General features: G+C 47.9%; 92 protein-coding genes (1 of these 92 running past the window's edge). 34 read left to right on the top strand and 58 right to left on the bottom strand.

What is annotated here, in order from left to right; translation table 11 throughout:
* The 5 genes from C233_RS0100485 to C233_RS0100460 all read right to left on the bottom strand — a co-directional run.
* A protein-coding gene (locus C233_RS0100485) for an ankyrin repeat domain-containing protein (protein ID WP_009316598.1) crosses the window boundary here: on the bottom strand, nucleotides 1-527 show its start. Its footprint begins 1,033 nt before the window's first position; 527 of the gene's 1,560 nt are visible here — the first part of the coding sequence; its start codon is at nucleotides 525-527; the stop codon falls past the left edge of the window.
* Nucleotides 524-973, bottom strand: a complete 450-nt coding sequence (locus tag C233_RS0100480) for a hypothetical protein (protein ID WP_009316599.1) — start codon at nucleotides 971-973, stop codon at nucleotides 524-526. The genes C233_RS0100485 and C233_RS0100480 overlap by 4 nt, the downstream gene beginning before the upstream one ends.
* A 1,032-nt stretch (nucleotides 974-2,005) precedes the next feature.
* Nucleotides 2,006-3,025 (bottom strand): hypothetical protein, encoded by a 1,020-nt coding sequence (locus tag C233_RS0100470; RefSeq protein WP_009316601.1) that lies wholly within the window; start codon nucleotides 3,023-3,025, stop codon nucleotides 2,006-2,008.
* A 15-nt stretch (nucleotides 3,026-3,040) separates the two neighbouring features.
* Nucleotides 3,041-4,630, bottom strand: a complete 1,590-nt coding sequence (locus C233_RS0100465) for a phage terminase large subunit (protein WP_004303996.1) — start codon at nucleotides 4,628-4,630, stop codon at nucleotides 3,041-3,043.
* A 5-nt stretch (nucleotides 4,631-4,635) separates the two neighbouring features.
* Entirely contained in the window at nucleotides 4,636-5,070 is a 435-nt protein-coding gene (locus C233_RS0100460) for a DUF5675 family protein (RefSeq protein ID WP_009316602.1), read from the bottom strand.
* A 136-nt stretch (nucleotides 5,071-5,206) separates the two neighbouring features.
* On the opposite strand from C233_RS0100460, the gene C233_RS0100455 reads away from it, so the two are divergent.
* Nucleotides 5,207-5,488, top strand: coding sequence for an HU family DNA-binding protein (locus tag C233_RS0100455; protein ID WP_008142902.1), 282 nt, complete (start codon nucleotides 5,207-5,209; stop codon nucleotides 5,486-5,488).
* 23 nt (nucleotides 5,489-5,511) lie between these two features.
* Here C233_RS0100455 and C233_RS0100450 read toward each other — a convergent pair whose 3' ends face one another.
* The 13 genes from C233_RS0100450 to C233_RS0100385 all read right to left on the bottom strand — a co-directional run bounded on the left by C233_RS0100450 (nucleotide 5,512) and on the right by C233_RS0100385 (nucleotide 21,362).
* Nucleotides 5,512-5,748 (bottom strand): hypothetical protein, encoded by a 237-nt coding sequence (locus C233_RS0100450; protein ID WP_009316603.1) that lies wholly within the window; start codon nucleotides 5,746-5,748, stop codon nucleotides 5,512-5,514.
* 296 nt (nucleotides 5,749-6,044) lie between these two features.
* Nucleotides 6,045-6,221 carry a histone H1 gene (locus tag C233_RS0100445; RefSeq protein ID WP_009316604.1) on the bottom strand — a complete coding sequence of 59 codons (177 nt, stop codon included), beginning with the start codon at nucleotides 6,219-6,221 and terminating at the stop codon, nucleotides 6,045-6,047.
* A 178-nt stretch (nucleotides 6,222-6,399) separates the two neighbouring features.
* Entirely contained in the window at nucleotides 6,400-7,677 is a 1,278-nt protein-coding gene (locus C233_RS0100440) for a phage integrase SAM-like domain-containing protein (protein WP_004293508.1), read from the bottom strand.
* Nucleotides 7,678-8,105: 428 nt separating this feature from the next.
* Entirely contained in the window at nucleotides 8,106-9,464 is a 1,359-nt protein-coding gene (locus C233_RS0100430) for an efflux transporter outer membrane subunit (RefSeq protein ID WP_018665636.1), read from the bottom strand.
* Nucleotides 9,461-12,640, bottom strand: a complete 3,180-nt coding sequence (locus C233_RS0100425; RefSeq protein WP_025068525.1) for an efflux RND transporter permease subunit — start codon at nucleotides 12,638-12,640, stop codon at nucleotides 9,461-9,463. The genes C233_RS0100430 and C233_RS0100425 overlap by 4 nt, the downstream gene beginning before the upstream one ends.
* A 12-nt stretch (nucleotides 12,641-12,652) precedes the next feature.
* A complete protein-coding gene (locus C233_RS0100420; RefSeq protein WP_025068524.1) occupies nucleotides 12,653-13,762 on the bottom strand; it encodes an efflux RND transporter periplasmic adaptor subunit in 1,110 nt (369 codons plus the stop codon).
* A 212-nt stretch (nucleotides 13,763-13,974) separates the two neighbouring features.
* Nucleotides 13,975-14,607: a porin family protein gene (locus C233_RS0100415; RefSeq protein ID WP_018665633.1), complete on the bottom strand. Its 633-nt coding sequence runs from the start codon at nucleotides 14,605-14,607 to the stop codon at nucleotides 13,975-13,977.
* A 2-nt stretch (nucleotides 14,608-14,609) separates the two neighbouring features.
* Nucleotides 14,610-15,590, bottom strand: a complete 981-nt coding sequence (locus tag C233_RS0100410; protein WP_026314681.1) for a DUF4848 domain-containing protein — start codon at nucleotides 15,588-15,590, stop codon at nucleotides 14,610-14,612.
* A gap of 27 nt (nucleotides 15,591-15,617) precedes the next feature.
* The gene (locus C233_RS0100405) at nucleotides 15,618-16,589 is read right to left on the bottom strand and encodes a DUF4249 domain-containing protein (protein ID WP_026314680.1); all 972 of its coding nucleotides are present in this window, start codon (nucleotides 16,587-16,589) and stop codon (nucleotides 15,618-15,620) included.
* A 4-nt stretch (nucleotides 16,590-16,593) separates the two neighbouring features.
* Nucleotides 16,594-19,026, bottom strand: coding sequence for a TonB-dependent receptor (locus tag C233_RS0100400; protein ID WP_018665630.1), 2,433 nt, complete (start codon nucleotides 19,024-19,026; stop codon nucleotides 16,594-16,596).
* A 197-nt stretch (nucleotides 19,027-19,223) separates the two neighbouring features.
* The gene (locus C233_RS0100395; protein ID WP_018665629.1) at nucleotides 19,224-19,550 is read right to left on the bottom strand and encodes a hypothetical protein; all 327 of its coding nucleotides are present in this window, start codon (nucleotides 19,548-19,550) and stop codon (nucleotides 19,224-19,226) included.
* Nucleotides 19,535-20,290, bottom strand: a complete 756-nt coding sequence (locus C233_RS0100390) for a LytR/AlgR family response regulator transcription factor (protein ID WP_018665628.1) — start codon at nucleotides 20,288-20,290, stop codon at nucleotides 19,535-19,537. The genes C233_RS0100395 and C233_RS0100390 overlap by 16 nt, the downstream gene beginning before the upstream one ends.
* A gap of 1 nt (nucleotide 20,291) precedes the next feature.
* Nucleotides 20,292-21,362: a sensor histidine kinase gene (locus C233_RS0100385; RefSeq protein ID WP_018665627.1), complete on the bottom strand. Its 1,071-nt coding sequence runs from the start codon at nucleotides 21,360-21,362 to the stop codon at nucleotides 20,292-20,294.
* Nucleotides 21,363-21,786: 424 nt separating this feature from the next.
* Here C233_RS0100385 and C233_RS22095 point away from each other — a divergent pair, with 424 nt between their 5' ends.
* Nucleotides 21,787-22,416, top strand: coding sequence for a hypothetical protein (locus C233_RS22095; protein ID WP_018665626.1), 630 nt, complete (start codon nucleotides 21,787-21,789; stop codon nucleotides 22,414-22,416).
* Nucleotides 22,417-22,661: 245 nt separating this feature from the next.
* Nucleotides 22,662-23,162, top strand: a complete 501-nt coding sequence (locus C233_RS0100375; RefSeq protein ID WP_018665625.1) for an HU family DNA-binding protein — start codon at nucleotides 22,662-22,664, stop codon at nucleotides 23,160-23,162.
* Nucleotides 23,163-23,186: 24 nt separating this feature from the next.
* Here the strand turns inward: C233_RS0100375 and rbr are convergent, their stop codons facing one another.
* Nucleotides 23,187-23,765 carry a rubrerythrin gene (gene rbr / locus C233_RS0100370; protein WP_018665624.1) on the bottom strand — a complete coding sequence of 193 codons (579 nt, stop codon included), beginning with the start codon at nucleotides 23,763-23,765 and terminating at the stop codon, nucleotides 23,187-23,189.
* A 384-nt stretch (nucleotides 23,766-24,149) separates the two neighbouring features.
* Between rbr and C233_RS0100365 the strand changes: the two genes are divergently transcribed.
* The 11 genes from C233_RS0100365 to C233_RS0100315 all read left to right on the top strand — a co-directional run bounded on the left by C233_RS0100365 (nucleotide 24,150) and on the right by C233_RS0100315 (nucleotide 42,836).
* Nucleotides 24,150-25,826 (top strand): SulP family inorganic anion transporter, encoded by a 1,677-nt coding sequence (locus tag C233_RS0100365; RefSeq protein ID WP_018665623.1) that lies wholly within the window; start codon nucleotides 24,150-24,152, stop codon nucleotides 25,824-25,826.
* A gap of 18 nt (nucleotides 25,827-25,844) precedes the next feature.
* Nucleotides 25,845-26,720: a DNA/RNA non-specific endonuclease gene (locus C233_RS0100360; RefSeq protein ID WP_025068521.1), complete on the top strand. Its 876-nt coding sequence runs from the start codon at nucleotides 25,845-25,847 to the stop codon at nucleotides 26,718-26,720.
* Between the two features lie 520 nt (nucleotides 26,721-27,240).
* Complete coding sequence (locus C233_RS0100355) at nucleotides 27,241-30,177, top strand: SusC/RagA family TonB-linked outer membrane protein (protein WP_025068520.1); 2,937 nt, start codon at nucleotides 27,241-27,243, stop codon at nucleotides 30,175-30,177.
* Between the two features lie 18 nt (nucleotides 30,178-30,195).
* Entirely contained in the window at nucleotides 30,196-31,722 is a 1,527-nt protein-coding gene (locus C233_RS0100350; RefSeq protein ID WP_025068519.1) for a RagB/SusD family nutrient uptake outer membrane protein, read from the top strand.
* An 18-nt stretch (nucleotides 31,723-31,740) separates the two neighbouring features.
* Complete coding sequence (locus C233_RS0100345) at nucleotides 31,741-32,649, top strand: DUF4984 domain-containing protein (protein WP_026314679.1); 909 nt, start codon at nucleotides 31,741-31,743, stop codon at nucleotides 32,647-32,649.
* A 16-nt stretch (nucleotides 32,650-32,665) separates the two neighbouring features.
* Nucleotides 32,666-34,597, top strand: coding sequence for a DUF5003 domain-containing protein (locus C233_RS0100340; protein WP_025068518.1), 1,932 nt, complete (start codon nucleotides 32,666-32,668; stop codon nucleotides 34,595-34,597).
* Nucleotides 34,598-34,626: 29 nt separating this feature from the next.
* Nucleotides 34,627-37,383 (top strand): DUF4458 domain-containing protein, encoded by a 2,757-nt coding sequence (locus C233_RS0100335; protein ID WP_026314678.1) that lies wholly within the window; start codon nucleotides 34,627-34,629, stop codon nucleotides 37,381-37,383.
* An 18-nt stretch (nucleotides 37,384-37,401) separates the two neighbouring features.
* On the top strand, nucleotides 37,402-39,363 hold the full coding sequence (locus C233_RS0100330) for a BACON domain-containing protein (RefSeq protein WP_025068517.1): 1,962 nt from the start codon (nucleotides 37,402-37,404) through the stop codon (nucleotides 39,361-39,363).
* A 46-nt stretch (nucleotides 39,364-39,409) separates the two neighbouring features.
* Nucleotides 39,410-41,503: a S8 family serine peptidase gene (locus C233_RS0100325; RefSeq protein ID WP_018665615.1), complete on the top strand. Its 2,094-nt coding sequence runs from the start codon at nucleotides 39,410-39,412 to the stop codon at nucleotides 41,501-41,503.
* A gap of 12 nt (nucleotides 41,504-41,515) precedes the next feature.
* Entirely contained in the window at nucleotides 41,516-42,337 is an 822-nt protein-coding gene (locus C233_RS0100320) for a DUF1573 domain-containing protein (protein ID WP_018665614.1), read from the top strand.
* Nucleotides 42,338-42,359: 22 nt separating this feature from the next.
* A complete protein-coding gene (locus C233_RS0100315) occupies nucleotides 42,360-42,836 on the top strand; it encodes a lipocalin-like domain-containing protein (RefSeq protein WP_018665613.1) in 477 nt (158 codons plus the stop codon).
* Between the two features lie 80 nt (nucleotides 42,837-42,916).
* Here the strand turns inward: C233_RS0100315 and C233_RS0100310 are convergent, their stop codons facing one another.
* The 3 genes from C233_RS0100310 to C233_RS0100300 all read right to left on the bottom strand — a co-directional run bounded on the left by C233_RS0100310 (nucleotide 42,917) and on the right by C233_RS0100300 (nucleotide 46,397).
* The gene (locus tag C233_RS0100310; protein ID WP_018665612.1) at nucleotides 42,917-43,426 is read right to left on the bottom strand and encodes a flavin reductase family protein; all 510 of its coding nucleotides are present in this window, start codon (nucleotides 43,424-43,426) and stop codon (nucleotides 42,917-42,919) included.
* A 26-nt stretch (nucleotides 43,427-43,452) separates the two neighbouring features.
* Nucleotides 43,453-44,226 carry a radical SAM protein gene (locus C233_RS0100305; protein ID WP_018665611.1) on the bottom strand — a complete coding sequence of 258 codons (774 nt, stop codon included), beginning with the start codon at nucleotides 44,224-44,226 and terminating at the stop codon, nucleotides 43,453-43,455.
* Between the two features lie 146 nt (nucleotides 44,227-44,372).
* A complete protein-coding gene (locus C233_RS0100300) occupies nucleotides 44,373-46,397 on the bottom strand; it encodes a helix-hairpin-helix domain-containing protein (protein ID WP_026314677.1) in 2,025 nt (674 codons plus the stop codon).
* 97 nt (nucleotides 46,398-46,494) lie between these two features.
* On the opposite strand from C233_RS0100300, the gene C233_RS0100295 reads away from it, so the two are divergent.
* Nucleotides 46,495-47,127, top strand: a complete 633-nt coding sequence (locus C233_RS0100295) for a DUF4294 domain-containing protein (RefSeq protein ID WP_018665609.1) — start codon at nucleotides 46,495-46,497, stop codon at nucleotides 47,125-47,127.
* A 231-nt stretch (nucleotides 47,128-47,358) separates the two neighbouring features.
* Here the strand turns inward: C233_RS0100295 and C233_RS0100290 are convergent, their stop codons facing one another.
* Complete coding sequence (locus C233_RS0100290; protein ID WP_018665608.1) at nucleotides 47,359-47,889, bottom strand: RNA methyltransferase; 531 nt, start codon at nucleotides 47,887-47,889, stop codon at nucleotides 47,359-47,361.
* Between the two features lie 467 nt (nucleotides 47,890-48,356).
* Here C233_RS0100290 and nadA point away from each other — a divergent pair, with 467 nt between their 5' ends.
* A complete protein-coding gene (nadA, locus tag C233_RS0100285) occupies nucleotides 48,357-49,394 on the top strand; it encodes a quinolinate synthase NadA (protein ID WP_128081926.1) in 1,038 nt (345 codons plus the stop codon).
* Nucleotides 49,395-49,447: 53 nt separating this feature from the next.
* Here nadA and C233_RS0100280 read toward each other — a convergent pair whose 3' ends face one another.
* Genes C233_RS0100280 through leuS form a run of 3 tightly spaced genes read right to left on the bottom strand, consistent with a single transcriptional unit; the run spans nucleotide 49,448 to nucleotide 53,762 of the window.
* Nucleotides 49,448-50,020, bottom strand: coding sequence for a non-canonical purine NTP diphosphatase (locus tag C233_RS0100280; protein WP_018665606.1), 573 nt, complete (start codon nucleotides 50,018-50,020; stop codon nucleotides 49,448-49,450).
* A complete protein-coding gene (locus tag C233_RS0100275) occupies nucleotides 50,017-50,919 on the bottom strand; it encodes a YitT family protein (RefSeq protein ID WP_018665605.1) in 903 nt (300 codons plus the stop codon). Before C233_RS0100275 ends, C233_RS0100280 begins: the two co-directional genes overlap by 4 nt.
* A gap of 5 nt (nucleotides 50,920-50,924) precedes the next feature.
* A complete protein-coding gene (leuS, locus tag C233_RS0100270) occupies nucleotides 50,925-53,762 on the bottom strand; it encodes a leucine--tRNA ligase (protein WP_018665604.1) in 2,838 nt (945 codons plus the stop codon).
* A gap of 619 nt (nucleotides 53,763-54,381) precedes the next feature.
* On the opposite strand from leuS, the gene C233_RS0100265 reads away from it, so the two are divergent.
* The 6 genes from C233_RS0100265 (at nucleotide 54,382) to mutS (ending at nucleotide 64,197) form a co-directional block, all read left to right on the top strand.
* On the top strand, nucleotides 54,382-55,725 hold the full coding sequence (locus C233_RS0100265) for a hypothetical protein (RefSeq protein WP_018665603.1): 1,344 nt from the start codon (nucleotides 54,382-54,384) through the stop codon (nucleotides 55,723-55,725).
* A 25-nt stretch (nucleotides 55,726-55,750) separates the two neighbouring features.
* On the top strand, nucleotides 55,751-56,830 hold the full coding sequence (locus C233_RS0100260; protein ID WP_018665602.1) for a trypsin-like peptidase domain-containing protein: 1,080 nt from the start codon (nucleotides 55,751-55,753) through the stop codon (nucleotides 56,828-56,830).
* A gap of 437 nt (nucleotides 56,831-57,267) precedes the next feature.
* A complete protein-coding gene (locus tag C233_RS0100255) occupies nucleotides 57,268-58,401 on the top strand; it encodes a toxin-antitoxin system YwqK family antitoxin (protein WP_039747084.1) in 1,134 nt (377 codons plus the stop codon).
* Between the two features lie 113 nt (nucleotides 58,402-58,514).
* Entirely contained in the window at nucleotides 58,515-59,525 is a 1,011-nt protein-coding gene (locus C233_RS0100250; protein ID WP_018665600.1) for a hypothetical protein, read from the top strand.
* 14 nt (nucleotides 59,526-59,539) lie between these two features.
* On the top strand, nucleotides 59,540-61,180 hold the full coding sequence (locus C233_RS0100245) for a tetratricopeptide repeat protein (RefSeq protein WP_025068874.1): 1,641 nt from the start codon (nucleotides 59,540-59,542) through the stop codon (nucleotides 61,178-61,180).
* A gap of 401 nt (nucleotides 61,181-61,581) precedes the next feature.
* On the top strand, nucleotides 61,582-64,197 hold the full coding sequence (gene mutS, locus C233_RS0100240) for a DNA mismatch repair protein MutS (RefSeq protein ID WP_018665598.1): 2,616 nt from the start codon (nucleotides 61,582-61,584) through the stop codon (nucleotides 64,195-64,197).
* Between the two features lie 389 nt (nucleotides 64,198-64,586).
* Here the strand turns inward: mutS and lgt are convergent, their stop codons facing one another.
* The 6 genes from lgt to polA form a co-directional block, all read right to left on the bottom strand.
* The gene (lgt, locus tag C233_RS0100230; protein ID WP_018665596.1) at nucleotides 64,587-65,465 is read right to left on the bottom strand and encodes a prolipoprotein diacylglyceryl transferase; all 879 of its coding nucleotides are present in this window, start codon (nucleotides 65,463-65,465) and stop codon (nucleotides 64,587-64,589) included.
* A 53-nt stretch (nucleotides 65,466-65,518) separates the two neighbouring features.
* Entirely contained in the window at nucleotides 65,519-66,463 is a 945-nt protein-coding gene (locus C233_RS0100225) for a ketopantoate reductase family protein (RefSeq protein ID WP_018665595.1), read from the bottom strand.
* Nucleotides 66,464-66,738: 275 nt separating this feature from the next.
* The gene (gene ychF / locus C233_RS0100220) at nucleotides 66,739-67,842 is read right to left on the bottom strand and encodes a redox-regulated ATPase YchF (RefSeq protein WP_018665594.1); all 1,104 of its coding nucleotides are present in this window, start codon (nucleotides 67,840-67,842) and stop codon (nucleotides 66,739-66,741) included.
* Nucleotides 67,843-67,897: 55 nt separating this feature from the next.
* A complete protein-coding gene (locus tag C233_RS0100215; RefSeq protein WP_018665593.1) occupies nucleotides 67,898-68,524 on the bottom strand; it encodes an HD domain-containing protein in 627 nt (208 codons plus the stop codon).
* Nucleotides 68,525-68,697: 173 nt separating this feature from the next.
* Nucleotides 68,698-69,081: a DUF3836 domain-containing protein gene (locus C233_RS0100210; RefSeq protein WP_018665592.1), complete on the bottom strand. Its 384-nt coding sequence runs from the start codon at nucleotides 69,079-69,081 to the stop codon at nucleotides 68,698-68,700.
* Nucleotides 69,082-69,359: 278 nt separating this feature from the next.
* Nucleotides 69,360-72,221, bottom strand: a complete 2,862-nt coding sequence (polA, locus tag C233_RS0100200; RefSeq protein WP_018665590.1) for a DNA polymerase I — start codon at nucleotides 72,219-72,221, stop codon at nucleotides 69,360-69,362.
* Nucleotides 72,222-72,307: 86 nt separating this feature from the next.
* On the opposite strand from polA, the gene C233_RS0100195 reads away from it, so the two are divergent.
* On the top strand, nucleotides 72,308-73,282 hold the full coding sequence (locus C233_RS0100195) for a polyprenyl synthetase family protein (RefSeq protein ID WP_018665589.1): 975 nt from the start codon (nucleotides 72,308-72,310) through the stop codon (nucleotides 73,280-73,282).
* 316 nt (nucleotides 73,283-73,598) lie between these two features.
* Here C233_RS0100195 and deoC read toward each other — a convergent pair whose 3' ends face one another.
* From deoC to C233_RS0100150, 9 genes are all read right to left on the bottom strand, one after another.
* A complete protein-coding gene (gene deoC / locus C233_RS0100190) occupies nucleotides 73,599-74,501 on the bottom strand; it encodes a deoxyribose-phosphate aldolase (protein ID WP_018665588.1) in 903 nt (300 codons plus the stop codon).
* The gene (locus C233_RS0100185; protein ID WP_018665587.1) at nucleotides 74,491-74,826 is read right to left on the bottom strand and encodes a nucleotide pyrophosphohydrolase; all 336 of its coding nucleotides are present in this window, start codon (nucleotides 74,824-74,826) and stop codon (nucleotides 74,491-74,493) included. The genes deoC and C233_RS0100185 overlap by 11 nt, the downstream gene beginning before the upstream one ends.
* The gene (gene dtd / locus C233_RS0100180; protein WP_018665586.1) at nucleotides 74,826-75,278 is read right to left on the bottom strand and encodes a D-aminoacyl-tRNA deacylase; all 453 of its coding nucleotides are present in this window, start codon (nucleotides 75,276-75,278) and stop codon (nucleotides 74,826-74,828) included. Before dtd ends, C233_RS0100185 begins: the two co-directional genes overlap by 1 nt.
* 154 nt (nucleotides 75,279-75,432) lie before the next feature.
* On the bottom strand, nucleotides 75,433-77,253 hold the full coding sequence (gene uvrC / locus C233_RS0100175) for an excinuclease ABC subunit UvrC (RefSeq protein WP_018665585.1): 1,821 nt from the start codon (nucleotides 77,251-77,253) through the stop codon (nucleotides 75,433-75,435).
* A gap of 72 nt (nucleotides 77,254-77,325) precedes the next feature.
* A complete protein-coding gene (locus C233_RS0100170) occupies nucleotides 77,326-77,850 on the bottom strand; it encodes an adenine phosphoribosyltransferase (protein ID WP_018665584.1) in 525 nt (174 codons plus the stop codon).
* A 56-nt stretch (nucleotides 77,851-77,906) separates the two neighbouring features.
* A complete protein-coding gene (gene mnmG / locus C233_RS0100165) occupies nucleotides 77,907-79,781 on the bottom strand; it encodes a tRNA uridine-5-carboxymethylaminomethyl(34) synthesis enzyme MnmG (RefSeq protein ID WP_025068876.1) in 1,875 nt (624 codons plus the stop codon).
* Nucleotides 79,782-80,296: 515 nt separating this feature from the next.
* Nucleotides 80,297-80,431 (bottom strand): hypothetical protein, encoded by a 135-nt coding sequence (locus C233_RS24950; protein WP_279615228.1) that lies wholly within the window; start codon nucleotides 80,429-80,431, stop codon nucleotides 80,297-80,299.
* A 41-nt stretch (nucleotides 80,432-80,472) separates the two neighbouring features.
* Nucleotides 80,473-80,886 (bottom strand): rRNA maturation RNase YbeY, encoded by a 414-nt coding sequence (ybeY, locus tag C233_RS0100155; protein WP_018665582.1) that lies wholly within the window; start codon nucleotides 80,884-80,886, stop codon nucleotides 80,473-80,475.
* Between the two features lie 325 nt (nucleotides 80,887-81,211).
* Complete coding sequence (locus C233_RS0100150) at nucleotides 81,212-82,444, bottom strand: nucleoside recognition domain-containing protein (protein WP_018665581.1); 1,233 nt, start codon at nucleotides 82,442-82,444, stop codon at nucleotides 81,212-81,214.
* A 108-nt stretch (nucleotides 82,445-82,552) separates the two neighbouring features.
* Here C233_RS0100150 and C233_RS0100145 point away from each other — a divergent pair, with 108 nt between their 5' ends.
* The 6 genes from C233_RS0100145 to C233_RS0100115 all read left to right on the top strand — a co-directional run bounded on the left by C233_RS0100145 (nucleotide 82,553) and on the right by C233_RS0100115 (nucleotide 90,810).
* Nucleotides 82,553-83,257 (top strand): DNA alkylation repair protein, encoded by a 705-nt coding sequence (locus C233_RS0100145; RefSeq protein ID WP_018665580.1) that lies wholly within the window; start codon nucleotides 82,553-82,555, stop codon nucleotides 83,255-83,257.
* Between the two features lie 205 nt (nucleotides 83,258-83,462).
* Complete coding sequence (ruvB, locus tag C233_RS0100135; RefSeq protein ID WP_018665579.1) at nucleotides 83,463-84,497, top strand: Holliday junction branch migration DNA helicase RuvB; 1,035 nt, start codon at nucleotides 83,463-83,465, stop codon at nucleotides 84,495-84,497.
* Nucleotides 84,498-84,542: 45 nt separating this feature from the next.
* The gene (locus tag C233_RS0100130) at nucleotides 84,543-85,727 is read left to right on the top strand and encodes a hypothetical protein (protein WP_128081928.1); all 1,185 of its coding nucleotides are present in this window, start codon (nucleotides 84,543-84,545) and stop codon (nucleotides 85,725-85,727) included.
* Nucleotides 85,728-85,798: 71 nt separating this feature from the next.
* On the top strand, nucleotides 85,799-87,244 hold the full coding sequence (locus tag C233_RS0100125; RefSeq protein WP_025068877.1) for a polysaccharide biosynthesis C-terminal domain-containing protein: 1,446 nt from the start codon (nucleotides 85,799-85,801) through the stop codon (nucleotides 87,242-87,244).
* Between the two features lie 9 nt (nucleotides 87,245-87,253).
* Nucleotides 87,254-88,624, top strand: a complete 1,371-nt coding sequence (locus C233_RS0100120; RefSeq protein WP_018665576.1) for a TIGR00341 family protein — start codon at nucleotides 87,254-87,256, stop codon at nucleotides 88,622-88,624.
* 44 nt (nucleotides 88,625-88,668) lie between these two features.
* Nucleotides 88,669-90,810, top strand: coding sequence for a S46 family peptidase (locus C233_RS0100115; protein WP_018665575.1), 2,142 nt, complete (start codon nucleotides 88,669-88,671; stop codon nucleotides 90,808-90,810).
* Nucleotides 90,811-90,822: 12 nt separating this feature from the next.
* Here C233_RS0100115 and ahpF read toward each other — a convergent pair whose 3' ends face one another.
* The 3 genes from ahpF to C233_RS0100100 form a co-directional block, all read right to left on the bottom strand.
* The gene (gene ahpF, locus C233_RS0100110) at nucleotides 90,823-92,382 is read right to left on the bottom strand and encodes an alkyl hydroperoxide reductase subunit F (protein WP_018665574.1); all 1,560 of its coding nucleotides are present in this window, start codon (nucleotides 92,380-92,382) and stop codon (nucleotides 90,823-90,825) included.
* Between the two features lie 123 nt (nucleotides 92,383-92,505).
* The gene (gene ahpC, locus C233_RS0100105; RefSeq protein ID WP_018665573.1) at nucleotides 92,506-93,072 is read right to left on the bottom strand and encodes an alkyl hydroperoxide reductase subunit C; all 567 of its coding nucleotides are present in this window, start codon (nucleotides 93,070-93,072) and stop codon (nucleotides 92,506-92,508) included.
* Between the two features lie 191 nt (nucleotides 93,073-93,263).
* Nucleotides 93,264-94,190, bottom strand: a complete 927-nt coding sequence (locus tag C233_RS0100100) for a hydrogen peroxide-inducible genes activator (protein ID WP_018665572.1) — start codon at nucleotides 94,188-94,190, stop codon at nucleotides 93,264-93,266.
* A 142-nt stretch (nucleotides 94,191-94,332) separates the two neighbouring features.
* Here C233_RS0100100 and C233_RS0100095 point away from each other — a divergent pair, with 142 nt between their 5' ends.
* Entirely contained in the window at nucleotides 94,333-94,821 is a 489-nt protein-coding gene (locus C233_RS0100095; RefSeq protein ID WP_018665571.1) for a Dps family protein, read from the top strand.
* A gap of 256 nt (nucleotides 94,822-95,077) precedes the next feature.
* Here the strand turns inward: C233_RS0100095 and C233_RS0100085 are convergent, their stop codons facing one another.
* The 5 genes from C233_RS0100085 to C233_RS0100065 all read right to left on the bottom strand — a co-directional run bounded on the left by C233_RS0100085 (nucleotide 95,078) and on the right by C233_RS0100065 (nucleotide 100,504).
* A complete protein-coding gene (locus C233_RS0100085) occupies nucleotides 95,078-95,647 on the bottom strand; it encodes a YdeI/OmpD-associated family protein (RefSeq protein WP_025068878.1) in 570 nt (189 codons plus the stop codon).
* 88 nt (nucleotides 95,648-95,735) lie between these two features.
* Entirely contained in the window at nucleotides 95,736-97,676 is a 1,941-nt protein-coding gene (locus C233_RS0100080; RefSeq protein WP_018665568.1) for a DEAD/DEAH box helicase, read from the bottom strand.
* A gap of 122 nt (nucleotides 97,677-97,798) precedes the next feature.
* Entirely contained in the window at nucleotides 97,799-98,860 is a 1,062-nt protein-coding gene (locus tag C233_RS0100075; RefSeq protein ID WP_018665567.1) for a tyrosine-protein phosphatase, read from the bottom strand.
* Nucleotides 98,861-98,963: 103 nt separating this feature from the next.
* Nucleotides 98,964-99,911: a carbohydrate kinase family protein gene (locus tag C233_RS0100070; protein ID WP_018665566.1), complete on the bottom strand. Its 948-nt coding sequence runs from the start codon at nucleotides 99,909-99,911 to the stop codon at nucleotides 98,964-98,966.
* A complete protein-coding gene (locus C233_RS0100065) occupies nucleotides 99,899-100,504 on the bottom strand; it encodes an SIS domain-containing protein (RefSeq protein WP_018665565.1) in 606 nt (201 codons plus the stop codon). Before C233_RS0100065 ends, C233_RS0100070 begins: the two co-directional genes overlap by 13 nt.
* 110 nt (nucleotides 100,505-100,614) lie before the next feature.
* Between C233_RS0100065 and C233_RS0100060 the strand changes: the two genes are divergently transcribed.
* Nucleotides 100,615-101,865, top strand: coding sequence for a M16 family metallopeptidase (locus C233_RS0100060; protein ID WP_018665564.1), 1,251 nt, complete (start codon nucleotides 100,615-100,617; stop codon nucleotides 101,863-101,865).
* A 288-nt stretch (nucleotides 101,866-102,153) separates the two neighbouring features.
* Here the strand turns inward: C233_RS0100060 and C233_RS0100055 are convergent, their stop codons facing one another.
* From C233_RS0100055 to dapB, 8 genes are all read right to left on the bottom strand, one after another.
* Nucleotides 102,154-102,750 carry an epoxyqueuosine reductase QueH gene (locus C233_RS0100055; RefSeq protein ID WP_018665563.1) on the bottom strand — a complete coding sequence of 199 codons (597 nt, stop codon included), beginning with the start codon at nucleotides 102,748-102,750 and terminating at the stop codon, nucleotides 102,154-102,156.
* A 13-nt stretch (nucleotides 102,751-102,763) separates the two neighbouring features.
* Complete coding sequence (locus C233_RS0100050; RefSeq protein WP_026314674.1) at nucleotides 102,764-103,948, bottom strand: DUF5009 domain-containing protein; 1,185 nt, start codon at nucleotides 103,946-103,948, stop codon at nucleotides 102,764-102,766.
* Nucleotides 103,949-103,982: 34 nt separating this feature from the next.
* Entirely contained in the window at nucleotides 103,983-105,155 is a 1,173-nt protein-coding gene (uxuA, locus tag C233_RS0100045) for a mannonate dehydratase (RefSeq protein WP_018665561.1), read from the bottom strand.
* A 46-nt stretch (nucleotides 105,156-105,201) separates the two neighbouring features.
* Nucleotides 105,202-106,011, bottom strand: a complete 810-nt coding sequence (locus C233_RS0100040) for an SDR family oxidoreductase (protein WP_018665560.1) — start codon at nucleotides 106,009-106,011, stop codon at nucleotides 105,202-105,204.
* A gap of 141 nt (nucleotides 106,012-106,152) precedes the next feature.
* A complete protein-coding gene (locus tag C233_RS0100035) occupies nucleotides 106,153-106,785 on the bottom strand; it encodes a WbqC family protein (protein WP_018665557.1) in 633 nt (210 codons plus the stop codon).
* A gap of 41 nt (nucleotides 106,786-106,826) precedes the next feature.
* Nucleotides 106,827-107,765 (bottom strand): S26 family signal peptidase, encoded by a 939-nt coding sequence (locus C233_RS0100030; protein WP_026314673.1) that lies wholly within the window; start codon nucleotides 107,763-107,765, stop codon nucleotides 106,827-106,829.
* 13 nt (nucleotides 107,766-107,778) lie between these two features.
* Nucleotides 107,779-109,269 (bottom strand): S26 family signal peptidase, encoded by a 1,491-nt coding sequence (locus C233_RS0100025; protein ID WP_018665553.1) that lies wholly within the window; start codon nucleotides 109,267-109,269, stop codon nucleotides 107,779-107,781.
* A 6-nt stretch (nucleotides 109,270-109,275) separates the two neighbouring features.
* On the bottom strand, nucleotides 109,276-110,040 hold the full coding sequence (gene dapB / locus C233_RS0100020; protein ID WP_018665552.1) for a 4-hydroxy-tetrahydrodipicolinate reductase: 765 nt from the start codon (nucleotides 110,038-110,040) through the stop codon (nucleotides 109,276-109,278).
* 96 nt (nucleotides 110,041-110,136) lie between these two features.
* On the opposite strand from dapB, the gene C233_RS23970 reads away from it, so the two are divergent.
* Complete coding sequence (locus C233_RS23970) at nucleotides 110,137-110,304, top strand: DUF2851 family protein (protein WP_128081929.1); 168 nt, start codon at nucleotides 110,137-110,139, stop codon at nucleotides 110,302-110,304.
* Here C233_RS23970 and C233_RS25135 read toward each other — a convergent pair.
* Nucleotides 110,267-110,554 carry a hypothetical protein gene (locus C233_RS25135; RefSeq protein ID WP_025068879.1) on the bottom strand — a complete coding sequence of 96 codons (288 nt, stop codon included), beginning with the start codon at nucleotides 110,552-110,554 and terminating at the stop codon, nucleotides 110,267-110,269. The two genes, C233_RS23970 and C233_RS25135, sit on opposite strands and share 38 nt — an antisense overlap.
* A gap of 91 nt (nucleotides 110,555-110,645) precedes the next feature.
* Here C233_RS25135 and C233_RS0100010 point away from each other — a divergent pair, with 91 nt between their 5' ends.
* Entirely contained in the window at nucleotides 110,646-113,738 is a 3,093-nt protein-coding gene (locus tag C233_RS0100010; RefSeq protein WP_026314672.1) for a chondroitinase family polysaccharide lyase, read from the top strand.
* A gap of 21 nt (nucleotides 113,739-113,759) precedes the next feature.
* Nucleotides 113,760-115,115, top strand: coding sequence for a sulfatase family protein (locus C233_RS0100005; protein ID WP_018665549.1), 1,356 nt, complete (start codon nucleotides 113,760-113,762; stop codon nucleotides 115,113-115,115).
* Nucleotides 115,116-115,343 lie beyond the last annotated feature (228 nt).

Below are 115,343 nucleotides of genomic sequence, written 5' to 3'. Positions count from 1 at the left end.
TAACGGTATTGTACGGATTCGTCCAGTTCCTTTTTCGCGAACCGGATATCCCTTCTGATGTCGCCTGAAGCGGCACAAAAACCGAAAAGCACGTTCTCGCCGTTAAGGTCGGTTGAGTTGACGCGTGCTCCGGAATCTATGATCGCTTCCGCCATCTTGAAATGACGGTTCCTTATGCACTCGATAAGGGCCGTCGTATTCTTGGCCGAACGCGGTATATTCGCTCCTTGTTCTATGAGCATGACGGCTATTTCTTTCAGTTTGTCTTCATCTGCACAGCCGGCACTGGTTCTGCCGAGGATATGAATCGGGGTGGAACCGTTTGCATCCTTCGTGTTGGGTTCGGCATCACGTTCAAGAAGTATCTTGACCCCCTCCGTGTCTCCATACTGGCAGGCAAGATGCAACGGAGAACGGTCTTCGTACTGTTCGTCGCTGTCATCGACGGGCACTTCCCGGAGCGCCTGATGAATTGCATCCTTCGGCTGACTTGTCGAATAAAGTCTGTATATGTCACTGTATTTCATGGTTGTATGTTTTTTATCAGTTCTTCAATGTGTTGATATTTATTGCCCAAACGGGCGTGGATAGTCCGCACCTCCGTGTGCAGGTGCAGTCTGGCCGACACTTTCGCTTTCAGCCTCAACAGTTGTACGGCGGCGAGGTTATCGGGAGCATCCTCCGGCATGGGACAACCGGCAGGGCTTTTTTCGTATTCCCAGCGGAGGACGGCTTCCGGCAGGTTTTCCGGCAGACGTTCCGTTAACGGTGGCAGCAGCCTCTCCGCTTCCAACAGCAGGGAACGGCAGTCATTATACAGAGAAAGGTAGTAGTAGCATAACGCCTTGTTGTAAAGTGTCGGCAGGTCAGACTTTCCTGCCTGCGTGAAACAGGAGAAGGCAAAGGCATATTCGCCACTTACCATATAGGTAATACCTGCGGAAAAAAGTTCTTTTTTCTGGGATTCAGGCATGGTTTGTTTATTTCCATATATTCCAATCATAGATACTTAAACACTAAAAGAGATTTCAGACTGTTATGGGTGGAAACAAAAAACCGACGATATTCGGGCGCAGAGAACGCTCCCCAGTACCGTCGGACCATAAAAATATCCTGCCTTTTTTGAGACAATATGGCAGAGGATGAGTATTTATAGGAACTTTTGTCGTAAGACAAGGATAACCCCGGATAATTGATTCCGGTAATCCATTGTAAATTAAATGTTTTATTATATATTGACGCGCGATAATTGTGTGTGTGTGTGTGTGTGTGTGTTTACACGAATTTTCCACACTGCCAAATTATTAATACACTTTTTAAGGGAATATGTAAGGTAACTAATGCACACAAGAAAAACGTCCGCTTTATGCGAAGCTTCGCTCAAACAAATATCATTTGTTAAAATCGAGCGACATTTTACAATGTATCCATTGTCATACATATCAGTTTATTAGAGTGAATACTTCTTCAAATACAAAATTAGAAAAATGTTTTGTTCTGCAATGAAATAACCGACACTTTTTTCAGGGAAAAATAAAAATGGCTTTATTATAATTGCCTTGTACCATAGAAAACGGGCAGAGAGCATGCAGTTGCTCATCTGCCCGTCCTGTAGGGAGAACCGTTTCATGCCGCTATCGGATTCACTTTCAATGTAGTCTGAAAGATGAACGCCTCTACTTTCATGTTGATTATGAAACATTGTTGGTGTGCGTGATAAGACTTCATGCCTTATTCAAACCTAAATCCAACGGGCACAAAAACAAGTAAATAATTATTCAATGTCTTGAGATTATTAAATACCGCAAAGGCAGTAAGGAATATAGCAGATTGGATTATTCTAAAAGGCCAAATTTATATCTTCTTTTGGCGGCATATTACAAGGAACTTGCCACCCGTTCAGGGGGGCTCTTGTGGAAACGGAACTAACAAACAAGCAGTAATTTCGTTTCTTGTTCATGGTAAAGACTACGACAACAAATCCGGTAGCGGTATTTACTGTTATTTAGGTCAGCCACGGGTTTCGATACGGGTCATAATCTGTTTGGAAAGTAGCCAGTTGCCAATCGGTAACCGGCTTTTTCGTGTCATCGACTTTACGGGGGATTTGTGGATTAAGTCGCAATTTGGCGGCATCATTAAGCCATTTCATGCTGTCCTCGTAATCGCGCATACGGACAACACTGACATTATTCGGGGCAATGAGTTTCGTGAGCTCGTAGATAGCCAATCGAACCATATGCTTCTTGAGGTTGTAGTTTCGTGGATCGTGTAATGATAGGTTTAGACCGACTTGCGGCGTGTCCGCGTTCACATCCGTTTCCGGGTAAAATACCCGTCCGTCATAAACTACATATTCGTGTTCCGACAATTCGTAGGCATTGTATGATGAATCGTAATCGGCTATGGCTCCCCAACAGTCGGACACCATAGGGTCAAGATTGCAATCGAAACAGTCAAGCGTCATCAAAGTATAGAACGCCCCTTCATATTCAACGACTGACCACAGAGGATACTCGACAGGCTGCCATAACGTGACTTCCGTCTCGATCCAACCGCCGACCATCGGGATACGGATATCATCGAACTTGTACCCGTTTTCGGCAAGGCAAATATAGACAACACCGTTGTAGTTTACTTTATCACCCGGATAATAGGTGTTGAACTGGGAGTAATTTACAACTTGTCCCGCATCGACGTGGATATCGGAACACTCTTCCCAATAGATTGCCGTTGCCGGCTTGCGATAGCCGCTGACGGAGCGTATCACCTCATGGATTTGTCCCTCGAAATAGACATGCACACCCACGGGATAGGTAATTCGATGGTCGTATTCGGCGATATATTTTCCTTTTGCAAGTTCCTTTTCAATCTCGTAGTTCTCTGACAAATATTCCACAATGCTCATCTCCGCCGATTCTTCCGCCTGGATGAATCGTGCATCATTGCCCCGCGTGAGTTGTGCTAGTGCTTCCGGAGTAATTATCCCAAGATAGTCGTCATTATTGAGAAACCGTCTGTACATATCCTTGTTCCGTTATTAGTATGAAAATCCTTCCTGAATTACCGATGTGGAGACCACATACCCGTTCCCGTCGCCTCCGCTCTTGAACTTGTACCAGCTGTCGCGCAGGTAGTAACAGAGCAGGTAGTCAAGGCAGTCGGACAAGTGTCCATACCGTTCATATTTGACACCGGTTTTCGGGTCGGTGGTCTTCTGTTTGCTCTTGGTACCGTCCTCGTTACGAAGCTGGTAAATCAGATCCTGGGTAAGTTTGCGACATTTGATATCGATTTGTATCTCCCAGCCTTCATAGCCCCCGAATACCTCGTTGACGAACTCGCACCGTGTAGCCTGCGGAGGCTGCTTGCGTAACAGCTTTACCTTCGGTCGCAGGATTCCTCTGCCGAAAGTGTCCGTGATGATGGTATAGTTGTTGATGCCGTCCTCGTTGGTGGTGGAGCGTTGTAACCCGGAAGGGTCACCGGTCACATCCACTCCGCCAATATGCTTGTCCCGGTAAAGTTTTAAGCGTACTTTCCGTGCCAACGCAGGTGTGTTGTTCTCCTTTTCCTCCGGCTTGCCGAGTATCTCTTCCAGTATATAGACCTTCCTGTTTTCATAGTCTATTTGTGCGGAGAGCACCGACATTTGGGGGGCAACATTGAAGTCCCACACCGTGATGAGCGGCTTGGTCGGATCGTATGCTTTTTCTTTCAGTCCGGTAACGAGATGCCGGGAGCCGTCGAAACTGTTATAAATCGCCATATCGTTGGCTTCCACGAAATCCCAGTTGCCATAGAGCAGGCGTTCCTTTGTCGCCTGGTCCCGGATCTTGTTCAGGGCCGCCTCGTACACCTGACGGAAAGCGATATTCGGGTTGTCAAACACGGAAAAAGGTATATACGCTTCACCCTCGCGGCAGATGACCTTGTCTCCGTTTTCGTCCTGCACGAAGCGGGAACGCACCCAGTTAATCGTCGGATTGGTGGTGAGCAGCATTCTCGGGGTCTTGAATGTCTCATGGGTTCTCCAGCGGAGACGGGAGAACAGTACTTCGACGGCCCGTTCCGAGATTTCCGACACCTCATCCACCATGGCGATGGTATATTCCGAAGAGCCGAAACGCTCGAAGTTGGGGTCGCTGGGGATATCCGCCATCTCCTTCATGATGATGACCGAGTCATTCCAGAATGTGAGCGTGCCTTCGAGGTTGTTTATCTTGTAGTTTGTATCCTCTTTCAGTCCCCAGTCCTTCAGAATCGACTTGATGGTGTTCCATGTCGATTCCTTTAACGACTTGAGTGTCTTACGGGCCACCACCGCACGGATATTCTCGAACCGAATACATGAAGACACCAGCCAAACGCTGCCGATATACGATTTTCCGCCGCCGGCCGCTCCGCCTCCCAGTATCAGCTGCGGCAGGTTCTGCGACTTGCAATGCCTGCATTGAGGCCTGTACTGAGGGTTGCCTTGCTGGTCATAACCGATAAGGATTTGCTCGATCTCCCCGCCACAATGGGGACAATAGTTCGGTTGCAACAGTTTCCAGAGTTCATACTGCCGTGGGGACGGTTTGAACTCGATGCGCAGGTTTCTGGGTGGTTTGAGCCTGTTGACCGCCATTCGATTTATATAATCTGAATGGTTATGTCCCTTTCGGACTCGAGCATGGCATACAGTTTTTGGAATGTAGTACGGGATTCCAAAACTTTTCCCTTGACCGTATTCTTTCCCACGATGATACAACCGGCGGAATCTCCCTCGGTGTTGCCTGAATGGATCAGGATGCCGAGGAAATGAGGTACATCGTGCAGATATGGCATTTTTTTCTTGTACTTGGGGCTGTACTGAAGGGTAACTTTATAAGTCCCGGCAGGAATGGCGGTCTTGGAATAGACCTTTTCCTTGCAGGTACAGGAACGGCCGCGAGGAGTATCCGGACAGGTTGCCGGAAGTTCCCTCACGGCATCTTCGATGGTATTACAGAAAAATTTGCCGTCGATGGACAGGTCGCCTATGGTATAGGTCTGACCTTTGAATTTGCGGTTGAGTGTCAGCTTCATACTTCGATACTATTTGTATCGAAAGAGTAGAGACGGACGCCGGCTAATGTTTATTATATGTGTTTGTAAAAGGAGGATATTTCAGGAAATGATGTATCTTTGTGAACGGATTGACAGTATTTAATCAAGAGTTAATATGACAAAAGCGGATATCGTCAGGGAAATAGCAACGCAGACCGGTCTGGAGAAGCAGGTCGTGTTACAAGTTGTCGAAGGATTCATGGATAGCGTAAAGTCTTCCATGATAAACGGCGAGGAGGTTTATCTTCGCGGCTTCGGTTCTTTTATCATCAAACACCGTGCGGAAAAGACAGCACGCAACATAAGCAGGAATACCACGATAATAGTGCCTGCCCACAATATCCCGGCATTCAAACCGTCAAAAGCCTTTGCAGGAAGGATGAAATCAGACAAATAAGGTGATTATATGCAACAGGAGCGTTATTCAGATGCTCCTGTTACTTTATACAGGGCAACGAGGTTGGTATTGTCCGATTGGAACAGGAAACGGCCGTTGCTTAAAAGGCATTCGTGGATGGTGTTGTCATTAGGATCCGACTCCAATAAAGCCCCCGCCTTGTTTTCATCGATAAGCAGCATTTCTATGCCTTGTACGGTGGCGGCAGTTGCATCAGCAGGAATTTTCAAAAGTTCATCCATCAGATTCATGTCGTTCATAATATCTCCGTATTTGGCTTGAGTCCCGTCAAGCATTCAATGTACCAAGACCAAAAAGCGTGGGACATAACCCGTAGCACCGAGGTTCTGGTAAACCTATCCGCAAACAAGTTAAGCCCACGCAAAAGCATAGGCGAAAACTGTTTGTCCTGCGGATAAGTGAAATTTACCAGATTTCGGTGCATGACAAAAGCTAACGCTTTCCGTATTTTATTATGTCGTTCTGCCAATATGGTTTTTATGCCGCATCTGCAGAAGAACCGGCCATTATGTGATAACGACCGGACGTGTAAAGGTTATTTTTTAGACTCTTCCAAGGAAAGCTTACGAAACTCTTTCATCAGTTTTTCCAGTTCCAACGAGGTCTTACGGGCACGGGTCCCTGCGGCCTTGTTGCCTTTTTCAATCTGAAGTGCCGCATCCGTGGAGAATGTAGCATATACTTCCTGTATTTTTGAAACCAATTCTTTCATATAAATTCTATTTAAGTTATTGACCACAAAGGTAATGAAAATAATCGAGAATAAGAGCGATTTTGTCAATATTGCAAATATCACATTGGTAATCAATGACTTTTAACAGCCATTACACCGTATGATTTATCCATCAGAGAAATTGTCAAGGTGTTTACAACTTTATGGATATGTCTGGTCAGAACATTTCTTCCATCTGCCGCTTGATTTCTTCCCGCTTTGTATTCTTGTAGTAATGCTTATAGATGGTCAATGGGCTGTTACCAGCCATCTCTGCAACCACATACGGATTATTACCGGCATCTACCATCTTCGATATGAAAGAGCCACGGGCGGAATACCATGTGATGTTTTCTTTAATGCGCAGCATCTTGCATGCTTTCGTCAAGGTTTGTGAAAGGCGTGTGGAAATTTGCTTGACACGTGTAGTCTTCTTGGAAGTGGTCGTGTGTTTATGAGTAAAAACAGGAAATACATAATTTCCATAACTTTGCCCACGGTATTTATTCATGATGGCTTTTGCTTTACTGAGTAATTCCGGTTTGGCTGTTTTGGGAAACTTGATACGTTCATAGACGATGCGGTCTTCCTGGACCAAATCCCATGTCAGGTTACATACATCGACATTCGCCATACCTCCGGTATAGTAGCTGAACAGGAACAAATCAAGATGCAACTGCTCTTTTTTCGTAAACAAGGTACGGTCAACATTTGCGATTTTAGCTATGACTGTTTCCGGAACTGCTCTTGAAGTGGTTTCTGGCCAATTAATATCATCACCGAGACAGAGGAAGTTATCCATATTCACCCCGTACATCTCTTTCTTTTCTGCCTGCCTGCATACGGCACGGAGCAACCTTAGTTTGTGTGTAAGTCCGGCCTTGTTGCCATTTCTGATACCTCTTTCTTTAAGCCAAAACGCAAAGTCAAGAAGAAACTCTTCTGTAATATCCGTAAAGAAATAAGAGGAAAAGGCTTTTTCATATTTTTCCTTTGTAAACGCCTGCAGTTCACGCTTGAGATAGACATACCGTTTAGCATTGGTCGTGCTGTCGACAATCTGACCGTTCTTGATGCGTTTCTTGTTTTTGAATGTCTCTTCAAGATAATCGATCATCTGCTGGACACTCTTTACTTTGACCTCGGGTTTGGCCGCCTTGATTTCATCGAAGCAATGTGATAGCTGGACGGGCGACCAGTTCCTGCCTTCCATCTCCCAGGTATCGGCGACATGCAGATATTTGGTTCGCAAATCGAAAAGCAGTTTGTTCTTGGTAGTGGCCTCCGCACTCCCTACACGGAAACTCTGAGACTTGACATCCCAGTCTTTTAATAGCCCTGTGATGTTTATAACCTTCGGCACACGGGCGTAACCGGTCTTGAAGAAAATTATCTCCAGCTTGACCATCTTGGTGTCTTTCGGGTTCTGCTTACCCCTGATGTTAATCGTGTACATAGACTGATAACGAGTTAGTTAATGACTTATTATTAATTCGCATTAGTAGGAATCAATTGGTATTAATTAACCTACATAGAAACCTACATGAAAAGAGTAGTTTCCTTAGCGAAATAATGTTTATACGGATAAATCCGTACTTGTGTCATTTACTAACTCGTTATCAATCAACTATTTTTCCTAATCACAAAAGTTGTGTCCGAAAAAAGGGTGTGCCTTTATGGCAGCCTTTTAATTTATCTTATGCGCAGTTCCACCTGTAACCATGCCATGAAGTTCCGGATATCCTCATCAGTGGAATTCTTAATATCGAAATTTATGATGTATTCCCGTATTTTTCTGTCAGACATTTTTTTAGAACGTCCCCAAGAACGATGTTTTTCCAAATAACCGGATATCCGGTTTTTGTAGTTGTGCTCCATACTGTTTTATTGTACCCCTCCTCCCAGTGCATGATAAAGGTTAATGATACCTTGTATTCTGTCGAACTGCCTTTCAACCAACGCCTGTTCCGCGTCCAGTAGGGATTGCTGTGCGGTCAGGACTTCCAGATAGTTGACAGACGAGTGTTTCATCAATAGTTCCGTCTTATGTACAGCCAGCGTCAGCGTTTCCACTTGTTCCGTATTTGTTTCTATCCGGCTGTTTGCCGTTTGCCACTGTGCCAGTGCATCGTTTACCTCCTTTCCGGCATCAAGAATGGCTTGTTGGAATGACAGTAGGGCTTCCTCCTGTCGGGCTTTGGCTATTTTCAGATTAGCGATATTCGTACCTTTGCTGAACAGTGGCTGCGTCAGCGAACCCAATGCGCTCAATAACCATTTTCCGGGGTTGAGAAGCAGCTCGCCGCCGCTGTTCGTCCAACCGGCGTTTCCCGAAAGGGTAATATTGGGGTAGAATGCGGCTCGCGCTGCATTTGTGGCGTAAAACGATTGCATGAGGTTGTACTCTGCCTGCCGTACATCCGGGCGGTTCGACAATAAATGTAACGGAACTCCAATGGCGAATTTCTTTGGAAAATCATCCTTTACCGGCATACTGCGTCGAATCCCCCTGCAAGGCATGGCAAGCAATGTGGAAAGGCTGTTTTCCGTTTCCGTGATGTTTTCCTGTATGGAGAGAATCGTGCTTTCCAATGCCATGAGACTGGCTTTAGCCTGTAAAACGGCCACATCATTGGTCTGCCCCGCACGTTTCAACGCTTCCAATACCGTGATTGTCCGTTCCCAGTTCTTTCGGGTGGAGAGGCTGATTTGAAGTTGCCTGTCGAGCATAGCAAGCGTATAATAGCTCCCCGCGATGGTAGCCACCAGTTTTGTTTGTACAGCCTGTGCGTATGCCCGGCTGCCTTCCAGAGCAGCCTTGGCACCTTTCCTGGCATTGGTGACTTTTCCGAATATATCAAGTTCCCAAGCGGCTGAGAATCCTGAATTATAGGTTTTGGGCAATTCTTTCCCGTCAAACCGGGAAATCGTCCCGCTTGCGTTTGCGGAAACTGCCGGAAGGTAGGATATCCGGGCATTCATCAGTACCGCTTCCGCTTCTTCCACCTTCAGCCGTGCGATACGTAAATCGGTATTCTGTTCAAGTCCTTGTATGATGAGTTCCTGCAACCGGGTATCCGTGAAGAGTTCTTTCCATGAAAGTGTACCTGATGAAGTCGAATCAACGGCAGTTGTATCACGGTACAGGTTATCCACGTCCACGACGGGACGGGAATAGGGCTTGTATATTCCGCAACCTGCCAACAGGCAGACTACGGAAATCAATATAATCGTTCGTTTCATACTTGTTTCTTTTCTATTTCATCTAATTCAGCCTGGATGCTCCAGTCCGCCGAAGCCTTGTCTGCCTGTATGGGCTTGAATTTTTCTTGCAGATACTGGAATGCGATAAACAATGCCGGGACAAGGAAGAGCAGCGCCAGTGTTCCTATAAGCATTCCTCCTACAGTCCCGGATGCCAGCGAGTGGCTTCCGTTTGCACCGACGCCGCTTGCGAATATCAGCGGTATCAATCCGAATATCATTGTCAATGCGGTCATCAGTATCGGACGGAGGCGGACTTTTGCCGCGCTATATGCCGCCTGTACCAATGACATGCCAGCCTTACGGCGTTCCAGCGCATATTCCGTCAGCAGGATGGCTGTCTTGGCAAGTAGACCTATCAGCATGATAAGTCCTGTCTGCATGTACACATTGTTCTCCAGCCCGAATAGCTGCGCAAACAGGAAACTTCCCGATAGTCCGACCGGCACGGACAGAATAATGGCGAACGGGACAAGGAAACTTTCGTATAAGGCGCATAGAATCATATATACCAGCAGCATACAGATACCGAAAATGATGGGTACATTGTTGCTGGCTTTATTTTCCTCGCGTGAAATGCCGCCGAACTCATAACCGTAATTTTGTGGTAACACTTTGTCCGCTGTTTCCCGGATGGCTTGCAGGGCTTCTCCTGAACTGTATCCGTTAGCCGGAGTGCCGTTAATGGCTATGGAGTTGTAGAGGTTAAAGCGGGACAGATCCTGCGGTCCATACGTTTTTGTCAGTTTCACGAAGTTGCCCAACGGAGCCATTTCTTCCCCGACTCTTACATATAAGTGATTCAGAGACTCCGGCGTTACGCGGTAGTCCGGGTCGGCCTGTATCATCACCCGGTACAGCTTTGAGAAGCGGTTGAAATTGGATACGTAGTTACCGCCGTAGTATCCCGACAAGGTTTCCAGTATTTCGTTTGGGGAAATGCCGGAGCGTTCGCATTGGGCGGCATCAATATCCACCCAATACTGCGGATAGCCGGTGTCGAAAGCCGAATACACAGTCTCTATTTCTGGTCGTTCGTTCAAGGCCGCCACGAAATTGTCCGCCACTTTCTTGAACTCCTCCATGTTCGTTCCCATTTTGTCCTGCAAATAGAGTTCAAAGCCGTTGCCCATGCCATATCCGGCAATCATGGGTGGGGCCATGGCAAATATTTGCGCATCCGGAATTTCCGGTGCAAAGCCATATATCCTGCCGATTACATCGTTGGCCGACTGTCCTGCCTTCTTGCGTTCATCCCAGTTTTTGAGTGAAAGCAGGTAAAGTCCCATGGAAGGTCCTGCCCCTGTAAACGAGTAACCGGATACTGCCGCACTGTATTCTATTTCGGGTATCTGTTGCAAACGCTTGTCAATTTCCTTCATAACCTCGTGGTTGAGATACAGGGATGTTCCCGGTTGGGTATTCATGCTGACCATCAGGCTGCCTGTATCTTCATCCGGTATCAGTCCCGTTTTTGTGTGCCGTACAAGAAAAAACAGTAGGGTCAGAGAAAGCCCGAGCGTCCCCCACATCAACCATCGTTTTCTGATAAAGAACATGACTCCCTGCATATACTTGCGCGTCACGGCACCGAAAGCGGTGTTGAACGCCTTGCGAAAACGCGCGGCAAAATTATCTTTCACTTTGCCGTTTTCGTCCAGATAAGGGCGTAGCATCAGAGCGCAAAGGGCCGGAGAGAGCGTGAAGGCATTGATCGCTGAAATACCGACAGCGACAGCCATTGTCAATCCGAACTGCTTATAGAACTCACCGGATGTCCCTCCCATCATGGATACCGGGATAAACACAGCCATAAAGATAAGCGTCGAGGTCAGAATGGCCGAGGCAATCCCTTTCATGGCATGATTGGAAGCCATATATGATGAACGGTAACCGGCATCAAAGCGTGCCTGCACCGCTTCCACCACGACAATGGCATCATCCACCACCGTACCTATGGCAAGGACCAGCGCAAACAATGTCAGCAGGTTGATCGAGAAACCTGCAACGGCCATGAAAGCGAACGTGCCGATAACGGACACAAAAATGGCGATGGTGGGAATCACTGTCGAACGGATGTCTTGCAAGAATACATATACGACCAGGACAACCAGCAAGATTGCCTCCAGCAGCGTCTTTATCACTTCACGTATGGAAGCGTAGAGGAAATCGTTCGTATCCATCAGCGTGACGAACTCCGTGCCTTTCGGCAGGTCTTTGCCGATTTCCTCCATAGTCTTGTCTATCTCCCCGATGATCTCCGCCGCATTCGAGCCCGCTGTTTGGTAAATCATGGCAATGGCGGCGGGACGGCCGTTTACATTGGTGGAATAGTTGTAGGCTTCATCTCCCAACCGGACGTCCGCCACGTCTTTCAGACGAAGAATATCCCCGTTGGATAAGGAACGGATGACGATATTACCGAACTCTTCCGGTGTGGAGAACCGTCCGCGATATTTCATGGTATATTGGAAAGCGTTGGCGTGGTTCTCCCCGAAAGCTCCTGTGGCAGCCTCGATATTCTGTGCCGCCAGCGCAGCAGAAATATCCGAAGGTACCAACTTGTATTGCAACATCTTGTCCGGTTTCAGCCAAATACGCATACTATAGTTGGAACCGAACAGTCGCATCTGTCCCACTCCGGCAATGCGTTTGATGCGGGGCTCGACATTTATTTTCATATAGTTGTTCAGGAACTGCATGTCATAAGAACCGTCGGGACTGTATAATGCAATGCTTTTTAATTGTGCATTTTGTTGTTTGACCGTCTGCACTCCGATTTTGGTGACTTCGGCGGGTAACAATGCTAATGCGGTAGATACCCGGTTTTGTACATTGACGGCAGCCATATCCGCATCTGTACCCTGCGCAAAAAACACATTAATCATTACCTCTCCGGTATTCGATGCGGTAGAAGTAATGTAGTTCATGTTTTCCACACCATTAATCGCTTCTTCCAACGGTACAATTACGCTCTTCTGCACAGTTTCCGCATTTGCTCCCGGGTAAGAAGTGAACACGGAGATGGTTGGTGGAGCAATATCCGGATATTGTTCCACAGGTAGCGTGAATATGGAGATTGCCCCCATCAATATGATAGTCATCGAAATGATGACAGATAATACAGGGCGTTCTATAAAATATCTGAGGTTCATATATCCTTTTGTTTACTTTGTTGTTTGTTTTATGCTTATTTCTATTCCGTCCCGTAAGACACCGACGCCTTCTTTTACAATCGTATCGCCCGGTTCCAATCCGGAACGGACTATATAATTGTTTCCGTCATTCAGTCTTTCCACAGAGACAGAAGTGGATACGCTTTTGCCATGTTCCACTTTATAAACAAAAATTTTGTCCTGTAACTCGTAAGTGGCAGACTGGGGTATGACCAGTACATTTTTCAACTTATGGGAAATGATTACGTTTCCATGACTTCCGCTAAACAGCACTTTCTTTCTGTTAGGAAATACACTCCGGACAGAAAGAGTGCCTGTTTTGGGATTGATGATACCGCTTATGCTCTCGATGCGCCCCGACATTTCATACATTGTTCCGTCATTTAGCTGTAACCGTATGTCCGGCATGTTGCAAACGGTGGAATCCAACGAACCGAATTCATGGATATAAGGACGAATCTGATTTTCTGTCATGGAAAAATACACGTACATCCGGTTGTTGTCCGACACGGTGGTCAGTGGCATGGTAATGGACGGACTGACCAATGCTCCGGTGCGGAAAGGAAGCGTGCCTATCACGCCATTTGACGGGCTGCATATCTCTGTATAGGAAAGATTGTTGCGAGCACTTTCTTCTTCCGCTTCGGCCTGAGCTTGTCCGGCACGGGCTTCAAGAAGTTCGTTATGAGCAGTTGTAAGTTCATATTCCGATATGATATTTTCTTTATAAAGCGCCTGTTTGCTCTTGTAGGTAAGCGCAGCCGTTTCCACCCGGGATTTTGCAGCAGCGGTATTTGCTTCGGCACGTTGTAAGGCAGCTTTGTATGGCCGTTGGTCGATAATGAACAGCAGTTCACCCATATTGACTTGTTGGCCTTCTTTTACGCATATTTTTGAAATGACTCCTGATACTTGCGGATAAATTTCTACATCTTGCTGCCCCGTAAGAGTTGCAGAATACGTTTGCTCAATATCCGTATTCATTTCTTTAAGAATTAATGTTTCAGATTTGAATTTTAGTCTTTCCTGCTCTTGCTCTTTACAAGAAAAAGACAATAAAGACAAACCTAAAAATCCAAGAAATGTTGTTCTTATCTTCATATATGGATTTATTTCTATTTATTATGTTTCAAAAAGTACAATCTCCTTGTTCAATCCGGATAGCAATAATGTCAACGAGAAAAAACAAGGAGATTGTTTTTAATGAATTCCCATCTATAAAACATTTCCGATTTGATTCATCATTGTAAAATTCTTTGAGAGCAAACCGAAGGTATAGGGAAAAACATATTTATATACAATTGTCTGTCGCATTAAAACATGTATGCACAAGATACTTGAAATGTCTTATTTTTGATATCCATAATATTCTTGGATGTCTTCAGGTTTCGTAACCCCCAATTATAGCCGACCGCCACTTGAAAATACCTTGCCAGTTCCACACCGACTTTTGCGCCCAATCCCCAATCAAACCGTTCCATCAAATGATCTCGGAATACATTCTTGGAATTGGTTGCCGTTTTACTATTTCCTTTAGCGTCTTCAGTTATAATTTGATTTTTGCCGAATAATCCGAAACTCAGATAAGGTCCCACACTTGCAAATATACTGGCATATTTTCCTGCCTGGAATTTGTATCCCAGATGGACAGGTATGTCCAAGTAGTAAGGTATGCTTTTCCATTGGTTGCTTTCCTTGCTCGTATTGTCATAATAAGCGGTAGTCTTCCATCCCTTTGATGAAAGTATGGTTCCGAAATCAATAAACAATCCTTTGGATGCTTCTTGGAAATTAAATTCCCCTTTCACACCGGCATGAAACCCTTTTTGAGACTCTAAATCGGATGGACTGTTTACATTTAAACCACCGATAACTCCAACTCTGAATTCCTGTGCATAACTATTAGCACATACAAGAACAAGAAATAAAAATAATAACTTCTTCATACTTAGATTACATTTATATTTTTGAATGATTGCTTTCCTTTAGCATTTCCTCTTGAACTCGTGAAATTGTCCACATCCGCATCGAAAACATTGCCGACTGTTTCTATCGGGAGATTGAGTATCACGATTTCTTTGCCATAAGAGCAAAAAACATTGTTCCGGTGGTTGAATTTGGAACTGTGCATAGCCAACACCGCAGAATAGCCCGATTTTACTTTCTTGTGCCAAAAGAGTACTTTTTTCTTCGTTATGAATTTGACGGCAAAAGAGTTCCCATTGACAATACGCCCTATTGTCATGGTGCTTTTGTATTTCCCGTTCTTGATTGTCAAGGAAGCGTTTTTGAAATCTTTGAATCCTGGCTGTATGGGTCCCGGATTGATTGAATAATCGGTCATACTTCCTTCCGGTTCTCCTGAATCATAAGTCGGAGTCATATTTTTTGCCGTTTTCAATCTATTGCCTATAACAACATAACCTGCAATATTTCCTACCAAGGCCAAGTTTTCATCTGTAAATTTGAAGTAGGGCGTTACGTCGTAAGTATCGGTCGTATTGAATGCAAACATTCCGGAATATTTCTCTTTGAATTTATGGATGTCCTGTTCCATTCTGGAAGAATTTTCTTCCTCAAATATATTCTCCAGTTCCTCGTCAGCCTGATTCCATAGTGTAAATGCTCCTTCAAATCCTAATTCTGTAAAATAAGCAGTCTTTTCTTCCTCGCTCATTTTATCAAGTTTATTCAGTATCCGGATATAGCTCTCTTCATCCTTGAAACGGAGAACCGGCATGTCCGGATCGATTTCTCGGGCATTTCTTGTTTCCGGTTGCCACATTGACATACGGGAAATTTCAATTTCAGGAAGCATATTGCTGTTTGTTTGCGTTGTCAACTCATTTTCATTGTTACATGAAAATAATCCTAATGACAGACATGTGGCTAATAATACACCCACTTGTTTTTGTTTGAAATGTTTCATACTGATAATAATTTAATGATTAGTAATTTATTGAACCGTCGATGAGCTCAGTTCGACGTTTTTTATCCATTCCGTTTCTGTTATATGGTATCCTCCAAGTATGCCTATGCCGTTCTTTACATTGGTATAGTGTTGTTGCATGGAGGACAGTCCGTATTCACCAAGCGAATTGTTATGTATATCGTTCAAGGTTTTCAAATAGGTATAATATTCTTGTGAAAAGCTATACAAATATGCTTTATATTCTATGCGGACATAATGGTCATTCCATTCTACATCCATATCTTCCTGATGACCGGTATCTAATCGGAGCGTGTATTCTTTTCCTTGCACCATTTGGTCATTCCAGATGTACAGGTTCTGAAAATATTCATTCGGCAACATGAATATATCATCCAGTTGCGACTGGTTATTCAACAAAGGTTCATGTTCCAAATCAAACTCGACAGGATCATATAGAACTGTACTGTCGCCATCCATATAATCGGTCGTTTTCTTTACCACCCGAATGCCATAAAAATCATTCCGTGCAGGATTGTCTTTGAAAGTAACCTGGAATCTCAGCACCGCTCCGTCACCTCCTTGCCGGGCAGTCAGCTTAATGTCTTCCAGCAGGAAACGTTCCGGAATGCTGGTTTGTGCCATGATTGCCGGCAGTCCGTTCACTTCGGCTTGCAAGTTTACAAGTTCTTCCTCATTCCATTTCCCGATTGTGTAATAACAGTTTTCGGGCAGTGAGTTTGTCTTCTTGTCATTCCAATAGACAGTCTGTTGTTTCCCGTTCACGGACAGGGATATGTTTGCTCCGGCTATGCCATCAACCAATTTTTCTTGGCTTCCCACGGGAACACTCGATGACAGGCTGATGATTGTCGTATCCCGGTTGGACGGGAAACTGTACAATACTAATTTCTTGGCGGCCTCTGCTTTGCCCAAATCAAAATCATAGGTGCAAGAAGTCAGCATGACCGATAAGAACCAATAAAATATTTTCTTCATGTTTCTAAAATTTTAATGCATAACTGAAAGACGGGATAATCGGCAAAATACCTGTGGCTTTACCTCTAAAACTGCCGTCGGGCAGTTGCTCCACTTTGCCATACAGGGCATTCATGCGGCTATATGCGTTGTAAATGCTGATGTTCCATATCCTTTCATATCCTTTCTTTGTCGTGCGTCGGAAGTTCGCTCCGAGGTCGAGTCTGTGATAGGCGGGCAAAGCGGCATTGTTAGGTTTCTCTCTAATCCACTCGGCTTCTGCATGTCCCGGCGCTTCGGGTAGGAACGGGCCATTTACATATTGCGTGGGAAGCGTTATCCGGTTGCCGCTGTGATAAGTCCATGCCGCATAGACATCTATACGTTTGGAAAAGCGGTATCGGGCGTTGAGGTATATCTTGTGCCTGTTGTCAAACTTGCTGGGATACCATCCGGAATATAACTGCGGGAATTTCTGTTCGCTCCAGGACAATGTATATCCGGCTTCTGCCGACAGCTTGTCCTTTCGGTACGCCAACAGGAACTCTAGACCATAAGCCCGTCCTTTTCCTTTTCTTATCATGGACTCCCAGTTGTTGATGGAAGGCATCAATCCGTTTCCGCCGAAATATTCGACAAGATTGTCCGTTGTTTTGTAAAAACCTTCCACGTTGAATCGGAACCGGCTGGGGAACTGCATGTATAGACCCGCCGCATATTGGCTGGAATGTAACGGGCGGACGTTACGGGTAGAGGGAACCCAAAAATCGGTAGGCAGGTTCAAGTACGAATTGGAAAGCAGGTGCATGAACTGGCTCATCTGCGTATAAGAGGCTTTGATTGCCATGTTCTCATTCCATTGATACTTGAGCGACAAGCGGGGTTCTACCGAATGGTAATTCTTACGGTCAATCCGGAAGAGCGTGTAGTGCAATCCCAGATTCATCCTCCATTTCTCGGATAACCTGATGTCATCTTCTGCATACGCCGTGATTTCATGTCCTCTGTAGAAAGATGAATGGCTTTGCCTGACCGTGTCTTGTCTGTCGGCATCCCCCGAAGCATTGTTGCTTCCCTGACTTTGCGGGCGGAAGATGTGATACAAATAGTTCGATCCGATTCGGATATGGTGTTTCACGTTCGGGCGGTAATCGAACTCCATTCGATAGCCTATGTCGTCAATGCGTGAGTGGTTGCTCCGTTCTGCACGTGTTATTCCGGTCATTTCGTCCGCGTTTACGGATTTTACTTCAGAATGGTAATCGTACACGGAGCGATTGCGTGTGTACACTCCGGCAAAGTTAGCGAACAGCTTAGGTGAGAACTGGTAATTCCAATGTGCCGCCGCAGTCAGATTGCCCCATTGCAGGTTGAATTTGTTTCTGTCCTGCTCATCGGGAAAATATTGTCTGTTATTGACTTTCAGCACGTCGTTGCCCGAGTAAAGGCTGATGTAAGCCTTGCTCTTGTCGCTGAACAGGTGTGTGATTTTGGTATTGATGTCGTGAAAGGCGTACCGCGCTTTCATCTTGCCGTCTGAACGGCTGCTGTTGTAGATTGCCAGTACCGGTGCAGACAATGCGTCCAGCCACGTTCTTCGCATAGCGACGTTGAACGAAGTGCGGTTCTTGACGATGGGACCTTCGTATTGTACCCGTCCGTCCAACAGGCCGATAGAAACGCTCCCGTGATACTCTTTCATGTCACCGTCTTTGGTGCGTACATCGACTACCGAGGAAACTCTGCCGCCGTAACGTGCCGGAAAGCCGCTTTTGTAGAAATCAATGTTCTTTATCACATCCGCATTGAACGCGGAGAACAACCCTCCCAAATGGTTTATCTGGTACAATGGGGTTCCGTCCAGCAGGAATAGATTCTCGTCATTGTTTCCCCCATGCACGTAGAGTCCGGATATGAGTTCAGTACCCGCAGCCACTCCCGGCTGGTTCTGGAGCGTTTTTACCACGTCCGGCGAGCTCAGTAAGGCATACTCCGTGTGCAAGTCGCGTGCGGTCAGCGATACTTTTCCCGTTAGCGTCGTGTGTATGGGCGAGTTCAAGTCCGCCACCACCGTCACTTCGTCCAGTTGGTAGCTTTCGTCAAGATATACTTGCAGTGTCGTATCTTTGTTCAGCTCCAGCGTTTCCGTTTTTTCTCTGAAACCGGTGTATAAAAAACGGATGGAGTGTCTGCCTTCGGGTAGAGTGAGGCTGAAAAAGCCGTGTTCGTTGCTTACTGTTCCTTTCATGCCTGACAAATCCATGACCGTTACGTTGATAAGAGGTTCTCCGTTTTCCTGATGTACATATCCGCTGACTGTATATTGGTTTGCCTTGTGTGGGGACTCCTTTGCCTGGGTATATGCCGGAAGGCAGACAGTCGCTATGACAACCAGAAACAACAGCCGGTGTCCGATGCTGTTCCTTTCGTCTGTTTTTTTGCCGTTTGTTTTTTTCATTCTCATCTCATCCTGTCACATTAGAGGGTTATCGTATCATTTTCATTACAAAGTTACCGAAACCGTACAGGGTGGAAAGCCGGAAGGTCGGGAAGCGGAGGAATGTGCGTCCGAATCGCAGAAACAGGCTTCCGAACCGTAAATCCTTTCGGCAGTGTATACCAAGAGAGAGGATGGACCCAGTTTATAGCATTGTTTTATGCAAAGCCATAAACAATGCCAAGAAGAGCAGTTGCAATGCCGTCTGTGCCAATAATACAAGAATCCTTTTTTTCATCACCATAATCCTTAATTGTTTGCCGGTCAATATTTATCAGATACAAAGGTCTGTCTTTATCTTTTATCGGAAAACTTCCGGTTGTCCCAAATGACAAAAAAACACTCCGGATGCCCGATGTCGCAAGCGGAAACGCGAATGTGAAAAAACAGGCTGCCATCTCCATTGCTGGCAGATGGCAGCCTGTCCATAATGTATATATTAAAAATAAGATGTAAGTTGCAGGAGCGCTTATTTGTCCAGCCATTCCTTTAATGACGCGGCTTTCTCCCGGCTGACAATAATCTTTTCGTCAGGATATCCTTTCAGGCGTATAAGCAATCTGGAGTTAAAGTAGTTGCCTATGTGCTCTATGCTGTCTATGTGGATGATGTATTGTCTGTTGGCACGGAAAAACACTTCCGGATTCAGTTGCATTTCGAGTTCATCCATTGAAAAAGGAACAAGGGTGGAAGTCCCGTTGCGAAGGAACAGGAAGGTCGATTTACTGACAAGGCTGATGTGGCTGAGTTCGTCCGTACGGACGGATTTGTAGCCGTCCCTGTAAGGTAGCAGGAAACGTTCCCTGTATTTGTAGTTGTTCCGCTGCATCTGTTCTATGAGTTGCCGGATGTCATTGCTTTGCGGCATTGGGTTCCGTGAGCAGACCTTTTCTATGGCAGCCGCCAGTTCTTTCTCGTCTATCGGTTTTAGGAGATAGTCGAAACTGTTGTATTTGAACGCTTGTATGGCGTATTCATCATAGGCCGTCGTAAAAATGACAGGTGAGGACACCGCCGTCTGCCGCAGCGCTTCAAAGCTCAGCCCGTCCGACAGGCGGATGTCGGCCAGTATCAGGTCCGGTGCCTGATGCTGTCGCAGGTACTCTGTCGTTTCAGCAATGCTTGTCATCGGTTCCGATATGCGGTAAGACGGATTTATAACCTTCAGCAGACGCTTTAACCGGTTATAGTTCCTTTTTTCATCTTCGATAATCAATATATTCATGTCAGTACGTCTTAATGATTGGCAGTTTTACAATGAACGAGCTGTCCGTCTTGTTTATGACAGGCAGTTTGTCGCAGAGGATGGAATACCTGTCCTTGATATTTTGCAATCCTACCCCGGTAGAACCGAAGCCGGAAAGGACCGGCTGGACCGGATTTTCCACCACGATATATTCTTCCTGCCGGTAGACAGAGATAGCCAGAGGCTGTCTCTCTGAAACCCGGTTGTGTTTAATGGCATTTTCCACCAGAAGTTGCAGACTGGCCGGGGGAATATTACCTTCCGTATGCTCCAGTTCGGGATGTATCTGTATATGTATGGCATCCTCATAACGGATTTTCATCATATACAAGTAAGAATCCAGGAATTTCAGTTCTTCTTTAATGCAGACAATGTCCTTGTCAAGGTTCTGGAGGATGTAGCGGTATACCTTGGAAAGATGTTCCGTGAATTTTCCGGCCAGCGTCCGGTCTTCCATAATCAGTTCGGACAGGATACTGAAACTGTTGAACAGGAAATGCGGATTGAACTGGAACCTGAGCATGTTCAGCCTTGCCTTGGTGGCAGCTTCTTTTTCTTTTGACAGTCTGATTTCCATTTCTTTTTTTTGGTTCTCGGCTATAAGATAGGCTTCGAGATATACCATATTGCTGTAAATACACGAAATGAACGTTATCATCATACCGAATATGTAAAGCCCCTGGTAAAATTCGGACAGATCCGCAGGATACAGGAAATTAAGGAAAAGCGATGCAATGTAAGCTATTGCATTGTTTATCAGAAACAACAGGACAGAACAGGCCAACATTTTCTGATAGAAGTGGCTGAAAATATTCAGTTTCTTAAATACCAGCCGATTATAGAATATGGATATTTCAGTAAAAATGAAACAGAACAGGAGTGTCCACATAAAATCTTGCAGATAGAAATGCTTTGCGACCGTTCCGGAGAGGAAGCCCCGGAAATACTCCCTGTCCATAAAGAACACTATCAGGTAATATAAAAGGCTCAGAAGCGGGGTAAACAGCAACCTCCCCTTGAACTTATCGAACTTGATTGTAATTTTATCCATATAATCATTCTTTTATTTATGTTGCTTTATTGTTGATATTGCAACCATACAGGTTACAGACCTTCAAAAGTAGTATTTTCCCGAAACAAATATAAGACCTGTTCCACTGAAACGGCAAATTTCGTATCTGAAATATAAATAATCCGCTCCGAAACTTCAGTGTTCTTTGCATTTTGTCCCCTTTTTTAACGTGACCGGCAGGAAAGCAATCCCGGCATACTTGGGGACGAAAAACATTTTAAGGGGAGTATTCTACGTTTCGGGAACATTTTCCTGCCTTTCAGCCGGATGTCGTTTTAAGCGGACGGCACTTATTCCTACATTTGCGCAATAACGGAAAACTGTTTTTTATTGCTATATGGTACATAGATTTGTTGTTTTTGTAGGGTGTTTGTGCTGTGCACTTTTGGCTTGTTCCCAGACAGTGGAACATACGGTTTCGGACTCTTTGACCGGAGAAAAGGTGATACTGCCCGGCAAACTGGCAGATCCCGGTAAATACAGACGGGAGAATATGCCGGCAGATACCGTGCATGTCATAAGGAATCACCCTGTTTCCGAATCGTCAGGGAAGAACAGGTTCATGGTACGAAACACGGACTTTTGGCTGTTGCCTTGGGGAAACCGTCCTATCAGATTTTCGTCATTCCCTTTTTCCGGGGATTATTCGGTGAGAAGTATGTGGAAAGGTTTCCACACATTGAGCAGCCATACGACTTATCCTCTGTGGGGTTCGGTGACTTATATCCGTTTCCTGCGGAATATACCTTTGACTACCCGGTTTTCATTAGACCTCGGGTGGTATTTTTCCGGATACACCCTGCCCGTGACGGGACCATGCTGGGACTTTGGCGGTGTCGGGGCTATTAACTACGACCTGTCCGACCGCTGGAGACTGCAAATGCTTTTCGACTACTCTGCATTGGAACACTCGAACATGCTCAATCCGTTGCTGACGCCGATGTATCCGCATAGCAAAATGGAAATGAACATACAGTTCATGCCGGTGCAGAACGTAAAGCTGAAAGTGGGCTATGATGTAAACGGCAGGTAACGCACTTTTTCCGTTCCGGAGAAAACCTTTGTTGGGGTTATCGTCTATTCCTCGGTATAAACAACTCCCAATGCCGGGAAGGGAGAAAGTTTCCCGGGTATAGACGTAACTTGTTTCTTCCATAAGCCGAGATGGAAAAAGGTCGTCACCAGACCGCTTTCGAACCGTCACCGGACGGCATAAAGGTCGTCACCGCACGAGCCTCTTACCCTATGCGCAGAGGAAAGAACGCAACTTTCTAATTTATGGCATTTTACAAAAAACAACAGCAAAGGATTAACGGGAAATGGTATCCGAAATCCGTCACAGTGGGCAAACCCGTGACAACGGACGAAGTGGCCAAACGACTGGCCGAAATCTCCACCGTCAGTCCGGCAGACACGTATGCCGTGCTGAAGGCTCTCGGCGGCGTACTGGGCGATTACATGGCAAACGGACGTACCGTAAAACTGGAGGGCGTGGGAACTTTCTACTACACCTGTCAGGCTCGCGGAAACGGAGTGAGTACGGCAGAAGAGGTGAACGCGACGCTCATCAACGGTGTCCGTGTACGCTTTATTCCGGAAGCCCGCCGCAAAAGCGGTGACTCGACCATGACACGTACCCTTGTCAGCGACAACATCTTTTGGGAAGAATGGGGCGGCGCAGGTTCTCCCTCTCCCGGTGAAGGCTCGGATGAAGGAGAACAAGATGACCACCCTTTAGGAGGTGCACCCTTTTTCCGTAACAGAGTCCTCCGCCTGTAAGCGGAGAACTATATCCGTCTTACATTAATAATTCTCTTTCTTCACCTCGAAGTAAGCCTGCGGATGCAAGCAAGCCGGGCATACCTGGGGGGCTTCCTTGCCCGTATAGATAAAACCGCAGTTGCGGCACTGCCATACCACCTCGCCTTCCTTGGCGAAAACGGAAGCGGTTTCGATATTCTGGATGAAAGCGCGGTAACGCTCCTCGTGTCCTTTCTCGGCGATAGAGATGTTACGGTACATGGCGGCGATTGCAGGGAAACCTTCCTGCTCGGCCACATCGGCAAAGTGGGGATAATCCAGCGACCATTCCTCGTGTTCGCCTGCGGCGGCAGCCTGCAAATTCTCCAATGTAGTGCCGATAACGCCTGCGGGATACGAAGCGGTGATTTCTACCATGCCTCCTTCCAGGAACTTGAACATACGCTTTGCGTGCTCTTTTTCCTGGTCGGCGGTTTCGGTAAAGATAGCGGCGATTTGTTCGTAACCTTCTTTCTTTGCAACGCTTGCAAAATAAGTATAACGCATTCTTGCTTGTGATTCACCGGCGAATGAGGTCAGCAGATTCTTTTCTGTCTGGGTTCCTTTAATGCTCTTGCTCATAATTTCTTCTTTTATTAGTTAATATAATTACGTATGGATTGTTTTCATTTCCTTTGGCGGACAGGACAAATTTACGAATTTAGTTTGATAAAACCGCACTTTGCCTCATCGGATTTATCTATCGCTCCATAGGCTGAACCTATTTCGTTTCATAAATCCGGTGAGGCTGTTTCTTTTATCTATAATCAATAACAAGTAATCCGATATTGATAACAAAAAACGGAGCGTTTATGTTCAGGCATCCGCCGGGAAAATGTTCCGAACGATGCGCCGGGAGTAAAAAGAACTGAATAGTTATAGCTATTTGCATTATTTTACCTAATTTTGCAACCTCTTTCGGAAACAGCGGGGTAGCTGTAAGTAAAATAAAGTTTCTAAGACAAAATGAAAGCGTTCGAATTCAAGCCCAAGCTATACACGGCTTTAAAAAATTACTCAAAAGAACTTTTTATGGCAGACCTTATGGCCGGTATCATCGTAGGTATCGTAGCCTTGCCGCTTGCCATAGCGTTTGGTATCGCATCGGGGGTATCGCCCGAAAAAGGTATCATCACGGCTATTATCGCCGGCTTCATCATCTCGCTGCTGGGGGGTAGCAAAGTACAGATTGGCGGGCCTACCGGCGCGTTCATCGTCATTATCTACGGCATTATCCAGCAGTACGGAGAGGCGGGGCTGATTGTCGCCACGCTCATGGCGGGCGTTATCCTTATCCTGTTGGGGGTATTCAAGCTGGGAGCGGTTATCAAGTTCATACCCTATCCTATCATCGTAGGTTTTACAAGCGGTATCGCCGTCACTATCTTCACCACCCAGGTTGCAGATGTATTCGGCCTGGACTTCGGCGGGGAAAAAGTTCCGGGAGACTTTGTCGGAAAATGGCTGGTTTACTTCCGCCACTTCGACACCGTTAACTGGTGGAACACGGCTGTAAGCATCGCCAGTATCTTCATCATTGCCATTACCCCGAAATTCTCCAAGAAAATTCCCGGCTCGCTCATCGCCATTATCGTAGTGACCGTTGTCGTTTACCTGATGAAAACTTACGGCGGCATAGGCTGTATCGACACCATAGGCGACCGTTTCAGCATCAAAGCCGAGCTTCCCGATGCCGTGATGCCCGCCCTGGACTGGGAAGCGATTAAGAACCTGTTTCCCGTTGCCATTACAATTGCCGTATTGGGAGCCATAGAGTCCTTGCTTTCGGCTACGGTAGCCGACGGCGTAATCGGCGACAAACACGACTCCAACACCGAACTGATAGCCCAGGGTGCTGCCAACATGATTACCCCGCTTTTCGGCGGCATTCCCGCCACAGGCGCCATTGCCCGCACAATGGCAAATATCAACAACGGCGGCAAGTCTCCCGTGGCCGGCATAGTCCATGCGGCGGTGCTGCTGCTTATTCTGCTGCTGCTCATGCCGCTGGCGCAATACATCCCCATGGGATGCCTTGCCGGTGTGTTGGTGGTGGTATCTTATAATATGAGCGGCTGGCGTGTGTTCAGGGCGCTGATGAAGAACCCGAAATCGGATGTCACCGTATTACTGATTACTTTCTTCCTGACCGTTATTTTCGATTTGACAATCGCTATCGAGGTAGGTCTGGTCATTGCCTGCGTGCTTTTTATGCGCCGTGTCATGGAAACGACCGAAATATCGGTTATCAAAGACGAGATAGACCCGAACGCCGAATCGGACATCACTACGAACGAGGAGCATCTCATTATCCCGAAAGGCGTGGAGGTGTACGAAATCAACGGCCCTTACTTCTTCGGTATCGCAACAAAGTTCGAGGAAGTAATGGCACAGCTCGGCGACCGCCCCAAAGTCCGTATCATCCGTATGCGCAAGGTTCCCTTCATCGACTCTACGGGTATCCATAACCTGGAAAGCCTCTGCAAGATGTCCCAAAAGGAAAAAATCACCATTGTACTGTCCGGCGTCAACGACAAGGTGCACCGTGTCCTGGAGAAATCCGGCTTCTACGAACTGCTGGGGCAAGAGAATATCTGCCCCAACATCAATGTGGCGCTGGAAAAGGCAAAGCAGTTGTTGTAACATAGCGATTGATTGACCGTGGCAAGGAAAAGAAGAAAGCAGAAGCAGTCCAAAGGGTTACTCTACTTAATCGTAGCGGTATGCCTTGTATGTATCGGTTATGAGCCGATAGCGGGTGCCCTGGATATCGACCTTCCCGCCACTGTGACGAGGCTTGCTGGAAAAGTAACCGCGCGGGAAGCTTCCACCGTTCCGGCAACCGCCCGGGATGTGCTTTATCCCGCTCCTTTAAAGAACGTTGCCGAGCAGATATTGCACCGGAAAGGTTACACGGTATCTTACAACAAGGACTTGAAACTGCCCAACTGGGTTGCCTGGGAGCTGACACCCGAGAAACTCGCCGAACGCGAAAGCCGCACCGACAAATTCCTGCCCGACCCCGACCTGCCCGAAAGCCAGGCTGTAACCACGGACGACTACAAACGCTCCGGCATGGACCGGGGACATATGTGCCCCGCCGGCGACAACCGCTGGCATTGGAAAGCCATGCAGGAGAGTTTCTACATGACTAATATCTGCCCCCAGAACCATAACCTGAATCGGGGAGACTGGAAAGAGCTGGAAGAAGCCTGCCGCGAATGGGCAAGGAAAGAGGGCAAGATTTACATTGTTTGCGGCCCCGTGCCGCCCCGCGGCAAGTACCGCACTATCGGCCGGCAGCACAAGGTCGCCGTGCCCGACGCCTTTTTCAAGGTGGTTCTTTGTACAAGTAGCAATCCTCCCAAAGCTATCGGCTTCATTTACAAAAATATACCGGGCAACCGTCCGCTAAGAAACTACGCAAAAAGTGTGGATGAAGTAGAATATATTACAAATATAGATTTCTTCCCTAATCTGCCTGACAATATAGAGAAACAGGTAGAAGCAGAGTATGATATAAGCCTTTGGAAGTGAATATTAAAGTTATTTCGTCCATGCCACATCTCTCTAAACCTTTGCTGAAAGCACTTACGATATACTGCACGTTATACGATGTGTACGGAAAGGAGAAGTGCTCTTAACGTTTTTTAATCTTACACATTCAAATAAGCATATTGTCACGTTATCGATGTATATATATACATTATAACACTTTTTAGCCTATATACCCGTTATAGTTTTATAATAAACCTTCCTTTTTTCTATATTTCAATAATATAATCACGCTGTTGAGTTATAATTTGTTATGTAATTATTATTCGATTTTTCTGCGGTAATTCTATCTATTTTATATATTTGCAGAGTTTTACATAATAAATTTTATTTTCACTAAAAAAATGAAATGCAGTGCAGTACATACTCTGTCTTCTGTTTGGAGAAACATCAAGAAACGCGATGAAATAGTACGCTAAGAGGATTCCTACAACCTGTTCCTGACGATTCTACAGCAAATTTATCAATTTTAATTTTAATCAATAATAATTTAAAGGCAAGGATGAGAAGATTTATTCTTTGGTTTATCTTTCTTACATTATTGACTGTTCAATCTGCCTTTGCACAGGGCTTCTTTGTAAAAGGTAAGGTCATATCGCATGAAGATAATGAACCGTTGATTGGCGTGTCAATCTTGCAAGAGGGAAGCACAAATGGTGTAGTGACCGATGTAAACGGTAACTACAATCTTGAGATTAAAGGTACGGCAAGAGCTACTCTTGTATTCTCGTACATCGGTATGCAATCACAAAAACATGCGGTCAGCGCCCGGACGGGTACGCTGAATGTCAGTCTTGTACCGGATGCCGCCCTGATAGACGAGGTGGTGGTGGTTGCGTACGGAACCCGTAAAAAAGGAACTATCGCCGGTTCCGTATCTACCGTGAAAGCGGACAAAATGGAAAATGTTCCGGCTGCCGGTTTCGACCAGGCATTGCAGGGGCAGACGCCCGGACTGTCGGTTATCTCCAATTCGGGAGAGCCCAGCAAGGCGGCGGTATTCCAAATCCGCGGTACGAATTCTATCAACTCGGGCACATCGCCGCTGTTCATCCTGGACGGGGTGCCCATTTCAAGCTCGGACTTCAACACTATCAGCCCGGGAGACATCGAATCGATTTCCGTATTGAAAGATGCCTCTTCTACTTCTATATATGGAGCACGTGCTGCAAACGGCGTCGTAGTTATCACCACCAAGCGGGGGCTTGCCATGGACAAGGCGAAGGTAACGCTGCGTGCGCAGTACGGTTTCTCGCAACTGGCATCCAACGACAAATGGATGATGATGAATACGCCCGAGCGCATCCAGTTCGAAAAGGAGATAGGGTTGGATACCGGACAGGATTACGACCTCCTGTCGCGTACCGACGTCAACTGGCTGGACGAAATTTTCAATGACCGCGCACCGTTGCAAAACTACGAGCTCTCTGTAAACCGGGCTACCGACCGCCTCAACTACTACGTGTCGGGCGGCTTCTACGACCAGGACGGTATCGCCCAGAATTCATCTTTCCGCCGCTATAACATGCGTGCCAATGCAGAGGTGAAAGCAAGCAAGTGGCTGAAAATAGGCACGAACACAATGGCTGCCTATGAAGAAATAGAACAGACGGAAGAGGGCGATATGGCATTGTACACGCCTATCTCCGGCTCGCGCTTCATGCTTCCTTACTGGAGTCCTTACAACAAAGACGGCTCGCTGGCGTCCGAAAACGACGGGACATGGGCCGGTACGGGACAGAACCCTATCGAGTGGATGGCGAACAATCCGCTGAAGCATAAGAAGTATAAAGTATTGTCTACCGTATTTGCGGATATAACGCCTATCGAAAACCTGACTATCCATACGCAGTTCGGCGCCGACTATTCGCACTCTACCGCTTTCATGCAGTCTTATCCCAGCTATGTTATCAATAACCAGCAGGGAACGGCAGGACGCAGTTCGTCCGATATTCTTACATTGAGCGAAACGACCACCGTAAATTACCGGTGGGAGCTGAACAAAGACCACTCCTTCAACTTCTTGCTGGGACAGGAAGCGGTGGACTACCAGTCGGACGGTTTCCAGGTGATAACCAAAGGACAGGCCAACGACTTCCTGACGAACGTAAGCTCCGGTACGCGTGCTTCTTCATGGGCAGACTCCAACGAGGCGTATTCCTACCTCTCGTTCTTCTTCCGCGGAGAGTACAACTACCAAGACCTTTACTATGCCGAGGTAGCCGCACGTACCGACGCCTCCTCGCGTTTCGGTAAAGACCACCGCTGGGGTATGTTCTGGTCGCTGGGATTTATGTGGAATATCAAGAACGAAGCGTTCCTGAAAGACATCGAATGGCTTACCGGAGCACAAATCGCACTCAGCACGGGTACTTCCGGTAACTCGGAGATACCGAACTACGACCACCTCGCACTCGTTGCCGGAGGACCGAACTATAACGACGAAGCCGGTATCTATCCCAAACAGAGCGGTAACGAGGATTTGGGTTGGGAACAGACCTGGTCTAACAACATCGGGCTGCGCCTGGGCTTCTTCAACCGTGTCGATATGAACATCGACTTCTATCACAAAAAGACCACCAACATGCTGATGTACGTGCCCGAATCTTACGCCATTACCGGCGAGGGCTACCGTTGGGAAAACATCGGTGCCATGGTGAACCGCGGTGTGGAAATCTCGGTCAACAGCGATGTGATACGTACCAGAGACTTTACCTGGAACCTGAATGCCAACGTATCTTACAACAAGAACAAGTTGGTGGAACTATACAACGGCGTACAGGAATATGTAAACTCCACGACGGGACTGAAATACGTGGTGGGACACTCTGTAAACGAATACTTCCTGAACCGCTATGCCGGTGTGAACCCCGCCAACGGCGATGCCCTTTGGTACACCAAAGACGGGGAGCTGACTACCGAGTTCAATGAGGACGATAAGGTGATGACCGGAAAAACGTTCGAGGCTCCGTGGGCGGGCGGTTTCGGCACGACTTTCTCGTGGAAAGGCCTCTCGCTGTCGGCACAGTTCAGTTGGATGGCAGACCGCTGGGTAATGAACAACGACCGCTTCTTCGAAGAAAGCAACGGGTTGTACAGCGCCTACAACCAGTCCAAACGCCTGCTGTACGACCGTTGGAAGAAACCCGGAGACATCACGGACATTCCGCGCTACGGAGTGGTGGCACAGCTCGATGACCGTTTCCTTGAGAATACTTCATTCCTCCGTCTGAAAAACTTAATGCTGGCTTACTCACTTCCGCAATCCCTGCTGAAGAAAACCAATTTCTTCACGGCTGCACGTGTGTACCTGCAAGGGCAGAATCTGCTGACCTTTACAGGATTTACCGGACTCGACCCCGAAATGGCAGGCAATGTCTACCGGGCACAGTATCCGGCTTCACGCCAGTTCACACTGGGTATCGAAGTTTCATTCTAAATAATTATAGTAAGAAAGATGATTAGAAAATTCAGATTATATATAATGTTGGCCGCCGTGGCATTGTCCGCCACTTCCTGCCTGGACAAGATGCCCGAGGACGAGATTCCCTTCGACGAGTCCCTGCAAACGGTGTCCGACGTAAATTTGGCGGTAATCGGCATATACGATGCCTTTAAAAGCTCATACCTTTATTCCGGCAACCTGACACTGCTGCCCGACTTGCAGACCGACTTCGTGTACGGGGTAAACGGAAACAGCAATATCTACGGCGACATCTGGCGCTGGAACGATATCAAACCTACCAATACTGACATCGAAGCCGTGTACGGTTCTTTGTACGATGTTATCAACCGTTGCAACTTCCTGCTCGACCGGGTGGACAATGTACGGAATAAGGTTACCGACGATTCAGACCTCGACAAGTTAGACCAGTACTGCGGAGAGGCTTACTTTGCCCGTGCACTGGCTTACTCCGAACTGGTGAAGCTGTTCTGCAAGGCTTACGAAAGCGATGACGATGCCGCCAACGAGCTGGGCGTTATCCTGACCCAGCATTACCGGGGCGACGAAGAGATGAAGCGCGCTTCGCTCAAAGATTCTTACCAGTTCATACTGGACGACCTGGGACGCGCGGCAGAGCTGCTGAAGCTCGAGGACGATTTCGATACGACGACACAGGGTGCGTTGTATGACTCTTCTTATTTCAACGAATATACGGTATATGCCTTGCGTGCCCGCGTAGCCCTTTATATGAAGAAGTGGGACGAGGCTATCGAGTATTCCACCAAAGTTATCGAAAGCGGTTATTACGTTTTGTCAAGCTGTACGCAGGAGATTTCTTCGGGTATCAGCTATTATAAATACATGTGGACGAACGACCATTCTACGGAGGTTATCTGGAAGGTGGGTTTCACCGTCAACTCTTACGGCGGTGCATTGGGAAGCATTTTTGCCAACTACGATTTCAGCACCTTGCGTCCGGACTATGTACCTGCCGAATGGGTTATCAACCTGTACGACACGAACGACCTGCGTGTATCCACTATCTTCCAGTCGTTCACTACCGGTTACAGTCACGGGCTTACCTGGCCGCTGCTCATCAAGTATTTCGGCAACGAGGAATTCTTGCAGTATAACATCATCCATGTAAATATGCCGAAGGTGCTCCGCCTGTCGGAACAATACCTGATTCGTGCGGAAGCTTATGCACAGAAAGAGGAATACGGAAAAGCCGGGAGCGACATCTCTACGCTTCGCGCGGCACGTTACTCTTCCTACGGTGGCTCCACCGCCATGAGCAAGGATAATGCAATGGAGGTTATCGAAGAAGAACGTGTGAAAGAGTTGTATATGGAAGGCTTCCGCCTGCACGACCTCAAACGCTGGCACAAGGGTTTCGAACGCGAGCCGCAAGACCAGTCACTGGATAACGGCAGCAGCCTGAAAGTGGAGAAGGACGACCCGCTGTTCGTATGGCCGATACCCCAGCACGAACTCGATGCGCCGGGCTCGGAAGTGGAACCCAATGAAAGTAACAAATAAGATAAAAGACATACGATAATGAAGAAACTATTAATTGGATGTGTGGCAGCCATTGCTGCCCTGGCAAGCCTTGCCGGATGCGAACAGGACAAGGTGGTTTACAGTGGTCCTAATTATCTGATGTTTTCCGATACCCTCTATCATTATGCCGTACAGGAGAGCAACGAGAAATTCGATGTTCCCGTATCGGCTACCACACGTGCCGACTACGACCGTACATTTGCCGTAGAGGTGATAGACAAGGAAAGCAATGCCATTGAGGGAAGGCATTACAAGCTTCTTTCGAACACCGTAACTATCAAGGCGGGCGAAATGGCTACCAATGTCGAGGTACAAGGTATTTACGAAAATATCGGCATCAGCGACTCCTTGGGATTTGCCCTGCGCCTGGTCATTCCCGAATCGGAACAATGGGATATGTACGGGATAGAAGCTAAAGTGGTATTGCAGAAGTCATGCCCGTTCGATATCAATAACTTCACCGGATACTGCAAGGTTACTTCTACTTTCTTCGGCGGTTCGGATATACCGAATGCCAACGTAACCATGCGTCTGATAACTTCCGATGTGGTCGAGGGCGAAGAGAATACTATCGCATTGCATGGGCTTTATTATGACGGATACGATACGAAGATAACATTCGACCGTGATGATGTACTCGAACCACTCGTAGAAATGGAAGAGCAGGTATGCGGTACTACGGGAGAAGCTTTCAGCACGGTTTACGGTGACGGCAAGTTGCTGATAAACCAACCTACCAATTATACTTCCTATTACAGTACTTGCGAAAACTTCGTGCTCCAGTACGTTACTTTGAGTGTAGACAATAAGGACGGGTCACTGTACGGTACAGTAGGTACTTTCATTAATATCATCGAATGGATTAGTGAAGGGGAGGCCGAGAAATTAAAGGAACAAGGATATTAATAAAAAAACAATGAATATGAAAAAGCTTAGTTTTAAATCATTGGAAAGTTCTTACATAAAGAGAATATGTAAGAGTTGGCTACTTATTGGATTAGTCACGGCCTTTTGTGTTAGTTCATGTTCAGAAGATAACGGCGAAAGTGCAAAAGCTCCGGAATTTCCGGAAAAGAAAAGCATTTCATGCAATGCCGGTGAAACAAAAGAGTTTACTTTCGATGCAAATCTCGACTGGAGATTGACCTCTAATGCCATTTGGTGTAAACTTGAAAAAGACGGAACAGAAGATGTAACCGTATCCGGTAGCGCCGGTACACAGACAGTAATGATTAAAGTTACGGATAGTGAACAGACTACAGGCGAAGCAAGTGTCGCCGAACTCGAACTGGCTATGGGAGGCCAAACTTCTGTTATTGCCGAAATCACACGTTCTGCCAAAGGTTATGAACTGAAAATATACGACATGGAAGGCAATGAAATAGAGCAGCTTGAAGTAGGATACAATACTTACATCCCGTTCAAGGTGAAAGCTAACTTCCGTTTTGCAGCAAAAGACTTCCCTGATTGGATATCTTTGAAAGACGGTTCACTCGTTGGTGTACCCGATGAAGAAGTAGAAAGTGGTTTACAAATCGTGAACGATGAAAATCGTGAGAAATATCCGGTTGAGGCAAGCGACGAAAATGTAATTACTTTCGCTGACGAAGCAGGAAAGGCATCTTTCTCATTCCCGGTTTACTATAAAGGTATGGATGCTAATGCAATAGTTATATCCAGTCCTACAAGTAACTCATCAAATTGGACTGTATCATTAGATGGGAAGACATTTACCCAGAAAAGTGGCGGAATATCCGGTACAGAAAGTAGTACAACTTTCCAAGATAAATTGGAATTTACCATCAAAGCGCTGCAAGACGACTATGAAATAGTATTCATAGAAATACGAAACAATAGCCTTCAGTTAATGGATAAAGAAAATGCATGGATGCATTGCGGAAAAGACAAAGGTAATGTTACGTTAACAGTCGACCCTCTTGATACAAGCGAAAAGACAGAAAGAAATGGATATGTCCTTGCCCTCTCAAGAAGTCAATATAAAGAAATAGAAAATAATTTAGAAGAAAATCTTATTGACGGAAATGAAATTGCATATAAATATGGGCAAAACAATCTCGTGATAGAATTCACTCAAAAGGAAATCGAAGAAATCAGCGAAGGCCAATTCTTTGAAGTCAAATATAGCACAGGACAACAATCAGCTATTGAATGTACTTTGTATGAAGGAGAAAAGAGTGATCATTATAAATCAACTTATAAAGTTAATGGTATCTCACAATTTCAAGTTCCCGAAGAAGAAAGAATTTTAGTAACAGTTGCTTTTAATATATCTTCTTTTAAAAGTTACTATGTCGAAGATGAATCAGAGGTGTCTGATAATGAGTTTGCAACTATGGAATTAGAGAACCAAATCGCAATAAATCCTGAAAAAGCAGAAGGTAAAGATATATTTATAGTCGTGAAAGGAGAAAATGAATCAGAGGCTGCAATGTTGATTGTTAAAGCATACAAAAATGACGGAACACAAAAGTTCATTATAATAGGAGGCTCTAATGCAACTAAATATAATGGCACTAATGCTAATACTCTCAAAACAAAATATGGATTGACTGAAATTTACGAAACTAAAAGCAACGGAGATATAGTCGATATCAAAATGCAACCTTCTCCAATTACTAATTTTGAAGTTTATGACCTGACCGAGAATAACGAGGGCGTCAAAATTGAAAATTCAACAGATGTTACGTGGGGATTTGATAATATGGGTAATGAGGAAATAGGTAAAATAGAAGTTTATTTCGGAGCATTCGGTGACATACAAGATAAAACTATATTAGTTGTAGCTATTTGTGAAAATGGTGATAAATATGGAATAATAGCCAGTAAAGCATAATATAAACTATTAAAATTAATATAGATTAAATGAATCTACAAAAATTATATTCGATATTTTTCTTACCATTCATTGTCAGCTTGCTGACAATGATAATGGTAACAGGATGCTCCGACGACGATAAGGAACTACAAAGCCAGTATGGTTATGTGCAGTTCAAACTTTATAAAAAAACTATTGAAGAAGGAGCAGCTACTCGCGCAAAAGATAAACTCGATTTATTATCTGAGGCGCAGAAAATAAATGTGGTAATGTTGCATGAAGGTGTAACAATCTCACAGACTTTACGTCTGAACTCTTATAGCGACGAAAATGCCGAATTCGGTTTGCGCAGTGATAAGTTGCAATTGCTTGTCGGTACATATAAAATAGTCGGTTACTATCTATACGACGGACTGGATGAAGAGTTACTGGCCGGTTCGGTTGGCGAGGACGATGAATTTACCATTGTCAGCGGAGGACTTCAACAAAAAGATTTGACTGCTGAAGCTGTTTCCCGGGGTATGGTAACTTTCAAACTGATTAAAGACGGACTTACCACCCGTGCAAGCGGGGAAGAAGCTACTGGTGAGCCTGATTATTTATTTCAAGATATCCAAATCATGGATGTTACAATAACCAATACATTCAGTCACGCAAAGACAACGATTACAAACCTGAAAGTATCTTATGAAGAAGACTACAAAGAACATCAGGATGCGGATAATCCCAATGATAAATACATGGATATCGGTACAGCCAGTTGTGACTCTGTAATCTGGTTGCCACAAGGAACTTACAAAGTAACCGGATATACGATATATAAAAAAAGTGGAAGCAGTAAAACAACTTTGGATGGTAAAACTGTTTCGGGAGAGTCTTTTGTTGTTGAAAACAATAAGAAAACAGAGGCTACAGTACCTATTCAACTTTCCAAAACAGCAGAATACATCAAAGATTATATAGCGCTGAAAGAAATATGGGAAGCTTTGCACGGAAAAGAATGGAGTTATTACGGTGATGGTACTCCTGCCGGCGCTACATGGAATTTCAATAAAGAAATAGATATGTGGGGCGATCAGCCAGGAGTAAGTCTGAATGATAAAGGCCGTGTCATCAGTTTGAGTCTGGAAGGATTCGGTGCAAAAGGAAGGGTTCCGGACGCTATCGGACAGTTGACGGAATTAAAAGTTCTCTCTTTTGGTTCGCACAATGAAAAAATAAATGGCAGATTGTTCGGTCCGAATGGAATTACTCCAGATATGACTGATGCGCAGAAACAGAAAATGCGTATGCATTATAAAGAACATTTCCTGGATTATGACCCGCGGGAAAATATGTCGGACCTCTTAAAAGACGGTATCAACAGAAATCCCGAACATAAGAAAATCAAGACAAACAATCGTATCCAGCTCAAAGATACTCAGATTGGGCAGACTACCAACAACATTACGTTTATCTCAAAAGCAATTATGCGTTTGACTAAACTGCAGCAGCTTTATATAGCCAATTCTCCTATTAAAGCAGAGGATATCTGTGAGGATTGGGAAAATGCAGAATCTGAATATGCAAAAGAATATGAAACTGAAAGCAGTTCATGGAGTTGGAAGAACATGACGGAGTTGACGGATGTAGAGCTTTACAACTGTCCTAACCTGACAAAGTTTCCCGAATTCCTGTTCGACCTTCCCGAACTGCAGTTGCTCAATGTTGCCTGCAACAAAGGTATCGACGGGCTGAACGGAACCAAAAACGGCACGGGCGAACAACTTACCGCAGACTGGAAAAGACTGGCGGACGCACCAGTAGGCGCCAAACTGCAAATTCTTTATTTAGGATACAATAATTTAACAAAATTTCCTCCAAGCGAATCATTGGCAAAAATGGAAAAATTAGGTTTACTCGATTGCATTCAGAATCAACTTAAAGGAAAATTGGAAGCTTTCGGTTCGCATGTAAAACTGGCAACCTTAACTTTGGATTACAATGAAATCACAGAGATTCCAGACAATTTCTGTGGATTTACAGACCAAGTTGAAACGTTAAGTTTTGCACACAATAAATTAAAGTATATTCCTAATATTTTCAATGCGAGTTCTGTCTATGTAATGGGTTCGGTTGATTTTTCATATAATATGATAGGTTCCGACGCTGGTAAGAACATAAATTGTTCTGAAAGTGATTTCAATGGAATCAATGCGTCTACCATATCACTGTCGAACAATGAAATAACAAAATTCCCGACGGAATTATTCTCAAAAGGTTCTCCTATTACTACTATCGATTTGAGTAATAACCTGATGACGGAAATTCCTGAGAATTCTTTAAAACCGAAAAATGGAAATTACAAGAATACGCACTTATTGTCTGTAATCGACCTGCGTTTCAATAAACTGACAAAACTGTCCGATGATTTCCGGGCAACCACATTGCCTTATTTGCAAAATATGGATGTGAGCTATAACTGTTTCTCGAAATTCCCGACAGAGCCGTTGAACAGTAGTCAGTTACAGGCATTCGGTATTCGCCACCAACGCGATGCGGAAGGAAACCGTATTTTGCGCGAATGGCCGGAAGGAATCACGACTTGCCCAAGCCTGATTCAACTGCAAATCGGCTCGAACGATATCCGCAAAGTAAACGAAACAATGACTCCCCAGCTTTGGATACTGGATATTCAGGATAATCCGAATATCTCTATCGATTTGACGAGCGTATGTCCTTATATCGAAGCCGGTCTGTATAAACTCTTTTATGACAAGACTCAGGATATTCGCGGTTGTGATGCTTTGGATATTAAACGATAAACTAATAAAATTCTATTAATGAAATATTTAAGTAAAATAACATTAGGATTGATTCTTTGCATGGGGTTTATAACCTCGTGCAAGGATGATGATGAACCGGCAATAGCAGGTGGCATTGCAGTGGATAAAGAAGAAATTACAATAGGCCCTGAAGGGGGAACTGAAAGCGTTGCTGTTTCTTCTTACTCCAACTGGGTGGCAAGTGCCTCGAAACCGTGGATAGCTGTTTCTCCGGCAAACGGTATAGGTTCGGCAGATTGTACCCTGGCTATCGACTCCACATTGGAGAATACTTCACGTACGTCACAGGTACGTTTCTCTCTGGACGGCCAGGAACCTAAAGTAATTACTATAACGCAGTTCGGTTTCGGAAAGCAAATTCTGTTAAAAGAATCGGAAATAGAAATTGAGAATTCTGCAGAATATGACAAGCGTTATTTCGATGTTACGATTTCGACCAATGTCAACTTCAAAATCGATGAAAATATAGTGTATTCTTTTGCAGAAGAATCCATGACAGAGGAGGAGAAAAACGAAGTCGAAAGTGAATCGAAAGATTGGCTGACTATGCCAAAAGACAGCGAACTGGAAGTAAATCTGGATAGAAAAGCACGTCCGCGTACAATCAAGGCACGTTTCCGCTGGGAAATGAATACTGCTCCTTATACCCGTATCGCTAAAATCAAGCTGGTACCGGAAAATCCGGAAGAAGACCAGTTAGTGGATAATGACGGTAATCCGATTGAGTCGGTTCTCTTGACGGTAACCCAAAAGCCGGCTTTGAAAATTGAAGATAACCGTTCGGGTGACTCACTGGCAATCGTTACAATCAACGAAAAAATACAAAGTATGATAACTTTCGATACCAGTGAAAGTATGCAAAATTGGGATTATGTAACCCTTTGGGAAGCTACTGACGAGAATTTGCCCGAGGCAGAAGCTGTAGGACGCGTACGTTCTTTGCAACTTATGATGTTCGACTTAAAAGACGGTGAAACCTTGCCTAAGGAAATACGTTATCTGAAATACCTGGAATCGTTCACTATCCAGAGTAATACCAACCGTCAGACACGTACTGTTTCTTTAGGTGAAGAAATCTGTGATTTGAAATATCTGAAAAATCTTAGCGTGATTTCCTACGGTATGAATAAATTACCTGACAACTTCATTAATTTAGGTGATAAGTTGGAAACACTGAACTTGGGAAGTAACAACTTTACTTCATTAGCGGATATAATGGAAGTTGTTAATGAGAAGGAATTCAAGAAACTCCACTCATTGACTCTGACAGGATGCCGCCTTACAGATTCATACTACGACCTGAGTCCGAAGGATAAAAATAAAGAAGATTTAGGTCTTCATATCAACATAAGTAGTGAAACAAGAGAAAGACAAGCGTTCTTGGATTTATTGACATGGGATAATTTGAGGTCATTGCAACTTTCTTACAATTTCATCGAAGGTAAGTTACCGGATGATGATGAAGTAGATGCAGCACTGACTGCAGCAGGTAAACGGACTCGGTACGATGAAAGCGATTTCTCGACTAACGAGAACGATTACCTGGATAAATTAGTAGGAGACACTTGCAGATGGTTACTATCTGAGAATAATACGGTGAAAATTAAGTATACAAACAGCGAAACCCCTGAGGATGTCACAGGACAGGAGATACCACGCGTATTGCCAAAAGCCCGTGAGTTCTATATCAACCTCAACTTCCTGACAGGCTCGCTGCCGAAATGGATTCTTTTCCACCCGCATTTCGTTGAATGGTATCCGGAAGGCATGGTCTTCAATCAGCAGGAAGACGGTAGAAATTCAGAGGGTGAAAAAGTGGGATTCGATAATATCAATGCTGATAAATTCGATTATAGTTACTACTACGGTAGCGAAGCTCCTGATTCTCCCACAGAACAAGGTGTAGCTTATCCGTTATACTATTACAGATATGTAGCAAATGCATCGACAACGGAATAATCCGAAAACAAATATCATTAACAAGAATTATTTTTAAAAAGAAACAATGAAGAAAAGATTCATCTATATAGCACTCTTCTCCCTGGCGATGACAGCCTGTACGGAGCAGGAAATCATAGAACAACCGTCTACCCCTACGGGGGGGACGGAAATTCGGCTTCCGGCAGATGTCACCTCGGGCGAGTTGCTGATTAAGTTCAAGCCGGAGATGACCGATATCCTCGACCAGACCATGACAAGGGCTGCCAAAAGTAGCGGTGTCATGACCCGTTCAGGAATTCCTTCCACTGACGAGGTGCTGGATATATTGGGCGGTTACCATTTTGAACGTATCTTCCCGGTAGACCCTCAAAACGAAGAACGTACCCGTACTGCCGGACTTCACCTGTGGTATCTGGTGAAATTCGACGAGAACACGGATTTGCAGGAAGCTGCCAATCGCCTCAGCAAATTGGGAGAAATTTCTAAAGTGCAAGGTAATACACGCATTAAGCGTGCTTACAGTACCAAAGGCTACCGAACTTATATCAACGAAAGTGCTTTGCAACAAAAAGCGATGACACGTAGCGGAGCGGAAACAAGCCCATTCAGTGACCCGGGATTGAAATTTCAATGGCACTATCATAATTCGGGCAGCAATGATTTCGATAATAAAAACGATTTAAAGAATAAATCGATAGCCGGATGCGACGTAGGCTGCTACGAAGCATGGCAAAAGTGTACAGGCGACCCTTCTATCATCGTTGCCGTACTGGACGAAGGAGTTATGTACTCCCACCCCGACCTGGAAGACAATATTTGGATTAACGATGAGGAAGAACTCTATGCCGGAAAAGATGCGGACGGCAACGGATATAAAGACGATAAATACGGATATAACTTTGTAAGCAATACCGGAATTATCTCATGGACAGATGCCAGCGATACCGGACACGGTACGCATGTTGCCGGAACGATTGCTGCCGCCAATAACAACGGCACGGGCGTATGCGGCATCGCCGGAGGAGACGGTTCGAAAGATTCCGGTGTAAAAATCATGTCGTGCCAGGTATTTTCCGGCGAAAGCGGCGTTACATTGGACGGAGAAGCCAAAGCTATAAAATATGCTGCCGACAACGGAGCTGTTATCCTGCAATGCAGTTGGGGATACAATTCCCCGGAAGCAAGCGAATTAGAGGGATATGTTCCCGGACCTGCTACTGAAGAAGAATGGGCTACGACTTACCCGTTGGAAAAAGAAGCATTGGATTACTTCATCAACAATGCGGGTTCGCCGAATGGCGTAATCGACGGCGGTATCGCCATTTTTGCAGCCGGTAACGAATACGCAGGAGTCGCCGGCTACCCGGGGGCATATTCCAAATGTATTACCGTAAGTGCGGTAGCTGCTGACTTTACACCTTCTTCTTATACCAACTTCGGTGTGGAAGTGGATGTTTGCGCACCGGGAGGAGACACGGAGTACTATAATCCCGTAGGAAAAGACGACCCGGAATTTTTCGACCCGGACAACGGTGTAGCTTCCGGCTCCATTCTTTCTACTATGATTAAGAACGGAGAACCTGCCTACGGTTATATGGACGGTACTTCCATGGCTTGCCCGCACGTATCCGGCGTAGCAGCTTTAGGACTGTCGTATGCCGTACAGCAACGACGTCATTTCAAGGCAAGCGAATTCATACAATTATTGAAAAACTCGGTAAAACCGGTAGACAGCTATTATGAAGGAGGTAAAAAGAAAACCTATTACAGAAACCATATTTCCGTAGCTGCCTCTCCTACTCAGGTAGAGTTATCCAAATACATCGGTAAAATGGGTACGGGAGTCGTAGATGCCGGAATATTGCTGAACAGTATCGCAGGAAGCGGTTCGGATATGAAAGTTCCTAACGTATATGTGGCAGAATCGGCTACATCGACCCTCAACCTGGCTTACTATTTCATCGACGGTGAAAACCTGACTTACACTTGTACATCGTCCGACGAAACCGTTGCTACGGTAAGTACCGAGAATACGCTTATGAAAGTGACCGGAGTAAAAACCGGAGCTGCCAAGATTACCGTAAAGGCAAGCAACGGAGAGGAACAGACTATCACTGTAACAGTTCGCAAAAATGCAAACGATAACGGGTGGATGTAATTTAAGTAATCAATGAAACCGATTATTTGGATACAGTTGCTTTTATTTTGTGTAGGAACCGGACAATTCCGAATGGTGAATGCCCAGAAACGGGATGTCCGTTTCCTCTCACAAGAAAGAATCGATTCCCTGATAAATCCTCCTCTGATGAAGGAGGCGAAACAGATAATACGCTTCGACAGGACGGTGCAAGACATCGGAACACTGACGGAGGACGATGAACCGGGAACATACAGGTTCGTATGCACCAACATCAGTGAAAAGACCGTCCGCCTGGAAAGAGTTAGGACAACCTGCGGATGTGCAGTTGCACACGTAGAGGCGGGAGACATAGAACCGGGAGGAAAGAGGGACATCACATTGGTGTACAACCCCAAAAATCATCCGGGAACGGTGGATACGAATGCATTCGTATATCTCGCACAATCAGAAAAAGCCCCCGTAGCGAAGCTGACGCTCATAGGCAACGTATTGCCGGCGGCAGGACAATGGGCAAGATACCCTTACGCAATGGGGAAACTGAGGCTGAAACAGAAGCGAATGGAGTTCAAGGAAGTAGCGCCCGGAAAAAGGCAGACCGAAAGGATTTTATGCGGAAACAGCGGGGAAAAGCCACTGAGACTGTCCGCAGTAATCATACCCGGTTTCGCCACGTTCCGCACAGAGCCCGAAGTTATAAACCCGGGAGAGGAGGCGGACATCGTAATAACCGTCGATGCCTCGAAGATTCCCCACGGGAAAGGAGGGCAGTTCAGCTTTCCGGTTATAATAGAGGGACTGGACGCACGGCCGTCAGATCGGACGCTCGACATCAAAGTAAACTGTATCAAGTAACGATAAAAACAAGAAAACGAATATGAAGAATATTTTCAACTTAATGGCTTTATTTGCCTTCCTGTGCTGCTTCTCTGCCTGCGACGACGATGAAGCGGTAATTCCTACACTTGCAGTGACTCCTGCCAACTTGAACGGGACATGGGAACTTTCCGAATGGAACGGGCAGCCCCTGGCGGAAGGTACGTACTGTTATGTGACTTTCAACCGGAAAGAGCAGACTTTCGAGATGTACCAGAAGTTCGACAGCATGTATGCACGGTATATTACCGGAAGTTTCAGCATCGAGGAAGACCCTTATTTAGGTTCTATTATCAGCGGAATGTACGATTTCGGCAACGGAGACTGGAACAATGAGTATATCATAACCGACCTGCTGGAAACAGGCTCCATGGTATGGACTGCCAAGGATAATGAAAATGATGTAAACAAATACGTACGTTGTGAAAAAATTCCCGAGGACATCGTGAAAGAAGCGAAAGTCGATGAGGAAGAATAAGCACAACCATTTTTTTTCATAAATTTACTCTATAAAATTAATAAGGGAGACGTCCGTGAAGGATATCTCCCTTAATGTTTTTATTCTGCTATCCATGCATCTGTAATTTCCGCCACATAAACACAGTGCAGATTGCCGTGAGTACCTCCGTACCATTTCTCATAAACAGAGTAATCCAGAAAATTTTCTTCTTTCATATCCGTTATAAAGAGCTTACGGCATTCCAAACTCAAACGTCCTTGTTCGAACAAGATATTTCCTTTATCCGTTACGACAGGCATTAGTCCGGTTTCTTTCACTTTATCCACTTCCCTACCCGATTTGCTTCCGCAGAAATTATAGATGCTTTTGTTCTCTTTTCCCAAAAAAGAAAGTGTGAAGTATTCCTGCTTTTCGATAAATTCAAAAGTGTAACGCTCCGGACGGATAAAAACAAATACTACCGGTTTATTCCAAAGAAAGCCTATGCCTCCCCAACTGGCAGTCATCGTATTGAAATGTTCTTTATTGCCTGCTGTTACCAACATCCATTCCTTGCCTATCGCCTCGAAAAAATTCTCATTAAGGTCTTTTATCGCTACCGATTTCATAACTATGTATTATTAGGATTATTAATTCAATAGGAAACACTCACAGCTATCCCCGCCTCTTTTACCAATGCTGCAATACGGTCTAACTCTTCGTGAGTGGCTTTTTGCAGGTCGTGGTCGGGAGTTTCACGGTCGATAGTATAAATCATTACCTGACGCGGAGAAATCTCTTTAACAGCCTCTAACCAGGGCAAAACGTACTTATCGGAAGTATTATCCATGTCTTTATCCTGAAAACCGCCTTTCAGGAACATAGTCTGAATGATGCAATTGCCTTTGAATGCCTTTATGCCTTCGATAACGGAAGCTACGGAATATTTGCCGGTAGGACGGTCTAATGTACGGATATATGTTTCATCGACCGTATCCAGCTTCAAAATATTATTATCTACCTTATTCAAAGCCTCGAATACGGCAGGACGGTAGATAAATGTAGAATTACTTAGCACGCTTACTTTGGCTTTCGGAAAATACTTGTCGCGCAAGGTGAGCGTATCTTCTATGATTTCAGGAAAATGCGGATGTGCGGTCGGTTCTCCGTTTCCCGCAAAAGTAAGCACATCGGGAACGGGGCCGTTCTTTTGCATCTTTTGTAGCCGGGTTTCCAATGCGGTACGTACTTCCTCACGCGTAGGAAGCGGCTTTTTGGGACGATGCTCGGAGTTGAATCCGCATTCACAATAAATGCAGTCGAAAGTACACACTTTACCGTCTTCCGGTAACAGGTTGATTCCCAAAGATACTCCCAAACGGCGGGAATGAACAGGGCCGAATATGGGAGACGGATAAATAACAGTCATTTTATTTATGATTTGTAATTTGCGATTTAAATTCAATATCCTTTTAGTAGTTTACTTTCTAAAATTCCAGAGACAAACCACCTAATCAGCACGGCAAAGATAGAAAATAAACATGCAGATATTCCTAAAAACACTGTAGTTATTACTCAAAACTTAATACGAAGCTGCATCTGCAAGTCCGATTTTTTATTTCCTTTTATCAAATCGTTACCGGAACCGATAGTTTCACGGTTTCGATAAACGGTTTGTCCGAACTTAACGAGAAACATAAAGACTTTGTTCAAATCGTAACGTATGTGAGCTGAGTAACGAAAACCCTTTCCATAGTACGAAGGAGTATAAAATGTATAGAGCAACCCTTTTTCGGAAGTATAAATGCGCGAATCGTAGTCGTCCGTATGGAAATAGATGCCTTGTACGGATATGGCTAAGGGAAAGCCGGAAAAAGTATAAGCAAAGGATTGCGTGCATTGCCAGCCTTGTTTTTTTTCGAATTCGTATCCTTTTCCGCTTTGCTGGTGGAAATGATTATAATCAATCGTAGTACGGTACATAAAAGCTCCCGGCATATATGTGAGCCTATACCGGAATTTATGATGATAAACGGGCAATGTAATCTTTCCGTCCGTTCCCGATACATCTCTTTCTTTCCGTTTATAGCGGTAATTAATATACATGGACAAATTTCTACGGGGGGAATAAATCGCCTGGAACATTCCGTCTATTCCTTGCGAAGGCTTACTTATGCGATACTTCAACCACGGAAAAGAAAATAAATCCAATGAAGCGAAGAATTTCCAGTATGCCAAAGGGGTTGCTTCTACTGCCAGATACCAGCCGTTTTCATTTTGCGGCGTACCGCTTTCTCCGAAAGAACGGGAAAAGAAAGACCAGTAATCATAAGAATAATAACGATGAATCAACAGCAGTTGATAATCTGTTAATAACTTATATTTCAACTGGTTCAACAAAGCATATCCTTTTTTTCCTACTGCCCCCTCTCCTACCCATACCAATTTTCCCAAGCGATATTTATAATCTACACCTACATTATAAAAATCGTTTCCATGCAGATTGTATTTTGCGTACTTTTTCAAATCGGGCTCATAAGGATGATTGAAAAAGTAATAGATACCTGTTATTCCCACTTTCAGCTTATTCTTTTCATAAGTCAGGTTGCCGCCCATGGATTGCATGGTAAAAGCGTTCATTTTGTTTGCTTCCTTTTCCGTACGGTGCAGCCCTGTTTTATAAATAGAGGTGATTTTTTCGTCTTTCAACGTGCCGTCCATGGAACGGTACGAATAAAAAGCGGAAAATTCCAGAAAACGAAGAATTTCCACTGTTGCCGCTACTCCACGAAAATAATTATATTCGTCCGTAGAGCTGTGTTTCCGAATTCCTCCCGTACGATACTCCGAGGTAGACATGGAGAAGGTTTTGCCCAACCGGAAATCCGTACTGAGTACGAGTCCCTGACCGAAACTCAGCTTATAATTACCCAGTGCAAGTGTTTTTATCCTGTTCATATTCTTGAACAGGCAATAAAAGGAATAATAGTCGTACCCTTTCTTATCCTGCAAAGCAAAGAACGGTTCGCCTGCATCCTTCTCTCCTACTATACCTGCCTGAAAATAATCCCCATAACGAAAACCGTAACGCAACGAATGATAAACGGCAGGTCCTGAATAGTCTTTTTCATATCCCTTACGGGTATATAAAGGAACATCCATACGTGCCAGTATTTCATGTTTGCCATATTTCAATATGTTTTTTAAAGAAGGATAACCGGGATTATCTTCAATAGGTTTTACACAAATAAACGGTATTAATAATTCGATAGTCTGTTTATCCAACGATTCCACCAGTTGCAATTCGTAAACAGTCTGCATTTGTCCGTGTATATACACATATGCCAGAATGTTTTCTATCTGAAGTTCTGTCAGAAAAGGAAATTCTTCTAATTGCCGCTTAGTAGCGGAATTAATGTTAACCGGTTCTTGCAGGCGATTGGAAAGTTCTTCCAGTTCATCTTCCCAATTTTTTTCTTCTCCGTCCATGGAAAGCTGTTCCAAATTTTCTTCCCACGGAGATGCAACCGTATTCTGAGCTACAAGCATAGGAGTCATTAACAGCATACTTATAAAAACTCCTACCTTGATTACTGTCATTGAAATAGGGTGTTTCCAAATTTATAAACAGCGAAGTTACCTTAAATTAGTTAATTGAACAAGGAAAAACGAGAGCAATGCAACAACATTCCATAGAATGGTGTACTTTTGCGGCATGAACTGGCGGTTTAACATAGTAATACTCATAGTGTTTCTCTTGTCGGGAAGCCTGGCTTGCCATGCCCAGCAACAACCTGAAACCGATATATCCAAAAGCGTCTATCTTACTCCCATGTGCGTATACAACGGCGATACGATTCCGTATGTAAAACTTACTACCGTATATATCTTTAAACCACTTAAATTTAAAAATAAACGCGAAATGGCGAAGTACTACAAGCTTATCCGCGATGTGAAAAAAGTGCTTCCTATCTCTAAAGAAATCAACCGCGCCATTATCGAAACTTATGAGTATCTACAGACTCTGCCCACCGAAAAAGAACGTAAGAAACATCTTAAAGCCGTAGAAAAAGGATTGAAGGAGCAATATACTCCCCGCATGAAAAAACTCTCTTTCGCCCAAGGAAAACTGTTGATAAAGTTAGTAGACAGACAAACCAATTCGACTTCTTATGAACTGGTCAAAGCATTCATGGGACCTTTTAAAGCGGGATTCTATCAAACTTTTGCGGCATTATTCGGTGCCAGCCTGAAAAAGCAATATGACCCTACCGGAAACGATGCGCTTACGGAGAGAGTAATTCTAATGATAGAAAGCGGGCAACTTTAGCAATTCCATTACCACGGCTGCTTTAGCGACACCGCTTATCCCAAGAGAAAATCCCAATGATTAATATCAGGTTGATAAACTTGTTACTAACAATGGAATAAAACCGATAAACTATTATAATACAAATAAATAGTTTGTTGATAACCTAAATAAATAATGGTTAATTTAAAAGACGGAAAACAAAATACCCGCTTATTTCAACACGGTTATTCTTACTTATTAACCGGTAATTCACTTTAATTTTTTGAATAAGTCCCAAATAACGATGCCTGCCGTTACGGACACATTCAAAGAGTGTTTCGTACCGTATTGGGGAATCTCGATACAACCGTCGGAATGGTCGATAACTTCCTGTTGGACGCCTTTTACCTCATTCCCCATTACTACGGCATACTTTTTACCTTTCTCTAAAACCAATTCATCCAGCATGATACTGCCTTCCGCCTGTTCTACGGAATACACGATATATCCTTCGTTCTTAAAGTTATCAACCGCTTCAACAGTGTTACTGACATATTTCCAGTCAACGGTAAATTCTGCGCCTAAAGCGGTTTTATGCATTTCAGGGTGAGGCGGAGTAGCTGTAATGCCACACAAACAGATACATTCGATACGAAAAGCATCCGAAGTACGAAATACGGAACCTATATTATGCAAACTACGGATATTATCCAGTATAACTACAAGCGGAAGCTTTTCAGCCTTTTTAAATTCCTCCGTACTGATACGGTTCAGTTCGGTTATCTTAAGCTTTCTATTCATGATAATTAGTTTTTTCACCTTGAATTACATGAAGTCCCGCATCAGGACGATTATTCAAAATCATCGTTCTATATCCTCTGCAGGAACCTTTATAGTTTAATGCAATCTGATTTTGCAAAGATACTCCTTTCCGTTCACATCCCTGTTAATAACCACTGAAAAAGGTGTCAATAGCATAGGGAAAGATTTTTAGAAATAATACTTGCATTATTCAAAGTAACGCATATTGCATGGGTATAACGAACAAAACAAAAAAGTTCGACTAAATTTTCAAAGGTTATATAAACACATTTTTAAGCCTCATTCCATGGATTAATCTCTGTAAAGTTATTAACTTTGCGGTTTATCAACAAGATGTTAATGAAGCGAAGTTATAAAAGTACAGAAGGCTTATTATCAAGAGATATAACCCTGATTTCTTACGTTAATAATCGAAGGATAAAGTTTTGCCTTACACTAATAACTTCATGGGCAAGAAAAAACATATTAATTTGTCCACACTATTAACAGCCTATCATCACTATCAAAAGATCTTTAGAAAAGAAAGAGAAATAAAAATTATTATTATGGATAATCTGATAGAAGCTATCAAGCAACTGAAGAAAGAGAAGAATGCGGTCATCTTGGGACATTACTACCAGAAGGGTGAGATACAAGACATAGCCGATTACGTTGGCGACAGCCTGGCTCTGGCACAATGGGCGGCAAAGACGGAAGCTGATATTATAGTGATGTGCGGCGTCCACTTCATGGGCGAAACAGCAAAAGTGCTTTGTCCCGGCAAAAAGGTCTTAGTGCCCGATATGGCGGCGGGTTGTTCGCTTGCTGACAGTTGTCCGGCCGATAAGTTTGCACGGTTCGTCGAAGAACATCCCGGATATACGGTTATATCCTATGTAAATACAACGGCTGCCGTGAAAGCTGTTACAGATGTAGTGGTGACTTCCACCAATGCCAGGCAAATCGTTGAAAGCTTTCCTGAAGATGAGAAGATAATATTCGGTCCCGACAGGAACCTGGGAAATTATATAAACTCCGTTACCGGCAGGAATATGTTATTATGGGACGGGGCATGCCATGTGCACGAGCAATTTTCGGTTGAAAAGATTGTCGAACTGAAGCGGCAATACCCTGGTGCAATCGTGCTGGCTCATCCCGAATGTAAGAATACGGTTTTGAAGTTGGCGGACGTGGTAGGTTCTACGGCTGCTTTACTGAAGTATGCGGTCGGTCATCCTGAGAAAGAGTACATCGTTGCCACGGAATCGGGTATTTTGCATGAGATGCGGAGAAAATGTCCGCAAACGAAGTTTATTCCGGCTCCTCCCAATGACAGTACCTGTGCTTGTAATGAATGTAATTTCATGAGATTGAATACGTTGGAAAAGCTCTATGACTGCCTGAAGAATGAATCGCCGGAAATCAGGGTAGAGGCGGAAATTGCAGAAAAAGCAGTGAAACCGATTAAGAAAATGTTGGAGATTTCTGCAAAGCTGGGCTTATAAAGATATAGTTCGCCGCAGGTTGCACGGAATTTTACAACCTGCGGTGATTGTATCTATTTCGCCAGGAAGTTGCAAAGCTTATTCGTAGCCAATGCCCGGTGGCTGATTTTGTTTTTCAGTTCATTGCCCATTTCAGCATACGTTTGCGTATATCCTTCGGGAATGAAAACAGGGTCGTATCCGAAACCTGAAGTACCGTGTTTGCATTTCGTTATTTCGCCTTTTACGATACCTTCGAACAGATGTTCCTTTCCATTGACGATAAGGGCGAAAACGGTACGGAACCGGGCTTTACGGTTTTCTATACCTTCCATATCCTGCAATAACTTTTTCATATTGGCTTCCGAATCGTGTGCATTGCCGGCATAACGTGCGGAATATACTCCCGGAGCTCCGCCCAGGGCTTCTACTTCCAGGCCGGTATCGTCGGCAAAACAGTCCGAATGATAATGCTCGAAAATGTATCTTGCCTTTAACAAGGCGTTTCCTTCGAGCGTATCCGCTGTTTCGGGAATATCCGTATGACAGCCGATATCTTTCATGCTGAGAAGCTCTATTTTGTTTCCCAGAATAGCAGTGACTTCTTCCAGCTTGTGTGCGTTATTAGTTGCAAATACGAATTTCATTTTCCTTTTAATTTATCGAAACCTTCCCCATATACGCCGATAACGGAGCTTTGGGAAATAAAAGCATTCGGGTCGACGTCTTTGACTAATCGGAATATTTCGACGGACTGGCGTTTATAAGCCAGTACGACCAATACTTTTACATTATGTTTGCTGTACCAGCCTATGCCGTCGAGTACCGTTACGCCCCGGTGGGTTTCTTTTATAATACGGTCGGCAATCTTTTCGTAATCTTTGGAGAAGATGAAGAACTGTACCGACTGGCGTGCGCTGTTGACGATGTAATCCAGTACGATACCGATGACGAATAACGTTACAAAACCGAAAATGACCCGCCTCCAATCATTGAATACGAAATAGCAGGAACCGATGATAATCACATCGCAGGCCATAACCATGCGGCCTAAAGTGACATCCCGGTATTTGTGTATAATAGCGGCGATGATATCCGTACCGCCTGTACTTCCATTGCAGTTGAATACGACACCCAGACCGATACCGCACATGGTAGCGCCTATCAGGCAGGCCATAAAGTCCTGGCCGGGGCCGAGGATTTGCGGAGGCACTCCGTCTGCTCCATTCACCAATAACTGGAAAAACCACAAAAAGAAAGTCAGTCCGAAGATAGCATACGTAGTCTTAATGCTGAATTTGGGTCCCAAAATCTTGATAGCGAATGTCATTAAGACCGCATTGATGATGAAGTACGACCATTGGATAGGAAATCCTGTGGCATAATAGATGATAGCTCCGATACCTGTAGTACCGCCGGTCGTAATCTGATAGGGGATAAGGAACGCAGCCCATCCCATAGCATAGGAAATAAGTCCGAAAGTGATGAAGATATAGTCTTTCAACTCTCTTATCACTTCCGTTTTAGTCGGTTTTGTAATTTGCATATTTGTTATTTGATAACAATGTTTACAATCTTCTTGGGCACTACGATTACCTTGACGATATTTTTTCCGTCTATCCATTTAGTGGAGCGCTCGTCGGCCAATACTGCTTCCTGAATAACCTCCGATGCCGTATCAGCAGGAAATTCCATGTTGAAACGGGCTTTTCCATTAAATGAAATAGTGTAGTTAACCGTATTTTCTACCAGGTATTCTTCATTGTATGCAGGCCATTGCGCATCGCATACCGAACTTGTATTGCCTAACGTTTCCCATAATTCTTCGCATACGTGCGGAGCAAAAGGAGCTAACGTAACGATAAGCTGGTTCAATATCTCTTTTTTGTTGCATTTCAGTGCGGACAGCTCGTTTACACAAATCATGAAAGCACTGATACTTGTATTATAAGAGAATTGTTCGATATCTCCTGTAACCTTCTTGATGAGCTTGTGCAAGGATTTCAGTTCTTCCTTGCCGGCAGGTTCGTCGGTTACCAGGTAATTGTCGTTACGGTCATAGAACAAAGACCAGAATTTTTTGATAAAACGATGTACACCGTCTATGCCGTTCGTATCCCACGGTTTGGACTGTTCTACGGGGCCGAGGAACATCTCGTACATACGAAGCGTATCCGCACCGTATTTCTCTACAATCATGTCGGGGTTAACGACGTTGAACATGGATTTGCTCATCTTCTCTACAGCCCAGCCGCAAATGTATTTGCCGTCTTCCAGGATAAACTCTGCCGTTTCGTATTCGGGACGCCATGCCTTGAAAGCTTCTATGTCCAGGACATCATTGGATACGATATTGACATCGACATGGAGTGGGGTAGTGTCGTACTGTTCTTTCAGATTCAGCGATACGAATGTATTGGTATCTTTAATGCGGTACACAAAGTTGCTTCTTCCCTGAATCATACCCTGGTTTACTAATTTCTGGAACGGTTCTTCGACAGCGGAAATGCCGAGGTCGTGTAGGAATTTGTTCCAGAAGCGGGAATAAATCAAGTGGCCGGTAGCATGTTCCGTACCACCTACGTAGAGGTCTACGTTACGCCAGTATTCATCTGTTTTCTTATCTACCAGTGCAGTGTGGTTGCGCGGGTCCATATAACGCAGATAGTATGCACTCGAACCTGCGAATCCCGGCATTGTATTCAGTTCCAGCGGAAAAACGGTTATATTATCTATTTTGCTGTTATCGGTTACACATTTGTTGGTTGTATCCCAAGCCCATTTTGTAGCATGTCCCAACGGAGGTTCACCTGTTTCGGTAGGCAGGAATTTCGCTACTTCCGGAAGTTCCAGCGGCAGGCAGCTTTCGTCAATCATATAAGGCATGCCGTCCTTGTAGTAAACCGGGAACGGTTCGCCCCAATAACGTTGGCGTGAGAAGATAGCATCGCGCAGGCGGAAGTTTACTTTTACGCGTCCCAGATTATGCTCTTTCACATATTTCTTAGTGGCGGCGATAGCTTCTTTGATAGTCAGTCCGTTCAGGTTGAGGTCGCAATAAGGTTCCACGCCCGCTTTCGGGGAATTGCATACGATACCCTCTTTGGCATCGAAGCTCTCTTCGCTTACATCGCAGCCCTCTACCAGTGGAACGATAGGAAGATTGAAATGTTTGGCAAAGGCATAGTCGCGGCTGTCGTGTGCAGGTACGGCCATGATAGCGCCTGTTCCGTATCCTGCCAATACATAATCGCTAATCCAGATAGGCACTGCATCACCCGTAAAAGGGTTGACAGCATAGCTTCCGGAGAATACGCCGGTTACGCTGCGGTCGGAGATACGTTCGCGTTCGGTACGTTTCTTGGTACGTTCCAGGTAGGCGTCTACATCGTTTTTCTGTTCCGGAGTAGTTACCTGGGCTACCAGCTCGCTTTCGGGAGCCAGTACCATGAAAGTAACTCCGAACATGGTATCTGCACGGGTGGTAAAAATGGTGAATTCCAAATCGCTGTCTTTTACCTTGAATCGTATTTCCGCACCTTCGCTGCGACCTATCCAGTTCTTCTGGGTTTCTTTCAGGGATTCGGTCCAGTCGATAGTATCGAGTCCGTCCAATAAACGTTGTGCATAGGCAGATACGCGCAGACACCATTGGCGCATCTTTTTCTGGACTACGGGGAAGCCGCCGCGTTCCGATACGCCGTCTACCACTTCGTCGTTGGCAAGTACAGTACCGAGTTGCGGACACCAATTCACCATGGTTTCGCCTAAATAGGCAATACGGTAGTTCATCAGGGTTTCCTGCTGCTCTTTTTCGTTCATGGCATTCCATTCTTCGGCAGTAAAGCGTAGTTCTTCGCTGCATGCAGCGTTCAATCCTTCGTTTCCGTATTTTGAAAATGCCTCTATCAGTTCCTCAATAGGGCGTGCCTGCTTTTCGTCATTGCAGTAATAGCTGTTGAACATCTTCTGGAAAGCCCATTGCGTCCAATGGTAGTACTCCGGGTCGCAAGTACGGATTTCGCGGTTCCAGTCGAAAGAAAAACCTATCTTGTCCAATTGCTCGCGATAGCGGTTGATATTGTTGACGGTAGTAATTGCAGGGTGTTGTCCCGTTTGTATGGCATATTGTTCTGCGGGTAAGCCGTAAGCATCGTATCCCATGGGATTCAGGACATTGAAACCTTGCAGGCGTTTGTAACGGGCATAGATATCCGAAGCGATGTATCCCAGCGGATGTCCCACGTGCAAACCTGCACCGCTGGGGTAGGGGAACATGTTCAATACATAGTATTTCTGTTTTGTTTCGTCTTCCATTACCTGATAGGTCTTATTCTCTACCCACCGTTTTTGCCATTTCTTTTCAATCTCCCTGAAATTGTATTCCATAATGGTTTTAATTATATTGTTGAAAACTTGTTGATATACTTACTAAAACTTGTTGACAGTCTATGTAATTCGGTTTATATCCTGTTAATTAAACGGTGCAAAGTTAAGTGTTTATTTTCAGATTTATAACGAAGTAGTGTAAAAAAACAGCATGGAATACTTGGCAATATGCTTTTTATCGCTATATTTGTAAAGTGCTTTTAAAACTAATTTTTTGTTTGTAATACAAATAATAGCTGAATTAATTCAATAGGATTTTACAAAGAAAAGATTTTTTAGGATATTGTAAAGGGGCTGTTCGGAAAATTGGACAGCCCTTATCGCTATCGACCGGTCTGAATGCAACCGGTATTTGCCATTGCAAAAACAGTCTTTGTAAGATGTACGACGAAAAAGAAGAGAGTAGGAAGTACAGTTTTATAAATATCCCCTTGTGAATTCTGTATATTTGAAAAATAACTCGCTAATATGCAATAATTTATAAGGTAATCGTTTTTTCTTATTTGTCCCCCCTGTCCGTTTCTTCATTTATAGTTTACTTCCTACTTTTGTTTTTATATTTATTTTCCGATAAACTGTTGTGTGCTCTTTATTTTTTCTTTAAATATAATATTATGATATGAAACAGACATTTACTTTTATTTCTCCCGTAGTTGATTCTACACAAAGCCCTGTCCGTACCGAAGCTTATGAACAGAGTGTGGATTTGTATAACCAGGGCGAGTATGTACAGGCTTTCCATAGCCTGCTGGACTATTTGAATACCGGTTTCCGTACTAAATATGGTAATGCAGACGGTACCGAATTCCATATTCCTCACGGCTCTATCCTTGTGCACATCCGTATTGCCGACGGATTTTTCCGTATAGACGCCGATTTTCTGAATTTGCCGGAAAAGGGTAGGGTAGCCATGCTTCGCCAGGTTGCCGACCTGAACCTGAACAAACTGCTGTTACCTTGTTTCGTGAAAGACGGTGATAAGTTGAGAATGGAATATACTTGTCCGCTTTCACAAAGTCATCCGCATAAGATGTATTTCGTACTTCAAAACATTTGTCATGTCGGCGATAAGTACGATGACGAATTCTGTACGAAGTTCGGAGCTGTCCGTTGTTACGAACCGCAAGTGATTCCTTATCCGCAGGAAGAAATAGACCGCATTTATGAAGGTATACAAACATTAGGGCGCGAAACCCTGGAAGCACTTAAGGAATACAGTGTCGACCGCCGTTACGGTTATTCGTGGAATGTATTGGACACAACTTTTTATCAGATTTCTTATTTCGCACATCCCCAGGGACAATTGTTGAACGACCTCGACAAAGCTGTGAACGATATGGATGCCGACCTGCCTACGGAAGAAGTTGTGGCAAAGGGAAGGGCTTTCCTCGAAAAGCTGCTTGCCGTTCCGAAAGAGAAATTAGCGGAAGACCTTTATTTCGTGGATATGCTGGTATCTACGAAACACCGTTCCTCATTGAAGAATATGCAAGAGAACTTTGCAAATGTCTATAAGGAAGCTACCGAAGCTATCCAATCGGAGAATTACGAACGCAGTGCAGTACGTTTGCTTTATATCTTCTATGAAGCTTACTTCTATAATGATGTACAGAACGATATAAATGCCATTATAGCGAAAGCGTTGAAGAAGGCGGGCAATCAGTCCGTGGAGAAGGCTTCCGAAATTCTTTACGATGCTATGGATAAGATTATGGAGGGCGACCTGAATGATGATGATGAAATGGACTTTACTGCCGGTATGGAACAGATGCAACAGGCCATAGGAGCAATGGGAGAGTCTGTAGCCCAGGCACAGCAGAAAATGGCCGAAACTATGGGCAGCGATGACATACAAGAGCTGCAACAGAAAATGGCCGAAGCTATGATGAGCGGTAATATGGAAGAGTATTCCCGCCTGGTGCTTGAAATGCAGAAGAAGATAATGGGAAATTTTATGAATTGATTTAATAGCATCTAAACTATATATTATGGATAGGAATATTTATAAACTCGTATATAAGGTAACGCATGCCGGTGGGTCCGGAAGTTGTTTTTATCTGAAATCTTATAATCTTTTCGTAACGAACTATCATGTGGTGAACGGATTTCATACCGTTGCCATACATGATAACGACCGGAATCCTTACCTTGCCAAAGTGGTACTCGTAAATCCTTCTCTGGATATTGCCTTGCTGGCTGTGGACGGAGATTTCTCGTCTCTTCCCGAGTTGAATTTGGCCGCAGACGATTCGTTGGCTATCGGCGGGAGAGTCAGTGTAGCAGGTTATCCTTACGGTATGCCTTTTACAGTGACCGAAGGTTCGGTATCTTCTCCCAAACAGCTTATGGAGGGGAAATACTATATTCAGACCGATGCCGCTGTAAATCCCGGCAATTCGGGCGGTCCTATCTTCAATGAAAACAATGAAGTGGTCGGAGTAACGGTAAGTAAGTTCGCCAATGCGGATAATATGGGATTCGGTGTGCGTGTAGAGACTCTGCGCAAACTATTGGAGTCTATTGACGACATCGACCGCAACACATTTCAAGTACAGTGTGACAGTTGCGACGAACTGATATCGGAGGAAGAAGAATTCTGTCCTTCCTGCGGTGAAAAATTGCCTGAAGGGGTTTTCTCGGAACGCGAACAGTCACAATTGAGCACATTCTGCGAACAGGCTATTACCGAAATGGGGGTCAATCCTATCCTTGCACGGGACGGTTACGATTCGTGGACTTTCCATAAGGGAAGTTCGGAAATTCGTATTTTTGTGTATGAGAATACATATCTGTTCGCTGTTTCTCCTATTAACCTATTGCCTAAGAAAGAAGTGGAGCGTGTATTGGACTATATCCTGAGCGAGAATTTCGCTCCCTATAAACTGGGCATCGAGGGACGTCAGATTTATATGGCTTATCGCATCCACCTGTCCGACCTTACCGAAGAATCGGAGGATGAAATCCGTAAAAATCTGGTAAATCTCGCCTTAAAGGCCGATGATATGGATAATATGCTGGTAGAGCGCTTCGGATGCGAATTTTCGGAATACTCCAAGCAGGAGGAATAACATCGAAATCTGTATTTATAGACCGGATAGCAGCGCTGTCGTCCGGATACGGTCAGATATGAAATAGCGGTACATCTTAAAAAGAATCCGGTCGGTGAGAGGAATGGCATTTCTCTACCGGTCGGAAAATACATCGTGTAAATAAGGGAAATATGGAAATCCAAGAACGGAGAAGCGTGAAGCAGACGCAGATTTTCTCTTTTGTCCCGTTTGTTATAGAAAACGGCGGTAAAAACGGTTTTTAATATAAATATACCCTTGTTTACCCGTTCGTTTAAAATAATAAATAGCTGTTTAATAATTACTTAAGTAATGGGGCTACTTCTTCAATTATACCCCTCGTCTGTTTTCTTGTTTAGCACCTATGTTCTATTTTTGCCCTATGAATTTGCCGGTATGCCATACGGTCGTTCCAACTAAAATAAAAAGTAATGATTATGAAAAATGAAAGTCGGATTTTAAAAGCGGTTGCAATGAGTAAATATTGGATATCGCTTTCTTTTTTGCTGCTTTTGCCTGTCGTTGCACAGGCTCAGAAGGAATATTCTATCGAGCAGGTGTCAGCCATTAATGTAGGCGACGGACGTATTCTTTTCCGCGATTTGACGACGGAAAGTCCGTTGAATGGAGACCGCCGTATTATCGACGGTTATCATTCTGCCTATATCCGGGCGGAGTTCAAAGACGGCTTTTATAACGGCAAGTACGAAGAATACGAATATGGCAAGCTGCTATGCGAAGGCGCTTACAAGGAAGGCAGAAAAAACGGTGTATTCAAGACGTACGACAGCGAGGGTCGTGTAAAGGAAGAAAAATCTTATAAAGACGCTAAACTGGACGGCGCTCACAGAACCTACTATACCACCGGCCGGATAGAACGCGAGGTAAATTATAGCAACGGCAAACAGGACGGAAAAGAACTGGCTTACGACCCGGACGGTACTCTGCGCAGAGACCATACCTATAAAGACGGCAAACAGGTAGGTAAGCAGTTCACTTTCTTGAAAGGCACGTATGAATTGTATGAAACGGAATATTACGACGAATACGGCCGGAAAGACGGCGATTACTCCTCTATATTCACTTTCGGACTGCCGCATGTGCTGGGACATTATAAAAATGGTCTTAAGGACGGACGCTGGATAGAGTTCGCCGGAAGCGGCGATACGTTGACGGTGCAGACGTATGCCGGCGGTAAGGAAGAGGGATTGCATATATCTTATAACCGCAGTACGGGTACCCGTAACCGGGAATTCTATATGAAAGCCGACCGTAAGGACGGTCTTTACCGCGAATACGATTCCAATAACGGAGAGCTCGTTTATGAAGCCACCTACCGTTACGACCGTTTGCATGGTAAAGTACGCCGGTTGGTAACGACCAGTCGCTATGACTATTGGGAAGTGTCCGATTACGTGAATGGACGGCAATCGGGACCGTTCGAGTCTCGTTATGTAAAGAACGACCGTATTCGCGAAACGGGTGAATATCATAACGGCAGACGTGTAGGCCGTTGGAAACGATATGATATAGACGGTAAATTGGAGAAAGAGTGGGAAGAAACCAAATAAACGATAACAGATGAATACGAACTTGTGATGCGGGCATTGCCATATCCTATCCGGTAAAATATGTAAGGAATTGCAAGAAATGGAGCGGTAGCCATATCCCTGACTGTCATGATATGAATAAAAAGGAACGAAGAGCGAGAAACAAGCTCGGGCGGCAACGCAGTGAAGAAAAGATACGGGTCCGGCTTGCCGGACGGAAAGGCGGGATTGCATCGTGGAAAATCCTTGTTCCGGCAATAGTTGTATTGTTTCTGCTGCATTGCCGGGCATGGCATCCGGAAGAGGAGTGGCTGCTGCGTACGGCTTTCTCTACGGGCAGTTACCGGAATTTGAATACAGCTGTATGTTCCGTATTGCTCGTAACCGGCATATGCGGCTGGATGTCGTATGTTTATCTCCGCAAAGACAAGAACAAGGAAAGGGGAGGGAAGTGGTTCTGGAAAAACATCCTGTACGGTTTTTTCTGGGGAACGGCTCTGCTGGCATTGTGTACGAACGTAGCGGTCGTTTCCCTTTTTTGGCTGAATGCACGTTATACCTCCAGCGATAAACCGCGCGATTACAGAATTGCCGGCGTTGAGATACACGACCGTAAACCTAAATCTTTTCTTTCACGCTACTCCGCTTCCCTGCTGCTGAACACTTTTTCATACGGCGAGCTGTTCGTGGAAGGAGAGGGATATACGCGTATCAACGTATCTCCCCATATAGCCCGGCAGCTCAGCGGTTTGCAGGGCGCTTATCTGAAAATAGACTTGGCGGACGGCTGCCTGGGTTGGGGAGTCGTTAAGAAGATTTATCCGATAGCGACCGTTTGTACACCGCTGCGGAATGAAACCTCTCGTTCCGCTCCTTCGCGGGTGGGGCAGGAAACGGATTCGTCCGGACAGACAGAAAAGGAACATACTTTTCTGTACACATGGAGAGATATTCATATATTTGCCGAATTGCGTAATATAAACCTGTCGGATACGACGCACGTCAGCGTGAACCGTTACGTGGATGCAAGCAGGGACTTGCCCGTATGGGAAATCGATGTACGCGACTCTGTACAGCCGGACAAAGCGAGAGTGATACTCATTCATGGAGAAACCGGCGAAGTGTTGATGGACTCTTATGAATGATAAATTTTAAATTGATGAAGTATAAGCATATTATTTCGATTGTTTTGTGGAGCACGCTCCTGGCGGCATGTGCCCCCGACCGCCGGGTGATGCTGGCAGAGAAACTGATGACAGAGAAAGAAACGGACAGCGCCATTGTGGTGATGCAAGGAATCAGAGAGCCGCAGAACAGTCTTTCCGACCGCGACTATGCACTTTATGCCTTGCTGCTTTCCGAAGCCATGCACCGGAAACAGCGGTTGAATGCGGCAACCGATACATTGCTGCTACCGGCTATCGAGTACTTCAGCAAATCGGGAGACTCGCTTTATGCCGAGCGGGCATTGTATTGCAAAGCACATCTGGACAGGCGGCTGTACCGTATGGACGATGCCATGCAGTCTTTTCTGGAAGCACTGCTTTTCTTGCAAGGGAGCGGCAATGACGAACAACTTTACAGGGTAAACACCTGGCTGGGCGTCGTCTGCCTGAAACAGGGAGAATATTCGGGCAAGATGCGTTATTCCAAGGAAGCACTGAATGCGGCGCTACGGCTGAATAATGCGTTTTATAAAAACCTGGCGCTATGCGATATCGCTACCGGTTACTACTTCCTAAACGAGCTCGACAGTGCTCTTTACTATGCGCAGGCCGCCTACGATGCGGCGATAACGGACTCCCTGCCGTCGCAACTGACCCATGTATATACCGATTTGGGCAGTATCTATGCCAAAATGGGAGAACATAAGAAAGCATTGGAATATATCGATAAAGCCGTCGGGTTGCGTCCACGTAAAGACACCCTTGCCATTCTCAGCTTCTATGCCGATAAAGTGGATTTGTTCGGGAATTTGGGACAATACGATTCGGCTTACCACTATTTCTGTAAGGCCGTCGTAAGCCCGGACCTGGCAACGCAGGCCGATGCTTACAACCACATGTCCGGAGTCTATTCTAAAATGGGACGGGCGGCCGATGCCTATACCCTCCTGACACATTTCACCGTACTGGCAGATAGTTTGAAGAAACAACGCCACACGGCAGAAGCCATTGCATTGCAGGAACTCTACAGGCACGAGCAGTTATCCGTTGAAAATCTTTATTGGCGTATTCAGGCGACCGAAAGACAGAGTAAGGTATATTTTATGGCCACCCTGTCCTTGTTGTCGTTGTGGATAGCAAGCACCGTTTACTTCTTCTACCGGCGTAATCGCCGCCGGTTGGTACAGCAGCATAGCCAGCTCGTCAGCCAGCAGGAAGAGTTGCACCAACAACGGAAAGCAAGTACCGAGAACCTCCGGCTTATGGCCGAAATGGAACAGAAAGAAGCCCGGCTGAAAGAGACTTTCTTCAGGCGGCTGAACCGGCGCATCGTCCAGGAGATAGAAAAGGGGAGCAACATCCTGCTGTCGGACACGGATTGGAATGATATCGTGCAGAATGCGGATATTATTTTCGACGGTTTCACCAAACGGCTGCAACAATGCTATCCTGCCCTGAATAAGGAAGACCTGCGTTACTGCTGTATGGTGAAGATGCAATTGTCCCAATCGGAAATGTCGCAAGTCATGCACCTGGAAAAAGATTCGGTAAAGAAACGCCTGAAACGTATCCGTATGGAGAAGATGAAAGCAGACAGCGGTGTGACGCTCGAAGAACTTTTACGCCGGTTTTAGCACTTTGCCCATATATAGATATATGCGTTGCAGATGCGTATATCGGGCGTACGGGCATAAAAAAAGGAGTACCGCTGTACTCCAACCTTTGTTAACCTTAAATCTAATACTATGAAAAACACATTGCAAAGGTACGGACTTTCGGGAAATTTCCAAATAAAACAAATAAAAAAGTGTGTTTTATAACACGTTTTAGCAAAAATATCCACTTTGTTAAGGCTTACTAAGGATTTAAACCCTCTACATACGTATTTTCTAAAAAAGGATTATCTTTGTGACATTAATTAATGAATACAGAGGCACGGAAGCACAGAGTTTTTTAATTCCGGTTCTATAAGGAGACTCTCTGTACAAAGAACTCTGTGCCTCCGTGCCTCTGTGTTCGACAAAGATAGACCTGTATGCACGAAGATATTGTCCTTACCCCGATGATGAAACAGTTCCTTGATTTGAAGGCAAAACATCCCGATGCCGTCATGCTGTTTCGTTGTGGCGACTTCTATGAAACTTATTCCACCGATGCTGTCGTAGCTTCTGAAATATTAGGCATTACCCTGACAAAACGTGCCAATGGCAAGGGAAAAACGATTGAAATGGCAGGCTTTCCCCACCATGCACTCGATACGTACCTGCCCAAGCTGATACGTGCGGGCAGGCGTGTAGCCATTTGCGACCAGTTGGAAGACCCGAAGCTCACCAAGAAACTGGTGAAGCGCGGCATCACCGAGCTGGTAACGCCCGGCGTGTCCATTAACGACAATGTGCTGAATTACCGGGAGAACAACTTCCTCGCTGCCGTGCACTTCGGCAAAGGCGCTTGCGGAGTGGCATTTTTGGATATCTCTACCGGCGAGTTCCTGACAGCGGAAGGACCTTTCGACTATGTGGATAAGCTGCTGAACAACTTTGCCCCGAAGGAAGTACTTTTTGAACGCGGCCGCCGGGGTATGTTCGAGGGTAATTTCGGCAGCAAATTCTTTACATTCGAGTTGGAAGACTGGGTATTTACGGAAAACACGGCACGCGAGAAGCTGTTGAAGCATTTCGAGGTTAAAAACTTGAAGGGTTTCGGCGTGGAACACCTAAAGAACGGTATCATAGCTTCGGGAGCTATCCTGCAATACCTCGTCATGACGCAGCATACGCAGATAGGGCACATCACTTCGCTGGCACGTATAGAAGAAGATAAGTACGTGCGCCTGGATAAGTTTACGGTGCGCAGCCTGGAGCTAATGGGCAGCATGAACGACGGCGGCAGCAGCTTGCTGAACGTGATAGACAAGACTATCAGCCCAATGGGAGCCCGCCTGCTGAAACGCTGGCTGGTATTCCCCTTGAAAGACGTGCAGCCTATCAACGAACGGCTGGATGTAGTAGAATATTTCTTCCGCAATCCCGACTTCAAGGAGCTTATCGAAGAGCAGTTGCACCTGATAGGCGATTTGGAGCGTATCATCTCCAAAGTAGCCGTAGGGCGCGTTTCTCCGCGTGAGGTGGTTGCCCTGAAAGTCGCTTTGCAGGCTATCGAGCCTATTAAAGAAGCCTGTATGGATGCCGATAACGCCAGCTTGAACCGCATCGGCGAGCAGTTGGATATCTGCCGGACTATCCGCGACCGTATCGACAAGGAAATCAACAACGACCCTCCGTTGCTCATCAACAAGGGCGGCGTGATAAAATCCGGCGTAAATGCCGAGCTGGACGAGCTGCGCCGCATAGCTTATTCCGGCAAGGATTATCTGTTGCAGGTACAGCAGCGCGAAAGCGAGCTGACGGGCATTCCCAGCTTGAAAATCGGTTACAACAACGTTTTCGGTTATTACATCGAGGTGCGCAACGTGCACAAGGACAAAGTGCCGCAGGAGTGGATTCGCAAGCAGACCCTGGTTAATGCCGAACGTTACATTACACAAGAGCTGAAAGAATACGAAGAGAAGATACTCGGCGCTGAGGACAAGATACTGATACTGGAAACACAGCTTTATACGGAGCTGGTACGCTCCCTGAACGGTTTTATTCCCGCTATCCAGGTCAATGCCAATCAGATAGCGCGTCTGGACTGCCTGCTTTCCTTTGCCACCGCCGCCCGCGCCAACAATTACATCCGTCCGGTAATCTCCGATGACGAAGTGTTGGAGATACACCAGGGGCGTCATCCGGTTATCGAAAAGCAGCTTCCGATAGGAGAGAAGTACATAGCCAACGATGTGATGCTGGATAGCAGCACACAGCAGATTATCATTATCACCGGTCCCAACATGGCGGGTAAGTCTGCGCTGCTCCGTCAGACTGCCTTGATTACGCTTATGGCGCAAATCGGCAGTTTCGTTCCGGCGGAGAGTGCGCACATAGGATTGGTAGACAAGATATTTACCCGTGTAGGAGCCAGCGACAACATCTCTTTGGGTGAGTCTACGTTCATGGTGGAGATGAACGAGGCGGCGGACATACTGAACAACCTTTCTTCCCGCAGCCTGGTGCTTTTCGACGAGTTGGGACGCGGTACTTCCACGTACGACGGTATCTCCATTGCATGGGCTATTGTGGAGTACATCCACGAACATCCCCGCGCCAAAGCCCGTACCCTTTTTGCCACGCACTACCATGAGCTGAATGAAATGGAGAAATCCTTCAAGCGTATCAAGAACTACAACGTGTCGGTGAAGGAAGTAGACAATAAGGTTATCTTCCTGCGCAAATTGGAGCGCGGCGGCAGCGAACACTCCTTCGGTATCCACGTAGCTAAAATGGCGGGTATGCCCAAGAGTATCGTGAAGCGTGCCGACGACATCCTGAAACAGCTTGAAGCGGACAACCGCCAGCAGGGTATATCGGGCAAGCCTATGGCGGAAGTGGGAGAGAAGCGCGGCGGCATGCAGCTCAGTTTCTTCCAGCTCGACGACCCGGTATTGTGCCAGATACGCGACGAGATACTGAACCTGGATGTAAATAACCTGACACCGCTCGAAGCGCTGAACAAGCTGAATGATATAAAGCGGATAGTAAAAGGGAAATGACCCGCGGCGCGAGCCGGGTTTCCCCATGAGGAAACGGAAGTTTCCCCTGTGCGGAACTGCCGTTTCCTTACGGGGGAACGAAGTGTTCCAAAGGGGGAAAACAAAGTGTTCCAAAGGGGGAAAACAAAGTGTTCCAAAGGGGGAACGAAGTGTTCCAAAGGGGGAAAACAAAGTGTTCCAAAGGGGGAAAACAAAGTGTTCCAAAGGGGGAACGAAGTGTTCCAAAGGGGGAAAACAAAGTGTTTCAAAGGGGAAAACAAAGTGTTTCAAAGGGGAAAACAAAGTGTTTCAAAGGGGAAAACAAAAAGTTTCAAGGCATGAAACCGGCAGTTTTCCCTAAGAAAACTAACTGTTTCATGCCTTGAAACTTTTTCCTTGTTGCGGAAGGATTATTTTCCTGCCGTTTTCTTACCGTAGAAGAACATGAAGTAAAGCCCGATGAGTATGAACGGAATGCTGAGCCATTGCCCCATGTTGAGTGCCATGGTTTTTTCGAAGTCCACCTGTTCTTCTTTCAGGAACTCCACGAAGAAGCGGAAGATAAATATTTCCGTCAGGCAGAGCCCGAAGAAAAAGCCGCGGTGGTAGGGTAGGGTAACCGCTGCGGTTTTTCCTGCCGCCTGCTCTTTCCGGTTTTTCATTCCCCGCTTGTACAGATATACCATGCCCAGGAAGAAGATGAAGTAGGCTATTGCCTCGTAAAGCTGTGCCGGATGCCGGGGCTGCATATCTACCCGCTCGAAAACGAATGCCCAGGGCACATCGGCGGGCTTGCCGATAATTTCGGAGTTCATCAGGTTGGCAAGGCGGATACAGCAGGCGGTGATAGGGGTGGCTACGGCTATCATATCCAGCACGTCCATGTAGTGCATCTTTGTCTTGCGGCAGTACATCCACAGGGCGATAATCAGTCCCAGCGTACCGCCGTGGCTGGCAAGCCCTTCGTAGCCCGTCCATTTCCAGCCGCCGTCCGGCAGGAATTTCACGGGGAGTATCATCTCCCAGAAGTGGTGCAGGTAGTAATCCGGCTGGTAGAACAGGCAGTGCCCTAATCTCGCTCCTATCAGGATGCCGAAGAAGCAATAGAAAAACAGTGGCTCGAACGTCTTTTCGTCGATTTTCCGGTCGTGGTACTGGCGGTGTACGATTACGTAGGCAAGGGCGATACCTACAACCCATAACAGGCCGTAGTAGCGGATTGGGAGGCTCCCGAAGAGGTTGAACAGTTCCGGGTCGGGATTCCAGTTGATAGAGAGGAGAGTTAGCATATTGATGAAGAATTAAGTTACTCGATTTGTTGTTTCCGGGCAAAGGTATAAAATTATTCGAACTTCTTTGCCACCATTCTGTAAGTGGGGATGTCGAGTCCCTGCTCCTCGGCTGCCGTAATCATATCGAAAAGCAATCCCTGCACTTCGCTCTGATGTCCTTTCGCCATGTCTTTCTGCATGGAGGCGGTGCTTTCGGGCGCGAGTTTGTCCATTACCTTGAGGTTGTATTCTACGATGTCTTCCTCGAAGCGGATGCCCAGTTTCCGTCCCAGTGCGGCGCTTTCCCGGGAGAGCCCGATAAAGGTGTCGCGCACTTTGCCTGGTTTCTGCACTTCACCCATAGGCACGTCGTAGTAGGCGCCGGTTACTGCCATAGCCGAGATGAAAGACCATTTTACGAAGGTGTCCCGGTTGATGTCGGGCGATATTTCGGCCTTGATGCCGCTCTCCTGCAAATCCCGCTGTACGGCTTCCAGTGTTTCACGGGGAACGACGGTGTCTTTGTGTGCGCCGTAAACCAGGCGGAATATCTTTCCCATTTGCGTGATTTCTCCTTTGCCCGAAACGAATCCTACGATGTAGATGCAGCCGTCCAGCACCGTTACGCCGGGAACCAGGCGCTGGATGCGCGGACCTGTGCCGTAAACGTTCAGAATGGGGATGACTACCGTGTTTTCATGCGAGGCATGTTTGATGAACTCCGTAATGGAATCTACCGAATAGCCTTTGACGCATACGAAGATAACGTCTGCCTTGTATTCGGCAGAGGAGGAGGCGAGGGTGGTATATTCTTCTGCGGTATAAGCGGGTATCTTCAGTGTATGCTTACCCTTCAAGTCGGAATGTAACCGCAAACCGTACTCATGTATGGCGGCAAGGTGCTCGCCGCGTGCAATGCAGGTAACGTCTTTTTTTGCCAGTGCGAGGAAGCCTGCAATGCTGCCGCCTACACCGCCTGTGCCTGCAATGAGATATTTCAGATTATTGTTTGTCATTCGAGGTTCGTTATTCGAGTTGTTATTTGACGTGGTTTTCTGTCTTTATAAAAAGGTAGCTTGCTTCTTTATAAAGGCAACCGTTTCTTTATAAAAGGCAGCTTGTTTCTTTATAAAAAACAGCTTGTTTCTAAATTAAGAACAGCTTGTTTATTTAAAAAAAGCAATCCGTTTATATTTAAAAGGTAATCCGTTTCTTACCGGGGCTTTCAAGAAGACGCTGGCATTCCGTCTTTTCTCATGGCTAAGTGCTGATTGTTCCCGGTTTATGCGGTTTACACATTGAAGCGGAAGTGCATGATGTCTCCGTCCTGCACTACATATTCCTTGCCTTCTACGCCCAATTTTCCGGCTTCGCGCACGGCGGCTTCGCTACCGTATTTTATATAGTCTTCGTACTTGATGACTTCTGCACGGATAAAGCCTTTCTCGAAATCGGTGTGGATAACGCCGGCGCATTGCGGGGCTTTCCAGCCTTTGCGATATGTCCATGCCTTTACTTCCATTTCGCCGGCGGTGATGAAGGTTTCGAGGTTCAGCAGGCTGTAGATAGCTTTAATCAGCCGGTTGCATCCGCTTTCTTTCAGTCCGAGGTCTTCGAGGAACATCTGTTTTTCTTCGTAAGTTTCCAGCTCGGCAATGTCGGCTTCGGTCTGGGCGGAGATGATGATAAGCTGGGCGTCTTCGCCTTGAATGGCCTGGCGTACCTGCTCCACGTACGGGTTGCCGGTGGCGGCGCTCGCATCGTCTACGTTGCAGACGTAGAGCACCGGCTTGGTGGTAAGCAGGAACATTTGCTTGGCGCATTGCTCCTCATCGTCGTTTTGTAGTGCCACGGTACGGGCGCTCTGTCCCTGTTCCAGCGCATCTTTGTAGCGGAGCAGGAGGTCGTATTCCACTTTCGCCGTTTTGTCGCCGCCTACTTTGGCTATTTTCTCTACGCGCTTGATGCGGTTTTCTACCGTTTCGAGGTCTTTCAGTTGAAGCTCGGTATCGATGATTTCCTTATCGCGCACGGGGTCTACGCTTCCGTCTACGTGTACGATGTTGCCGTTGTCGAAGCAACGCAGCACATGGATAATGGCGTCGCACTCGCGGATGTTGCCCAGGAATTGGTTGCCCAGCCCTTCGCCTTTGCTGGCGCCTTTCACCAGTCCGGCAATGTCTACGATGTCGCATACGGCGGGTACGATGCGTCCCGGATGTACGATTTCGGCGAGTTTGGTCAGCCGTTCATCGGGTACGGACACTTGTCCCATTTGGGCGTCGATAGTACAGAAAGGGAAGTTTGCCGCCTGTGCCTTCGCACTGGACAGACAGTTGAAAAGGGTGGATTTCCCTACGTTGGGCAATCCTACTATGCCTGCTTTTAATGCCATAAGTATATCTTGTTTTTTAGTTATTATTCAGCTAATTGGCTGCAAAGATAGTCTTTTATCTTTTCTCTTCTTCGAACATCCGGTGAAAAATGCTTCTTAGGCGTTGTCCGTCTGCTATGATAGCTTGCAGTTCTTTCAGCCGTGCAGCGTTCTTGGAGTCGGGAAACCAGAGTTTCAGGTAGCCGCCGGGAGCGTACTTTTCCGTGAGGTGTTTGCAGAACCGTTGGTAGTGCCATGCCTCGTCCGCTGCCGGATTTTGCTTCAATCCGTATTGCACGGTACGGCGCAGGGTGGTGTCCGGGTCTATGATGCGGTCGGCTTCGGCTACGATTTTACCGTAGAGGCTACGTGGCTCGTGGTCGGTGGACGCCCGGTGGTCTTCTACGGCTTCACGCATAATTTCTATTTCTTCCTTGCTGAACCATTGGGGGAGGTTGGCGTCTGCCGCTATGATTTCTCCCGAGACGAGGTGGTGTGTGGCACGGTCGCGGCAAAGCCCTGTGTCGTGGTAGGCGGCGATAGTGTAGACGAGGCGTTCGTCGGCTTCGGGGTAGAGCTTGGCAAGTGCGAGGCTTTCTCGGATAACCGTCTGCACATGCGGAAGGTTGTGCGCTTTGTCGAAGTGTGCGTACCGGGGGATAATCTCTGTTTCGATGTAGCAGATAAGTGCCTGGGGTATCATATTGCCATGTTCTTTATTGAAAGGTAAAAATACGAGTTATCGGAAGGCAAAAGTACAAAAAGAGCCGGAATACGGTGTGTATCGCGGCTCTTTAGTTTATGGAAGATTTCAGTTTATGGAGAGTTTCCGGTTCGTTGCCGGCAGTGTATATCGGATAAGGGCGGATGTACGGATTACATATTAGGGTTGTCCATTGTAACCGTCATTTCGGGAATAAGGACGTATGCACTCTTTTTGCTGTTCCATTTATAGTAAGTGGTAGTAACCGATTTGCCTTGATAGGCATAGCGGATACATATGTCGTTGGTCCATGTGTTCTTTATGGAGCTCCATTTCAGGGCTTCGCTTTCTGTCATGCGTTTTTGGTCGTCGTACTTATAATTGTACTTCATATAGTTGGCAAGCGTGCTGCCGTCCATTTTATAAACAGTCTCGGCAACTTTCAAACCGTCTACTTCTTCCGAATTGTAAATGAGGTTGCTTTTGTTGTTTGCCGATGCACTCATTCCGCATACAAAGAGAAAAGAGAATAAAATCAAAGTTTTTAAAGTTTTCATGGCTTTATGCTTTTAAGAGTTATACTTACTATTTTCTATCAAAATGTAATTGATTACGCTACAAATGTACATAATAAATTGACATAAATAAAATAATAAGCATTTATTTTGTCAATATGTCATAATGCGAGTATGCGGTATGCTTTCTTTTTGGAAAGATTAATGAACAAAAAATATCCGGCAGCGAAGATGCCGGATACCTTGAAGAACAAACTGTTTTTTAAAGCGCTTGCTTCCGTTGCTTTCTGATTGTAAGTTAAATAAAGTTATAAGCCGTATTAGTGTGCCTCCAGCCAGTTCTTTCCCCACCCGCAATCGGCTTTCAGGGGTACGAGCATGCTATATGCCCGTTCCATTTCCTCGATTACAATTTTTTGTATAATCTCTTTTTCCGCCTTCGGAACGCTGAAATTCAGTTCGTCGTGAACCTGTAAAATCATCTTTGCTTTCAGATTGTTACTTTGGAGGCGCTGGTGGATGAGCGACATGGCTACTTTGATGATGTCGGCGGCGCTTCCCTGGATAGGGGCGTTGATAGCATTGCGCTCTGCATAGCCGCGTACTACGGCATTTCGTGAGTTGATGTCCGGCAGGAAGCGTTTGCGGTGGAAAATGGTTTCTACATATCCGTTCTCGCGTGCCACCTGGATACTTCTGTCCATGTATTCCTTGACTTGCGGGTAGGTTTCGAAATAACCGTCGATAAGCTCTTTGGCTTCCTGACGCGAAACGTTCATACGCTCTGCCAGTCCGAAAACGGAGATGCCGTAGATAATGCCGAAATTGGCTGTTTTTGCTTTGCGGCGCATGTCGGCGGTTACTTCGTCGATACCTATCTTATATATCTTGGCGGCAGTGGCGGCATGGATGTCGTAGCCGCTGAGGAAAGCGTCAATCATATTCTTGTCCTGGCTCAGGTGTGCCATGATGCGCAGTTCTATTTGGGAATAGTCGGCGGAAAAGAACTCGCACCCGTCGTCGGGGATGAAAGCCTTGCGGATTTCCTTGCCGTCCTCGTCGCGGATAGGGATATTCTGCAGGTTCGGGTTGCTGGAGCTGAGCCGCCCGGTTGCCGTTACCGCCTGGTTGAAGGAGGTATGGATACGCCCTGTACGCGGATTTATCAGTTGGGGCAGTGTGTCGATATAAGTGCTCAACAGTTTCTTCAATCCGCGGTATTCGAGTATCTTGCCGATGATTTCGTGCTTGTTCCGCAGGCTTTCGAGCACCTCCTCGGAGGTGACGTACTGGCCGGTCTTGGTCTTTTTGGCTTTCTCTACGATTTTGAGTTTGTCGAACAATACTTCGCCTACTTGTTTGGGAGAAGCGATGTTGAAAGTCTCGCCTCCCGCCAGCCCGTAGATTTCTTTCTCGATTTCCTGCAAGCGGACGGTGAAATGTTCGGACGACTGTTTGAGGGCTTCCGTATCGATACGTACTCCGTTGCTTTCGATGTTTACGAGTACCGGTACGAGCGGCATCTCGATTTCGTAAAAGAGGTGTTCGGCAGACTGCTCTTTCAACTCCTTCTCGAGCACGTTCTTCAGTTTCAGTGTAACGTCCGCATCTTCGCAGGCATAACGGTACACATCTTCCGGCGGAAGGTCGCGCATATTCTTCTGGTTCTTGCCTCTTGCCCCGATAAGTTCGTCGATGTGGATAGTGCGGTAGTGCAGGTAGATTTCGGCCAGGTAGTCCATGTTGTGGCGAAGCTCCGGTTGCAATACATAATGGGCAAGCATGGTATCGAAAAGTTTCCCCTTTACCTGCACTCCATAATTTTGCAGGACAATCATGTCGTACTTGATATTTTGCCCTACCTTCATGGAATTTTCGTTTTCGTACAAGGGGCGGAACTCGTTTACGATTTTTAACGCCTCGTCACGATTGGCAGGGACAGGTACATAGTAAGCCCGGTTTTCGGTATCGCTGAAACTCATTCCCACCAATTCTGCTTCCATTGGTTCGGTTCCGGTAGTTTCGGTATCTATCGAGAGAATTTCCGTTGTAAGTAACTTTTGAATAATTTCCTTCCTTTTTTCTTCTGTATCAATTAGTTGATAGTCTACATCGAGCATTTCTAAGCACGTGAGATTTGAATTTTTTGCGCCGCCCGTCCCTTCGTCCGCAAAATCTGCAAACAAATCGCCTTGAACGGGGGCGTTGTTTCCGGAAGTTGCACTGCCGGCTACCGGTTGGGCAAACAGAGTTCCGGCATAAGGGTCGGACGAGGCGGAGCGGGAAGGAGAGGGAAGGGGAGTACCCGTTTTTTTTAGGACACGGTCGATGAGCGTACGGAATTCCAGTTCCTCGAAAATCTTGCGCAGTTCCTCCTCGTCCGGTTCTTCGCGCACGAGTGTTTTCATGTCGAGCTTGATAGGAACATCGGTCTTGATAGTTGCAAGGAACTTGGAGAAAGCAATCATTTCGCGGTTTGCCTCTACTTTGGTTTTCAGTGCGCCTTTCAGCCGGTCGGTATGGGCAAGCAGGTTTTCGATACTGCCGAATTCCGCTACCAGCTTCTGTGCGGTTTTCTCGCCCACGCCCGGACAGCCGGGGATGTTGTCGGAGGAGTCGCCCATAAGCCCCAGCATGTCGATTACCTGTTCTGTAGACCGGATATCGAATTTGGCTTTTATCTCTTCGATGCCCATGACCTCGAAACCGCCGCTATGCTTGGGACGATACATGAACACATTGTCCGATACTAATTGGCCGTAATCCTTGTCGGGAGTCATCATATAAGTGATGATGCCCTGCCTGCCGGCTTCCGTGGCGAGCGTACCTATCACATCGTCGGCCTCGTAGCCGGGCACTTCCAGGATAGGGATGCGGTAGGCGCGGATGATATCCTTGATAATAGGCACGGAGAGGCGGATAGCCTCGGGCGTTTCCTCCCGCTGTGCCTTATACTGCTCGTAGGCTTCGTGGCGGAATGTGGGTCCCGCAGGGTCGAAAGCTACCCCTATATGCGTGGGATTCTCTTTTTTGAGCACTTCTTCGAGAGTATTTACGAACCCCAGGATAGCGGAAGTGTTGAATCCCTTGGAGTTGATTCGCGGATTTTTGATGAACGCATAATAAGCGCGGTATATCAATGCGTAGGCATCGAGCAGGAAAAGTTTATCGGTCGAATTCATAGATTTATCCTTTTTTTCATGGTAAAAGTACAAAAAAATACCGTATTAACCGTTTTATTACTATTTTTGTACTCAAATAGTGATGTATGGACAGTATATCCCTCATAAAATCCCCGATTTCTACGGAATTGGAAGACTTCAAAAAGCATTTTGATACTTGTCTTTCCAGTTCTAATCTTTTGTTGAATAGTGTGATTGCGCATATCCGGCAGAAGAACGGGAAGATGATGCGTCCTATCCTGGTGCTGCTTGCCGCCAAGCTGTACGATGAGGTTTGTCCGGCAACGCTCCATGCTGCGGTTGCTTTGGAACTTCTGCATACGGCGAGCCTGGTGCACGACGATGTGGTGGACGAGAGTACCGAGCGCAGGGGGCAGCTCTCCGTAAATGCCGTTTTCAACAATAAGGTGGCGGTGCTTACGGGCGATTATCTGCTGGCAACGGCTTTGGTGGAGGTAGGGATGACACGCAACTACGCTATTATCGATGTCGTTTCCAACCTGGGGCAGGATTTGGCGGAAGGGGAGTTGTTGCAGCTCTCTAATGTCAGCAATCCTGAGTACTCCGAGGATATTTACTTCGATGTTATCCGTAAGAAAACGGCCGTGCTGTTCGCCGCCTGTATGAAAGCCGGTGCGCTCTCGGTCGGAGCCAGCGATGAAAAGGCGGAATATGCACGTTTATTCGGAGAATATATCGGTCTTTGTTTTCAGATTAAGGACGACATATTCGATTATTATGAAAGCAAGGAAATCGGTAAGCCTACCGGTAACGATATGCTGGAAGGAAAACTGACCTTGCCGGCGCTTTATGCCCTTAACTCGACGCGTGACAGGCAGGCGGAGGAGATTGCCGTAAAGGTGAAGAACGGAACGGCAACGACCGACGAAATAGGCCGGTTAATCGAGTTTACTAAGGAGCATGGAGGCATCGAATACGCCGTGAAAGCCATGCTGGGCTTCAAGGAAAAAGCGCTCTCGTTGCTGGCTTCCATGGAAGATACGGATGTTAAGAGAGCGCTTATCTGTTATCTCGACTACGTGGTGGAGCGCGAAAAGTAACTCCGTTCCCGATATAATAAGAACAGCCCGGCAGGAAACACTAAATTTCACCTGCCGGGCTGTTTTTATTGAGGGTGCTCCTTAAGTAACATCATTTCTTATAAGAGCTTCGCTCCTTAAAGGTACTCTATTCCTTAAAAGAACTCTGCCCCTTACAAGCATTTCGTTCCTTAAAAAAGTTTCGCTCCTTACAAGTATTCTATTCCTTGGGAGAATTCCGCTTCTTACAGGCATTCCATTCTTTATAAGAGCTTTACTCCCTAAAGGTATTCTATTCCTTAACAAGCACTCCGCTCCTTACAAGTATTTTCATCCCTTAGAAGAACTTCATTTCCTCCCCTTTGATTTCCGAGAGCAGGAGGTTTGCCAAACGGCTGGTTCCCAGGCGGAACAGCTCATTGTTCAACCATTCTTCGCCGAGCACCTCTTTTACAATGGTATAGTAAACCAGTGCATCGTTTACGCAGTTGATGCCACCTGCCGGTTTGAAGCCCACCTTATTGCCCGTCAGCGCATGATACTCCTTGATAGCCTGGCACATTACATATGCCGCTTCCGGAGTGGCGGCAGGCTGCTGCTTTCCGGTGGAAGTCTTGATGAAATCGGCTCCGGCATACATGGATAGGATAGAGGCTTTCTTGATGTTGGCGGCTGTTTTCAAAGCTCCGGTTTCCAGAATTACTTTCAGGTGATGCTCCTTGCAAGTAGCCTTCAACTCCTGTATCTCGTCGCACATGGTTTCGTAATCCCCGCTCAGGAACTTCCCTACGGAAATCACGATATCTATCTCGTCGGCGCCCTCCATGAGAGCCATGGCAGTTTCGGCCACCTTTACTTCGATGAAAGTCTGGGACGAGGGGAAACCTGCCGATACACAGGCTATTTTTACGTTTTCCACCTCCAATGTATCCTTTACCACTTCGGCAAAGTTGGGATATACGCAGATAGCCGCCACATTCTTCAGGTCGGGAAATTCTTCATCGAACCGGTTTACCTTTTGGGTGAACTTCATGACACTTTCATCGCTGTCCGTGCTGTTGAGCGTGGTAAGGTCGATGCAGTTGAAAAGGAATTTCTTTACCTCCGGAGTATTGTTTGCAGGCACTTTCTCCGCGATAATCCTGGCTACTTCCGCAGCTACTTCCGTATCGTTCAGGTTGGTGTTGTACTTTGCCAGAGCAGCATCGTATTTGCTCTGTGTAGATTCGTTATTCTCCATGACCGGATAATTTAGGGTTATTGATATGTCTTGCCTGGTCGCGTTTGGTTTTCTTCTCCATGCTGCGTGCAAAAGCCTCGGTCATATCGACCCCGGTTTGGTTTGCGATGCAGAGAAGTACCCAAAGGACATCAGCTATTTCTTCTTCGATATTATCTTTCTCTCCTTCCTTGAAAGACTGGTCGCCGTATTTGCGTGCCATGACCCGTGCCAGCTCACCTACTTCTTCGGTCAATACCGCCATATTGGTAAGCTCGCTAAAGTAACGTACTCCATACTGTTTAATCCAGGAGTCCACCTCTTTCTGTGCTTCTTTTAACGTCATTATTCCTTGTTTTTCGTATCTATACAAATGGTTACGGGACCATCGTTCAATAATTCCACTTTCATGTCGGCGCCGAATTCACCGGTTCCTATCTCCTTACCCAATGCTAAACTCAATTCTTTGCAGAATTGTTCGTACAGCGGAACGGATATTTCCGGTTTTGCCGCCCGGATGTAAGAGGGGCGGTTACCTTTCCTGGTAGATGCGTGCAGCGTGAACTGGCTGACTACCAGTATCTCACCGTCGATGTCGAGTACGGATTTGTTCATCACACCATTCTCGTCGTCGAAAACACGCAGGTTGACAATCTTCTTACACAACCAGTCGATGTCCTCCTTTCCGTCCGTTTCCTCTATGCCCACCAATATCATAAGTCCTCTTCCAATGGCAGACTTGCAAGCGCCGTCGATAGTAACCGATGCATGGCCGGTACGTTGTATGACTACTCTCATGCTTTTATCCTAAAAAGTTAATCTCGTAGACTGCAAAGTTACGAATAAATTCGTGATTGCCACGGTGCGGGACAGGAATTTGTACTGCCTGACATGCAGGGCGGAGTAGGGAATATCCTAAGAAAACACTCCCGTTACACTCTGAAATGCAAACCTATTTATCTGTAAAATAGTCTTTTATGATTTTCGTTTTGGCTTCGCCTACCACCCTGGCAATATCTTCCGCAGATGCCTCTTTGATACGTTTTACGCTTTTGAACTCTTTCAGCAGGGCGCTTTTCGTCTTTTCCCCGATTCCTTTTATCTCATCCAGAGCCGAGGCTACCTGCCGTTTGCTGCGCTTGTCGCGGTGGAAGGTAATGGCAAATCTGTGTACCTCGTCCTGGATTTGCGTCAGCAGGCGGAAAAGGGGCGAATTCTGTTTCAGCCCGATTGTTCGGGGCGGAAAGCCGTATAGCAGCTCCGATGTACGGTGCTTGCCGTCTTTGGCAAGGCCGGCAATGGGAATGTCGAGCCCCAACTCGTCTATAACCTCTTTTACGGCGCTCATTTGCCCCTTTCCACCGTCGGTAATAAGGAGGTCGGGCAGGGGGACGTTCTCCTCGACAGCGCGCTGATAACGCCGTCTTACGACCTCTTTCATAGAGGCATAGTCGTCCGGTCCCTCTACGGTCTTGATATTGTACTTCCGGTACTCTTTCTTGGCAGGCTTCCCCTTGATGAAAACTACGCATGCTGCAACGGGGTCCGAACCCTGGATGTTGGAGTTGTCGAAACACTCTATCCGCATGGGTAGCCGGTCGAGATGCAACTCCTGCTGAATTTCTTTCAGGAGACGTACCGTACGCTGTTCCGGGTTGAGCTTCTCCGTCTGCTTCAGCCGGTCTGCCTTGTACTGCTTTACGTTGAGGATAGACAGTTCCAGCAGCTTCTTCTTGTCGCCGCGTTGCGGAATAGTGAACACCACATTCTTAAGCTCCATATCCAGCTCGAAAGGCACGATGATTTCGCGGGAAAGGCTCTTGTACCGTTCGCGCATTTCGATGATGCCCAGTGCGAGCAGTTCCTCCTTCGTCTCGTTCAGCCGCTTCTTGTATTCGAACGTGAAAGCCTGGTTAACGGCTCCGTTCGTAATGTGCAGGTAGTTAACGAAAGTAGACTTTTCATCGCTGTCTTCCTCGATAGAGAACACGTCGATGTTGTGCAGCACATTGCTTACCACCTCCGACTTGGAGCGGTAATTCTCTAACAGCAAGTACTTCTCCTTGATTTTCTGCGCCTCCTCGAACTTCATTTCGGCAGCGAGCTCCTGCATCTGCCGGTACAGCATCCGTCCTACCTCCTGGGTATTGCCTTTGAGGATTTCCTTGATTTCAGCGATGTTTTGCAGGTACTCCTCCTGGCTCTGCCTGCCGACGCAGGGACCTGCGCAGTTCTTGATATGATATTCCAGGCATACATTGAACTTCCCCGCCCGGATATTCTCCGGAGAAAGGTTCAGGTTGCAGGTACGCAGCGGATATAAGTGCTTGATAAGGTCGAGGAGCGCATACATGGACGGAATATGGCTGTACGGCCCGTAGTAGGAAGAACCGTTGCGTATGATTTTGCGCGTCTTGAATACACGCGGAAAATACTCGTTCTGCACGCAGATAGACGGATAAGTCTTGTCGTCTTTCAGCAATACATTATAGCGGGGCTTGTATTTCTTGATAAGGTTGTTTTCCAGCAACAAGGCATCCTCCTCGGTATTGACCACGATATACCGGATATCGGCAATCTTACTTACCAGCACACGCGTTTTTCCCGGCTCGTGCTCCCTGTTGAAGTAGGAGGATACCCGGCGTTTCAGGTTCTTCGCCTTCCCTACATATATAATCGTTCCTTCGGCATTCAAGTACTGATAAATGCCGGGACTTTCGGGAAGGTTCAGGACGATACCCTTTAGATAATCGTTAGTTTTCAGTTCTTCCATATGGTAAAAGGGCGATAAATGAAGTACTGCCGTTTTAAATAACCTTGTTGCTTTAAATAACCCTACCGCTTGTTATAGCTCCAATACCGACTTTACATCTACGTCTTTGTCGAACACATCCTTACCGTGCAGGTCTTTCAGCTCTATGATGAAGTTTACATACACTTTCGCCGGGTTCATCTTCTTTACCAGCTTGCATGCCGCCTTCATCGTTCCGCCCGTAGCCAGCAGGTCGTCGTGCAGCAATACTACATCGTCCGTACCGATAGCATCCTTATGGATTTGCACTGTATCTTTGCCATACTCTTTGTCGTAGCTTTCTTCAATAGTCTCTGCCGGCAACTTCCCGGGCTTGCGTATAGGAACGAAACCGGCGCCTAAACGGGTGGCAAGAATAGGTCCCATGATGAAACCTCTGGATTCTATGCCCACCACTTTGGTTATCCCTTTGTCCTTGTACATTTCGTACAGGGTGTCCGAAAGCTCTTGCAGCGCTGCCGGATTTTTAAAGAGGGTAGTTACATCGTAGAATAAGATTCCGGGGATTGGAAAATCGGGAATTTCCCGAATACTCTTGGCAAGTGTCTCTTTGCTCATAATCAGTTTGTTTAATGCGTTTATTGAATTTTTTGTTTCACGTGGAACGTTGGCCTTTACCGTCCGCAAAGCACCAGCAATACGTTGATGTCGCTCGGCGATACTCCCGGAATACGGCTTGCCTGGGCTATCGTTTCCGGGTCTACCCGGACTAACTTCTGGCGTGCTTCGGTAGAAAGAGACTGAATGGAATTATAGTCGAACCTTCCTTTAATCTTTATACTTTCCAGCCGTGCCAGCTTGTCCGCTATAATCCGCTCGCGTCCGATGTAACCCTCGTACTTGATAAGAATTTCCGCCGCTTCGATAATCTCCTTTTTTCTATCCGTAATCTTATCCAGCTCACGGCGGAATACGCTGACGTGTTCCGCCATATTCTCCAACGTTACCTGCGGGCGGTTTATCAAGTCTACCAGTTTGCATCCCTGGCGGAGCGGAGTAGTGCCCAACTGCTCCAATACCGGATTGATTAATGCCGGCTTCATCGAATAATTCCGGGCAAACTCAATGATGCTTGTAACGGCTTCGCGCTTGCTTTTCAATAATTCGTAACGGTCGTCCTTTGCCAACCCCAGTTTCCAGGCTCTTTCGGTAAGCCTCATATCGGCATCGTCCATGCGGAGCAGGATACGGTATTCCGCACGCGAGGTAAACATACGGTATGGCTCGTCTACGCCTTTGGTTACCAAATCGTCGATTAATACGCCAATATACGCCTCGTCGCGTGCAAGCGTGAAAGGCTCGCCGCCGTGGCAGTTGATGTGGGCGTTAATGCCGGCAATGATTCCCTGCCCGGCGGCTTCTTCGTAACCGGTCGTTCCGTTCACTTGCCCGGCAAAGAACAGGTTTTTGATTTTCTTCGTTTCCAACGTATGTTTTAGCTGGGTAGGGTCGAAGAAGTCGTATTCTATGGCATAACCGGGGCGGTAGATTACGAGGTCGCGGAATGCCGGAATCTTTTTCAGCGCCTCGATTTGTATATCCAACGGCAGGGAAGAGGAGAACCCGTTCAGATAAAGTTCCTGCGTCGTTTCGCCTTCCGGCTCCAGGAAAAGCTGGTGCTGTTCCTTGTCGGGAAAGGTCACTATCTTAGTTTCTATGCTGGGGCAATACCGGGGGCCGATACTCTGGATTTGTCCGTTGAAAAGGGGCGAATCGGGCAAGCCTTCGCGCAGTACGCGGTGTACTTCCCCGTTGGTGAAGCAAGTCCAGCACGGCAGTTGTTTCAGGTGGCGCACGCCGTTATCCATAAAAGAGAACTTATGGAAGTCGTTTTCTCCGTCCTGGATGTCCATGTCTTCGTAATGCACGCTCCGTCCGTCGATGCGTACCGGTGTACCGGTTTTCATCCGCCCGTATGCAATGCCGTGCCGGGCAATAGACTCGGTTAGCCGGTAGGATGCCGGTTCTGCCATGCGTCCGCCCGGAAGCATGGTACGTCCTACGTGCATCAGCCCGTTGAGGAAAGTGCCGGCAGTCAGCACCACGCACTTGGCGCGGAAAGTCACTCCCCAGAGGGTGGTAAGCCCGGTTACCTCGCCGTTTTCAACGAGGAGCTCGCATACGGTATCTTGCCAGATGTGCAGGTTGGGAGTGTTTTCCAGAATTTCGCGCCATGCCCAGATAAATTTGTTGCGGTCGCATTGCGCGCGCGGGCTCCACATGGCGGGCCCCTTGGAACGGTTCAATATACGGAACTGGATGGCTGTTTTGTCGGTCACTAACCCCATATATCCGCCTAAGGCATCTATCTCGCGTACAATCTGTCCTTTGGCGATGCCGCCTACGGCAGGGTTGCAGCTCATTTGCCCTATCTTGTTCATATCCATTGTGATAAGGCAGGTTCTCGAGCCCAGGTTTGCGGCAGCGGCAGCGGCTTCGCAGCCGGCATGTCCGGCGCCGATTACAATAACGTCATACTTAAACTCCATTCGTTCAATCTCTTTTAAAACCATGCAAAGTTACTAAAAAGTTAGTTCGTAGCCGCAGTTTCTTTCTTTTCCTTGTGAATTCTTAGGAATTGTCCCGCTCCGAATCTTCCGTTTCCTTTGTGCACAATCTCTTTCCGCATCGTACAAAATGCCTTTTTCTACTGGGTAAAATGTAGGTATGCTTCGTTGTTTTCTTCGTTTTCCAACTACGGGACGAAGGGTTGCCAATTGCAGGCTCTACAGCCCGCAACTGAAAACCGCAGAGCCCGCAACTGGAAAACGAAGAAAGCAGCGGGGTACAGGGGCATTATATACCGGGTAGAATGGGAAAATGTAAGGAGGGGTACGGTGTTTATCCTGAATGCCCTACTGGGAAAGCAGGGAAGAAACGGTAAGGCGATAGCGTGTTTTTCCTGGTTATGCCATATACCGGTTGCTTTTCTATCGGTTTTTGCATAAAAAGCAACCGTTTGTGTTTTATTCCTTTATTAGATAATAAACTGATTTATATTTAGTTAATGAATTGTAAACGTGACGACCGTTTCTTTCACAACACTGTCGTCACTCTTGTCGTCACGCCCGCAAACCCTTTCCAGCAAAGGGATAGAGGGCTGCGAGTGACGAGTGTTGACGAATAATGCAAAAAACATATCGGAGGAGATACAGTCCGATTTGCCGGGATACGGTCTTTCTACCGCATGGCAAGCGCTTTGTTTTCGGCGTCTTCCATAATCTCCCGTTCTCCTGGCCCTTTGTCGTTGATACCGCAGAGGTGTAGGATGCCGTGGATAATAACCCGGTACAGCTCCCGTTCGTAATCGTTACCGGCAAATTGTCCGGCATTGGTACGTACCGTATCGAGACTGATGAAAAGGTCGCCGCTCAATCGGTTTCCTTCGCAATAGTCGAAGGTGATGATGTCCGTATAGTAATCGTGTTGGAGATATTGGCGGTTCACCTCGAGAATTTTCTCGTCCGAGCAGAAAATATAGGCGATTTCACCGATTCTTTTCCCATAAGTGGCGGCAACGGATTTAATCCATTCCGTTGTTTCGCGCTTCTTGATTGCAGGCATTTTAACGCCGTCTGTGTGATAGCTTATCATATTGTTGTGGTTTTTATATGTGTCGAACACAGAGACACGGAGACACAGAGAAGGGAGGAAGAAGAAAGAGAGAAAAAGAGAGAGAGAAAGGGGGAGAAGGAGGGGCGTATCTTCTTGTCTTCCTGCTTTCTTGTCTTCCTGCTTTCTTGTCTTCCTGCTTTCTTGTTTTTCTGTCTTCTTGTCTTTTTGTCTTCTTGTTCTCTTGTTCTCTGTGTTCTTTTGTTTTCTTATCTTCCTGTCCTCTTACTTTCTTATTTTCCTATCTCCTTATCTCTATCTCTCCGTCTTTTTATCTCCGTGTCTCTGTGCCTCTGTGTTCATCTTCTTAAAAAAAGAACATATAACTAATGATAATAGCAGCGATGATACCGGAAAAGTCCGCTATCAAACCACAGGTAACCGCGTTGCGGGTTTTCGTGATGCCTACGCTGCCGAAGTAGACGGCAAGAATGTAGAACGTGGTGTCCGAAGCGCCGCGCGCTACGCAACTCATGCGACCTACGAAAGAGTCCGCTCCGTATTGTTTCATCGTATCAATCATCAGTCCGTTGGCTCCGCTGCCGCTCAGCGACTTCATCAGCGCAGTGGGCAGGGCGCCTACGAAGCTGGTATCCACCCCGAACAGCCCCACGACATAGCCGATGCCGTCTACGATAATATCCATTGCTCCCGAAGTGCGGAAAACGGCGATTCCAACGAGAAAAGCCACCAGGTAGGGAACGATACGTATTGCGGTTGTAAACCCCTCTTTGGCGCCTTCTATAAAAGCATCGTACACATTAATCTTTTTCCACAACCCCCATAGGATAAAAAGCAGGATGATAGAAAACAGTACGATGTTGGCAACCAGCGTGGAGTAAACGCCCATTTCTTCGCGGCTTACTTGGGTAAACAGGTAGATAAGTCCGGAGAAGAACAGGCTGATGCAGCCAATCAGGATAAGAATAGGCCTGTTCAGCAGGTTTATCCGTTGCGCAATGCTGACGGCGGTTACACCCACAATGGTAGAGATAGCGGTGGTAATCAGCGTAGGGATAAAAATATCCGTAGGCTGCGCGGCGCCCATTTGCGAACGGTACATCATGATGCTGACGGGTATCAGTATCAATCCGGAAGTATTCATCACGAGAAACATTATCATCGGATTGGTGGCGGTATCTTTCTTCGGATTGAGTTCCTGGAGCTCTTTCATGGCTTTCAGTCCCATGGGGGTAGCGGCATTGTCCAGCCCCAGCATATTGGCGGAGAGGTTCATGAATATGGAACCCATAGCGGGATGTCCTTTGGGTATCTCCGGAAAGAGACGGCAGAATACCGGGCTCAGCCAGCGGGAGAGTGCATTAATCATGCCGCTGTTCTCGCCGATTTTCATGACACCCAGCCATAGGGCGAGGATGCCGGTCAGTCCCAGCGATATCTCGAACGCCGTCTTGGAGGAGTCGAATGTGGAGTTGACGAGTTCCGTAAATATCTCCGTATTTCCCGTGAACAGGAGCTTGCAGAGTGCCACAATGAAAGCGATTACGAAAAATGCTACCCAAATGTAATTTAAAACCATAAAATAACACGTTGATTTCCTGCAAAAGTAGGAATATCTTTCCATTTAGCGTGGAAAAAATAGCTATTTTTGTCGGACTACATAACGGATAACGAATCTATAAGGAATATGAAACGGCAGGCAGAAGCGATAGAACGGGAGATAAGGGAATATATAAACCCGGTGAAAAGGGAATATCTTCCCAAATTCTTCAAGACGGGAAAGGGGCAGTATGGCGAAGGCGATAAATTCCTGGGAGTGGTGGTTCCGGACACCCGGTCGGTAGCGAAACGGCATAAAGACGCCCCTTTCGATGTAATGGCGGAGCTTCTGCAGAGCCAGTGGCACGAATGCCGGCTCTGTGCCTTGCTGATGTTGGTGGAGCGTTTCAAAAAAAGCGGTGAAAAGGAGAGAAAGCTCATTTATGACTTCTACCTCTCGCAGACGGCGCGTATCAACAACTGGGATTTGGTAGACCTGTCCGCCCCGGGCATCGTAGGGGAATACTTAAAGGATAAACCCCGCGAGCACCTTTACCGACTGGCAGACAGCGGGGTGCTTTGGGAGCAGCGCATCGCAGTGGTGTCTACTTATACGCTTATCAAAAACCACGATTTCATCGATATCCTCTCTCTTTCGGAACGCTTGCTGCATCATCCGCACGATTTGATGCGGAAAGCCGTAGGCTGGATGTTACGCGAAATGGGAAAGCGGGACAAGGATTTGCTGGTGCAGTTTCTCGAAAAACATTGCAGGACGATGCCGCGAACCATGCTACGGTATGCTATCGAGAAATTCCCGGAAGAAGAAAGGAAGGAGTTTATGAAACGTTGAAAAGATTTCTTTATCTTTGTCCGAAAGCGAAGATAAGCGGCGTCCCGATATAAAAAATGAATAAATTCATTTTATTCTGCTCTCGGTTTGCATTATCTTTGCTCTAAAAGCGAAGATAAGCTGCACCTCGGCATAAAAAATGAACAAGTTCATTTTATTCTGCTCTCAGTTTGCATTATCTTTGTGGCTATATATACCGATTTCAATGGAACAAGATGATTTTAACATACGCGAACATCAACTGACCAGCAAAGAGCGCGACTTCGAGAACGCCCTCCGCCCCTTGAATTTCGAGGATTTCAGCGGGCAGGATAAGGTAGTCGATAATTTGCGTATCTTCGTGAAAGCCGCCCGTCTCAGGGGAGAAGCTTTAGACCATGTGCTGCTCCACGGCCCTCCCGGATTGGGAAAGACTACACTTTCCAATATCATAGCCAACGAGCTGGGAGTGGGATTCAAGATTACTTCCGGTCCGGTGCTCGACAAGCCGGGCGACCTGGCGGGTGTCCTCACCAGCCTGGAACCGAACGATGTGCTTTTTATCGACGAGATACACCGGTTGAGCCCCGTGGTGGAAGAATACCTGTATTCGGCTATGGAGGATTACCGCATCGATATTATGATAGACAAAGGCCCGTCGGCGCGGAGCATACAGATTGATTTGAATCCTTTTACACTGGTGGGCGCCACCACCCGCAGCGGTTTGCTGACGGCTCCGTTGCGTGCACGCTTCGGTATCAACCTCCATTTGGAATACTATGACGACGATGTGCTGAGCGGCATTATCCGCCGTTCGGCGAGTATCCTGGATGTGCCGTGCTCTGCGAGGGCTGCCGCCGAAATCGCTTCCCGCAGCCGGGGTACGCCGCGTATTGCCAACGCGCTGTTGCGCCGGGTGAGGGACTTCGCACAGGTGAAAGGCTCGGGCAGCATCGATACGGAAATAGCCGATTTTGCGCTCGAGGCGCTCAATATCGATAAGTACGGACTGGACGAGATAGACAATAAGATACTTTGTACCATTATCGATAAGTTCAAGGGCGGTCCGGTAGGACTTACGACGATTGCCACAGCTTTGGGAGAGGATGCGGGCACTATCGAGGAAGTGTACGAGCCGTTCCTGATAAAAGAAGGTTTCCTGAAACGTACCCCCCGCGGCCGCGAAGTAACGGAATTGGCTTACAAGCATCTGGGACGGAGCTTCTACAATAGCCAGAAAACGCTGTTCGACAATGATTGAACGGGATGTGGCAGATTTGGGTTATACAATAAATACATACTGATTATGAAAAACTTTAGTCTCCGGGGGCTGTCGGGCATGCTTCTCTTATTGGTGATTCATGCGTCTTGCAGCAATGACGACGATTTTTTAACGTTTAAGTTCAATGAGAACGGAGAGTGTTATTACCCGTCTGCCAGCGTTATTTCAGCAGAGCGTTTCGAGGAAACCGTAGTAGGGTACGGCTGGAAGCATGTAAGCACACACGAAATAGGGCAGGATGGCGAATGTATGAAAGAGGAGTACTATGCCGGTTTGTACGGGGCAAGCCCTTCTTATTATTATTTCGAGAGTGCCGCCTCCCTCAAGACGTATATGCATATGGATGCCTACCCTGTCAACGGCTTCATAACTTCCGCATATGAATATATCGATGCAAATCGTGTAGTTGTTAATAATCAGCACATGATATTGCAGATATTGTCTGTGGATAAGGATTTACTAAAAGCTGTGGAATATCTGGGTGTACGCGCAGACGGAACCAAAATTTACGGATATGTCACTTATAAAAGAATGGCGGAACAAGAGTTGGCAGAGTGCCAAAAGTCTTATCCGGTAGATTTATCGGATGTGAAAGATTTGGCAATTTCGGTAACCGGAGAAAGTGTATTCGTCAATGGCAAAACGTTTGAATTTGATGTATTGAAAAGTAACGGAGCGTATATCGTCAAAGCCTTGAATGAGGAAACGTGCAGCATTACGTGTAACGATAATCATGTAAACGTAAAGCTACTGAAAAGCAGTGCTACGATAACCGTATCCGATATATTGAAACACAGAAGATTTTGGCTTTTCTCCACAGATGAGGAGTTGGAGCCGACAGGGACGGATATCTATGACTTTACTTATACGGAGCTGGCACTTAATGAGAACAAAGAGCTCGTAGCCCCTGACGGATACGTGCTGAATTACAAGTCTGCACGTATGGAAACAAAGGCTCGTAAAGAATATTACGGCAGTATATTGAGCCACTATAACCCCTCCGGGTTGGCAGTGGTGGATACCGGCAAGCAGGTACGCTTTTTCCGGTTGAATAGAGGTGAAATCTATTTAAACGAGCTGCTTCCGCAGACAGTACTCGATGAACTGGCAGCGGCAGGTAAAGGACATGCGATAGAATATAAACTGGAATTGGTGAATGCTGCCGGAGTAGTATTTCAGGTACTTCCGTTTAAAGTAGTTTATAAATGACAAGTTACGTGCTGCGGGAAGCTCCTCCGGTTTTTCCGTAGTCTGTTGCTTGCCATAAAATAAAGAATAAAGTGGCTGGATTGAAATCATTGGCAAAAGAAACTGCCATTTATGGGCTGAGCAGTATTGTGGGGCGTTTTCTCAACTACCTGTTAGTGCCCGTATATACTATGGCGCTGTCCGCGCAGTCGGGCGGCTATGGTGTTGTAACCAATATTTATGCATGGGTAGCTCTGCTGCTGGTGCTGTTGACGTGCGGCATGGAGACGGGCTTTTTCCGTTTTGCCAATAAGGGCGAGGACGACCCGATGCGCGTGTACTCCACCACCTTGCTCAGCGTGGGGAGCGGTGCGCTGGTATTTCTTGCTTTGGGGCTGCTGTTCCTGCAACCCATTGCCGGGTGGCTAGAGTACGGGGAGCATCCCTGGTATGTGGGGATGATGATGATTGTGGTGGCAATGGATGCCGTTCAGAGCATTCCTTTCGCCTACCTGCGTTATAAGAAGCGGCCTATTAAGTTTGCGGCGCTCAAACTGCTGTTCATCTTCCTGAATATCGTGCTGAACCTTATTTATTATGTCTGGATGAAAGGCGACGACGTAGCCTATGCTTTCTTTTTCAACCTCGTATGTACCTCTACCGTCATGCTGTGCATGATACCCGAGTTGCGCGGCTTCGCTTATGTGCTGGACAGGAAACTACTGAAACGGATGCTTGCCTACAGCCTGCCGCTGCTGGTGTTGGGCGTTGCGGGCATCCTGAACCAGGTGGCGGACAAGATTATCTTTCCCTTCGTCTATCCCGACGAGGCGGAGGCCGCCGTACAGCTCGGCATCTACGGAGCCGCCAGCAAGATTGCAATGGTAATGGCGATGCTGACGCAGGCTTTCCGTTATGCCTACGAACCTTTCGTGTTCGGCAAGAGCCGCGACAAGGACAATAAACAGGTGTATGCGCAGGCTATGAAGTTCTTTATCATCTTTACGCTGGTTGCATTCCTTGCAGTGATGTTCTACCTGGATATCCTCCGCCACATCATCGGGCGTGATTACTGGCCGGGGCTGCGGGTCGTGCCTGTCGTAATGGCTGCGGAAATCTTCATGGGAGTTTATTTCAACCTATCTTTCTGGTATAAGCTAATCGACGAAACGCGCTGGGGCGCTTATTTCTCATTGATAGGCTGCTCTATCCTGGTGGCGATGAATATCCTGCTGATTCCGAAGTTCGGCTATATGGCGTGTGCATGGGCCGGCTTTACGGGGTACGGCGTCGCGATGCTGCTTTCCTATTTCGTAGGCCGGAAGAAGTACCCCATTCAGTACGATTTGAAGGCAATCGGAGGATATGTGCTGCTGGCCGCCGTGCTTTATGCCGTTGCGGAATGCGTGCCGGTAGATAATGTGTGGCTGCGCATGGCTTTCCGCACCCTACTGCTATTCCTGTTTATCGCCTATATCGTGAAGCGCGACTTACCGCTTAGCCAAATACCTGTTATCAACCGTTTTATCCGAAAATAAATTAATATTATGGAACAACCCGCTCCTACCAACAGAAACACGTTCGCAATCAAGAATTTCCTTAAGGAGTACCTCGATTTGCGTAAAGATAAAGACAATGAACTCGAAACCGTGGACTCTATCCGGAAAGGCGTCGAGTTCAAGGGAGCCAACCTGTGGATTCTGATATTTGCTATCTTCATGGCGTCGCTCGGGCTGAATGTCAATTCTACCGCCGTCATTATCGGTGCGATGCTTATTTCCCCGCTAATGGGGCCTATCATGGGCGTGGGGCTTTCGGTGGGGCTGAACGACTTCGAACTGATGAAACGCTCGTTGAAAAGCTTCCTGATAACCACGCTGTTCAGCGTTACGACCGCTACCGTATTCTTCCTGGTCAGCCCGGTTGCCGAGGGGCAGTCGGAGCTGCTGGCGCGTACCTCGCCCACGATTTACGACGTATTCATCGCATTAATGGGCGGCCTGGCAGGTGTGGTGGCACTCTCCACGAAGGAGAAAGGCAATGTGATTCCGGGCGTCGCCATTGCCACGGCGTTGATGCCCCCGCTATGTACGGCAGGTTACGGGCTGGCAACGGGCAACCTGATTTATTTTCTCGGTGCGTTCTATCTCTATTTCATCAATTCGGTGTTTATCAGCCTGGCTACCTTCGTAGGCGTGCGGGTGATGCACTTCCAGCGCAAGGAGTTTGTAGACAAGAACCGTGAAAAGAAGGTACGGAAATATATCGTACTGATAGCCGTCCTCACGATGTGCCCCGCGGTGTACCTTACGGTGGGGATTATTCAGGATACTCTTTTCGAAAGCGCCGCCAACCGTTTTGTCAACGAGCAGCTTGCATTCGAGAATACGCAGGTGCTGGATAAGAAAATCCAGTACGAGGGCAACCGCCGCGAGATACGCGTAGTCCTGATAGGGCAGGAGGTTCCGGAAGCCTCTATCGCCATAGCCCGCAGCAAGATGAAGGATTACAAGCTGGACAACACCAGCCTCGTCGTCCTCCAGGGCATGAACAACGAGGCGGTGGATATCTCCTCTATCCGGGCTATGGTAATGGAAGATTTCTACAAGAACAGCGAGCAGCGCCTGGTGGAGCAGCAACAGCAAATCTCCCTGTTGGAAAAAGATTTGGAGCAGTACCGGAAATTCGATGAATTGGGCAAAAAGATTATCCCCGAATTGAAGGTGCTCTATCCCTCCGTCGAGTCCGTTTCCATTTCGCATGCACTTGAAATGACGGTCGATTCGGCGCGGGTGGATACCATTACGCTCGCTGTCCTGAAATTCGGCAAGCATCCGGATGCCGATGAAAGGGAGAAGATAACCGAGTGGCTGAAAGCGCGTACCGGTTCCGGGCGGTTGAGGCTGATTGCAGAGTGATGTTTAGGATATAAGTTTCAGATAGTCGGATAGGAAGAAAGGATATGAAATCGAGATTCGCAACTATACTTGTTTGTTGTTTTTTCGCTTTAACCGTGCAGGCGGACGAGGGTATGTGGATGTTAGGTAACCTGAATAAGCAGACGCGCCGCACGATGAAAGAGCTCGGCTTGCGGTTGCCGGCGGATAAACTGTACAGTGCCAGGCGCCCTTCGCTGAAGGATGCCGTAGTGAGCTTCGGCGGTTTTTGCTCGGGAGTGGTCGTGTCGGAGGACGGGCTGGTGTTTACGAACCACCATTGCGGTTTCAGCAGCGTGCAGCAGCATTCTACCGTGGAGCACGATTACTTGAAAGACGGCTTTGTGGCGCACAGCCGCAGCGAGGAGCTGCCCAATCCGGAACTTTACGTCCGTTTCCTGCTGCGTACGGAGAATGTCACGAAACGGGTGCTCGGTGCGGTGAAGCCGGAAATGACCGAGTCGGAGCGTTCCAACGCGGTAGATTCCGTAATGTTCGCTATCAGCGAAGAAGTGGCGCACAAGGATTCCACCCTGGTGGGAATTGTGGACGCCTACTACGGCGGCAATGAGTTCTGGCTCTCCACTTACCGCGACTACAACGACGTCCGCCTGGTGTTTGCGCCGCCCTCCTCGGTAGGGAAGTTCGGTTGGGACACGGATAATTGGGTGTGGCCGCGTCATACAGGCGATTTCTGCGTATTTCGCATCTATGCCGACAAGCACAACCGCCCGGCGGATTATTCGCCGGAAAACGTCCCTTATCGCCCCGAATACGTAGCGCCGATTTCCCTCGACGGATACAAGGAAGGCTCTTTTTGCATGACGCTGGGATATCCGGGCAGGACGGAACGTTACCTTTCCTCGTTCGGAATCGAGGAGATGATGAACAGTGACAATCAGGCGCAAATAGATGTCCGGGGTATCAAGCAGGCTATCTGGAAGCGCGAAATGAACCGGAGGGACAGTATCCGCATCAAATATGCTTCCAAGTACGATGAAAGCTCCAATTATTGGAAAAACAGCATCGGGGTGAACCGGGCTATCCGGAAACTGCATGTCCTGGAAAAGAAACGTGCAATGGAGCAGGAGCTGCGCCGCTGGATACAGCAGACACCCGGAGAGCGCGAAAAGCTGTTGCAGTTGTTCCCCGACCTGGAACTGGATTATAAGAGCGCCCGCGAGGCCAACCATGCACTCGCTTATTTTGCCGAAGCCTTCCTGAACGGTCCGGAACTGATACAGTTGGCGCTGTCCATTCTGAACTTTGATTTCGAGGGAGAGCAGAAAACCGTTGTCGCCAACCTGCAAGCGATTGTGGAGAAGTATGCCAACCTGGATTTGGAAATAGACAAGGAAGTGTTTACGGCTATGCTCGAGGTGTACCGCTCCAAGGTCGGCTCCGCCTATTTGCCGGAGTTCTACGATACGATTGCCGTCCGGTACGGCGGCAACGACAGAGCGTATGTAGACAGCCTGTATGCCCGCTCGGAGCTGACTACTCCCCGCGGATTGAAGCGTTTCCTGGAACGGGACACCACTTACCATATCTATGACGACCCTGCCATAAGCCTGGGTATCGACCTGATTGGCAAGATGTTCGAAATCAATATGCAGACCAGGGAACCCGCCGTGAACATCGCCCGCAATGAACGCTTGCTGAATGCCGCCGTGCGCAGGATGTATTCGTCGCGCAACTTTTATCCGGATGCCAATTCCACCATGCGCCTGAGCTTCGGTACGGTATGCGGATACACTCCGTCCGACGGCGCCGAGTACAGCTATTATACAACGGCAAAAGGTATTCTCGAGAAGGTAAAGGCACATGCAGGCGATACGGATTTCGAGGTACAGCCGGAAATACTTTCTTTGCTTTCCGCCCGCGACTTCGGCAGATATGCCGGTGAAAAGGGCGAAATGAACGTTTGCTTCATCTCGAATAACGACATTACCGGCGGCAACTCCGGCAGTGCCATGTTCAATGCCGAAGGCGAACTCATCGGACTGGCTTTCGACGGCAACTGGGAAGCCATGAGCAGCGATATCCTTTATGAACCGAAGATGCAGCGCTGCATCGGGGTGGATGTGCGCTACATCTTGTTCATGATAGAGAAATACGGGAAGGCGGGAAACCTGATACGGGAGCTGAAAATCGCCCCCGCCGGGTAAAGCCGGTTACGGTTATGCTATCCCCCTGATACGGTCGTCGAAAGCGGACAATGCCGCCTTGGCGCCTTCGCCCATGGCTATCACGATTTGCTTGTACGGCACGTCCGATACATCTCCTGCCGCATAAACCCCCGGAAGGGCGGTACGGCAAAACGCATCTGTCTTGATTTCGCCGGCTGGCGTCGTTTCCAACGCATCCCGGAACGGTGCGCTGTTGGCTGCCAGACCTATTTGTACGAAGATGCCGTCCAGCGGGCAGTCGCGCTCCTCGCCGGTAATGCGGTCTTTGATACGGATGCCGGTTACTTTCTCACCGTTGCCTATGATTCGGGTGGTTTGCGAAGAAGTGAATATCTCCACGTTGGGAAGGCTTTTAGCTTTTTCTTGCAGCACTTGGTCGGCTTTCAGCGTATCCGCGAACTCGAAAACGGTAACCTGGTTGCAGATGCCTGCCAGGTCGATAGCAGCCTCTATGCCGGAGTTGCCGCCGCCTATGACGGCTACGTGCTTGCCCTGGTAGAAAGGACCGTCGCAATGCGGGCAGAATGCCACGCCGCGGCCGATGTATTCCGCCTCGCCCTCTACGTTCAGTTTACGCCAGCTCGCGCCGGTGGCGATGATTACCGAGGGCGCTGCAAACGTTTCTCCGCCGCCGGTAAAAATCTTCTTTTCTTTGCCTTGAAGTTCCGCCTTCTCTATCTTCCGGTTCTCGAAAATCTCTACCGGATAATGCCCTATATGGCTCCGGAGCGCATCGGCAAGTTGTGCGCCGGTGGTCTGAGGCACGGAGATAAGGTTTTCGATGCCCACAGTCTCCTTTACCTGCCCACCTATCTTTTCGGCGATGATAGCGACGCGCAGCCCTTTACGGGCGGAATAAATGGCTGCCGAGGCTCCGGCAGGACCTCCGCCCAACACCAGCGTATCGAACTCCCTTAAAACGGGAGCTGCATCTTCCTGGGGCGAGCTGCCGAAAGTATCTTCCAGCTTCTGCAGGAGCTCTCCCAGCGAGCCGCGGCCTACATGGAGCAGTTTCCCGTTGGCATAAACGGACGGCACGGCCTGTATCTTCAACGCATTCGCTTCTTCCTGGAAAACGGCGCCGTCTATCGTGTCGTGGGTAATTCCGGGATTCAGCAGCGCTACGATGTTCAACGCCTGCACGATGTCCGGGCAGTTGGTACAGGTGAGCGATACGTAGGTTTGCAGGTGGATAGGTGTTTTCAGCGCCTTGATACGGCGGGCGATACCCTCGTCGGGCAGGTTTTTTCCCTTTTCATCGGCATTCAGCACGGCGAGGAGCAGGGAGCTGAACTCATGTCCGCCCGGAATGGCGCGGAATTTTATGCCGGTTTCCTTTCCCTCTTTCAGGAGGGTGAATTCCAGCCGGGGCTCGTCGGTCTCGGTCAGTTGGCAGGACAGCTTGTCGGAACAGCTTGCTACGTCGTTCAGGAAATCGGTCAGCTCGCGTGCCTGCTCGTCTGCCGGCCGGCAGGTAATGTGGAAGGTGTAACGGGATTCCAGTTGCCGGAATATCTCCCGTACCTGGTCTAATATGCTTGTTTCTAACATGGTGATGCGGTTGTTTGGTGTGTGGATTGTGATATGGAAAAAGGCTATCTCATTTCTTTTACGGTTCGCAGGGAAGAAACGGGGATAGCCTTTACGCTGTTTTACCGTACGGTGGCAGTGCGGTTAAATCTTACCGACCAGGTCGATGCTCGGCTTCAAGGTTGCGCCGCCCTTCTTCCATTTTGCCGGACAAACCTCGCCGTCGTGAGTGGCTACGAACTGTGCGGCTTCTACCTTGCGGAGCAGTTCGTCCGCATTGCGCCCGATGTTGTTGTCCTGTATTTCGGCAATCTTGATTTTGCCTTCGGGATTTACGAGGAACGTGCCGCGGTAAGCCATGCCTTCTTCCTCAATCATCACGCCGAATGCGCGGCACAGTACGCCTGTGGGGTCTGCCAGCATCGGATATTTAATCTTGCGGATACTTTCGGAGGCATCGTGCCATGCCTTATGTACGAAGTGCGAGTCTGTACTTACAGAGTAAACCTCTACACCCATTGCCTGGAATTGGTCGTATTTTTCTGCAATGTCTACCAGCTCGGTAGGACATACGAATGTGAAGTCTGCCGGATAGAAGAAGAAAATAGCCCATTTGCCTTTTACATCTTCGTTGGTTACTGTCTTGAAGCTTCCGTTCTGGAAAGCCTGAACTTTGAATTCAGGGAGCTGAGAGTTGATAATCGGTTCCATAATTGTACTTTTTAAAGGGTTTGTTTTTTGTTTTACTCGATGCAAAAAAAGTGCAGACAGAATGCAGAAGCAAGCTTGCTCGATTATGCCATGGTGTCGCTTTTTTCGCTTTTCTGTTGCAAAAATATAGCATTTTTCTCCGGTAGAACAAAAAATCCGATTGAAAAGTTTTATGAAGCGATAGATAAAATCTATACGAGTACCTGGGTTGCCTTCAGGGAAAGCATCTCTTTGGGCACTGCCGCCGTTATCTCCCGGGTAACCGTTTCCAGTAAGGTGTGACGGATAAAGTTCCGGTTGGTCAGCATGATAATTTGCCGGGCGGGGCAGGGAATGGCGAAGGGGCGTACCAGCTCCTTCTGCCTGTCGTCCAGTTGCAGCACGGCGAGTTCGGGGATAAAAGTAATCCCCTTGCCGCTTTCCACCATACGCATAAAAGTCTCCATACTGCCCAGGCGGTAGGCCAACTGGCTGGCGCGGGCTGCCTTTAGCTGGCAGAAGCGCACTAACTGGTCGCGGAAACAATGCCCCTCGTCCAACAGCCAGAGCTGTTCGCCCGCCAAGTCGGAGGTACGTATCACTTCGTTGGCAAAGAGAGCGCTTTCCCGTGCCGTATAAGCGTAGAACTGCTCGTAGAACAGGGGTGTTTGCCGGAATTCCTCCATACCCGCCAGGCCGGCTACGATGCCCGCATCTATCTCTCCGGTTTGCAGCGCTTTCCTGATGTCGTCCGTTTTCATCTCCGCCACCCTGATATCGAGCTGTGCGTACTTCTTCATCAGTTGCGGAAAAAAGCGGGGAAGCAGGTAAGGAGCTATGGTGGGCAGGATACCCAGCTTGAATACTCCACAGAGCGAATGCTTTTCTTCCTCTATAATGTTTTTTATATGATTTGCTTGAACCAACACATTCCGGGCTTGTTCTATGATATGGACGCCGATAGGAGTGGGGCATACGGGTTGCTGGCTACGGTCGAAAATCTTGGTATCCAGCTCCTCTTCCAACTTCTGGAGCATGGCGCTCAGGGTGGGTTGCGTTACCCGGCAATACTCGGCGGCTTTGGCGAAGTGGCGGAACCGGTCTACGGCAAGTATGTATTCCAGTTGTTGTAAAGTCATGGCAAACAGGGCTTTTGAAGGTTATATATAGAATCATTCTATGCAAAGATAGAAATTATCTGTTTGACAAGCACCTGTTTACCGCCTATCTTTGCAATAAAAACGAAAGAAAAACAGTATGGACTTTTAAAATAGAAAGATTATGAAAACTTTAGATTACCTACATTTGAATGAAAAGAAAGTTGCCGGCGTAGTATCGGCATTGCACCGGTTATTGGCCGATTTCCAGGTACATTACACCAATTTGCGCGGTTTCCACTGGGAGATTAAAGGACACGGATTCTTCGTTTTGCACGGCAAGTTCGAAGATATGTATAACGATGCCGCAGAAAAGGTGGACGAGATTGCCGAACGCATCCTGATGCTGGGCGGTACGCCGGAGAACAAGTTCAGCGAGTACCTCAAGGTTGCGCAAGTGAAAGAAATTTCCGGCGTTACCTGCGGCAGCGAGGCTGTAGACCATATCCTTGAAACTTACAGCTACCTTATCGGCGAAGAGAGAAAAGTGATTGAACTTGCCAATGAAGCCGGTGACGATGCAACCGCCGACCTGATGACCGGCTACCTGAAAGAGCAGGAAAAAATGGTCTGGATGCTCGTTGCTTTCAGCAGCGGAAGTTGCAAGAAATAGAAGATAAGGAGCGGAAAAGCGATAGGAAAGAGTGTGCCGAAGCTAAGACGGACACTCTGAAAAAGTTACAGGTTGTAACCGGTAAAGATAAAAGAACCGTATCATTACTCAGAATGAAGTGCATCCCAAAAGTTTTATGTCTAACTTTTGTGGTGCACTTCAGAAATAGAGTCGATACGGTTCTTTTTATTGCCAAAAAGCAGAGCCGATACGTTTTTTTATTGCTGAAAAGTAGAGCTGATACGGCTTTTCCTTTCTAATAGTATTTCTTTATTCCACCGAAACCCTCTATCATCTTATTCTCTTTCGTCTTGCCGATGAAATGGCGCAGCCGCTTTTGGAATTCTTCGGGGCGGTTCCTTGCCGCTTCGATGTACGCAATCCGGATTCGCTTGTACGGTTCGGAAAACCGCCAGTAGTTTTCCCATACTTCCCCGTCCTCCTTCAGCCTGCCTATTATGTCGCTGGGAAAGGTGAAAGGTTGGGACACGATATTCCGTATCTTGTCTTCGAGTACGGGGTGTATCATTTTATTTTCCAATAACCATTTGAGCCTTTCCTTGTTGGCTTGCGAATAGGTACTTTGGGGATTTCTGGGCGTGAAACGCTGTATTTTATGTTCCTTGTCGAGCGATTTTACCGTACTGTCAATCCAACCGAAACAGAGAGCTTCCTCTACGGCATCGTTGTACAAGACCCCTTTCTTGTCCGACGACTTATTGGGAAACACGAACCATATCTCCCCGACAGTATCGAAATTGCGGTTCAACCATTCTCTCCAGTCTTCCCGCGTTTCGAAATACATTATTTTGCCCTCTGTTTTCATCATACGTTAATAACTCTGTTTCTATCATACGTTGATAGCTTTGTTTTCGGCATCACGTCCCGGCATCGGTCTTATGGAATAAGACCTATCACTTTTTCTTCGGTGTACGCCTTGCCCAGCCTTCCTCGCTGAAATCGGGTTCGGAGTCCTTGAAATCGCTGCTGTCCTGGAAGAACTGCTTCCAGTCGTCTTTCTTGCCGCGTGCCTGGGTATAACCCCGTTCTTCGCGGCTGGGCTTGCTCTTTTTCTTGTCGGCGGTTGCATATCCGGGCTTGTCGCTACGTTTGCCGGCAGATTCGCTGCGGCGGTCGTCCTTCGGGCTGCGTTTCTTGCCGTCGAACTCTTTCTTGCCGTAGCCGCCTTCGCTTCTGCGCTTCCCTTTCGGGGCATCTTTCCCTTCCTCGCCGGCAAATTCCACGGAAACCTTGCGGCCGTTCCAACTGGCGCGGTTCAGGGCTTTCACCACGTTGCCGGCCTCCTTTTCCTCCACCTCGAAGAAAGAGAATTTCTGCATCAGGTCGATGCGTCCTAACTCGACACGTCCGCGGGTGTTGCTGTTCAGGAGACTAATCAGCTCGTTGGGGAAGAAATTATCCATTTTGCCGAGGTTGATGAACAGGCGCTTGAAACCCGCTGCCGCCTGACGGGAACTGCTGCTGCGTTCGCCGCCTCTTGCACTGCGCTCGCCGCGTTCGCTGCCGGTGGCGGTTTCTATCTCCTCGCGGTTGCGGTAATAGTCCAGGAACCGGTTGAACTCGTGGGAAACCATGCGTTTAATCAGGTCTTCCTTGCTCAGCCAGTCCAGCTTGCGGTAAATATCGGGCATGAAGTCGCTTATCTCTTCCTCGTTTACCTTCACCTTTTCGAGCTCGTCGATGACTTTCAGCAACTGCTTCTCGCAGATTTGCTTGCCGGTAGGCATCTCTCCCTGGATGAACTTCTTGCCGATGATACGTTCTATATCGCGCATCTTGCCTTTCTCGCGCAGGTTGATGATAGCAATGGACGTACCCGTTTTCCCGGCGCGTCCCGTACGGCCGCTGCGGTGGGTGTAGCTTTCCGTGTCGTCGGGCAAGCCGTAGTTGATAACGTGGGTAAGGTCGTCCACGTCCAGGCCGCGTGCGGCTACGTCGGTAGCCACCAGGAGTTGCAGGTTGCGTATGCGGAATTTCTGCATTACGGTATCGCGTTGCGCCTGGCTCAGCTCGCCGTGCAGGGAGTCGGCATTGTAACCTTCCTGCATCAGCTTGTCGGCAATCTCCTGCGTTTCCTTGCGGGTGCGGCAGAAGATGATGCCGTATATCTGCGGATAATAGTCTACGATACGTTTCAGAGCGGCATATTTGTCTTTGGCATGTACGGTGAACACTACGTGCTTTACGTTGCTCGTGCCTTCGTTCTTGCGGCCGATAGTGATTTCCTTTGCGTTGTGCAGGTATTTCTTGGAGATGCGGGCTATCTCGGGGCTCATGGTGGCGGAGAACAGCAGCGTGTTACGCTCCTGCGGCACATCCGCGAGAATGGCGTTGATGCTGTCCGTAAATCCCATGTTCAGCATCTCGTCCGCCTCGTCCATAACCACGTTCTGGATAGTGGAGAGAGAGACGGTTTTGCGCTCCATGAGGTCCAGCAGGCGGCCGGGAGTTGCCACAATGATATGTACGCCCCGTTTCAGGGCGCGTATCTGGCTGTCGATAGACGAACCGCCGTACACGGGCAATACCCGCAGGCCGTCGATGTACTTGGAATAATCGTTCAGGTCGCCCGCAATCTGCAGGCAGAGTTCGCGGGTGGGGCAAAGAATAAGCGATTGGGGAATGCGGTTGTCTACGTTGATTTGCTGTATAAGCGGCAGGCCGAACGCTGCGGTTTTTCCTGTTCCTGTTTGTGCCAGTGCTACTACATCGTTATTTTCTCCCAAAAGGTAAGGGATTACTTCCTCTTGTACCGGCATGGGACACTCATATCCCATTTCTTCAATGGCGCGGCGTATCTCCGGCGACACACCGAGCTCTTCAAATGTCTTCATTAAATCTTTGTATATCTTTATATTTCGGGCGCAAAGATAAGACTTTTTTAGTTATAAGTCATGAGTTATGAACGATTTATTGACGCCCGCATGCTGTTTGCCGCAATATCGGCGGCAAACGGCTACGAGGCGAGCAGGATACTCCGCAGCCTCTTTATCTCCTCCTTGCTCAACCCGACTCCTTTTTTCAGGTAAGTGTCGATGTCGCCGTATCTGCGTTCCGCCTCGTCTTTGGCGGCGTTCAGGAAATCCTCGCGTGCCGAGAACAGCGTGGTGATAGCCTCCTGCGAGCGTGCCGGCAGCCGGTAGGCGTACTTGGAGGCGCTCGGAATGTTGAAGTAGTCGTTGCTCAGCCGGTAATCCTCCATGATGATGTCCTCGTTTACACCCAGCGCGGCGAGTACCAACGCCGATACGACGCCCGTGCGCCCTTTGCCGGAGGAGCAGTGGATAACTACCGGATAGCTGTCCTCGTCTAGCAGGATGTCGAATATCTGCCGGTATTCCTTCGTGTACTTGCTTATCAGGTCCCGGTTCATCTGCTCGACCATGCGGTACACGGTATCGCTTCTAATCTTTCCCTCCCGTATTCCCCTCAGCACATCTTCCATGTCTCCGGTGGCAAGGGGGATATGCACCACGTTGAACCCCTTTTGCAACGGCGGTTGCCGGTTTATCTCCGAGGGCGACCGCAAGTCGATGAGCGTCCTGATGCCGAGGTTCTCGAGCTCCTTGCGCGAGCAGCATTCCAGGCTGTCTATCTCCGCCGACCGGTAAATCATCCCCCAGTGCGTCTGTTTCCTGGCGGCATAGGAAGGATAGCCGCCCAGGTCGCGGAAGTTCTGTATGCCGGGGATATTGACATTACGCGCGGCGATTTTTACACGGTACTTATCGCCGAACAGCAAGGTGTAGTAATAGCGCTTGGTAGGGTCGTTGGTGATGATAGTCGTCTTCAAGTCCGAAATATCCGCTGTGGCTACGGGAATATCCTCCGGAATGCAGTCGGGGTCGGTCGAAGCATATACTTTTACGTCTCCCTTAATAAGAGGAGCCATTTCCCATTTGACGATGCAGTTTCCTACATTGTTCTCTTCGCATACGACGGATATGCGGGGAGCCGTGCCGCCGCAAGAAGGAAGCAATACTGCCAGGGCAAACAAGTTCAACAGATTCTTGTACATAATTCGTAAACACGCTAAGTGGTTTACAGCAAATATATGCTTTTTCGTTGCAGGTGGTGCAGCGGGTACGAAGGTTTTATAATTTTTAAATGATAATTTATTTTTAGGTAGATGCCGGCGGCTCCTGCCGGTATCTGTATCTCTCTGCAAACTCCTCCGACACCGAGTTGCTGTAACTCCGGCATACCTCTGCGGCGAACTCCATGCCGTAGCGGACGATTTCGTCCCACTCCGCCTCGCCTACCGTATTCAGGTCGTCGTAGCGCACGTCGAGTTTCAGCAGGCCGTAGATGATGCCCGCATTGAAGTTATCGCCCGCCCCGATAGTGCTGACGGCATCCAGCGGCGGTATGCCGTATTCCTTGGATACGGAGCCGGTGCGGAGCGTAATCTTCTCCGCCCCTGCCGTGCACAGGAAGTTGGGGCAGTAGAATTTTATCTTGTCCCTGTATATCTTGTCCGCATCGCGCAGGTTGTACATATAGAAGAAGTCCTCCTGTGAGCCGCGTACGATGTCGGCATACTCCAGGTTCTCGATGATAGTAGGCGCCAGCCTGATAGCCTCTTCCTTGTGCGAAGAGCGGAAATTGGGGTCGTAATACACGATAGCCTTCTTCTCGCGTGCCCGGTCGAGTAGCTCCAGCACCTTTTCGCGCAGCACCGGGTTCAGCGCGTAGTAAGAGCCGATAACTACGATGTCGTCTTTTTCCAGCTCGGGATATACTACGTCCAGGCGTTGCCTGGGATAGTCCTTGTAGAAGATGTATTCGGCATCGCTGTCGTCGTTCAGGAAAGCCAGCGATACGGGCGATTTGCCGTCGGGAAATACGTTGACGTGCTCCGTCGGGATGCGGTTGTCGCGCATGAACCGGAGGATGATGTTGCCCACGCGGTCGTTACCCGTTTCGCTGATGAAGCGGATAGGGACACCCGTGCGCCCCAGCGAAACGATGCCGTTGAACACCGACCCGCCCGGAACCGCCGCCGAGGGCTGTTCGCCGCGGAAGATGATGTCCAGTATCGTTTCTCCGATGCCGATTACTTTACGCATAACAGTCTCGATTTTTCTCCGAGGTAGCCGCCGTGATGCCGCTTGGAGTAGTCCTCAATGGTAAATCCGGTTCTCTGCATGGTCTGTACCACCAGGATATCGCCGATAACGGTCATGACCGTCGTGGAAGTGGTAGGGGTCATACCCAGTATGCACACCTCCTTGGGGCTGCCTGTACTGAGGCATACATCCGACTCCTGTGCCAGCGGGCTGTCCGGGTTTCCGGTGATGACAATGAATTTCAGGTGCGGGTTCAGGTTGTGAGCCAGTTGCGTCAGCTCTACGATTTCGCGCGTCTTGCCCGAGTTGGAAATAAGCAGCAGCAGGTCGTTTTCCTGCAAGATGCCCAAGTCTCCGTGCTGCGCCTCGCTGGGATGCAGAAACACGGACGGAATGCCTGTCGAGCAAAAGGTAGTAGCAATATTCATAGCTATTTGTCCTGCCTTGCCCATACCGGAAGTCACCAGTTTCCCTTTTTTGCGGTGTACCTGTTCTACGATAAGCTCTACCGCTTTCTCGTAGGCGTCCGTTACAGGGATATTCAATACGGCCTGTGCCTCTTTCTGCAAAAGCTCTTGAATGGATGCTATCATTGTCTCAATTTCTATTTATGAATTATAAGTCCGCAAATATCCGTAATTTTCCATAAACGGCAATAAGTTTTATTGTATTTTTGTGCCCGCAAATTGTTTGGAACGTAAGAATGAAGAAATTAACATCCGAAATACCGCCGCACTATCATCTGCATACACTGCCCAACGGGTTGCGCATCATCCACGAGCCCTCCCTGTCGAAGGTGGCATACTGCGGCTTTGCGGTAGATGCCGGCACGCGCGACGAGCTTGAAAACGAGCAGGGTATGGCGCATTTCGTAGAGCACCTTATTTTTAAGGGAACCGCGAAACGCAAGGCGTGGCATATCCTGAACCGCATGGAAAACGTGGGCGGCGACCTGAACGCTTACACCAACAAGGAAGAAACCGTGATTTACTCCGCCTTCCTTACCGAACACTTCGGACGAGCCTTCGAACTGCTGGCGGATATTGTATTCCATTCCACCTTTCCGCAGCGTGAAATCGAGAAGGAAACGGAGGTCATCATAGACGAGATACAGTCCTACGAAGATAATCCCTCCGAGCTGATTTTCGATGATTTCGAGGATTTAATCTTCCGGGGGCATCCCCTGGGGCGTAATATCCTCGGCAATCCGGAGCAGTTGAAGAAGTTCCGCAGCGGGGACGCCGCCGCCTTTACCGCCCGCTTCTACCACCCCGGCAACATGGTTTTCTTCGTCCTGGGCAATGTGGATTTCAGGCAAGTGGTGCGTTGGGCGGAGAAGCTGTTGGCGGATATTCCCGCCGTGGCGGTGGATAACCGCCGTACGCCGCCTCCTTTGTATGTCCCCGGGAACCTGGTTCTACACAAGGACACCCACCAGGCGCATGTCATGATAGGCAGCCGCGGCTACAATGCCTACGAGGACAAGCGCACGGCGCTTTACCTGCTCAATAACGTTCTGGGCGGACCGGGCATGAACAGCCGGCTCAACGTGTCCCTGCGCGAGCGCCGCGGGTTGGTGTATAACGTAGAGTCCAACCTGACCTCCTATACCGATACCGGGACGTTCTGCATTTATTTCGGTTGCGACCCCGAGGATGCCGCCCTCTGTACCCGTCTGGTGCATAAGGAGCTGAAACGCCTGCGCGATGTCAAGATGACCTCCTCCCAGCTTGCCGCCGCCAAGAAGCAGCTTATCGGGCAGATAGGCGTGGCGTCGGACAACAACGAGAACAATGCGCTCGGCATGGCGAAGACTTTCCTGCATTACGGCAAATACGAAACTTCCGAGGCGGTGTTCCGCCGTATCGAACAGCTTACCCCCGAAATCCTGCTGGAAGTGGCGAACGAGATGTTTGCGGAAGATTACCTCTCTACGCTTATTTACGCCCGGTAACCCCTTCCTCTATCCGGTAGCCTTCTCCATTGTCCGGTAGCTTCTTTATCCGGTAGCCTCCTCCTTTATCCGCTAACCTCCCTCCGCTGCATAAACCAGATACCGCGGCAGGGAGTATTATGCCGCTTCTCCGCAGGTTTTAATTCGTTAGACGGCTGTTGCCCTTCCGTTAGACAGCCGTTGCCGTTTCGTTAGACAACTGTCTAACGAAAGAATGACAGTTGTCTAACGAATTCTTCCAGGCAACTCTGCCGCTTGTTTTTAGGATAGCCCGCGGCTAAAGACGCCTTACGTCCGCTTATCTTCTTCGGGGCGTTCCAGCCGCTTCCGGCTGAACTCGCATCCGCAATACAGTTGGTTGTAGAAGCCGTACTCCTTGAGGAGCTGGTTGCGGCGGTCTTGCAGCCCGCCTTTCCGCCAGTTCTGCTCCCAGAACACCGTTCCGGGATAAAGGGCTGCCGCCCGCCGTCCCGCCTCGTTTATCTGGTCGAGGCTTTTCCAGCGCGACGATGCCAGGGTGGTGGTGAAAACGGAGAAACCGTGTCCGGCGGCATAGCGTGCCGTCTCCGTCAGACGCAGAGTGAAGCATTGCAGGCAGCGGCTGCCGCGCTCCGGTTCGTTTTCCAACCCCTGTACCGCATTCCGCCAACGGGTGTAGTCGTAATCGGCGTCGATGAAATCGAGGTTTTGGGACGTTACGAAACGGATAGCTTCCTGCTTCCTTATCTCGTATTCTTCTTGCGGATAGATGTTGGGGTTGCAGTAGAACACAGTAGGCCGGATGCCGTTTGCCAGCATACATTCTATGATAGCAGAGGAGCAGGGAGCGCAGCAGGAGTGCAGTAAAACCCTGTTTTCACCGTTGGGAGCCTGAATTTTCAGCATATGGACGATTACGTTAAACTTTCAGTTTTATCTTGCCTTTCACTAACAGTCCCGTCAACTGCACGATGATAAGCGAGAAAACGAGCGATTTGAGCAGTCCCGGCACACCGCCGCCCAGCACTTCCGGGTAAGTCCAGCCCGATAGCTGCTGGACGGCGTATGCTATGTAAGGAAGGATGTAGCAGGTAAGCGTTGCCGTGCCTGCGGGTTTGATAAGGCGGAACCGTCCGGCTTGCCCCTTTACATCCGTCAGCCAGTAAAAGAAGCCGAATAGCGGGAAGAAGGCGGCGAGGCAGTAAAACAGCCAGGTCGGGGTGGCCTGTATCTTGGAGATAATCCAGTACGGGTGCGAAACCAGTGCGAGTACCAGCATACCGGCGCCGAGGATGCAGAGCATGCCGATGAACTTGCCGGGGTGCTCGCGGTCGGCATAGCGTTGCATCAGCAGGGAAGTGAGCAGCCCCGACATGCCGAATGCGTGCAGCGTCCAGTCGCTCGGGATGAAGGGCAGCAGTACGACACGGCTGCCGTACTCCTCCGGGATAAGGCCGGAATGGGCGGTTACGGCGAGGACGATTACCGCGAACCATACGGCTGCATTTTTGCGCAGGCTCTCGCGGGTAAACAGGTAGATGCCGGCGCATACGGCATACGTCCAGCCGATAAGCCCGAGGATGCCCCACCAGCCTGTATGGAACGGCTTGCCGTGGATATCCTTATAGATTACCAGAGCGGCAAGCAGCACCACGCCCGCCACTTTCATTGCGGTGAAAAGGGCTTTTTTAGTCCCTTCGGCATTGGGATATACTCCCCAGGTAAGGAAGAAACCGGCTACCATGAGGATAGTGAACCAGGCGTGCGGAAGCCCGCCTTCGATGCCGCCGCTGTTGAGCGAGAACAGCCCCATTGCAACGAGTGCCACCGTGCGCCGGGATATGTGTGCGATAACCTGCACGGTGCTGTCTCCCTTTTGGTAGCGGCTCTGTATGGCAAGGGGCACGGACATGCCCATGCAGAACAGGAAGGCGGGGAATATGGTGTCGGAGAATCCTAACATATCCTCGTCGGCGCCGGCGTGCATCAGCCAGTGGGGTATGTCTTTCAACCCGGGGATGTCGTTCACGAATAACATGAGGAACATGGTAAGTGCGCGGAACACATCGACTGCGGCTATCCGTTGGGGTGCTGGGCTTTTCATAACGCTATGCTTGGGGGTTAGGGGAGGAATCGCCTTATTCGAACAACGATTTGGCGATTCCCATTTCCAGTCCTCTTAGTTCTGCCAGCCCTCTGAGGCGGCCGATGCAGGAGTAGCCCGGATTGGTTTTCTTCTTCAGGTCGTCCACCATTTGATGTCCGTGGTCGGGGCGCATCGGAATGGAGACTTTGCGGCGCTGTTGCAGCTCGAGGAAGGCTTTCATTACGTGGTACATGTCTACGTTGCCTTCCAGGTGGTTGGCTTCGTAGAAGTTACCTTCTTCGTCGCGTTGCGTACTGCGCAGGTGTACGAAGTTAATGCGGTCGCCGAACTGCTTCATCAGGGCGGCGCAGTCATTGGCGCTGCTTACGCCCAGCGAGCCGGTGCACAGGCACAGGCCGTTGCTCTTATTGGGAACGGCGTCGATTAAAGCCTGGAAATCGGCTCCGCAGCTCATGATGCGCGGCAGGCCGAGGATAGAGCAGGGCGGGTCGTCCGGGTGGATTACCAGCTCGACGCCGGCTTGGTCGGCAACGGGGCATATTTCGCTGAGGAAGTAAATCAGGTTGGAGCGGAGCTTTTCGGGGGTGATGTCCTTATAGCGGTCGAGCTCTTTCTGGAACTGCTCCAGCGTGAAGCTCTCCTCCGAACCGGGCAGGCCGGCAATCATATTGCGTACAAGCTGCTGCTTGTCGTCGTCCGTCATCTGTTCGAAGCGGGCTTTGGCCTTGGCCTTTTCCTCGTCGGTATAGTCGGCTTCCGCACCGGGACGTTTCAGCAGGAAGAGGTCGAAGGCGATGAAGGCGGCACGCTCGAAGCGCAGGGCGCGGCTGCCGTCGGGCAGTTCGTAGGCAAGGTCGGTGCGCGTCCAGTCCAGTACGGGCATGAAGTTGTACGTAACGATGTTTACGCCGCATTTGCCGAGGTTGCGGAGGCTTTCCTTATAGTTGTCTATGTAGCGCTGGAAGTCTCCGGTCTGGGTCTTGATATGCTCGTGTACGGGTACGCTCTCCACGACAGACCAGCGCAGCCCTACGGCTTCTATCATCTCCTTGCGTTTCATGATTTCTTCTACCGTCCACACCTCGCCGTTGGGGATGTGGTGCAGGGCGTTCACGATGCCGGTAGCTCCGGCCTGCTTGATGTCCCACAGGCTGACAGGGTCGTTGGGACCGTACCAGCGCCAGGTTTGTTCACAAAGTATCATAGTGTAATCGTATCGGTTTATGGGTTATACATGTGTTTTGTTTTCATTAAATGGAGAAGGCGTCGAAGCCGCCGTCTACTACCGAGAGTGCTCCGGTTACGAAGCTGGAAGCGTCGCTGATGAGGTAGTGGATAGTTCCGAACAGTTCTTCCGGTTCGGCGAAACGGCCGCACGGCGTATGGGCGATGATAGTCTTTGCGCGGTCTGTGTACGAGCCGTCGGGATTGGTGAGCAGGGCGCGGTTCTGGTTGGTCAGCAGGAAGCCCGGTACAATGGCGTTTACGCGGAGTTCGGGGCTGAATTTCGTGGCAAGCTCGGTTGCCATGTAGCGTGTGTAGTTGCCGATAGCGGCTTTGGCGGAGCCGTAGCCTACCACGCGTGTCAGCGGACGGAGGGCGGACTCGGAACAGAAGTTGACGATAGCGCCTTTCTTGTTCTTCGCCATGACATCTACGAATACCATGGTGGGGAGTACCGTGCCGAAGAGGTTCAGGTCTACCACTTTGCGGAATGCCTCCACATCCAGGTCGAGCACGGTTTTGTCCGGGGCAATGGTGGCGCCCGGCATATTGCCGCCTGCGGCGTTCAGCAGTACGTCGATAGTGCCGAAACGTTCGAGAATGGCTTTCTTGTTTTCTTCCAATATCGCTTTGTCCAGTACGTCGGTTACGAGGAACAGGGCTTCGGACTTCCGGTTGAGCTCGGCTTCCAGCTCTCTGCCGGCTTCTTCCATGCGGTCTAAGATTACGATTTTAGCTCCTTGCTCTGCCAGGTAGCCGGCGATGTTTTTCCCCAGGATGCCGCAACCGCCTGTAATGACGATTACTTTGCCTTTGATGTCGAATAAGTTTTTCATGATTTATTTGATTAGTTAATTAATATATGGATGTGTATTTCTTTTGGGTTTGTATTGCAAAGATAGGGAATTAATTATTTTTTTACTATCGAAAGCATATCGGAAATTATATGATTCGTATCAGGTGGCGGCGGGGCGGGCTTACCGGTTGCTTTGTTGCAATATCAGCAGGCTTTCCGGCCCCATGTTGAACAGTAAGTCGATGATGCTGAGGTTGGGCAGAAATCCGAGCCGTTCCCGGAATACCTGGTAGTAGGGCTGCGGAAAGAAATCGGGGTCTTCCAGGCGGAAGTCTTTTTTGGGGTGAATGCGCTCGCGGAAGTCTGCCTCGCCGGGGGCGAACTCCGTCTTGTATTCGGAGGTGCGTTCCATAACGGGCTGTATGTCTGCCAGCGAGCAGACCAAATGGCAGAGTTCTTCGTTGAAATCGGCAAGGAACTCGTATTTCTTTTCGTAGAAGGGGCGGAAGTCGTCCTTGTAGTATTCGAAGAAGGGCGTATGGTTGTAGGCGGATTCGATAGCGTTCCAGTGCAGGTGGCGCCAGTTGCCGTGGTCGGAGATGCGGATGTCGCGCACCGGGCATTTGGGTGTGCCGGGTTTGACTGTGGGAATGGAAAGGGCAAGCTCGCCGTCCGGCGCGGCAATGGTGCAGCGGTTGCGGTAGGTTTGCTTGGCATAGTGGTCGTGCTGTTCGATGTACACCCGGTCGTATGCCAGCAACTTGGTGTAGTACTCGACGGGCGCCAGGTAAGCGGAAGATAGGTAGACGGTCATTTTGATTGGGGATTTGGGATTAAAAATCGAAGGGGGAGGGGTTATCGTACTTTTTTCCACATCCGCTCCCGGCGGTAGCCGCTGAAAAGTCCTGTTCCCTGCTCTTTGGAGAACCATATCACGGCTGCCTTTCCGATGATGTGGTCTTTGGGTACGAGACCGAACAGGCGGGAGTCCGAGAGGTTGGTGGGGTTGTCGGCTCCCACCCAGTAATAGTCTTTCGTAAAGCAGCAGTACTGCGCGGGCTGTCCTTCTATGTATAATGTGTCGTTCTTGATTTCCGCCCGTTTCTTTTCGTGCAGTACCAGCGTATTACGCAGCAGGGCCATGTTCCAGGGATATACGCGCACGGCTTTTCCCTTGCCGGGGATAATGAGCGGTTTCAGCGCTTGGGCGGAGTCGGCGGGGTGGGCGGGCTGTATCCAGTTGCCGTTGCCTAAGGCTTGCTCCAGCAGGTAGTATTCGTATCTGCTGAAACTGCGCACGCTTTTCGCCGTGTCTTGCCCCAGCAGGGGGTTGGAGCGGATAGAAAGGATTGCAAGCAGCGAATCCAGTTGTTTTTCCTTTTGCCGGGGATACATGTAAAGGAATTTCTGGTCGGGGGCGTTCTTCTCCGAGGGGATTACGGCGAAAAGGGAGTCTACCAATAGCGTGTCTCCCGGCACTCCCAGGCAGCGGCCGATGAATACTTCTCTCCGGTCGGCGGTTGTCCGGGAGAGGTTGGCGGGGTTGTTGAACACGAGAATGTCGTCCTTGCGTACGGGCTTGTCTGCCCAGCGGCAGTAACCCCATAGGCGCATGAAGGGGAGCCGCAGCCCGTAGCTCCATTTGTTTACCAGGATGCGTTCGCCGCGGTACAGGGAGTTTTCCATGCCCGAAGAAGGAATCGAATAGGAGGTTGCAACACAGCCCCGGAGTAGTGCTATCGTGAGCACCACTCCTGTTACGGTAGCTGCAATCTGCCAGTTCCTTCTTCGCATCGGCCGCTAATCGTTAATCGTTATGCACCCATTTGAAGATTCGGTTCCAGCGGATTTTACCGTCGAACCAGCCGCGGTCTTTGTCCAGCGACAGCCATACGACGATAGGCTTGCCCACTACATGGTCTTCGGGAACGAAGCCCCAGTAACGGGAGTCGAGCGAGTTGTGGCGGTTGTCGCCCATCATCCAGTAGTAATCCAGCTTGAAGGTGTAGCTATCTGTCTTTTGCCCGTTGATGTAGATGCCGTCCGGTTTTTGTTCCAGCGTATTGCCTTCGTAGGCTGTGATGCAGCGTTCGTAAACCGGCAGGTTGTCTTTGGTCAGGGTTATGGTGGCGCCTTTTTCCGGTATCCAGATAGGGCCGTAGTTGTCCCGCGTCCATTTTGTATAGAGGTTTTGCGGGTACATCTGCCCTGAGAGGCTTTCCGGTTCCATGACGATGCGGCTTATCAGTTTCTTGTTGCCGGTGAGCGTGTCGTACATTTTCCGGGTGAGCGGCAGGTGGTAGACGGGAGTCAGCCTGCCCTGGGCGTCGCGGCGGTCTAACCCCATTTGCACGAGGCCTTCCTCGTAGCCGAAATCGTCGGTCATCAGTATCTGGTCGTCGTTGCTGATGCCCAGCTCGCGGAACATGTCCTCCGGTATGTACGGGCCGGTGGTCTGTACGAAGTAGTTGAGCTGCATCTCCTCCGGGTTCTTAATGGCTTTCCCGTCGATATAGACTTGGGTGTCCTTGATTTGCAGGGTGTCTCCCGGCAGGCCTACACAGCGTTTCACGTAGTTCTCGCGGCGGTCTACGGGGCGTACCACGACTTCGCCGTACATTTGCGGGTTGGTACGTATCAGGTTGCGGCCGGCATTGTAGTAGAGGTCGTAGACCGTGCGCTGCTGGTCACGGCTGAGGCTGTCCATATTGATTTTATTGGGGTATATGCGCTGTCCTTCCCGGTAGGCAAGGCTGTAAAAGTCTTCTTGCTGCCTGTTGAGTGCTACCGTGTCGCCGGCAGGGAAGTTGAATACTACGATGTCGTTCAGTTTCACTTTTCCGAAACCGGGTACGCGTTTGTATTTCCACTGCGGCCATTCGATGTACGATTTGGTGTTGAACACCGGCAGGGTGTGCTGTGCCAGCGGCATGGAGAGCGGCGTATTGGGTACGCGCGGCCCGTAGCTCATTTTGCTTACGTACAGGAAGTCGCCCACCAGCAATGATTTCTCCAGCGAGGACGACGGTATCTGGTAGTTCTGGAATATGTAGATGTTCACGAAGTAAACCGCTACCAGGGCGAATACAATGGCGTCTACCCAGCTCATGATGCTGCGTACTGCGGGGTTCTTGGATTTCTTCCAGAAGCCCCAGGGTATCTTCTTGCTGATGTAGATGTCGAATATGAAGGGAACGACAACCAGTCCCCACCAGCTTCTTACCCAGACGAGGAAAAGGAGGTAGAGCAGGGTGATGATACCGAACTTAATCCATTGGGCGCGTGTTGCTTTTCTCATAATGTGTCAGTCTTTTAAAAATGGAAATAAATCGCTCATGCCTAAGAAACCGTGCTTGCCGGCGGTGTATTCGGCAGCGAGTACGGCGCCTAAGGCGAAGCCGCTGCGGTTCTTGGCGTCGTGGGTAATGGTGATGCTGTCTGCCTCGGAGTCGTAGCGGATGCTGTGGATGCCCGGAACTTCTCCTTCGCGGACGGAGTTGACGGGCAGTTCGTCGGCGGCGCATCCGGCGGAGCCCGATACTGTTCCGTCCGGCGCCTGCAAAGTTCCTTTTACCCAGCGGCTCTTGCGGTCGAGGTTTTCTAGGATGCCTTCGGCAAGGGTAATGGCGGTTCCGCTCGGGGCGTCCAGCTTGTGTACGTGGTGCGTTTCGCTCATCGTTACGTCGTATGCGGGGAACTGGTTCATAATCTTTGCCAGGTATTTGTTGACGGCTGAGAAAATGGCTACTCCCAGGCTGAAGTTGGACGACCAGAACAGGGTTTTACCGCCTTCGGTGCAGAGTTTCCTTACTTCTTCGCCATGCTCCTCCAGCCAGCCCGTGCTGCCCGAAACCAGCTTGACGCCGGCTTTGAAGGCTTTCATGTAGTTGTTGTAGGCTACCATGGGATTCGTAAATTCTATGGCGACGTCGGCGCTCTTGAATGCGGCCGACTCGAAATCTTCCTGGTTGTCGATATCGATGATGCTGACAATTTCGTGTCCGCGGCTCAGGGCAATCTTCTCGATTTCCTTGCCCATTTTTCCGTAACCGATTAATGCTATTTTCATTGTTTATTTGGTTTTTATTCAGTTTATCAACGAACTATATGTCGCAAAGGTAATCTTTTTCTTACATTCGCGCACAACATTAACGTCTTGTTAACAATGGAACGATTGCTGCGTTACGTCCGGAAGTATAGGATATTTCCTTTGACACTGTTCCGGACGGCTTCCGGACAGCCGGTCGGGGTGATAGAGCCCGGCTTGCCGAATGCGGATGCAGGTTCCGGTTTCTTTAACGCAAAACTTCCGGCTTCTTTAACGCAAAACTGAAGATAGGCGGCGTGCTGCGGGTGGGCGGGGTTTGCCTTTCCGTGCGGTAGACAAGCACCGGGACAATCTTTTCCAGATGAAGGCATTCTTCTTGGGGCAGGCGGGGTTGTCCGTTTATACGGCGGCGGGTTCGCAGGTCTTGCTCCGGCTTCAAAGGGGATACTGCAACAGGAAGGAGTGTCTGTACTGCCGCTTCGGGCATGAATGCCTGAGGGGAGAATCCGCGCCTTGCGGGGAAAGGTTGTAACATTTTTAGACCTCTTCTGTACGATTTATGCTCCTCTTTTCTCCGAAAGTGGGTTTTCTTTGTAAGCGGTATAGATAACCTTAAATGAATAGACATGATGCAATTTAGTAAATGGACAATGGGAGTGGGGATGCTCCTCGGTACTTTGCTGCCGGCGGATGCGGAAGCCCAGGTAGTGAAGAATGAAAAACTGCTTTCTTTTGAAGACCGGCAGGTTCCGGCGTTTATCTCGGGAACGGGTTCCCGCCTGGATATCAGTGGAGAACATTATAAAGACGGTGTGCAGAGCCTGAGCTGGACGTTCGAGCCGGGCGCCGTGCTCTCTATCAAGAAGGATTTGGGGTTCGAGAAGAAGGACCCTACCGGGAAGGATACGTATCTTTCCGCTTTTATCGTATGGGTGTACAATGAGCAGGCGCAGGACAAGAAGATAAGGTTCGAGTTCCTGAAAGACGGAAAGAGGTGTACTTCTTTCCCGTTCGGCATCAATTTTACTGGCTGGCGTGCGGCGTGGGTGTGTTACGAACGCGATATGGAGGGTACGCCGGAGGAGGGAATGGACGAAATCCGTATTGTTGCCCCCGATGTCGAAGGCAAGCTGTTCCTGGACCATATCATACCCGCCAGCAAGGTGGATGCCCGCCAGCAGACTGCCGACGTGCAGGTTCCTTTCGTCAATAAGGGAACTACCAACCACTGGCTCGTTATCTACGAAAATTCTTTGCTGAAACCGGATATTGCCTTGACTCCCGTCAGCGAAGCGCAGAAGCAGGAAATGCAGATGATAGAGAAGCGTTTCAGGGATATGATTTACACGCCTTCCGAGTTTACGGACAAGGAGTTGAAGAGTATCCGTAAGAAATACGATTTCTACAAGATTACCTATAAGAATGGAAAGGTAAGCGGATTGCCTATTTTCATGGTTCGCCAGGCAGAGGCTTACGAGCGTATGATACCTCAGTGGGACAAGGATATGTTTACCAAGCTGGGCATGGAAATGAGCGAATACTTCAACCTGATGAAGCGCATCGCCATAGCTTACTACAATGTTCCGGATACTTCCGTTGCTGTGAAGGACGAGCTGAAACAGAAATTCCTTGCCTTGTACGACCATATCACCGACCAGGGTGTTGCCTACGGCAGTTGCTGGGGGAATATACACCACTATGGTTACAGCATGCGCGGTCTTTTCGTGTCTTATTTCCTTATGAAGGATGTGTTGCGCGAGGCGGGCAAGCTGGAAGATGCCGTGCGTACGCTGAACTGGTATGCCATTACCAACGAGGTATATCCTAAGCCTACGGTAACCGGTATCGACATAGATACCTTCAATACTAAACTGCAAGGGCGTATTGCCAGTATCCTGATAATGGAGGATACTCCGGAGAAGTTGCAATACCTGCGCTCTTTCTCCCGTTGGCTGGATTATGGTTGCCGCCCGGCATTGGGGCTGGCGGGTTCTTTCAAGAAAGACGGAGCCTGCTTTCATCACCGCAACAATTATCCTGCTTATGCGGTAGGTGGTCTGGACGGTGCTACAAGCACGATTTATCTGTTGAGCGGAACGGAGTTCAGGTTGTCCGAGCTGGCGCATGAAACAGTGAAGAATGTGTTGCTTACCATGCGTTTCTACTGCAACTTGAAACAATGGCCGCTTTCTATGTCCGGACGTCACCCCAACGGCAAAGGGGAGTTGATTCCTATCCAGTATGCTACTATGGCTATTGCCGGTACACCGGACGGCAAGCAGAAATACGATGCCGAAATGGCGGCTGCTTACCTGCGCCTGGTGGCTCACGCCGGTACGCCGGACAAGGATGCGCCCGATTATCTGCCGAAGGCTTCTACCCGGCAGGAACTGGAAATGAAGAAGTTGCTCGAGGCTCAGGGCTTCCGCCCCGAACCCGACCCGCAGGGTAACCTTGCCTTGGGTTACGGTTGTGTTTCCGTACAGCGCCGGGATAACTGGGCGGCTGTGGTGCGTGGGCATTCCCGTTATCTGTGGGCTGCGGAGCATTATCTTCCTGCCAATTTCTACGGCCGCTACCTGGCACACGGCAGTATGCAAATATTGACGGGAAAACCCGATGAAATGGTGACTTTTGCTACCGGCGGCTGGCAGGAGAACGGTTTCGACTGGAACCGTATTCCGGGTGTGACGAGTATTCATCTGCCTTTCGAGCAGTTGCGTGCCAGGGTGTTGAACGTGGATGTTTTCTCCGGTATGGAGGAGATGCTTTATTCCGACGAGGCGTTTGCCGGCGGATTATCCCAGGCGCGCCTGAACGGTAATTTCGGAATGAAGCTGCACGAGCACGACAAGTACAACGGCTCGCATCGCGCCCGCAAGTCTTTCCACTTCTTCGACGGTACGATTGTGTGTCTGGGTACGGATATCGAAAATACGAACGCGGAGTTTCCCACGGAGACGACGGTATTCCAGTTGGCGGCGGTTACTCCCGAAAACCGTGGATATTGGGATGCCTACAAGAGCGACGGACGGACTTATATCGACCCGAACGGGGTAGGGTATTATCTCTCCGAGGCTTCTATGGCGGATGCGAAATACGAGAAGAATTTCCCGCAGGTTACAGTAGGCGAACGTAGCACGAAGCCTACTTCGGGCGACTGGGTTTCTTTGACCTTGCAGCACGGCAAGGCTCCGAAGGGTGCTTCGTACGAATATGCCGTACTGCCTCATACGGATGCCGCCGCTTTGGAAGCGTTTGCAAAGAAGCCTGCTTATAAGGTGCTCCAGCAAGACCGTAACGCTCATATTGTCCGTTCTCTGACGGATAACCTCACTTCGTATGTTTTGTTCGAGACTCCGCAGGCGCTTCCCGCAGACGGTTTGTTGCAGAAGGCGGATACTTCCTGCCTGGTAATGATTCGTGAGGATAAGGAGAAGCTGCTGCTGACGGTTGCCCAACCGGATTTGGCACTGTACCGCGGTCCGAGCGACGAGGCTTTCGATAAGAACGGCAAACGGATTGAACGGAGTATTTACTCCCGTCCGTGGATTGATAACGATAGCGGGGAGATTCCTGTAACCGTTACGTTGAAGGGTTGCTGGCAGGTGGCGGAAACGCCGTACTGCAAGCTCGTTTCGGCGGATAAGAAGCAGACCGTGCTGCGTTTTACGTGCAGGGATGCGGCAAGTTTCGATGTGGAGTTATTGCGTAAGTAAATCTTAATATAACATTTTATCATGGAACTGAAGAATGCCATGTTGTGTGCAGCGGCCTTTGCTCCTTCCTTGCTGGGGGCAAAGGAGTTGCCGAACATCATTTATATCGTAACCGACCAGCAGACGGCTTCTGCCATGAGCTGCATGGGGAATACGGATTTGCATACTCCGAATATGGACCGCCTGGCACAAGCGGGGGTCTTGTTTCGAAATGCGTATTGTTCCGCTCCTTTGAGCGGGCCTTCCAGGGCGTCTATGTTTACGGGATATACTTCCCATGAAATCGGTCTTTCCCGGAACAATGTGCCTATGCCCGACTCTGTGCGTACCGCCAGTTTAGGGTGGCTGATGCAGCGTGCCGGTTACGAATGTGCCTACGCCGGGAAATGGCATGTACATACTCCTTCCATACCTGATAAGGAGTTTGGGTTTGCCGCCATTCATCCGCATAATGATAATGGGTTGGCCGAGGCTTCCGTCGCTTTCCTCGAACGGGAACATACCCGGCCTTTCTTTCTTGTGGTAAGCTTCGACAATCCTCATAATATCTGCGAATATGCGCGCAGCCAGAATCTGCCGTTCGGCAATTTGCCCGAGTTACCTCAGGATGAGTGGCCGGGATTGCCTGCGAACTTTGCCCGCAATCCTTATGATGCCGATGTGATAGGCTATGAGCAGGAATCGAATTATTCGGCTTATCCCACGCGCCATTATTCTCCCGATGACTGGCGCCGGTATCGTAGCCTCTATTTCCGCCTGGTGGAAAAGGTGGATGCCGAGATTGGCAAGGTTGTAGATGCTATCGACAGGCAGGGTTTGTGGAAGAACACGGTCGTTATCTTTACGAGCGACCACGGCGACGGTGTGGGAGCACATCATTGGAACCAGAAATCGGCTCTGTATGAAGAGGTGGTGAATATTCCCCTGATAGTGACCCTGCCCGGTAAGAAGAATGCCGGTAGGGAGATGCCCCAGCTTATTAACGAAGGGGTCGATTTCTTTGCCTCTGTATGCGACTGGGCGGGTATTTCCCTTCCCGAAGGTTTGCATGGCGTCTCCTTTAGGTCTTTAGCCGAGAATGCCGATACGGAGCAGGCACATCAGCCTTATGTGGTTACTGAGACTACCTTCGATAAAGGTGTTACCCGTGGCTGGGCTTTGCGTACTTCGCATTACAAGTATGTATTGTATGATAAGGGGCTTTATCGCGAACAGCTTTATGATATGGTGAATGACCGTGGAGAAATGCGGAATTTAGCCATAGAGAAGAAGTACCGGGAAATCCTTGTGCAACATCGTGCCTGGCTGAATGAATGGATGAAGCTGCATCGGGTGGCTCAGATACGTCCGGAGGTGCATCTGATTCCGGAAATGTGATTCTATCCTTATTTATAATCTATAAGCCATAACCAAGAATCCTCTTGTTTTAGCCGTAGTTTACTCTGTTGTACGGCTAAAGACAAGAGGATTCTTTCTTTTAAATATCAGTTTAGGGATATTCAGTAAATGTCCCTAAAAATCAAGATGGCATATGAAGATGATAGAGCATACTCACTTCATATGCCATTTTTATAGTCCTATTCCTGTAATTTCTCACACAATCTT

The sequence above is a fragment of the Bacteroides gallinarum DSM 18171 = JCM 13658 genome (assembly GCF_000374365.1).
Taxonomy (GTDB): domain Bacteria; phylum Bacteroidota; class Bacteroidia; order Bacteroidales; family Bacteroidaceae; genus Bacteroides; species Bacteroides gallinarum.
This window is presented reverse-complemented; position numbering and strand designations above follow the sequence as displayed.

Coding starts and splice junctions, on each gene's coding strand:
- ruvB (WP_018665579.1), top strand. CDS start 83,463: ATGGAACAAGATGATTTTAACATACGCGAACATCAACTGACCAGCAAA.
- dapB (WP_018665552.1), bottom strand. CDS start 110,040: ATGAAAATAGCATTAATCGGTTACGGAAAAATGGGCAAGGAAATCGAG.
- ychF (WP_018665594.1), bottom strand. CDS start 67,842: ATGGCATTAAAAGCAGGCATAGTAGGATTGCCCAACGTAGGGAAATCC.
- C233_RS0100320 (WP_018665614.1), top strand. CDS start 41,516: ATGAAACCGATTATTTGGATACAGTTGCTTTTATTTTGTGTAGGAACC.
- deoC (WP_018665588.1), bottom strand. CDS start 74,501: ATGGAGAATAACGAATCTACACAGAGCAAATACGATGCTGCTCTGGCA.
- C233_RS0100330 (WP_025068517.1), top strand. CDS start 37,402: ATGAAATATTTAAGTAAAATAACATTAGGATTGATTCTTTGCATGGGG.
- C233_RS0100425 (WP_025068525.1), bottom strand. CDS start 12,640: ATGAACCTCAGATATTTTATAGAACGCCCTGTATTATCTGTCATCATT.
- C233_RS0100430 (WP_018665636.1), bottom strand. CDS start 9,464: ATGAAACGAACGATTATATTGATTTCCGTAGTCTGCCTGTTGGCAGGT.
- C233_RS0100280 (WP_018665606.1), bottom strand. CDS start 50,020: ATGAAATTCGTATTTGCAACTAATAACGCACACAAGCTGGAAGAAGTC.
- C233_RS0100460 (WP_009316602.1), bottom strand. CDS start 5,070: ATGAAGCTGACACTCAACCGCAAATTCAAAGGTCAGACCTATACCATA.
- lgt (WP_018665596.1), bottom strand. CDS start 65,465: ATGCTAACTCTCCTCTCTATCAACTGGAATCCCGACCCGGAACTGTTC.
- C233_RS0100310 (WP_018665612.1), bottom strand. CDS start 43,426: ATGAAATCGGTAGCGATAAAAGACCTTAATGAGAATTTTTTCGAGGCG.
- C233_RS0100315 (WP_018665613.1), top strand. CDS start 42,360: ATGAAGAATATTTTCAACTTAATGGCTTTATTTGCCTTCCTGTGCTGC.
- C233_RS0100305 (WP_018665611.1), bottom strand. CDS start 44,226: ATGACTGTTATTTATCCGTCTCCCATATTCGGCCCTGTTCATTCCCGC.
- C233_RS0100210 (WP_018665592.1), bottom strand. CDS start 69,081: ATGAAAACTTTAAAAACTTTGATTTTATTCTCTTTTCTCTTTGTATGC.
- C233_RS0100345 (WP_026314679.1), top strand. CDS start 31,741: ATGAAGAAACTATTAATTGGATGTGTGGCAGCCATTGCTGCCCTGGCA.
- C233_RS0100325 (WP_018665615.1), top strand. CDS start 39,410: ATGAAGAAAAGATTCATCTATATAGCACTCTTCTCCCTGGCGATGACA.
- C233_RS0100480 (WP_009316599.1), bottom strand. CDS start 973: ATGCCTGAATCCCAGAAAAAAGAACTTTTTTCCGCAGGTATTACCTAT.
- C233_RS0100080 (WP_018665568.1), bottom strand. CDS start 97,676: ATGAAGACATTTGAAGAGCTCGGTGTGTCGCCGGAGATACGCCGCGCC.
- dtd (WP_018665586.1), bottom strand. CDS start 75,278: ATGAGAGTAGTCATACAACGTACCGGCCATGCATCGGTTACTATCGAC.
- C233_RS0100450 (WP_009316603.1), bottom strand. CDS start 5,748: ATGAACGACATGAATCTGATGGATGAACTTTTGAAAATTCCTGCTGAT.
- mnmG (WP_025068876.1), bottom strand. CDS start 79,781: ATGGAGTTTAAGTATGACGTTATTGTAATCGGCGCCGGACATGCCGGC.
- C233_RS0100275 (WP_018665605.1), bottom strand. CDS start 50,919: ATGCAAATTACAAAACCGACTAAAACGGAAGTGATAAGAGAGTTGAAA.
- C233_RS0100005 (WP_018665549.1), top strand. CDS start 113,760: ATGGAACTGAAGAATGCCATGTTGTGTGCAGCGGCCTTTGCTCCTTCC.
- C233_RS0100295 (WP_018665609.1), top strand. CDS start 46,495: ATGGTGTACTTTTGCGGCATGAACTGGCGGTTTAACATAGTAATACTC.
- C233_RS0100170 (WP_018665584.1), bottom strand. CDS start 77,850: ATGAGCAAAGAGACACTTGCCAAGAGTATTCGGGAAATTCCCGATTTT.
- C233_RS0100265 (WP_018665603.1), top strand. CDS start 54,382: ATGAAACAGACATTTACTTTTATTTCTCCCGTAGTTGATTCTACACAA.
- C233_RS0100375 (WP_018665625.1), top strand. CDS start 22,662: ATGGCATTTTACAAAAAACAACAGCAAAGGATTAACGGGAAATGGTAT.
- C233_RS0100010 (WP_026314672.1), top strand. CDS start 110,646: ATGATGCAATTTAGTAAATGGACAATGGGAGTGGGGATGCTCCTCGGT.
- C233_RS0100335 (WP_026314678.1), top strand. CDS start 34,627: ATGAATCTACAAAAATTATATTCGATATTTTTCTTACCATTCATTGTC.
- C233_RS0100340 (WP_025068518.1), top strand. CDS start 32,666: ATGAAAAAGCTTAGTTTTAAATCATTGGAAAGTTCTTACATAAAGAGA.
- C233_RS0100040 (WP_018665560.1), bottom strand. CDS start 106,011: ATGAAAAACTTATTCGACATCAAAGGCAAAGTAATCGTCATTACAGGC.
- C233_RS0100025 (WP_018665553.1), bottom strand. CDS start 109,269: ATGAGAAAAGCAACACGCGCCCAATGGATTAAGTTCGGTATCATCACC.
- C233_RS0100455 (WP_008142902.1), top strand. CDS start 5,207: ATGACAAAAGCGGATATCGTCAGGGAAATAGCAACGCAGACCGGTCTG.
- C233_RS0100150 (WP_018665581.1), bottom strand. CDS start 82,444: ATGGTTTTAAATTACATTTGGGTAGCATTTTTCGTAATCGCTTTCATT.
- C233_RS0100070 (WP_018665566.1), bottom strand. CDS start 99,911: ATGCGTAAAGTAATCGGCATCGGAGAAACGATACTGGACATCATCTTC.
- C233_RS0100250 (WP_018665600.1), top strand. CDS start 58,515: ATGAATAAAAAGGAACGAAGAGCGAGAAACAAGCTCGGGCGGCAACGC.
- C233_RS0100035 (WP_018665557.1), bottom strand. CDS start 106,785: ATGACCGTCTACCTATCTTCCGCTTACCTGGCGCCCGTCGAGTACTAC.
- C233_RS24950 (WP_279615228.1), bottom strand. CDS start 80,431: ATGTTTTTTGCATTATTCGTCAACACTCGTCACTCGCAGCCCTCTATC.
- C233_RS0100400 (WP_018665630.1), bottom strand. CDS start 19,026: ATGAAAAAAACAAACGGCAAAAAAACAGACGAAAGGAACAGCATCGGA.
- C233_RS0100115 (WP_018665575.1), top strand. CDS start 88,669: ATGAAATCGAGATTCGCAACTATACTTGTTTGTTGTTTTTTCGCTTTA.
- C233_RS0100385 (WP_018665627.1), bottom strand. CDS start 21,362: ATGGATAAAATTACAATCAAGTTCGATAAGTTCAAGGGGAGGTTGCTG.
- C233_RS0100415 (WP_018665633.1), bottom strand. CDS start 14,607: ATGAAGAAGTTATTATTTTTATTTCTTGTTCTTGTATGTGCTAATAGT.
- C233_RS0100410 (WP_026314681.1), bottom strand. CDS start 15,590: ATGAAACATTTCAAACAAAAACAAGTGGGTGTATTATTAGCCACATGT.
- C233_RS0100095 (WP_018665571.1), top strand. CDS start 94,333: ATGAAAACTTTAGATTACCTACATTTGAATGAAAAGAAAGTTGCCGGC.
- C233_RS0100050 (WP_026314674.1), bottom strand. CDS start 103,948: ATGAAAAGCCCAGCACCCCAACGGATAGCCGCAGTCGATGTGTTCCGC.
- C233_RS23970 (WP_128081929.1), top strand. CDS start 110,137: ATGGAACGATTGCTGCGTTACGTCCGGAAGTATAGGATATTTCCTTTG.
- C233_RS0100405 (WP_026314680.1), bottom strand. CDS start 16,589: ATGAAGAAAATATTTTATTGGTTCTTATCGGTCATGCTGACTTCTTGC.
- C233_RS0100195 (WP_018665589.1), top strand. CDS start 72,308: ATGGACAGTATATCCCTCATAAAATCCCCGATTTCTACGGAATTGGAA.
- ahpF (WP_018665574.1), bottom strand. CDS start 92,382: ATGTTAGAAACAAGCATATTAGACCAGGTACGGGAGATATTCCGGCAA.
- C233_RS0100065 (WP_018665565.1), bottom strand. CDS start 100,504: ATGATAGCATCCATTCAAGAGCTTTTGCAGAAAGAGGCACAGGCCGTA.
- C233_RS0100395 (WP_018665629.1), bottom strand. CDS start 19,550: ATGGCTGGACAAATAAGCGCTCCTGCAACTTACATCTTATTTTTAATA.
- C233_RS0100030 (WP_026314673.1), bottom strand. CDS start 107,765: ATGCGAAGAAGGAACTGGCAGATTGCAGCTACCGTAACAGGAGTGGTG.
- C233_RS0100145 (WP_018665580.1), top strand. CDS start 82,553: ATGAAACGGCAGGCAGAAGCGATAGAACGGGAGATAAGGGAATATATA.
- C233_RS0100300 (WP_026314677.1), bottom strand. CDS start 46,397: ATGACAGTAATCAAGGTAGGAGTTTTTATAAGTATGCTGTTAATGACT.
- C233_RS0100120 (WP_018665576.1), top strand. CDS start 87,254: ATGGAACAACCCGCTCCTACCAACAGAAACACGTTCGCAATCAAGAAT.
- mutS (WP_018665598.1), top strand. CDS start 61,582: ATGCACGAAGATATTGTCCTTACCCCGATGATGAAACAGTTCCTTGAT.
- C233_RS0100440 (WP_004293508.1), bottom strand. CDS start 7,677: ATGTACACGATTAACATCAGGGGTAAGCAGAACCCGAAAGACACCAAG.
- C233_RS0100130 (WP_128081928.1), top strand. CDS start 84,543: ATGAAAAACTTTAGTCTCCGGGGGCTGTCGGGCATGCTTCTCTTATTG.
- C233_RS0100100 (WP_018665572.1), bottom strand. CDS start 94,190: ATGACTTTACAACAACTGGAATACATACTTGCCGTAGACCGGTTCCGC.
- C233_RS0100445 (WP_009316604.1), bottom strand. CDS start 6,221: ATGAAAGAATTGGTTTCAAAAATACAGGAAGTATATGCTACATTCTCC.
- polA (WP_018665590.1), bottom strand. CDS start 72,221: ATGAATTCGACCGATAAACTTTTCCTGCTCGATGCCTACGCATTGATA.
- C233_RS0100055 (WP_018665563.1), bottom strand. CDS start 102,750: ATGCTGAAAATTCAGGCTCCCAACGGTGAAAACAGGGTTTTACTGCAC.
- C233_RS0100290 (WP_018665608.1), bottom strand. CDS start 47,889: ATGAATAGAAAGCTTAAGATAACCGAACTGAACCGTATCAGTACGGAG.
- C233_RS0100225 (WP_018665595.1), bottom strand. CDS start 66,463: ATGACAAACAATAATCTGAAATATCTCATTGCAGGCACAGGCGGTGTA.
- uvrC (WP_018665585.1), bottom strand. CDS start 77,253: ATGGAAGAACTGAAAACTAACGATTATCTAAAGGGTATCGTCCTGAAC.
- leuS (WP_018665604.1), bottom strand. CDS start 53,762: ATGGAATACAATTTCAGGGAGATTGAAAAGAAATGGCAAAAACGGTGG.
- ahpC (WP_018665573.1), bottom strand. CDS start 93,072: ATGGAACCGATTATCAACTCTCAGCTCCCTGAATTCAAAGTTCAGGCT.
- ybeY (WP_018665582.1), bottom strand. CDS start 80,886: ATGATAAGCTATCACACAGACGGCGTTAAAATGCCTGCAATCAAGAAG.
- C233_RS0100075 (WP_018665567.1), bottom strand. CDS start 98,860: ATGTACAAGAATCTGTTGAACTTGTTTGCCCTGGCAGTATTGCTTCCT.
- uxuA (WP_018665561.1), bottom strand. CDS start 105,155: ATGATACTTTGTGAACAAACCTGGCGCTGGTACGGTCCCAACGACCCT.
- rbr (WP_018665624.1), bottom strand. CDS start 23,765: ATGAGCAAGAGCATTAAAGGAACCCAGACAGAAAAGAATCTGCTGACC.
- C233_RS0100060 (WP_018665564.1), top strand. CDS start 100,615: ATGAAGAAATTAACATCCGAAATACCGCCGCACTATCATCTGCATACA.
- C233_RS0100465 (WP_004303996.1), bottom strand. CDS start 4,630: ATGGCGGTCAACAGGCTCAAACCACCCAGAAACCTGCGCATCGAGTTC.
- C233_RS0100350 (WP_025068519.1), top strand. CDS start 30,196: ATGATTAGAAAATTCAGATTATATATAATGTTGGCCGCCGTGGCATTG.
- C233_RS0100185 (WP_018665587.1), bottom strand. CDS start 74,826: ATGACGTTAAAAGAAGCACAGAAAGAGGTGGACTCCTGGATTAAACAG.
- C233_RS0100365 (WP_018665623.1), top strand. CDS start 24,150: ATGAAAGCGTTCGAATTCAAGCCCAAGCTATACACGGCTTTAAAAAAT.
- nadA (WP_128081926.1), top strand. CDS start 48,357: ATGGGCAAGAAAAAACATATTAATTTGTCCACACTATTAACAGCCTAT.
- C233_RS0100390 (WP_018665628.1), bottom strand. CDS start 20,290: ATGAATATATTGATTATCGAAGATGAAAAAAGGAACTATAACCGGTTA.
- C233_RS0100255 (WP_039747084.1), top strand. CDS start 57,268: ATGAAAAATGAAAGTCGGATTTTAAAAGCGGTTGCAATGAGTAAATAT.
- C233_RS0100215 (WP_018665593.1), bottom strand. CDS start 68,524: ATGATACCCCAGGCACTTATCTGCTACATCGAAACAGAGATTATCCCC.
- C233_RS0100470 (WP_009316601.1), bottom strand. CDS start 3,025: ATGTACAGACGGTTTCTCAATAATGACGACTATCTTGGGATAATTACT.
- C233_RS0100355 (WP_025068520.1), top strand. CDS start 27,241: ATGAGAAGATTTATTCTTTGGTTTATCTTTCTTACATTATTGACTGTT.
- C233_RS0100085 (WP_025068878.1), bottom strand. CDS start 95,647: ATGAAAACAGAGGGCAAAATAATGTATTTCGAAACGCGGGAAGACTGG.
- C233_RS0100420 (WP_025068524.1), bottom strand. CDS start 13,762: ATGAAGATAAGAACAACATTTCTTGGATTTTTAGGTTTGTCTTTATTG.
- C233_RS0100245 (WP_025068874.1), top strand. CDS start 59,540: ATGAAGTATAAGCATATTATTTCGATTGTTTTGTGGAGCACGCTCCTG.
- C233_RS25135 (WP_025068879.1), bottom strand. CDS start 110,554: ATGTTACAACCTTTCCCCGCAAGGCGCGGATTCTCCCCTCAGGCATTC.
- C233_RS0100260 (WP_018665602.1), top strand. CDS start 55,751: ATGGATAGGAATATTTATAAACTCGTATATAAGGTAACGCATGCCGGT.